The following is a 114,619-nucleotide window of genomic DNA, read 5'->3' as shown; positions in this document are numbered from 1 at the left end:
CGAGCAGGTCCAACCCGGCAGCGGGCACAGCGCCGCGACGCAGTGCGTCGATCACCTCGCGGCGCCGTGCAGGGCTCACGCGGGTCACGTGGCACCTCCCGGCAGTCCGAACTGGGTCCGCAGCAGCGTGATGTCGAGTCGGACCGTGCGCCCATCGTCGATCTGCGACAGCACCGGGTAGTTGTCGACGTTGAAGATCCGCTGCAAGGTGATGACGAAGCCGCCTGCCCGGGTCGGCACCTCCCCGGCCCGCTGTGCCAGAACGACAGCCGGTAGCACGCCCTTCGCCTCGATCAGTGCCCGCATCGCTGCTTCGATCTTCCCTCGATCGACCTTGCGTGGGGTCAAGCTGTGCTGCGCCTTGAAGAGTTCGGTAGCGAGCAACGCTTCCACCAGGTCGTCGCCACGGACACCATCAGAGGTCACGACAACAGCCGGCGTCGGCACGTCGAAGAGAGCATCTTCCGGCATCACGGGTGCCTTGCGGCGCGATCTCGTTGTAGGAGCCGGAGCGGCGGCGGCCGCCTCTGCCTGCTCTTGTGCCGACACGTCCCACCATTGCGGTCGCCGTGCCTCCACGGGTGCCCAGCCCGTCGGGATGTCGGTGACGTTCGGTGCGAGATAGGCCAGCAACGGGATGGTGACCTCGGCCAGTGAGGCGCCGCCGTGGTAGCCGGCCCGGGTGGGACGGTAGCGCCGCAGCGGGTCCCAGAGCGCCACTATTCGCCGCCCTCCGGCGACCACGCGTGGTCCGGTGAGTTCCACCTCCCCCGTACCGGCGGCTTCCGGGCCCGTGCGATGCCGGGCCGACGCCGCGTCAGAGACCTTCACAAGCTCCCCACCGCGCTCCAGCACGTGCCCGTGGTCGCTGGTGAGGACGACAGCACGACCGGCGGAACGAGCCAGGTCGAGCAGACTACGCAGGAAGCCGATGTCATTGAGCTGCCAGCCGGCCTCGTCTCCTTCTCGGCCGTGTGCCAGAGACTCGTCCACGGTGTTGATCACAACGGCCACCAGGCGCGACGGGTCTGCCATCACCTCGGCCAGTTCACCGGCGAACACCTCACCAGCCCCGCCCCGGGCCGGGCCCTTGTGGAAGATGCGGGCTCCCCTGCCCCACCGCCCCTGGTCGAACATCTGCCGTTCGGTGGCCTGAGTCCCGCTTCTCAGCGCCCCGGCGAACAGGGACGTCCGCGACACGGCAGTCAGCGTGGGCAACGCGGCCGCGAGTCCGCGGCGTCGCCCCATCCCGTCGCCAGCCAGCGGGTCGTACTCCACCCAGTGCTGGGACAGTTCGTCGGCCAGTTCGACGGCGACCGCCGCGCTCATCCCGTCGAGCACCACGAGCAGCACCGGCTGTTCGGCACGCAGCAGCGGATCGACGACGCGGGGCAGCAGGTTCTCGACCGTCAGCAGTTCTCCGTCGTTGCCGGGGCCGGCGGTGGCCCAGGCGCCGAGCCGCTGCGCGAACGCGCCGTCGAGGTCGCGGCGTCGCTGCTGGGCACGCGCGAAGACTACGCGATAGGTGTCCTGAAGCTTCGGGTGGACGTCCTCGCCGGCCCATACATGGCTCAGTGCCAGGTCGACCCAGCCCCACTCGGCCACCTGCCGCTGCACACCGTCGGCGACGCTGAGGGGGGGCTCGACCGGGGAACCGAGCCACTGGACGAGCCGCTGGGCCATCTCGATCCGCTTCACCCGCGTCTCTTCGGCCTTCGCCAGCAGGTGTTCTGAGACGTCGCCGACGGCCGTGGTCAGCCTCGGGTCGGTGGGGTCGGTCAGGCCAGCGACGAGTGCCTGCGCCGCCGCGTCGATCCGCCGGCTGAAGCCGGTACGCAGGATCCCGCTGTGCCCGGCGCTGTCGACGGCACCGAACTGGACGAGGAGTTGCTCGGCCCGATCAAGCACCGCGTGTCCCTGGCGCCGGACCTTCGAGTCCCGGTCGGTCACCATCGCGCTGACCACCTGTACGGCAGCAGCGGCGACACCGCGCACGGTGGCATCGTCGTCGAGGTTGCCGAAGTACTGGTCGATGCGCCCCTGTGCCCGTACCGCGTCGGGGTTGTCGGTGGCCCACAACGCGTCGCAGACCAGGCCCAGCGCAAGCACGTCGGTCCCGTGCCCGGCGTTGACGAGCGCGAAGAGCGCACGTGCCGGGCGGCCGAACTGCTCGACCAGCCAGCGCGCCAGGCCGTCGCGTTCCTCCGGCCGAAGCATCTCGAACGCCTCGACCGTGCCCGGCTCAATGCTCCACCGCAGCAGGGTCGACACGTCGAGGTCGTCTGGGCCGTCTCCGCGCCGGTCGAACCCCAGCCGTACGGCGGCCAAATGCCGCAGTGCGACGTCCCGGGTCAGCACGCTGGTGGTGAGCCGTGGCCATCCACCGGGCGGCATCGCGTCCAGCAGAGCCGGGCCGGCCCACCGCTCGCCCTCCAGGGCGGTGTCCGGCACCTGTGCGCCGAACGCGTCGACGACGAGATCCCAGGGCTCGACGGTGATCACCTGCTGGCGGAAGATACGGCTGCGTACACCGGCGCCGAGGCCGGACTCGGGAACGTCGGTGAGTAGTACCAGCACCTCGCCCTCCCGCTCGGCGACGAGGTGCTCCCAGACAGCGAGCGGCGACACGCACGGGACCACCCGGGCTCGTCGGCCGCTGGGCAACTGCAGGAGCGGTTCGTGGGACCACTCCGGCTCCGCACGAACCAACATGACCGGGTACGCGTCACCGTTGCGATGCCGGTCGAGTTCCTGTGCCACCTTCTGCGCAAGCGCGGCCGGTCCTATTCGCAGCGCCTGCGAGGTTGCGGGTGCCTGTGTCACGGCACGATTCTCCAGCTGACCTCGATGGTGGCATCGCCATGGGCCTGCACGAACCGCTCCAGGTCCGCCAATGCCGCGTTCAGTTGGGTGACATGCACCTTCCGGGTACCACCGAGGGCCCCTGTACCACCACCAGACCCCGAACCCGGTCGGCCGACGACCTGGTTCCCGCTGTCGGAGCCACCTCCCGTACCGGAACCACCGCCCGCGCCCGGACCGGTGCCGGGGCTGTTACCGGAGCCGGCCGTGACCACGCGAAGCAGTGCGGTGGCTTCGGCCTGCGCCCGCCGCAGCGCCGGGGCGAGTGGGCTGGTCAGCTCGTCGGCCTGTCCGACCCGGCGTAGTTCGGTCAGGATCGCAGATCCTCGGACCGCGTGCGGTTCCGAAAGACCGGCGATGATCTCGAGGGTGTCCCAGGGGGCAGCGGCGAGCGCCTCGGCGACTGTGCTGGCGCTGCTGATGCTCCTTCCGATGCGATCCAGCGGTCCGACGAGTTCCGCCCGGGCCAGTGCCTCCACCGTTGCCTTCGGCGTGGAGGTCCTGGTCAGGGTCTCGATCAGGTCGGCGGCGGCGCGTGCCGTCGCGTACCGGCCCGAGTCGCGATCGAGCCGCAGCCGGTCGGCGTGCCCATCGAGCCGCTCCACCAGCGTGTGCGCGTGGTCCCGCCGCCGGGACGCGGCGGCGACCAGGTCCCGAGCGAAGAGTGCGACCAGTCGACCGCGACGCAGGGCGAGCGGCTGAAAACCGAAGATCGCCTCGGTGCGGGCGAGCGCGAGTTTCCAGTCCTCCTCGCTGGGCAGGCTCTCCTCGCGCAGGGTGTGATTGTCCGTCAGTCTGCCGAGGTCCGGCGCGGGCGTCACCTGGCTTCCGTGGAGGTAGAAGGCCCGGTCCGTCTGTTCGGCGAAGGTCGCCACGACGAGTTGCGCGACGATCGGGTCGAGTCCTCGGTGTTTGGGCTGGTCGATCCAGCCCATCAGGTCAGACACCCGCAGCTCACCTGTGATGCCCTCGCTGGCCGCCTTCTGCTGGAAGTGCTGGACCCACTCGCGCCCGATGACGAAGGCCGCCTCGTGCATGGTGCCGAGCTGCAGCGGGTTGGCGATTCGCCGCATGGTCTGCCGGTGTGCCCGGTCCACCTCGACGCGTCCCTCCGCCGACTCGACGGCACGCCGGACGTGGTCGAGGACGACCTTGACGTCCGCGAGCCGCACCAGGTCACCCTTGCGGTCCGGGTCGAAGTCCGGATGCGCCGGAAACTGGAGGCTGAGCATCTGGTCGCCGATGCTGCGGAGCGCGTCGTCGAACGTGGCGCCCATCGGCAGTTTCGGCTCCAGCGCGCGGGTCAGCGACTGCAGGTGGTCGTCGAAGCCGAGCTGCACGTCGGTCGGCTGCTTGGCGGCCAGACCGTACGCCTGACGCAGCACGCCCTGCATCTTGGCCAGCAGTGCGCTGCGCTGATTGGTCAATGCGGCGTGAGCGCGCCGCCGGTCGTCGGGGTTGAGGTGTTCCGCGTGGCTGTCGAAACGCTGTCCCTCGAGCAGCTTGTCGATGATGACGAGCTTGCCCAACTCGTTGCGGCGTTCCACGGTCAACGCGGCGGGAATCCAGCAGACCGTCCGGGCGCTGGTGCGGCTCAGCAGATCCTGCACCCGTTGCCGGTCGTCCGCCGGCCCATGGCTGCCGTCGTCGAAGGGATAGTCGATGATCATGCGCCATCCGCCGGTGTCGGCAGGGTAGAACGCGTCGTCCCGGATGTCGTTGCTGTCGCGGACGTTGCCATAGACCAGTTCGATAATCCGCCGGCTGCCGCGCCAGGTCAGTCCGGCCTCCGCGAAGAACGAGTCGCTCCACGGCACGCCGAGCTGCCGCCAGAGCAGTCGCTGCACGATGTGCTTACGGGCACCCTCGTTGTCGTAGTGCTTCGCGGTGGCGAGGACGCTGTCCACGTCGACACCGACCAGTTCCAGCGAGACCACGGGGTCGTCGCCCTCACCGATGCGGATCTCCGCGAACTGCCCTGCCCAGTCGGCGAGTTTCCGCGACACCTGCGCGACCTCACCGCCCGGGATCGGGCTGGTGATGCTGCCGTGGTTGAGCGCGGAGAGACGACGGGCGGTGAGGTTACGCAGTGCGGGCACACTCGGCGCCAGTGCGGCGAGCAGCAGGGTCTTCACCAGCCGGTCGTCGCCGGTGAAGGCCCGGATCCTGCCGGCGACCTCGGGTGCCGGCGGGACGCCGCGCCGGGCCGCGTCGAGGTCGTCCTCGGTCAGGGAGTACTGGCCGAGCAGGTGTGGGCGAAGCTTGACGTCGTACAGCTTCTGGGCCATCTCGAACTCGGCCTTGAGCTTCTCGGTGAACGGCTGGTCTCCACCGCTGCTGATCACGTCGTAGAGGTCACCCAGCGGGACGAGTTGGCCCAGACGCAGCGTCTCACGACGGTCCACCAGGAGTTGCCGCATGAGCTTCAGCGCGGTGCGGGAGCGCTGCAGCGCGCTGGAGACGTGCACCAGGGTCGAGACGAAGGCCGGGCTGAAGGGGTACGTCGACCGGAACGCGTCGATGTCGGCCCCACTGCCCGATTCGGTGCCGAGCAGGGTGTCGAACACTTCCCGGCGTACCTTGGTGGTGGCGTCGAAGGCGCGGGAGATGGCCTCGCCGGCCGTGCTGTCGCGCGGCTTGAGCAGACGGCGTCGGGCGATCTCCGGGAGGTTGCGGTCCTCCAGCTTGATCACGTCGAACCGACCACTGGCCAGGTTGAGGGTGTCCTGGTAGCTCAGCTCGTTCGCGCCGACCACCTCCTCGCCGACAAGTTCGCGCAGGTCACGCTGTCGGGCGATGAAGCTGACGATTGGGATGGGCCGCCGGGTGTCGCCGCCCTCGACGAAGTTGGTGATCTTCTGGATCTCCCGGGAGACGAACTGCTGGTCGCCGATGGAGTTGGCCAGCCAGAGGATCAGCTCGTCGAGGAAGAGGACCAGGCCGTGGTAGCCGAGTTCCTTGGCGTGTCGGCTGATCTCGGTGAGGCCCCGGTCGAGTGAGACGAACGCTTCGGCGTCCTCGCGGGCGTTGCTGAAGAAGCCCTTGTTCCAACTGGTCAACAGGTCGTTGACGAGCTTGCGGCGCAGTTCGTCGGCGTACGCTCCGGCAAACGCCTCGTCCAACCGATCCGGCGTCCAGAAGGTCTCGCTGTCGCCCCACTCGTCCTCGACGTCGCCGCCGGGCAGTCCCCCGATGAACTGGGCGTCGCCGATCTTCTCCCGCAGCGAGGCGGCCTGGTCCAGCAGCGCGTCGGTGCGGTGCACCGCGGGGATCGGCGCGTCGGGGTGCAGCGCGCGCACCCGGTCGACGTAGCCGCCGAGAACCCGCTGTTCCAGCGATCGGGCGTCGAGCAGGTGGTAAGGAACGAGCAGGAACTTGCGGCCGTCCAGCCAGACGCTGTGCTTGGCGACCAACGGCGCCAACTCGTCCCGCCCGCGGGCCGCCGGCTCGCCGCGCAGCAACGCGTGCAACACCCCCATGAAGTGCGACTTGCCGGAGCCGAAGGAGCCGTGCAGGTAGGCGGCCTTGGATGCCTGCCCCTCGACTGCGGAACGAATCAGCCCGAGCGCCTCGTCGAAGTTACCCAAGAGCCGATCTGTGACGACATAGTCACGCAGCGTGGAATCGGCGTCGGCGACACTGTCGGCGAGCTTGAGCACGAAGTCGCTCGTGCTCGTCCGCTCCGGAATGTCGATGACCTCTCGGAGAAGCAGCGCAGCGGTGGGCGAAGACATGCTGCACACCGTACCGAGCGAGTTGCCGATCGCACCGGCCCTGGGTGCGGTGCGGATACAGACCGCCAAGAGGATCCGGTACGAACAGCCGTGTCGGGTAACACGAATTGACCCGAGCAACGAACGATCCGGCAGGAGCGCTGTCTGATACGCGTCATTGACAAGACTTCACAAAGCTGAAGAGACTTTTGCATTCCCCACCGCCGATCAGCTCCAAGCGAGGGAGCAACATGGGTTTCCTCCGTCCCGACGAGCCACTCGAAGCGCGCTTCTCGAACGTCTTGTTCACTCCGGGAGACCGAGCACGGCGGGCGGTGACTAAGGGCCAGAAAGGGATCCGAGACGCTTTGCTGCCGGATGAGCGGGCGCTGGGGATCGCCTTGGACGAACGCTCGCACGACGAGACTGTCGTGCTGACCGACCGACGCGTCCTGATAATGCGCCGCGGCGGCCGCGCCCTCGTGCGCGCGACCGACATCGCTGAGGTTCCCGGCGCGTACACCGAAGTGACGCCGGGCGGGGGGACGTTCGACCTGGACCGGATGGGAGTGCGGATCCACATGAGGGACGTGACTTCCGCCAATGCGCTGACCACATTGATCAACAATGCGGTCCTCAAGCATCGCCCACGGCGGATCACGATGCTGAATCCTGACTTCTACCTCGATCTGCTGTCGCGTGGCGGTGTTCCGGACACCCCGGTGAACCGAGCCCGGCTCGCCGAGCGCACGGAATTCGCTATCGGCGGGCAGGCCGGAGCCTTCACGGCTCAACTCCGAGCCCCGGAGGCGTTCGAGGAGTTCGTGCGCCGCTTCGGCTTCGACTCGCCGAACAGGCGATTGCAGCGGGCTGACGACATGATCGACTGGCTGTGGGCCTGGCATCCGCTGTGCCACCACGGCTTGACGAGGCAGGTAGCCAAATGGCGAGACGGGCTGCTGCGGCCAGGCAGCTTTCTCACGGCCGCCGCTGGCAGTGAGATACCGGACTGGAACGATTCGACCACAAGCAACGAGCAAGCGTGGCGGCTGGTGTTCGAGAAGAACTGGCGTGGCTGACGCGCCGCAAAGCGGAACAGGAGGCAGACGTGGGCTGTGCATGCGTCAAGGCAGGTAAACCGAAGTGCGCGTGGTGTAAGGAGGCTGAGGGGCTCAGGCGGAAGCCGTCGGGACACAACTGCCAATGGGGAACGTGTTCCTGATCATTCCCGCAGCCATGAAGAGCCTCCTGGTCTGTCCGAGCGGTCCAGGCCAGGGCCTTCAGACCGGGCCGACCGCTCATGCTTCGTGCTCGGCGAGCCAATCCCACACCGTGGAGGAATAGGTGGGTCTGTTCAGCAGGAAAGATAAGCAGCCCCAGAGGAATCCGCCACCGCCGCCACCGCCACCGCCGGCGACCCGAGAGGATTTGGATGTCGCCCGGCGAGTCGTCCATGATTTTCTCGTGGTGGTCGGTGACGACGCGAGAATGCGGCAGACAGCACTCGCCGTGTCGCACGCCGGGGGCGGCCCAGCGGACTTGGTAGCCGCGATTCGGAACACCCAGCAGACCGGCGAGTCGGGCATCGACCGCCCATGGCAATGGCTCACCGCTGTCTGTCGGGAGGCACGAACGACAGGAGACGTGCCCCTCATCGCCGCTGTGGCCCTGTTCGTGAACATCTGGGACACCCAGCTCCGCGACAAGGTGACCATGGCCGACACGACCGACATGATGTTGGAGCCCCCGCCGACCGAAGCCGTCCAGGAGGTCTACACCATCGCGGTGCTGGCTCTGCCCGACCATGCCGTGAATCAGCAGGTAGTCGGCAATCTCAGCGGATCCGTGAGGATCGGCGACGTCCGCATGAAGTGTGCGATCGACGTCCTGGGTGCCGAATACGCAATCTCGGCAGAGGTGAGGGCGGCAGCACAGCGGGTCCTAGACCAATGACGACGCAACCCTCTCCTGCACGGTCGACAAAGGAGTAGCCGATGGACGACCTACTGGATCTGGCAAAGCTACAACTCGAGCGGGTGAAGGGCACCCTTAACGGAATCGGTCTGCGGTACACCGAGATCGATCCGTTCTTGATGGGGGTCGGGGTGGGAATCCCGTTCGGGCCGGCAGAATTTGTCGTGATCTCGGTCTCCGCTGGCGGCACCGAGTCCATGTTGAACCTGGCCTCGGGAGTCCTTAAGGATCTCCCTCAGGATCCTCTTAAGATTCTCCGCGTCTGCAACGAGCGCACTCGCAACAACCCCACCTTTCCGCACTTCCTCCAGGACGGCGAGGCAGGCTGGGCCGTTTTGGTGCAACATCGTACGCCTGCGGCGGCGCTGTACGACATTCCAGGGATGATGCAGGGAATCATCGAGAGCCTACCCGCCATCGCGCGTAAGAGCCGCGAGAAATTTGCAGAAGCTGGCGTTACTGGGCACCCCTACGGCTGGAACGCCGCTGACGCAAGACAAGTCCTTATCCGAACCCTGATTTGACCAGACCCGGCCAGGACAGCAAGGCCCACGCCGCCCATCCGCGCGCGAAAGTGCCGAATTATGCCAAGGTAACGATAAGAAGACAGGTTGGCGACCGCCGCCTACTCCGCTGCGGAGGCAAAGAGGCGGCGGATCGCGTCGAAGCGGAAGCGGATCTTCGCAGGGTCGCCGGTTCCCTGCGAGATCGCGGCCTGGAAGTCCACATCCGACATGAGTTCGAGGAACTTCTTCTCGACTCGCCGATAACGCCTGACCAGAACAGCGATCTCACTCTCTGACAGATCTGCCAGACTGACCGCAACGGATTCGAAGAGAGCCTTGTTGATGGGCATCCGCCGACTGCCCCCCTTGCGGTCCACCTTCCGGAAGGCGTATTCGCCGAATATCTCGTACGCCCCGTGCAGCGCACGCTCGAACTGTTCCCACAGCTCGTCGACCTCCTCGGCAGAGAGCTCGTTAAGCGCACGCATGGAGCTGCGGAGAAACGCATCGAAGTCGTCTTCCGTATATGACCACGGGTTGGCCAGCCGGAAGGCGAGGAAACGAAGGATCATCTCGCGGTCGGCCATCCGGTCGCTACGGACCCCATTGCCGGTCGCCGCCTTGAACGCCTCGGAGTCTGCCCACTCCCTCAGGATCTGCCGCCCTTCGCCGGGGATGAGGGCGTGCCGCAGCTCCTGGCGCGACAGAGGCAAGCCTCCCGTGTTGATCCGGGCAAAGATGTTGAACTTGACCTCCTCCGGCGTACCCTTCCTGATCAGGTGCACAATCAGCTCGGTCTCGCGAAGTCGGGTCTGCAGGCGCCCCGGTAGATCCGCGAAGGTCGCCTGGTCGTAGTCCTTGCCGAGGTACTCAAGATCGCGGAGTCGCAGCGGCTCAGCATCGATGGCCTCCGGCTCGACGAACTCCACGATCGTGGTCAGGCGCTGGATGCCATCCACCATCGCCCACGCCTCGTCGTCGGTCTCCGCCGCATAGAAGGTCGGCAGCGGGATGCGCAGCAGGAGCGACTCGATGAGACGGCTCTTGGCCTGGTTACGCCAGATCCCCGCTCGACGCTGGAAGTCCGGCTGCAAGTCGACCCGTCGGGTCCGCACCCGTGAGAGCAACAGATCGACCGTCGTGTTCTTGGTGATCACGTCGATCAGCTCTGGATCGAAGGGCATCCGGATCAGGTCTTCCGGCCCGCTGCCTGCGCCGTCAGACTCGTCCTCCACCTCGACACCCGTCAGGTGACCGAGTGAGTCCAACTCCTCGACGATCTCTTCCGTGGCATCGGACACGTGCTCAACCTCGATCAAGAAGGCACCAGTCGATTCGACCGGGGGCGGGTGAACCTGGGCCGGACGAGCCTAACGGACTTCGAAGGAGATTCGCCCCGCTGGGCGACCGAGTAGGCGTTGTGTCGCATCCGCGACAGAACAACCCTAGAGACGCGCGACAGTCTCCAGGAATGCCTGCCAGCTCCCGCTCCGAGCAAAACTCGGTCGCGAGAGCTCAGCGCTTCCAGCGATCTTCTCCGCGATCTGGACGCTGTCCGCTTCGACGTAAGTCTGGAACTTCGCTGCCGCGCCCGGCGGCCGGACGGCCTTCTTCAGCTCTTCCTTCGCGTTCCGGATCTTGCCGACATCGCGACCCGCGTACTGTCTCGGTGGCTGCCAGCTCGGCCGCACCTGCTGCACGGCATCCGGAAACAGGAACCACCACGATTCCATCTCCCACGCCGGCACGACCGCGTGCACGGGCCACGGCAAGGAACGGAAAGCGCTCTCGATCTTTGCAATCAGCGCCTCGTGTGCCGGCTCCACCTCGTCGGCGTCCTCGTGCATGAGTACGCAGCGGATCGGCGTTCGCACGTTGAAGGCCCGCAGCACGGCTGAGACGCGGGTGGCGTGGCCCGGAAGTCTTCCTGGCGGCACGTTCCGCACCAGCGCCATCGGCTTCCGCAACGGTTTGAGGTTGGCGCGAGGAATGTCCGTCCGCAGTGCTGCCACCAGGACGGCGATGGCCTGCCGGTCATTGTCGTCCTCGCCGAGGATCACCACAGTCTGAGCGCGCTGCTTCGTCGGCTTCGACTTCATTCGGGGCACCCGCCCAGAGCGCCCGAGAACCACAGCTCCCCGAGCCCGATCTCGCCGTGCAACTCGCGTTCCATCGCCCGGACCGTCTCCGGATCGACCGCTGGTATCCGCGAGGCGGCATCCTCACCGCGTTCGCAGACGATCAGCTCCTCGGGGGTGAGCCGGTTGACAAGGGCCGGCGAATGCGTCGCGATCAGGAACTGGGTGTGCTCCGAAGCCTGGCGCAGCAACTCGACCAGGCGATCCAGGATATGCGGATGCAGCCCGTGGTCGATTTCCTCGATGCAGGTGAGGCGGGGCGGCGCCGGGTCGTAGAGCAGCGCGAGGAGCGCCAGAGCACGAATGGACCCGTAGGAAGCCTCCTGCAGGTGTGTGCTGCCCCGCAGCCCCGTCTCGACCAGATTGAGCACCACACCGTGCCCCGCCCCACCGATGGGTGTGAACTCAAGGCTCTGCAGGCCGGGGATGAACGCCCGCGCATCCCGTTGTAACGACGCGAATCGGTCGCGGTGCTCAAGCGCGAGGTACGCGAGAAAGGGTGCCAGGTTGCTGGCGTCGTTCAGGAGGCGCTCACTGACCTGCTGCTCGGAGGGACGACGGGCGGCGGCAACGTCGACATCGAAGACCCGGAAGCTGGCGAAGAGATTCGCCAACGCCTCGACCTGTTCGCCGCCATCGTCCGGGCTGATTCTCGGCAACAAGGCAAGCCCGAGGGAGCCCTCCCGCAGATTGACCGCTGACTCGCGCTCACCCGGTCCGCTGAAAATGATCCTTCCGCCGTCGATCGTGATCTGCCGTTCGACCGCTGCGTGGTCCTTGAACGTGAATTTCTCGGTACGACGTAGGACCGGCCGATCGACTCGCCGGACATCGCGCACCGAAGTGAAGGTCAAGGCGTACGTGTCGGTCGCCGCTCCTTGATCGCCGGCGGCCGTCTCCGCCTCGATGCCGACAAACGGCTCGGGCGCGAGTCCACCTCGGAACTGGACGCGGCTGAACCCTCCACGGCGTTCGAGCGCAGGCTCAAGATCGTCCCTGGTGGCGTCACCCAGGAACGCGATGACATCCAGGAGATTGGATTTCCCCGCGCCGTTCGGACCGACGAGCACGTTCAACGGTGCGAGCTTGACTTCCACGTCCCGTAGGCTGCGGAAGTTGGATACCTTGAGTCTGAGCAGATGCAGGGGACGCCGGTCGGCCACGGCGGAAGCCTACCCCGTCGCTCATACCGTCACAGCGAGACATGGCTGCCACCTTGGCCGAATGGAATCAGTCGCCTGTCGAGACGTTGCCGGTGTCCTCTGCCGGGAAGTCCGAGATCGTCCGCAGGAACTCGCCAGACACAAAGTACGGGTTGTCGCGATCGTTCAGCACTTCGATGAGGATCGCATCGCCGTCGCACTCCAGAACCCGGTACTCATCGCCTACGCTGAGCTGGAAGCCACTCGGTCAAGGCCACCGCCGCTCTGCAGCGATAGTCAGGCGGTCCAACCCGGCAGGTCACCGTCGGCCAGAAGGACGACATCGTTATCGGCGCAAGCACCGAGCCAAGCCTCATCGCCGTATCGCGACACCAGCAGCACAGCGGTGACCTGCACGTCCAGCAGCGCCAACCGATGCCGGTACTCCAGAACCTGACCAAGCCCGACCCGGAGTTGCTCGCTCTCGTTGCCGTTGATCACGCTCTTGACCTCGGCGATGAACTGTCGTCCCTGCCCGTCACGCCATGCCAGATCCACCGGAATGCCATGAAGGCCGGCCCCCGAAGGGAGCCCCGACTCTCGCAAGTGCATGATCAACAATTGACAGAGTCGATCGTGTTCACGCAGACCTGCGAGGTAGGCACCTCCGTCATACGACCGTTGTTTCGGCATCAGCTCTGGCGCAGTGGGCGCTGCGTACGGTCGGTCGAAACCCTGCCCGGTGGCAGGAGAGCCGGCGTGCACAGCAGCCCACACCGCGCACAACACCTCGCCCGCCTGCCACGCCTTGGTCGCATAGTCACGCCGGTCCTTGCGCTGGAACGAGTAGTTCTTCGTGGACAGCCCGGCAGCAAGCATACGAAGGCTGACCATGATCGGTCGGCGCAGAAGCAGCCCGAGGGCTTTGCCGTCGTCCGGGCAGCGGAGCAGAACCTTGTCGTCCTCAAAGGTCACGGTCGAGTCGTCCGGGCGTTCGATCCCCCGCATGGGCCAGTCGTTCTCGGTGTCCAACACGCCGGCCTCGTTCGCGAGTTCGAGCGGCAGCTTGGCCAGCCGAAGCCACACCTCTCCCCCATCCTCGCGAAGGCACAGGAGTTCCAGCGGACCGACGGTCAGTCGCAGCATCGGCCCGTCGCCCAGATCGAACCTGGCCACGTGCCAGTGCTTACCTGCGGTAGCCAGCGCCTCCGGCACGGCCATCCGAATCACGAAGCCCATCAGCGCCCACGAGAACATTTGCTTGGCGTCCAGTCCATCCCGCCAGTCTGCTGCGATCTGTGCCGGTGCGGGGGCGAGCGCTGCCGGAACAGGCTCGGCGAAGACCCACTCGGCGAGTGTGGCCGGGTCGGTAAGTTGCCACAGCCTGGACTTCCGGCGACCGGTCAGCCACCACTCGACGTGGGCGACGTCCTCAGGCAACCACCAGGTCTCGTTGGCCTGGATGGAAACGCTCACTGCTTTGCCTTCCGGCCCCGGGTGGTCTTGGGCGGACGCCACGACGTCAGTGCCTCGTCGGTGAGGTGGAGACGGTTGGTCGTCTCGGCGAGGAAGCCAGCATAAATCTCGGCCGGCGACGAACCCCACTCCGCGTCGAACTCGCCGTGCCACTGGCGTACCCAGGGGAGGATCTCGCGCAGCCCCGCGACCAGCGGCAGCAGTCGGTCGGGAGCCCAGCCGTCTTCCTGCTCGCGGGCGACGATCAGGGTGGCGAGGGCCTGGGCCTGCTCGCGGTGGTCCCAGCCGGCCCAGCCGACCAGCAGCGACGGGTCACCGTCGCGGCCGGCACCCGGGTACGACACGAAGCGTTCCTTGGGTACGTCGAGCTTGCCCCGGTGCTTCCAGTAGCTGGCCTTGGCGAAGTCCGCCGAGGTGTACTTCGGCGGCACCGGGATCTGCTTGCGGAACTCCCGCTTCGCCGCCTCGTCGGGCAGCGCGTCCTCAGCCCGTTGCAGGTCCCACACCTGCTCCCAGTCGGCGCGCTTGCTCAGGCCGGAGTCCTTGTAGCGCAGCGCCGCCAGGTGCGGCACGTGCTCGTCGGCGACCAGGTCGGCGATCACCTTGCCGAGATCCTGACCGGGTGCGTACAACTCGGCGACGGCGAGCACGTCGGGGTCGCGGCGCAACTCGTCGGCGAGCTGTGCGGTGGTCAGCGGGCGCGGCTGCTCCAACCCGTCGACGTGGTGATACCACAGCTCCCGCGCCTCGCACCGATCCAGCAGCCAGTCCCTCAGCGCCCTGGCCTGCATCTTGTCCCAGCCCTCGGTGGCCCACCGCCGCTTGCACTCCGGCCGCTCGATCAAACCGATGTTGCGGTTACCCTCGATGACCGCGATCCGCCGCTGCACGATCGCCTTGTACTCGTCCGACCAGTGCGCCGGCAGCTCGGTGATCGGCGTCGAGCCGTGCCGTGCGAACCACTGTGTCTCCAGCCCCTCGTCACGCATCTTTCGAGCGAGGACGATCTCGAATGCCCGCTGCCCCAGCGACAGCATCGGCGGCCGGACGCTCTCCGGCGCGGTCAGCTCCTCGTCCAGCAGCCCGTAGAGCGAGTAGACCTGCCAGTCCAACTCCTCCTGCAAGCAGATCATCTGCCCCCGGGTGGCGTGCCACTCGTAGGCGGCGGCATCCAGCCGCTCCCGCGTCGGCACCCCAGACCCCGCCACCGCCGCCGGACTCACCCCAGCAAGCCGCTGCGCCAGCCCATCAATCTCCCGAGCAAGTTCCAACGGGTACGCCGACGGTAGGGGAATTCGCTGGACATTTGTTCCGTTGAACGCGAAATGATTCTTCCAATCTTCACTGCCCATCGCCGCATATCCAGCATCGACTCGAGCACCCCCACCCTCCCCCTTATTGTGGCAAACCTGCTTAAGCCAGAAACAGACGGTCGAACTGTTGAGCAGGCCGAGCAACCTAACATGGTCACCTTCGGAGGCACCCTCTACCAATTTGATAACGGGGGCAGTCTGCTTAAATACCCTCCCACCTCGATCCAACACGAAATGGTTATGCGTCGCCACCTCAGCAAACGCGATCGAGAGCGGCAGCCGGTAACGGTCAACAAAAAACATTGAGTACTCAAACCATTGCAGACCACGCGCCAACTGATCACTACCGTAGGCCACCCGATTTGACAATATCCGTCGCAACGGCCACAGCGCGGCCAATACTACCGATTCTGCGGCCGCAGCAAGGCTTTCCGCCCGGTAGGGCCAAATCGACCCGACCGGGCCAGTAATTACCCAATCTCGGGTCGCATCTCCTTCAACAATAGGGCGCACGTAGTCGTCAGGGATTCTCCGGCGACGAAGAAAGCCGCTTCCAACCATGTAGGCGCCATCTTCCCTGGTAACAGCGCCGAAACCGATCCCTTGAACCGCAGATCCGAGAACCTGCCCCGCCGCCAACTCAATCCCCGCCCGAAGTTTGCTCGCGCCACCGCCAGCTACGCTCCACGGGTGAGCACTAAACGCAGCACGGTCGACATCTCCGGCACTTACCCACTCGCTTTCAGAACCGGGGCGATGGATCTGTTCGACGATCGCCCGCCACACGCGCCCCTCACTCGGGTTCGCCGGAGTAGTTGGCTCACCTCGGATACCCATAACACTTCGGATAGCGCCCGCTCGGCGTTGATTGGTGTTCCGGCCTACCAGGATCGTCGTCGGCGTTCCATGTCCGGGGATATAGGCACCCGAGGTATCAATGATGTGGGTAAGATTAACGCGTGTTGCAAATAGCAACTCAATCATTTTCTTGCCAAACTCACGCTTCATGAACGAGTTGGCGGTGATCTGTCCAACATAGCCGGCGCCTTCGCCACGCGCATCGGCTGAAATGCCCAGCTCGAAGAATCGCTGTGCGAACGGGACAGAAAGCGCATACTCCCTGTAACACGTGTCGTACATGTCTCGGTATGCCTCAGCCAGCCTGCGATCTTTGACGGTAATGTAGGGAGGGTTACCGACAACCACGTGATAGCGACCAGGGGATAGAATACCAGTATTCTCCTGCACGTCCTCCGTGGCGTAGGCGAATTCTGTCATCGGGTCATCGCCGAAAAGCGTGCCAGCCCGGTGCTTAATTAGGGAGTCGCCGACGGCGAGGTGCATAGGGAAGGTGTAGACGGTCGAGTCGGCGAGGGTTTTGACGTTGCTGGCGCGGAGGGCGGCTACCAGGAGGCGGAAGCGGGCGATGGCTACCGCGAAGGGGTTGATGTCTACGCCGTGGACGGCGTCGAGGGCGAGGCGTACGCGCTCGTGGGGGTCGCGGTTGGGGGCGTGGCGTTCCCACTCTTTCAGCAGTCGCTCGAACGCGCCTAGGACGAAGTGGCCGGAGCCGCAGGTGGGGTCGATCATCTTGACCACGTCGTGGCCGAACTCTTCGATCGCCGGGGTCAGCGTCAGGTCGAGGATGAACTCCTCGACGAACTCCGGCGTCTGGAGCAGGGCGTAGGTCTTGCGGGCGGCTTCGGAGAGATCCTGGTAGAGGTCGCCGAGGAATCGGGTGTCCCACTCGGGGTCGGTGAAGTCGTGCAGCAGGTCGCCTGCTTCGCCGCGTCGACGCCAGAAGCCGATCAGGTTCTTCGCCTCGTCGTGGGAGAGCGGAATCTGGTAAAGCGGGTTGTGCCGCTTGTCGAAGAGTGACTTGCCTGCCTGGGTGCTGGCGATGGCGTCGAAGCCCTGTTCCACCCAGCCGCGCAGGGTCTCCTCCGGCCGGTCGCGGAAGAACTGCGCCTCGGCTTCCTCGGCCAGCACCAGGCGGTCGCCCGGCCCGGCCAGGTAGGGGTCGGGTAGCAGGCCGTTATCCTCACAGAAGCGCACGAAGACGGTGCCGAGCACCCAGGCCACGGCGACCTGTGTCACCCGCTCGTCGCGCCAGGCTGTCCAGGTGGCGGCGGTACGGCCGACCTTGAAGGCGTGGTCGTATTCGCCACGCAGTCGGGAGTGCACCTCCCCGACCGTCTCGGCCTGCTCCCGCAGGTCCTTCTCCAGATTCTTGACCTGCTTCTGCAGGTCCGACAAGAGCAGTTTCCGGTCGACCACGCGACGACTCTAGCCGTCCCGCTCACGGGACGGGGCACCCGTAAGGTCCGTTTCCGTCGCCGAGCCGCTACCTACGGCTCCCGCATCCAGGTCTTCGGATCGGTCACGAAGACCCCCTTGCCTTGGTGCCGTCGGATGACCCGCAGCGCTTCCAGCCGGACGTAGACCATCTGGATGGTGGACGTGCCCACCTTGTAGTCCGCCGCCATCTGGGCAATCGACGGCAGCTTGTCTTCCGGCTTCAGCTTCCGCGCCTCGACAGCAGCGATGAGGTCGTCAGCGATACGGATGTAGTCAGGCGTTGTAGGCATGGCGCTCCTTGCGTGGCTCGCCAATTCGATCACGAAACGCCCACGAACGACAACAATCAGTGGTTGACTTAAACGACTAAGCCGTTAGTGTTGGACGCGAGCCGCTCCTCGCGTGGCAACGAGTTCGGCTCATCCCCCTGGTCGGGGCGGGTGCGCGTGCCCGTCCCGACCCTGTGAGCTGCTCTGTCGTCGTACCGCCGAACTGGGCTGCGGCGGCCGAGCGGGCGGGCCGTGCGGACGCCGGCCACGCACGGTCCGCCCTTCCACGCACCACCGCACCGACCCTCCGCGCTCCAGCCTGCCCCGAGGAAAGGATCGTCGTGGCCCAGGTGTATCGAGGTGGCCAGCCCTACGGGGCCGGTCGCCTGACCCGACTGACCCCGCACGAGGTACGCAACCACACGTTCGCCCCGCGTCGCCGTGGTGTCGACCCCGATCAGGTACGCGAATTCCAGGCCACGGTCGGCGACGAGCTGGCCGAGCTGCACCGGCAGGTCCGCACGCTCGCCCAGGAGAACGAGCGGCTCAAGCGGGCGCTGCGCGACTGGCAGTCGATGCACGCCCGGCACTGCCGACCACCGAATCAGGCCCGCTGGTGACCGCGCGCCCGGTCCCCGGCGACCTGCTTTGGATCGACGGTCGCGCGTCGGTGCAGTTCGCCGGGGGCCGGGCGCTGACCCTACGCGTCGTCTCGACCAGCGACCGACAGGCGTACGACGGTTGGATCTGGCTGACCGGGTACGTCATCGACCGGCGCGGCAACGCCACCGCCAAACGCGAGATCTACGTCCAACTCGCCGGGCTGCGTCCCGCCTCGGTGCCCGCTCCCCCTCGCCAGGTCAGCCGGCGCGGTGAAGCTGGTGGGCCGCGCGGAGTGTCGGCACGACCGTCCCGTCCAGGTACGGCGCCGAGGTGAGTCGCCCCCAGTGGTCGGTGAGGCGCATCGCCGACGGATGGGTGAAGGCGGCGACCAGCGTGTCCACTCCAGCGATCCGGGCGCGTTCGAGGTGCGATCCGAGCCGACGGCGGTTACTCATCACCGTGGTGAGAGTCCGGTGGACCTCGACTCCCTGCACGATGCACAACGTCGGTTCGAGAATCCGTACGGTCGCTGACAGATGTGGCAGGCAGTTGCGGCTCATGGTCGGGTTCCCCAGCGACTTCGCGCTTCCGGCCACCGTGGCCGAGCACAGGCGCAGGTTCGCCATGGCGTAGGCGTCGAACAGATGCACGGACCGGAGCCGGCCGGGAAGGCGAAGTAGTTCCCCGTTTCGGTCCGGTCCCGGATCTCGGCCGACCGCGAGCCGCAGCGCGCTGGCGACGCCCCTCATGTGTGGGTTCCGGGAGGGGAAGGCGGTTGCGGCGGAGGTCATCACCTTGGTGTGCCGTTCGTCCAAGCTCACGCCCTCGCGCGGTCGGCCGGTCTCCATGGCGATGACCAGGATGCGCAGCGGACGGTCACCGAGCCGCAGGTCGTAGTGCCGACCCACGTGGGAGAGCTGGCCGGCGGCGAAGGCCGCGTTCGGCCGCGCCGCGCCGGCTCGGTCACGAAGGGCACTGCGCCGGCACCGGTCGAGACTCCGGCACACGCAGGCACCCGACTCGGCGAGAACGTTCGCCATCAGGTAACGACGAAGACTCTCGATCCGGCGAGCGGTCGCAGCCGGGTCACTGGCGAGGCGGGACGCCTTGTCCGCGAACATCGGACTCAGCCCGTGGTGTCCGGTGCGAGCACCGCCGGTGCGTCGAGGTCGTTGACGGGTACGCCGAGCCATCGAAACCGGCCGTTGCTGCCGGGTAGGTCGGTGTAGTCCCGCCACCTGAGGACGTAGTCGCCGGTCAGGTCGCGTTGGTTCGGCAGATGGTGGCTGCCGTCGTGTCCCCACCGAAGAGTGCCGGTGAGCCGCCTGCCGTCGTGGAGACGGAACTCCTGGTCCCTGGTGGTCCGGGTGGGCGGCGGTGCGTTCCACAGGGTGCGGTCGTTGGTCAGGAGGATCGCGAGGCCGTTCGTCGCCGTATCGCCGGAGCGGCAGAATCGCTCCAGCCTCGCGACGTCGAAGACGAAGTTTCGCCGCGCCAGGTCGGTGGCGGCATGGCCACGCAGCCGGAACTCTTCGTCCGTCCCCGGGTCGGTGCCGACCCAGCGGGCCGTGAAGTACTTGAACTCGATCGCGGTGCGTCCGTTCGGGCCGTAACAGAGTAGGTCGAGGTATTCGGACTTCTCCTGCCGCACCTCCAACCGGACTGATACGGCTGCGTCGATCCGGTGGACCGCCCAGGCGAAGGCGTGCTGGAAGTCCGCCTCCGAGTGGAACACCCTCCGCTTGGCCCGCAACTCCTCCATCACGGAGTCCAACGTCACCGCTCCCGCGATTCGCACCTGTGCTCCTCCCCTGTCCCACCGGTCCGACCACAATGGTCCGGCCACGACGATCCGGATGGACATGGTGACCGAACGCAGCCACGCTACGGAACAACCGATCAGGCAGGGGCCTCCACCGACCGCACCGGTCAGCCTCGACTGAGCGCCTCGCGGAGGAGGACGGTCTCCTTCGCACTCGGCGGCCCGGCCGCACCCGCGTGCCACTCGATTACGAGCCGTTGGCCGGACGGCAGTGCGTACAGACGTACCGCCCGACTCGGCACCCCTGATCCGTAGTCGGTGCCGCCGGCACCCAGCCTGCCCAACTCCGGCAGCCCGAGCGCCAGGGCGACGCCGTCCCACGGCCGACCGAACGCGAAGACATCCTGCACCGGCAGCTCCGCGAGCGGCTGCCACACGAACTCCTCGATGATGCGCGGAGGCGGTTTCAGCGGGGCGGTGATGGCTTTCGAGTGCCACGGGTAGCACTCGAAGATCAAGAGGTCACGGTGGTCAGCGTCCGGATCCTGGAGCCAGCGCCGGGTGAACTCAAGCCGGGCGAGGTAGTACTTGTTACGCCCCATCTCCTCAGGGAGCGTCCACGGCGGCCGGTTGTAGGGGCAGGTGGTGGCCCACGTGCTGTATGCGCCGAGCTGCCTGATCTCTTCGGCGAAGATGCCGTCCCGCCCCTGGAAGCGGGGCCGGAACTCGCCAGGGTTCAGACCGAGCACCACCATCCGCGGCGTGTGCTCCAGGCCGAGCAGGTCACCGTGGTATGGCTCCGGGAAACCCGCTCGGGTCACCTCGCCAGGTCCGGCACCCACGTAGGAGTCGAACCATTCCTCGATCTGCTGCGGCAGGTGGTCGTCACCGCCGAGCCACGCCTCGACATGGGCATCCCAGAAGGCCGCGACGCGCTGCCGCGCGGAGATCGCCATGGCCGAGACGGTAGCGACATCGCACGGACAGAGCCAGAGGGCTCCGGGGATCATGGCGGCCGCCGCCTGGCCAGGATGGCGAGGGTTTCCCGGCGCACCGCCTCCGGCTCGAACACGAGCCGACGATGCGCGAAACGGACTACCAGGATGCCGAGTGCTGCCAGTTGGGCGTCGCGGCGCAGATCGATCTCGCGCTGTCGTGGATCGCCGTGGGTGGTGGCACCGTCGAGTTCGATGTTGACGCGTTCCGGTTCGGCGTAAAGGTCGAGGTAGACGTTGCGGCGGCCGAGTTGGATTCGCACCTGCCGCTGGAACGTCGGCATGCCCGGGCCGGTGAAGACCCGCTCGTGTCCCCAGATCTCCAACGGGCTGCGGCAGCCCTCGGCGAGCCGCGCCAGCAGGGTGCTGAGCACTGCTCGGCCAGGCACCCGTGTCGTGCCGTCGAGCGCAGCTTGCAGCCGCTCAGGCGTGGTCAGCCGGTTGTTGACCGCGCTGATCATCGGCGTCCGTTGCTCGCTCCGGGGCAGCATCGGCCAGGAGTCGAGCAGGGCACGCTCGATGGTGGTCACCGGCAGTCCCTGACGTATCCGCGACGTCGGTGGGGCGATGCTGAGGTGACGGCGTCGGTGAACCCGCACTCCGGGCCAGCTTCGCAGGCCGCAGGCAACCGGAGTGCTCACGTGCAGCAGGTCTCCGGGCAGTTGTCGGCGCAGCCCCCACACGTCGAGGGCGGTGAGGTGGCTGAGTGCGCCGCGCCCGCCCACCCAGGCGGCGACCGCGCGGCGGCCGAGGGCGGGGCCGATCCGGGTGAGCGGCGAGGTGGCGGCGCGTTCGATTCGGGCATTGAGCAGGTGCGCTGCCGCGAACACCTCGGGGAGTACCCGCACCAGGTCGCCGTTGGCGCACGCCCGTTGCAGGATCCACTCCGGCACGACCTGCTCGACGACGGATCGGGTCACCAGCCCTCGGCCCCGCTCCACGAGTTCCGCCAACACCGCATCCATGCCACCGACCGTGCCGCCCCACGCCAACGTCCCGCAACGGCGAAGCGCCACACCTGTGGACGACGGGCCCGCTGTGGACAACCCCCACCACCTACCACCATCTGCTACGGCGCACGCCGCTCGTGGGCGTCATCGTGGCGGTGTGGCTGTTCACGCGTCGGCGTGTCGAGCAGCTACACCGCCACGATCGAAGGAACCGCCACGATCAGCTCAGACCGGGGCGGAGCTGCGGTGGGCGTTGACGGCCCAGGCGTCGGGGAGGGCAATCCATTCGTTGTCACCCACCGGGACCACCGCGCCGTCCAGCTTGGGCAGCGTGCCCGGGTCCTCCATCGGGCAGAGCAGCCACAGCTCCCCCGCCCCGCCGCGTGCCGCGTCCGCCAACTCGTGGAGCCGCTCCATCGCCCGGTAACGCGCCAGCATTGCCGCGTCGTGCAGCAGCACCGGCCCGGCGTCGACGCGCAGTTCGGCGTGCAGCAACGGCACCGCCAGGTGCCACGCCTGCTCGACGTACTCGCCGAGTTTGATGGCGCTCCGCGAGCCCGCCTCGGCGACGTCCGCGCCCAGCACCGTCTCCCAGGTGGGCTTCGGCCGGGCGTCGACCAGGCCGCGCAGCTCACGCAGGAACACCGTCGCCACGTTGACCGGCCGGGCGTCGAAACGTCGGGCCAGTTCCTGGCGGGCCAGCGCATACCGGTTGAGGCGTACCGTCAGCGCGCGGAATCCTCCGGCGGACCTGGCGCCGGTCAGTCGCTCCTCGGCCCGCATCGCCTCCGCCAGCTCGGGGGACTCGGCGGCCCAGCGGCTCGGTGCGTTCGTGGCCGAGGGGCGGCGCTGGACGATCGACATCGACGACGAGCCGGCGCGCGGTGGTGGCGGGACGTAGTGGTCGCGGTTCCAGCGCAGCTCGAAGCCGGCCTCGGCGAGCAGCCGGTCCAACTTCGGGTGCGGCGGCAGCGATGCCTCCAGTTCGGGGAACCGGGCGGTCACCCGCTGGACGACCTGATCCGGGGTCAGGCCCCGCTGCCCCTCGGAGCTGGTCGCCGGTGGCAGCACGCCGGCCTGGGCCAGCCGCAGCGCGCGGACCGGGTCGAGGTTGCGCGGGTACAGCTCCAGCCGGGCGGTCGCGGCGGCCCGTTCCGAGGCCACGGCGGCGAGCAGCACCCGTCGCCGGTCGTCGATCGCGTCGGCCGCGCCGCCGGGCGCGGTCACCGCCGCGAGGGTACGCAGCACCGTCGCCGCGCTGGGCAGCACCTCGCTGGCGGCGAGCTTGTCGGCCGCCTTGCCGAGCGCGTCGGCGTAGTCGAGCAGGGCCGGTGCGGCCGGGGTGTCCGGGGCGTCGTCCTCGCCCGCTTCGAGCGCCACGAGCAGCCGGTCGCCGTCCTTGTGCGGCTTGCCGTCGATGTCAGCTCGGCCGTGCCGGCGCAGCAGCAGACGCGGCTCGTCCTCAAGCGCGTCGATCTCGACCGCCGCCCGCACGGCAGCGACCGCCACCGCGCGCCGCAGTTCGTCGCCGGTACGCACCGAGCCACGGCTGACGAGCAGGGCCGCCGCCAGCTCGGCCACCCCCATCACCCGCCCGCCGTCGCGCAACAGCTCGATGACCTGGGTACGCACACTGCCCACCACCGGCAGGTCCTGCCACCGCTTGCGCTGTTTGCCGAGGATCTGCGCGATCCGTCCGGCGCTGACCCCGACTGCGGTGGCGACCTGTGGCTGCTGCGGCCAGAGCTGCAGCGCGGGTAGCGTGCCGGTGGCGTCCGGCAGGTTCAGCAGTAGCCGGGTGGCCTCCACCTCGGCGGCGTTGCGGCCGTTGTTGCCGGGCACGAGCAGCGTGGCGATCGCGTCGAGGCCGACGCGTACCAGGTCGGTGTCGCGGTTCGGCGTGGTGGTCTCGCTGGTGACCTCGACGGTGGCCGCCTTGCGGGCGGCGCCCGAGGTGGGCACGGTCTCGCGCTCCCCCAGCCGGGTACGCCACTCCTTGACCCGGCGCTGCAACTCCTTACGCGTCTTCGCGCCGAGGCCGGGCAGCGTGGCGAACGTGTTGTTGCCGACGGCCAGCAGCTCGCCGACGGTGGTGGCGTCGACCCGGTGGGCGGCGGAGACCGCCCGGGGGGTGAGCCCGGCGGCCTCCAGGGCGGTGGCGCGGGTGGCCTTGCCGGCGGCTTCCTCGCGGGCCTTCTCGGCGGCCCTCTCGTCGGGCTCCTCGGTCTCGATCTCCGGGTGCTCGGTGCCGACCGGGGTGCTCGCGTCGGAGCGGCGGAACACCTGCTGCCAGGCGTCGCGTAGGTCCTTGAGGGTGGCGAACCGACGACGGTGGTCGCGGTGCAGCGCCTCGTGGAAGAAGTCCACCAGGCCGTCGCGGATCGCCGGGTCGAACGCCTCGGCCGCGAGCACCGGGGGCCCCTCGGTGAGCTGTGGTTCGGTGCCACCATCGCCCCAGACCGGCAGCTCACCGGAGGCCATCTCGTGCAGGGTCACCGCGAGGGCGTACCACTCGGCGTGCTTGTCGTAGACCTGCCGACTCGCCGTGCCGAGGAACGGGTCGAGGTAGCGGGGGGTGCCGGCGGCCAACTCCTTCACAGAGACGCCGGCCAGGGAGAAGTCGAAGAGCACGAGCTGGCGAGTGCGGTTGGGGCGTACCCGGATGGCGATGTTGTCCGGCTTGATGTCCCGGTGGTAGACGCCCTCGCCCTCCAGGTAGTCGAGGGCACCGAACAGATAGTCGCTGTAGGTCTCCAGCTCGTCGACGGTGAGACGGCCGTCGTCGCGGAGCTTGCGGGCCAGCGTCAGCTCACCGGCGTGTTCGAGGACGATCACCGTACGGCCGGCGATCTGCAGCGGCTCCGGTCGGGCCAGCCGGATCACCCGGGAGTCGGTCAGCGGTCGAAGGACCCGGGCCTCGTGGGCGAGCCGAGCCCCCTTCTCGTCGGAGAGACCGACCTTGAGCACCTCGTCCCTGCCGGTGCGCTCGTTGTGGACGAGGAAGGCCCGGCACGTCGACCCGGTGCCCAACCGCTTCCTGACCGTCCATTCGTCGACCCGCTCGCCGCCACGCGCCTCCAGCGGGTCGACGTCTTCCGGTTCGGCCGCCGCAGGATGCACGGAGGGTGGCGGGGCGGTCAGTTCCTCCTCCACCACCTGGAGCATCTCGACGAAGTCGGTGACGGTGGTGAGGCGTTGGGCCGGGATGGGAGCGGTGGCGGCCTGGATCAGCTCGTCGGCGAACTCGGTGATCCCGTCGGCCACCGACGAGGGGCGCAGGCCGTTGTCGCGGGCGATCCGCGACAACAACTCCTGCCGCTTCGCCGCAGGCGGCTGCCCGGTGAGGATCAGATACGCCAGGACACCGAGCCCGAAGACGTCCATCGCGACCGGATCCGGTCGGGGGGCGGTCAACTCCGGAGCCAGGTACGCCTCGGCCGACAGCTCGATGTGGGAGGAGGCGTGCGAGGAGAGCGTGACCGGGTCGGCGCTGCTGCCTCCGACCGACTCGGTGGCTCGGGTGGCCGCCTGCCAGTCGCTGATCTGCACCTGCGGGACCAGCCACGCCTCCTCGTCGCTGCCGCCCCGACGCTTTCGTCCCGGCGCGACCAGGACGCTGCGGGCGGAGAGGGCACGATGGTGTAGGCGGCGGCCATGGGCGTACGCCACCGCCTCGGCGAGCTGGCGGATCATCGCCAGGCGGGTCAGCGGGTCGAGCTTCTCGCCGTACTGGGTGACGTAGTGGTCCAGCCGCATCGACCGCGGGTCGTGGCGGAAGATCAGGGCGGGCCCGGCCTCGTGCGATTCCATCGAGTCGACCCGGACGATGCCCGGGTGGTTGATGCCGTGCAGCACCGTCATCTCACGTTTGGCGGCCCGCTCGATGCTCGCCCGCTCGGCCTGCACGGCGTTGCGTTCGACCAGATAGATGCGGATACGGCGGCGTTCCCGCTCCAGGTCACGGTGGCGGGCGTGGTGGTCCTGCCAGGTGGGCCCCAGGTCGAATGGTTTGGTCTCCAGCTCCCAGGAGCCGATCTGGTAGTGCTTGCGGCTGCGGGCGATACCGACCGCGCCGAGCAGATCGGGTAGTGCCCCGGACACCTCCTTGGTGACCCGGTACTTCTCGTCCTGCGGCGGACGCTGCAGGAGCGAGCCGATGGTCGGCAGCGGGCCGGGCTCGCGGCCGGGCGCCGGGTCCGGCCCATAGATGCCGTGCAGGTGATGGTCGGAGAGCCCGATGTGCAGACCGGGCTTGGAGAGGAACACCGCCGCCTGTACGAACGGGACCTTGATCCGTGGCCCCTTCCGCTGTCCCGCCGCGACCTGAAGCAACGACTTCAACTTCTTGGCCTTGGCGTCCGCCAGGTGCAGTGGGTTGTCGAAGGTGCGGGTACCGCTCGGGCCGTGCAGCAGCCAGTTCGAACCACTCGAGGTGAGCCGGCCGTTCCAGCTCTTGATCTCGATCAGGTAGAGCCCGCCCGGCGCGGCGACAAGCAGGTCGACCTCGTAGGGGTGTCCGGTCTGTGCGGTGAACGTGAAGTTCGACCAGGCGCGGTAGGGCTCGGTGTCCGGCAGCAGCGCCTGCACGTAGGCGAGCGCCTCCCGCTCGTGCGCGAACTGCGAGGGGGTGATCGTCGTCCACCGGCCTTCCTGCATGGGCAGATCCTATGCGGCACGGTGTCACGATCGAGGGGGCCAGGCGGCGCGCCGAGTGGTTCGGGGCGCACCAGCCGTCCCCCTACCGGTGGGGGCGATCGGTTATAAGAGACGGATGGAACTGCCACCGTATCTGGTCACCATGCCGATGCACGCGATCACCGAGATGCACGGCGAGGCCGGTCTGCGGGAGCGGTTCCGGCTGGAGATCAAGGTCTTCGACGAGTACGCCCGACACCGCCTCGACGAGGCGTTGGCACTGGCCTCAAGGCTGCACCGGGACGACCGACGATCCCGCGAGCCGTACGTCAACCACCTGCTCCGGGTGGCCATCCGGATGGTGCACTACTACGAGGTACGCGACGTCGACGTGATCGTCGCCGGGCTGCTCCACGACGCGGTGGAGGACCACCCGGCCGAGCTGGCCGGGTGCGGGGCCGACGAACCGAGCGGGTCCGAGCCAGGAGAACCAAGGAAACCCAGTGTGTCCGACCAGACCGGGGCGGCGCTGGAGGTGCTCGCGGAGCGGTTCGGGCCCCGGGTGGCGCGGCTGGTGGCGGCGGTGACGAATCCGCCGTGGGATCCGGGGCGGGACCGCGACGAGCAGTACCACGAGCACGTCGCCGCCAGCCTGGAGCGGGAGCCGTGGGCGCGGGTCATCAAGATCTCCGACTTCACGGACAACGGCGTCGGCGTGATCCATTCGGTCGGGCCGAAGGTCGAGTCGTTGGCGCGGAAGTACCGGCCGCTGGTGCCGGCCTACCGTGATCTCGTCACCCGCACTGACACTCCGCTTCTCCCTGCCGTGCGGCGGCACATCCTCGACCAGCTCGACCTGGCCGAGGAGCGCTTCAGCGCCATCCTCGACCAACCCGCCCACCCCGCCTGACCGGCACCACCCGACCCGACCGGCCTGACCGGTCCCCGGCCGAGCCACCTCACCCGACCGGCACACCCGCCCCACCCGGTCTCACCCCACCGGCCGGGTGACCAACCCCGGGCGATCAGCGCCGGTCAGGCGGTGCCGTCGGCCAGGTTTCGGGCCTCGGCGGCCTGGATCTCGGCGGCGCGGCGTTGGTACTCGGCGATCAGCGCCAACTCCTCGGTGCGGTACTCGGCGTTCAGTTCGCCGAGTCGGGTCATCATGCCGATGAACAGGCGGCCGATCCGGGCGATGCCCTCCTCGGTGGCGACGATGGCGACCTTGCGGCCGTCGCGGGGGTGGGGTTCGCGGGTGACGAAGCCCTTGCTCTCCAGCCGGTCGAGGACGTCGCTGATCGAGTTCTTGGCCAGGCCGGTCTGCTCGGCCAGCTCGCTCACCGACGGGTGACCGTGCCGCTGGACGAGTTCGAGGACCTTCTCCTCGGTCGGGCCGAGGCCGACCCGCCGGGACAGGTTCGTGTGGAACAGCACCATCGCCGTGCTGAGCAGGCGGCCGGAGTCGGCCAACGCGCCCAGCGCTTCGGCTCGGGCCGGTTCCTCCTGCGTTGACCCGCTCATGGCACCATGCTAACTTCCAATCGTTCGTTCGGTCGAACGAAATATTTTAACGGGGGCTTGATCATGAGGATTCTCGTCGTCGGCGGGGGGATCGCCGGTGCGACACTTGCCGTCGCGCTGCGGCACGCCGGGCTCGACCCACTGGTGGTGGAGGCTCGCCACAGCCGGGCGGCGCTGGGCGGTGCTTTCCTGACGCTGGCGCCCAACGGGGTGAACGCGCTGCGGGCGATCGGGCTCGGCGACGTGCCCAGCGCCGCCGAGGGCTTCGAGGTGTCGGGGCTGGACATGCACAACGCCCGGGGCCGGCGCATCGCGGAGCTGGCCGGGGAGCACGACCTCGACCGGTACGGTGCGCGGGGGGTCGTGCTCCGGCGGGCCCGGCTGCACGCCGAACTCACCCGGCGCGCCCAGGCGGCCGGCGCCCGCTACCGTTTCGGCGCGCGCCTGGTCGACCTGCGCGACCACGCGGCCGGGGTCACCGCCGTCTTCGCCGACGACGAGACCGTCGAGGTCGACGCGGTGATCGGTGCCGACGGGATCTGGTCCAGGGTACGGCGACTGACCTGGCCCGACGCGCCCCGACCGAGGTACACCGGCATCGTCGACTGCGGCGGCTGGACGACGGTGGACCTGCCCGACACCAGCCGCCAACAGATGTACTTCGGCCACCGGGCGTTCTTCGGCTTCGTGGTGCGGGACTCGCTCGCCTACTGGTTCACCAACGTGCCCCGGCGCGACGAGCCGGAGCGCACCGAGTTCGACAATCTCGACCACCAGGACTGGATGACGAGGATCCGGGAGCTGCACGCCGATGATCCCGCGCCGGTGCGGGCCGTGCTCGGTGCGGCGAACCGCTCGCTCGGCGCCTGGCCGCTGTACGACCTGCCCGACCTGCCCGCCTGGCACACGAGCACCGTCTGTCTCGTCGGCGACGCCGCGCACGCGGTCAGCCCGTCCACCGGCCAGGGGGCGAGCCTGGCCATCGAGGACGCGGTGGTGCTGGCCCGCCACCTGGGCGAGGGGCACCGGCCGGAGACCGCCTTCGCCGGTTTCGTGGCCGAGCGCAAGAGCCGCGCCGAGAAGATCGTGCGGTTCGGCCGCCAGATCGGCGACCGCAAGGCTAGTTCCGCCGCCGGCAACCTCTTCCGCGACCTCACCCTGGGCTTCTTCCTCCGGATGGGCGCCAAAGCCGCCCGCGAGCAGTACGCCTATCGCGTCCCGCAGCTGCCGGAGTCTCCGTACGGTCCGGGGGCGACGCGTGCCTGAGCCCTCGACCCGGATCAGGGTGCTCAACCGGATCGTGCGGGTGCTGCTCGTCGTCGGCGTCGTCGGGCACGCCGCCCTGGCCTGCCTGCAACCCTTCCTGGCCGGTTGGAGCCTGGACGGGGACGGCACGGCGCTGCTGCTGCACGGCGCGAACGGCGGCGTCATCGTGTCGTTGTCGATGGCGTTGATCCCGCTGGGTGTGCTGTGGTGGCGTCCGGGCGGCGGCACCCTCTGGGCACCGGTGCTGGCGCTGCTGCTCTTCGCCGCCGAGACCTTCCAGCTCGGCATGGGGTACGCCGACATCCTGGTGATCCACGTGCCGCTCGGTGTCGGCATCCTCCTCGGTTCGCTGCTGCTCTGCGGCATCACCCTGTTCCGACGCCCGCGCGCCACAGGCGTCAGGGCCGAGCGAAAGGCGCTGTCGTGAGCCGCCCCTCCCCCGGCATGAGCCGCCGCGCCCTGCTGCGGCTCGGCGCGCTAGGGGTCGGTGCGGGCGCGATCGCCTCGGTCGCCGGCTGCGACATCTTCGAGCCGAGGGGGCCGATCGACACCTCCGGCACGGTCGACTTCCGCAACCCGCTGCGCATTCCCGAGCCGGCCCGACCGACCCGCCGCGACGGCGTGACCGTCTTCGACCTCACCGCCCAGGCCGGTCGTACCGCCCTGATGCCCGGCGGCGACGCGGAGACCTGGGGGATCAACGGGCCGCTGCTCGGTCCCACGCTGCGGGCCCGGCGCGGCGAGACGGTGCGGATCGATTTCACCAACCGGCTCGACGAGGCGACCACGCTGCACTGGCACGGTATGCACCTGCCCGCCGCCGCGGACGGTGGACCGCACCAGATGGTGCCGCCCGGTGGTGTCTGGTCACCGTCGTGGCGGGTCGACCAGCCGGCCGCGACGCTGTGGTACCACCCGCATCCGCACGGGAAGACCGAACGGCACGTCTACCGGGGCATGGGCGGGTTGTTCATCGTGGACGACGACGAGGAATCCGCGCTGGACCTGCCCCGGGAGTACGGCGTCGACGACATCCCGGTCATCGTCCAGGACAAGACCTTCGACGCGAAGGGTCGCCTCCTGGAGACGTCCCGGCGCGACAACGGCATGGTCGGCGACACGATCCTGGTCAACGGTACGGTCGGGCCGGTGCTCGACGTCACCGCCGAGCGCACCCGGTTGCGGCTGCTCAACGCCTCGACCGCGCGCAGCTACTCGCTCGGGTTCGCCGACGGTCGCGGCTTCGCCGTGATCGCCAGCGACGGCGGACTGCTCCGCGCGCCCGTCGAGATGACGCGTGTGCTGCTCACTCCGGGTGAACGGGTGGAGGTCGTCGTCACGATGGCGGCGGGTGAGACGACGACGCTGCGGTCGTACCCGCAGCAGCTCGGTCTGGCGGCGGGCCGGGAGCGCAGCGTCGGCGCGGCCGACACGTTGGACGTCCTGTTGCTGCGGGCGGCGACCCGGTTGACGCCGGCGGCGGCGCTGCCGACGCGGCTGGCGCGCATCGACGCGCTGGATCCTTCCTCAGCTGTCGCAACGAGGCAGTTCGAGCTGCGCAACAACCTGATCAACCGCCAGGCGATGGACATGAACCGGATCGACACCGTGGTCACGGTGGACACCACCGAGGTCTGGGAGGTCTGGAACGGCCACCATCAGCCGCACAACTTCCACGTGCACGACGTGCAGTTCCAGGTGCTCAGCGTGGACGGCCGGGCACCCGCGCCGGAACTCGCCGGGTGGAAGGACACCATCTATCTCCCGCCGGAGGTGCGGTTCCGGCTGATCATGCGGTTCACCGAGTACGCGGACCCGACCGTGCCGTACATGTACCACTGTCACCTGTTGTGGCACGAGGACCAGGGAATGATGGGGCAGTTCGTGGTCGTCGAGCCCGGTCAGGCACCGGGCGCGCTCCACCACGACCACGGAGGCTGACCCGGCCGCGTCACCGCGACCCGGCCGGGCGGTCGACGGGGGGCCGGGTCGCGGTGGACGGGAGGTCCCGGTCGCCCAGGCGGCCCTGCAACAGGGTGGCCTGGGCGACCGAACCGCCGCCCACACCGAGGCCGTTCCGGGCCGCGTCGTAGAAGTGGTCACGGGCCTCGTTGGCCCGGTGCAGCAGCGCCGGCAGGTCGTCGGTGGGCCTGCCCTGGGCGACGCGCTCGATCGCCCAGACCGCGTCGCGCCACGCCCGTGCCGCGGTCACCGTCGGACCGTCGCCGAGCAGCAGTACGTTCTCCCAGGCCAGGGTGTGGCGGAAGTCGGCCTCGACGAGGTTGGCCAGCTCCCGCTCGCGGTCCACCGGCACCCCTCGCCATCCGGGCAACAGCCGGCCGGAGGTGGCGTGCACCTCCTTGAGCGCCCGCGCGAACTCGGCGTACGCGTCGAGTCGCCGCTCGTCCCAGCGCACCGTCTGGGTACGCCGCCAGCGCGACCGGTCGGCCAGCGATGTGGCGACGATCGTGCCGACGGTGCCGATCAGCACACCGAGCAGGGCAGGCAGTTGCGCCATCAGGCTTCCCACCACCCGAAGACTGCCACCTGCGGGCAAGGTGGAGGGGCATGGGATTCCCGCCCGAGGCGGTATGTTCACCTTCGACAGTGGACGGAGCCTGGATACGATGATCCAATCGAGCACAGGTCCGTCACCCGATCCCGTCGACAGGAGCTAGGCATGGCCAGCCCGGATCCCGAACTCGCCGCGAAGCTCCAGCCCGAGGTGCCGCACGCCGCCCGGATCTGGAACTACTGGATGGGCGGGAAGGACAACTTCCAGTCCGACCGGGCCGCCGGTGACGCCGTGGCGGAGGTCTACCCCGAGATCGTGGTGATGGCCCAGCAGTCGCGCAAGTTCCTCATCCAGGCGGTGCGCTACCTGGCCGCCGAGGCGGGCGTCCGACAGTTCCTCGACATCGGCACCGGCCTGCCCACGATGCAGAACACCCACGAGGTCGCCCAGGCCATCGCGCCCGACTCGCGCATCGTCTACGTCGACAACGACCCGATGGTGCTGGTCCACGCCCGCGCGCTGCTGTCCAGCACCACCTCCGAGGGCGTCACCACGTACGTGCCCGCCGACTACCACGACCCCGAGAAGATCCTCGCCGAGGCCGCCAAGACGCTCGACTTCGACCAGCCCGTCGCGGTGATGTACATGGGTGTGATGGGCTACGAGCCGGACCTGGACGTGATCCGTGCCATCGTCGGCCGGACCATGGAGGCCACCGCCTCCGGCAGTCACCTCGTGCTCTGGGACGGCACTGACACCAGCCCCGAGGTCGTCTCCGGCGCGGAACGGCTGGCCCAGAGCGGCGGTGTGCCGTACATCCTGCGCAGCCCCGAGCAGCTCGGCACCTGCTTCGAGGGGCTGACGCTGGTCGAGCCGGGCCTGGTGCCGATCCCGCTGTGGCGGCCGGCGGACCCGGACGCGGTGGCGATCGACGCGTACGGTGCGGTGGGCCGCAAGCCCTGAACCTCACCCGCCGGGCCCGCAGGGTGGTCCGGTCGGTCACCGGTGCACAGACCGGTCAGGAATCGAGAAGCGCAGGTCAGCCGCCCGACCATAGCCTGACTTCCGGTCGAGCACCCACCGGCAGAGCGCCGGTGCGGCTGCTCGGTCCGGAGGGAGGCTCCGGTGAGGGGCAACGCGTGGGTTCGTCAGGTGCACCGGTGGACGTCGATCGTCTTCACGGTGGCCGTCGTCATCGTCACCGTCGTCGCGGTGGGACAGCAGGAACCGGCCGAGTGGGTGTACCTCCTGCCCCTGCCGCCACTGTTCCTGCTGCTCTTCACCGGCCTGTACCTGTTCGCACTGCCGTACGCCGCCAGACGTCGCGCCGCCCGCGCGAGCTGACCCGCACCGCCAGTCCACCGGCCAGCAGCGCCAGCGCGGCGACGTGCAACAGCCGGACGCCGGTCGGCGCGAGCAGGTCGGCACCGGGCAGCGCCGCCACGCACGCCGCACCGGCGACGGCGGCCGCCCCGGCGACACCCCAGAACAGCGCCGGCCGGCGGGTCGGGACGGCACCGCCGTCCGCCTCCCGCCCGCCGCGCCGACCGATCCGGGCCACGAGTACGACCGCCAGCGCGCTGCCGACGACCGTGCTCGTCAGGTCCGACACGGTCCACCAGGCCACGCCGCTGACCCGGGACCAGTCGACCCCGAACAGCACCCGCAGCCAGTCGTCGGTGTGCGTGAGCCAGTCCCAACCGAGGTGGCTCGCCGCGCCGAGCGCCGCCGAACCAACCGTGATCCACAGGCGGTGCGGCAGCACCCGTCCCCGCAGCGCGTAGCCCCGCCAGCCGAACCACCGGTTCCCCGGCAGGTGCACCGCGACGTCGGGACCGGCGAACCGGACCACCGCCGCGTACGCCAACGCCACCGGCAGGCACCACCAGAACAGGGCGGGCCAGGAGTGGGTGTCGGCGAACGTGCGACCGTCGGCCCCGGCGGCCAGGTACGCGACGTCCGGGGCCACGGCACCGGTGCTCAGGGCCACGCCGTCGCACCACCGTGGCCGCCAGACCTTCAGCGCCAGCACCGGCGCGAGATGCGCGGGAAAGGTCAACGGCACGCACAGCAGCCTAAGCCCATCGCTGATCGTGGCAGTGTGGCTGCCCGACACGCCGACGCGCGAACAGCTACACCGCCACGTTGAGGCGGGCAGCCACCAAGAAGCGGGGGCGGAGCCCGACGGGCTCCGCCCCCGCACGATCAGGCGACGGTGCAGGTCGCGCCGTTGAGCGTGAACGCACCGGGTCGGGCCGTGTTGCCGGTGTGGTTGGCCTGGAACCCGATGCTGACCGACGCGTTGGGGGCGATGGTGCCGTTGTAGGAGACGTTCCTCGCGGTCACCTGCCCGGAGGTCGGCGAGTAGCTGGCGTTCCAGCCGCCGGTGATGGTCTGCCCGGAGGGCAGCGTGAAGACCAGCGACCATCCGTTCACCGCCGAGCTGCCGGTGTTGGTGATGGTGAGGTCCTCGGTCAGGCCGTTGTTCCAGGCGTTGATCGTGGCGGTGACCCGGCACGACGCACCACCCGGAGGCGGGGTGGTCGGCGGGGTCGTGGTGGGCGGGGTGGTGGTCGGCGGCGGGGTGGTGCCGCCGAACTGGGTGAAGAAGCGCCAGGTCTCGCCCGGCAGCCAGGTACGCGAGCCACTGTCACCGGGAGCGCCGTCCTGCGGGGCGGCGATGTGTCCCTCGTCGAACGCCGCCCAGACGACCGGGTAGCCGGCCGCGCATCCGGAGTACGTGGTGGTCCGGTGGGTCAGGCTGCCCTGGCTCGGCTCCGGCGGGTTCTGCGGGGTGCAGCCGTTGTTGCCGACGAACCGGTCGCGCAGGGAGCGGCCACCGGCGATGCCGAGGACGTTGTCGCGGATGCCGTGCGCCCCGAAGTAGGCGATCCGGCCGGTGCCGCCGCTGCATCCGCTGATCTGGCCACCGGCGTACACGGCGACCGCGCGGAACACGTTCGGCCGGGCGCAGGCGACCGCGTAGCTCATCCCGCCGCCCCAGCTGAAGCCGAGGGCGAAGCGCTGGGTGGTCTCCACGCAGAGATCCGCCTCGATCACCCGGAGCATGTCGTCGACGAAGGTGATGTCCTCACCGCCGGCGTTGCCCCACCCGTTGTTCAGCCCCTGCGGCGCGACGAAGATGGTGCTGTTGTTCGACAGGGGCAGCAGCCCGTAGTACGCCCAGGCGTCCCGCTGCACGGTCTGGCCGGTGGCGACGTCGGTGGCCGTCCCGCCGCGCCAGTGGAAACCGAAGACCAGCCGGTACGGGTTGGTGTTCTGGTAGTTGTCGGGCACCCGCAGGATGAAGCTGCGGCTCTTGCCGTTGCTCTGGATGGTGTGCGTACCGCTGCGCAGGGTCGGGGTCTTGCCGCACCCGGCGGTCGCGGCGAGCGTGCCGACCTCGGCTGCGGCGGCGGTGCGACCGAGGTTGCCGGTCACCGCCGTCGCGGCGGCGGCCACCAGGAGAAGGGCTGCGAGCAGCACAGGCCCGAAGAACGATCTACGCCTGGACATCGTGTTACTCCATTCCGCGTCGCGTGGACGCGCGGGCGGCGCGGGGGCGCCGTGGTGGTGGGTACGGCCGGGATGCCCGTCGACCGGCCTGGTGCCGTGCGCTCGGCCGCGCCGATTCGCAGGCGCGGCCGCGCGCTGGCGCGTGCCCCTCACTCCCGTAGGGACGGTAACCTGTGAGCGATAACATAGCAAGGAGTCGATGAGCTGCCCCCGACGACGGAACGGCACCGGAGGCGGGAGACGATGGGGCGTGCTCGACGGGCTTGACGAGATCGAGTGGCGGCGGCTCGGCCACGCCTACGGTGCCGCCGACGATGTGCCCGGATATCTGCGGGACCTGACCTCACCCGACCCGGACGTCCGGATGGAGACGCTCGGCAGCCTCTACACCACCATCGTCCACCAGGGAAATCGCTTCCAGGCGAGCGCGTACGCGGTGCCGTTCCTGCTGGAACTGCTCGCCGATCCGGCCGTCCCGGAACGCGGGGACGTCGTCGGGCTGCTGGCCGCTCTGGCGATCGGCCAGGACGCCACGGTCCTACCGGACGGTGTCCCGGCGGCCGCGTTCCGTCGGGCCGCCGAGGGTGGGCGGGAACTGCTCGCCGCCAAGCCGCCGCCGTCGAGCGGCGGGGACGGGGCACCGAAGGAGTACGTCGAGTACACCTACCTCGAATCGCTCACCGAGGACGGCCGGAATCGACTGTGGGCGTACACGCATCTGGCGGTCTACGACGCGGTACGCGCCGGGGTGCCGCTGCTGCGCCGCCTGCTCGACGAGGCCGATCCGGGGCTGCACGTGCCGGCGGCGTACGCGCTGGCCTGGTTTCCGGAGGAAGCCGCCGGCAGCCTGCCCGCCCTGGCCGGCGCGATGGCCGGGGCCGGTCCAGCCGGGACGGCGTCCATGCTGGTGGCCGGCGGCCTGCTCGGTGCCGCGCCGGACATCGGGCTGCTCGACGACCCGGATCCGAGGGTGCGGTGGGCCGCCGCGGTCGGGCGGGCCCGGGTGCTCGGCGCGCGGGCCGACGAGGTGACCGCCGAGACGCTGGCCCAGGCGACCGGCCCCTGGCTGATCGACGGGGTGGAGTTCGGCAACGTCTCGATGCTGGTCGCCGAGCACGGACTGCCGCGCAGCCGCGTGGCGCTGCGCGGGTACCTGGACCAGGGCCCGGCGTCTGTCACCTGCGACCCACCTCGGTACCAATCCGTAACATCCACAGACTTATATGTCGGTCCGCACACCGATAACCTCCGTGACATCGAAGATCATCCACGACGGGTGGTCTGCTTCCAAGGAGGCTCCGTGTCACAAGCACGCCTACCTCGTCGGCGTCGTGTCGTGCTCGCCGCCGGCATCACCGCGACCGCCGTCGTCACCAGCCTGCTCGCGCTGCCGCAACCCGCGATGGCCGCGGGCGGACCGTACCGGGCCACCGCCGTACCGGTCACCACGCCGCAGGCCGCCGGTGACGTCGCGGTGATCCCCGGCGCGTACGTCGTCACTCTGAAGCCCGGCGCCGACGCCACGGTGCCGGCCCGCGCGCTCAAGGCCGCCCCCTCGGCCTACTTCAGCCGCGCCGTTAACGGCTTCGCGGCCCGCCTCACCGCCGCGCAGGTCGCCGAGCTGGCGCACAACGCCAACGTGGTGAGCATCGAGCGGGACGTGCTCCAGTACGACGTCGTCGACGCCACCCAGACCAACCCACCGGCCTGGGGCATCGACCGGATCGACCAGACCACCCTGCCGCTGTCGCGCAGCTACACCTACAACTCGACCGGCACCGGCGTGCACGCGTACGTGATCGACAGCGGCATCCAGGCCAACCACCCCGACTTCGGCGGCCGCGCCCAGTTCGCCTACAACGCCATCGACACCAACAACACCGACTGCAACGGCCACGGCACGCACGTCGCCGGCACCATCGGCGGCACCAGCCACGGCGTCGCCAAGAACGTCCGGCTGTACGGCGTGAAGTGGCTCAACTGCTCCGGCGGCGGCACGCTGTCGGCCGCCATCGGTGCGGTGGACTGGGTCACCCGCAACGCCAACAAGCCCGCCGTGGCCAACGCCTCCTGGAACTACACGTACAGCGCCAGCCTGGCGACCGCGTTGACGAACATGATGAACAGCGGCGTGTTCCTGGCCGCCTCCGCCGGCAACACCGGTGGCAACTCGTGTGACCGGCTGCCGCGCAACCTCACCGCCGCGCTGGTGGTCGCCGCCACCACCAACACCGACGCGCGGGCCAGCTACTCCTCCGTCGGGTCCTGCGTGGACATCTACGCCCCCGGCTCGGGCATCCTCTCGACGTACCCCACCTCGACCACCGCCTCGCTCAACGGCACGTCGATGGCGACGCCGCACGCCGCCGGGGTGGCCGCCCTCTGGAAGGCCACCAACGGGGACGCGAGCCAGGCGACGGTGCACAACTGGATCGTGGCCAACGGCACCAGCGGTGTGGTCACCGGCAGCCTCTCCGGCACCCCGAACCTGCTGCTGAACAAGAAGAACCTGTAACCGGACACCGGGTGTCCCCGCCGCTCCCCCGGCAGGGACACCCGGCCTCTCCGCACCCGCGCGCTCGGACTCGACGGCCCGCCGCTGTCGGGCCGGGGCCACCGTCCGGCTAGCGGATCTCGGTCACGTGGGCGCAGGTGAAGGGCAGCGACACCGTGACCTTTCCACCCCGGCTCTCGTCGGCCAGGCCGGCGATCTCGACGGTGCCGGCGGGCCGGTCGGCCGTCCCGTCGCGTACCGTCACCTCGGCCCGGAACGAGTCACCGGCGACGAGTTGACTCAGCCCGGCCGGACGGCGGCGTGGTTCGGCGTACACGGCCGACATGCTGGTCAGGTAGCGCCCGGAGTGGCGCAGCAGGACCAGGGTGAGCGCGGAGGTGTCGTCGTCCACCTGATACCGGTCGCCGGACCGGGTCAGCACGAGCTGGCCCTGACCGCCCACCTTGGCCTCGGTGTCGAAATAGAGGCTCACGGTCAGCGTGCCGTCGGCCTTGGACCGGTAGCACCGGGTGGTCGCCACCCAGCCCGGTGACGCCCCCGGCAGCCCCCGGCCCTCGATCCCGATCTCTGCCCGGGTCACCTCGGTCACGGTCGCCGTGCAGGCCGGATCGCCCTCCAGACCGGCGAAGACCAGCCGGTCGCCCCGACGCAGCAGGTCACCCGCGACCCCGCCGAAGCCGGCCAGCAGGGCCACCTCGGCGCTGCCCAGCGTGCCGAAGGTGAGCCGGTCGACCCGGTGCCACTGACCGGCCGCGAGCATCGCGGACAGGTCCCGGCACCGACGCCCGCTGGCCAGCGTGATCCGGGTGTCGGACGACTCGACCGGCACCACGTCGGCGGCGAGGTACAGCCCGGGGAAGGCGGCCGGTGGCGCGCCGTCGTCGGTCGCACCGACGCCACCACCCGGCCGCCCCTCGGGGGCGGTGTCCGGGGTGGACCCGCCGCCGGTGCAGGCGGTCAGCGTCAGCACCACGGCAAGGCCGAGCGTCACCGCCCCGGTGCGCCACCGGTCACGTCTCGTCATGGAAGTACCTCACCTCGGGGCATCGCGGGTCGGTGGTCACCCGGACCACCGGCCAGGAGAGCCTGCTGAACGGGAACGAACTGCCGGCGAGCAGGATCTCGACGTCGCCGACCGGCCGACCGACGCGGTAGTCCGCGAGTATCTCGGCCCGGGTGTTCAGGAACGGATAGAACCGCAGGACGCCGTCGAGGAACTGGTTGCCGCCCTCGCCCTTCATGATGAAGAAGGGCTCCGGGCCGCCCTGGTTGTTGGGCGTGACGCTGATCCTGTTGTCCCTGCCGGCGAAGCCCTTCGGGACGTGCACCCCGGTCGCCGCGCCGGCCATCTGCAACAGTTGGCCGCTCTGCGCGCCGCTGTAGCCGGCGGTGCCGGTGAACGGCCCGGCGAGCCCGGCGCAGCTGACCAGGTCGACGTAGACCTTGGGCAGCTTCGCGAGGATCAGGTTGACCTCGCCCGCGCCCTGGGCCAGCACGATGTCGGACCCGTGGTAGGTGACCTCGATGGTGATCTGCTGCGCCGGCAGGCCCGCCTTGACCAGGACGTCCCGGAGCAGGTCGAAGTTCTTGCCCACGCCGAAGCCGACCGGGTTGCTGAGCAGTCCGTAGACGTCGCCCAGCTCGAACGGGAGGCTCTCCTTGTCCAGCGAGGCGATGTAGGTGGCCTGGCCGGTCAGCTTCTCGCCCTCGCCGCTCGGGTCCTCGACCGGCGGCTTGAGTTCCAGAGTGGCCACGCCGTCGGCACCGGTCTTGACGCCCCGTTGTGACTTCACACTGTCCGCCGAGACCGCCTTCAGCAGTTGGGTGCCGCCCTTCTGGATGGTGCCGACCTGCGGCTGGATGCTGCTGAACCGGACGGTGAAGTCCTTGAGCGGTCCGCTCCTGGGCACCGAGACCCCGGCCAACGCGTAGCAGTCGATCTTTTCGAGCGCCGTCTCCAGATCGAAGGTCGCGGTCGCGGTCAGCAGGACGTGTTCGGCCCGGCTGCCCGCCGTGTGCTTGAAGTGCGTGCTGGTCTTGTCGGTGCTCAGCGAGAGGCGGGCGCCCAGCAGCAACAGGATCGCGCTCGCCGCCGCCGCCGACTTGCCCCACACCTCGTCGGCCTTGCCCACCCGGTCCTGCGCCTCGTCGGAGAGATTCTTGATTAGGCTGTCCTTGAGGTAACCCTTGATCGAGTCGACGATCCCCTTGGCCACCGGGTCCTGCGGCGACCCGAACCGTCGGGTGAGCGCCTTGCACGGCCCGTCCGAGGCGTACGCGACCCCGCCGCCGACCAACCGGTCGAGCGCGCCGGGCCGGGCCGCCGCCCGGGGCTGGGCATCGTCGACCACCTCGACCATACGGCTGGTGGCGTGCCCGAGCAGCAGGACCGTCTGCAACGGGTCCAGGTACGCCGAGTCCGGGTCGGCCCCGGCGAACAGCACCTGCTGCCGATGCCCCGACAGGGCCCGTACGCCGGCTGCCGCGGTGACGAAGATCGGATGGTGGTCCGGTTCCCGGGCCCAGCCCGCGACGGCGGTGGTGACCTCTGCGAAGGTCATCTTCTTCCGGGTCAGCCCGACCGCGTCCAGCAGCTCGGCGAACTGGTCGACGGTGTACCGGTCCCCGGCCCGGGTGGCGGCGGCCAGCAGCGGCAGCAGCTCGGCGTAGACCGGTGCGTCGTGCAGCGCCACCTGGTCGGGCATCGCCACCACCGGCCCGCGTACCGACACGATCGGGTGGCCGGCGCGGCGCAGCAGTTCGGCGGTGGCCGCCGCCGACCGGGCCGGGTCCCCGGCGTGGATCTCGGTGACCAGACGTTCGGCCGCCTCCACCGGATCGGCCGGCAACGTGGCGGCGACCGCTTCGAGGGCGGGACGGTCGACCCCGCCCGACGGCGGTGGATCGTCCCGGTCGGCGGTGCAGGCGGAGGCGACGAGCGCCAGACAGAGCAGCGCCACCACAGGTGGTCGCCACCGATGGCGGGTGACGCCGCGTGGCGCGGGGACACCTCGTGCCCGGCAGGAGGTGCGTGTCATCGGTGTGGGTCCTTTCCGGCTGGGCGGTGGGCACCGGGCAGTGCCACCCCCGGCATCAGACCGGCCGGCCGATCCCGGTCACCAGGGACCGATGTCCCGGCCGGTCGGGAACCTCACGCATCGGTGGACCGCGACGCCCCATGCGGACCGGGTCGGCCCGGCGGCAGGCTGCGGGACGACGAACCGTCCGCCTGAGAAGGAGACCACCATGCATCCCGCCACGTTGCCGGAGAACCCGTCGAGCGCTCCCCCGCCGGCACCCGTACGCCCGCCGCGCGCCTGGGCCCTGACCGGCGCCTTCGGCGGCCTGGTCGGCCTGGTCGGCATCTTCACCACCGCGAGCCTGACCGCCCCCGCCGAGCAGTACCGCGCCGACAACGCCGACTACGTCGCCGCCCTGGCCGACCGCGCCGGGTACGTCTGGGCGCACCAGGTGGTGACGGTGGTCGCCATCGTCTGCCTGGCGGTCTTCGCGGCCGGGCTGCGGCGCTACCTCGGGGCGCAGGAGCCGGCCGGCAGCCTGGTGCCCGCGCTCGCCGCCGGTGGGGTCGGTCTGGTGCTGGTCGGGCTACTGATCGGCGGCGGGATCTCCACCGAGCTGTTCTTCTCGCTGAACGCGGCGGCGGAGTACGACCCGGACGTGATCGCGCCGCAGCTCACCATCTACGCCACCATGGCCTGGCTCTGGGGCGGGATCGGGCTGACCGCCGCCGCGGTCGCGGTCGGCGGACTCCGGCACGGTTCGGTGAGTCGCTGGTTCGCGGTCTTCAGCGCGGTGGTCGCCGTGCTGATCGCGGCCACGCAGCTCGCGCCGGTGCAGTACATCTCGCTGGTGCCCGGCGGGATCTGGCTGGTCGTCGCCGGGGTGGCGTTGGCGTTGCGCCCGCGTCCGGGCGGGCGGCCCTGACCGTGCGGGGGTCATGGTGCGGCACCGGCGGGGCCACGCGCGGGCACCGGCCCACCGTGGCGACGACGGTGCCGGACCGGTCGCCCGATCCGCCGACCCGGACCGACGGTCTAGTCTCGGCGACGCCATGACCACCGAAGAGACCGCCGTCGCGCCGGTCGCGGGCGCCGACCGGAGGCGAGCCGTACGCGGATCGCGTCCCGCCTGGACGCGCCGCGCCGCGTGGTCGCTGTGCGGTGCGTCGCTGCAACTGGCCGCCGTCGCGGTGGGTCTGGCGGTGCTCAACGGCGGCTCGGTGGGCGACATGTCGCACCTGCTGCTGGTGACGTCGTGCGCGGTCGTCGGCGCGGCGATTGCCGCCCACCGTCCGGACAACCCGATCGGCTGGCTCGCCCTGACCAGCGGCTTCTGCTTCTCGCTCCAGGAGGCGTGCGGCCAGTACTCCGCGTACGGGCTGGTGGTGGCGCCCGACCGGGTGCCGTTCGCCGAGGCGCTGGCCTGGCCGCAGAACTGGCTCTGGGTGCCCGGCAACGCGGCCATGGCGCTGATTCTGGTCTTCTTCCCCGACGGTCGGCTGCTGTCACCCCGGTGGCGGCCGGCGGTGTGGGCGGTGGTGCTCCTCGGCGTCGTCGCCATGGTCGGCGGGGCACTGCGACCCGGCGCCAACGAACAGATCAGCCCGGTCAGCGCGATCAACCCGCTCGGCGTGCCGGGCTGGCAGCCCGTCGCCGACCTGACCGCCGTCCTGGCCACCCTGGCCAGCGCGATCATCTATGTGGCCGCCGGCTGCACCATGGTGTGGCAGGCCCGCCGGGCCCGGGGCGTCCGCCGCCAACAGGTCAAGTGGCTCGGGTACGCGGTCGCGGTCGCGGTCGGTGTGGTGGTCGCCCGGCTCGTCGCCGGTCTGACCGACGCGCATCCGAACATCTGGCCGCACGGCAACCTGTTCTGGGACCTGGCCGGCGGTCTGAGCGGCGCGTTGATCATGGTGGCCGTCGGTATCGCCGTCCTGCGGCACCGGCTCATCGACATCGACCTGCTGATCAGCCGGACCGCCGTGTTCGTCGCCCTGTCGGTAGCGGTCGGCGGCGCGTACGTGCTGGTCGTCGGTCTGCTCGGGGCCGGCTTCGACGCCTCGGCGAGTCTGCCGGTCTCGTTCGTCGCCGCGGCCGTGGCCGCGCTGATCCTGGCGCCGCTGCGCGGCTGGCTGCAACGCCGCGTCAACCTGCTGGTGTACGGCGAACGCGACGACCCGTACGCGGTCCTGGCCCGGTTGGGGCAGCGGCTGGACCAGACCCAGGACGCCGCCGCCGTACTCGCCACCAGCACCGCGACGGTCCGCGAGGCGCTGGAGCTGTCCTACGTGGAGATCGAGACGGTCGACGGCCGGTCGTACCGGCTGGGTGTCCCGCCACCGGACCCGGTGCGGCTGCCGCTGGCCGCCAACGACACCGTCGGTCACCTGCTGCTCGGCCCCCGGATCGGGGAGACCACGCTCGGCGCGTGGGAACTGCGCCTGCTGCGCGACCTGGCCCGGCACATCGGTGTCGCGGTGCAGGCGGTCGGCGCCCTGGACCGGGCCCAGTCGCTCGCCGCCGACCTGCAACGCTCCCGCGAGCAGTTGGTGCTCGCCCGCGAGGAGGAACGGCGGCGGCTGCGTCGCGACCTGCACGACGGCCTCGGGCCGACGCTTGCCGGGTTGACCATGCGCGCCGAGGCGGCCCAGGAACTCGGCCCGGGTCCGCAGACCCAGCGGCTGCTGGAGGAGATCGTGCTGGACGCGCAGACCGCCGTCGCCGACGTCCGGCGGCTGGTCAACGGGCTACGACCACCGGCGCTGGACACCATGGACGTCATCGCGGCGCTGCGGTCGCACATCGCCGGCTGGCCGGACGACGGGCCCCGGGTGGTCTTCGACGCCCCGCCGGTGCTGCCGGAACTCTCCGCGGCGGCCGAGGTGGCCGCCTACCGCATCGCGGTGGAGGCGCTGAACAACGCGCGCCGACACGCCCGGGCCACCCAGGTGCAGGTGCGGCTGCGGGTGTCCGGCGGGTGGCTGTGCCTTCAGGTCCACGACGACGGCCGGGGCCGCCGGACCGACCGGCCGGACGGCGTGGGCATGCACTCGATGCGGGAACGGGCCGAGGAACTCGGCGGCTCCTGCGTCGTCACCTCAACACCGGGCGCCGGCACGCTGGTGACCGCTACCCTGCTCACCGGCACGGAGGAGACCGATGGACCAGATCCGGACCCTGCTGGTTGACGACCACGCGCCGTTCCGGGCCGGATTGCGCGCGCTGCTCGCCACCAGTCCCGACATCGAGGTGTGCGGCGAGGCGGCCAGCGGCGAGGAGGCGCTGGCCGTACTCGCCCGGCTGCAACCCGACGTGGTGCTGCTCGACCTGACCATGCCGGGGATGGGCGGCATCGCGGCCACCGAGCGGATGGTCCGGATGAGCCCGCACGTCCGGGTGCTGATCCTGTCCATGGCCGACGACGACGATTCGGTCTTCGCCGCGCTGCGGGCCGGTGCCCGTGGCTACGTGCTCAAGGGCGCCCGTCGACTGGAGATCATCCGGTCGGTACGGGTGGTGGCCGACGGCGAGGCGATCTTCGGCCCGGCCATCGCCACCCGCCTGATGGGCTACTTCGCCGGGTTGGACCGGGCCGAACCGGCGTTCCCCGAACTCACCTCGCGGGAGCGGGAGATCCTGACGCTCATCGCCGCGCACCTGACCAACCCGCAGATCGCGACCCGGCTGGGACTGAGCACGAAGACGGTCCGCAACCACGTCTCCAACATCTTCGCCAAGCTCCAGGTCGCCGACCGGGCCCAGGCCATCAGCGTGGCCCGCCGCCAGGGGCTCTGATCGGGGCGGTTCGATGAGCCGGGGCAGCGCGCCGGGCGGGCGGGTCAGCGGGGCGGTCCGCCGGGCGGGCGGGGCGGCAGGGCGGCGAGCCACTGCTCCAGCGCCTGCGGGGTGTCGAACAGCAGCACCGGCGGCCCGGCCGGGTCCTGCTGCCAGGCGCGCATCCGGGCGCGTTCACGGGCGTACCCGGTGAGGTGCCAGACCAGGACGGACTCCGAGGAGAGCACGCTGCCCAGCGACTCGCGGTTGCCGTTGCAGATCTCCTCCCCCGTCCGGAGCCGGTCCACGGTGCGGCGCAGCAGCCGCCGGAAGGAGAGCCCACGCGGGTAGTCCAGCCCGATCACCAGGTCGGCGCGGGCCAGCGGAACGTCCCGCCAGCCGTGGTAGGCCCCGTCGAGGATCCACCGCTCCTTGCGGCAGATCGCCTCGATCCGGCTGCGCTGCACCGCGACCGGCACCTCCACCCAGCCGGGTTCCCAGAGCAGGTCGTCGACCGGGTGCCAGGGCAGCCCGAGCCGGTAAGCCAACTGCTGCGCGAGGGTGGACTTGCCGGAGCCGTGCACCCCGTACACCAGGATGTGAGTCGGGCTGTTCATCGCGCGGCAGCCTACCGAGTGGTCCGCGCGCCGGGCGGCCGGGTCGGGTGACCGGCCGCCCGGTCGGGATTCAGCGCTTGTTCGCGAGGTCGCCGCAGTCCGCCTCGTCGGGCAGCAGCGGCCGCAGGGTGACCCGCCACTGCTTGCCGTCGGAGGTCCACGGCGTCGCCATGTTGGCGCTCGCCGCCGCACCGAGCAGCGTGCGCACCTCGTCACCGGTGACCGTCACGCAGCCCAGCCCCAGGTCCTTGCTGAGGGCCGTGCCGGGCAGGGCCGGCCCGGGCCACGCCACCTCGGGCTGCTCGCCGGCCTCGCTGTCGGCCACCCACGGCTCGGCGACGGCCGCGACGGCGGTCGGCGCGTACGCCGTGGTGTCGCCCAGGGTGTCGCCGAGCGGGCCCGACGGGTCGGTCAAGGACTCGGCGAAGGCGCGCAGCTTGTCCCGGGCCGACTGCTGCTCGGCGCTCAGGCCGCTGTCGGTGCCGGTGGCCTCGCCGAGCGCGTAGACCTCGGACTCCTCGACGCCCTTGTCCCCCAGCAGGGTGAACCGGGTCGAGGCGGCGTCCGCGACCGGCGGGGTGCCGAGATCGGAGACTCCCCCGACACCCGCCGCCCGGGCCTGCGCCACCAACTTCTCGACCTCGTCGGCGCTGATCGTGCGGACCTGGAGGTTGGGCATGGCCGGGCCGGGATACTGCAGCGTCGTCGGCCCTTCGGTGATCACCCGACCGTCGCCGTAGACGCTGATCGCGGGCAGGCGGGTGGCCAGCATGGCCGGCGTGACGAACCCGCCGACGTAGTCCATCCGGAACACCACGGAGTCCGCCGAGTAGGAGCGCTCGGGAGAACCGGCGTCGCCCGCGCCGCCGGCCCCCTGCTGGCCGCAGGCCGCCGAGGTCAGCAACAGCAGGGGAAGGACCGCCAGCCGCCCGCTTCGATGAATCTTCATGCCGATCCGACGTATCCGGAGCCCGATCGGTTTCTTCCACCGTCATCTTTCGCGCGCGCCGGGCTCGGATGTAAGGAGGGGACCCCTTTACCTCACCAGGCGTTAGTAGGGGTCCCCTCCTTGCATCTCGTCCTCGGCTGTCAGCACATCAGGCTTGGGCCGGTTCGGCGGCGGTCGGCGGCACCTCTGGCCGGGTGTGGCGCAGGCCTCGGGTGAGGAGCAGCGTCGTCGCCAGCGACAGGGCGGCCAGCACGGCCACCGCTCGATGGGTCGGCATCACGTCGGCGACCGCGCCGGCCAGCGCCGCGCAGATCGCCTGCCCGGTCAGCATGCCGTTCTGTTGCAGGCCGAGCACCTGACCGCGCGCCTGTGGCGGGGAGTGGGCCAGCAGCCGCTCCTGCAACGGCAGCGAGGCCGCGAACCCGATCGAGGCGACCATGGCGGCCAGCACCGCCAGCGGCAGTCCCGGACGGACCAGGAAGACGAGGTACGGCAACGGCAGCAGCAGTCGCAGTGGCAGGACCCAGCGCTGCCGCGTGGCCGGCCCGAGGAACCGGCCCACCAGCACGTCACCGGTGAGCATGCCGAGGGCGCCGGCGGCGAACAGAAAGCCGGCGCGGTCACCGGCGTACGGCAGGAATAGCGCCTCACAGCCCACGACCAGGCCGTTGGGCAGCCACAGGTTGAGGTACAGCGAGCGGCGTCCCGGATCGGCCCACAGTTCCCGGTTGATCCGCATGGTCCGGGCCGTCGAGGTCGGCGCGTCCGCCCGGGCCGGTCGCTCCCGCAGCCCGAACCAGGTCACCGCCACCGCGACGGCCCGCAGCCCGGTGGCGACCAGGAACACCTGGTACGGACTCAGCCAGATCAGCAGCACGCCACCCGCCCCGAAACCGGCGATCTGCATGACGCCGACGCTCACGTTCAGCGTGGACCGGCCGAGCACGTACGCGCCGGGCGGCAGGATGTCGTTGAGCAGCGCCCACCGAGCGCCGCCGGTGACCGACCCGACGTACGCGACCGTCAGGATCAGGGCGAACCTGGCCCACAACGGCAGCCCCGGCAGTGCCTGGAGGGCCGCGCCGGCGAGCGCGACGAGCGCGGCGATGGTCAACGCCCGGCGAGGCGGCAGGCTGTCCGCGGCGGAGAGCAGGGTCAGGCTGCCGAGCACGCTGGCCAGCGGCGCGCCGAACATGCTGAGCGCGGTGAGCAGGGCCGACCCGGTCGCGACGTAGGTGAGCGAGCCGAGCGCCAGCGCCGAGGTGGTGTGCGCGGCGATGCCGGCGCAGTTGGCCACGAAGAGGTTGCGGAACTCGTGGACGGCGAACAGCTCCGAGTAGGTTCTCACTCCGACGATCCTCGGCGCGGGTCGCCGCGCGCCCTACAGTTACGGCTGGAGACGAAACATGTCCGTCTGGCAGGTACCGGTGGATCTGTTGGCGCACAGCCGGTTCGTCATCTCGCCGATGACCGACACCGTCGCCGCGTTGCGGGCGTTACACAGCCCACGTCGACCGTGGCAGCATGCCTGGCGCCGCCCGCACCTCGACGCGTACCAGCGGATGCTGGCGGCCCGGCCGCTGCTGCCGGTGTTGCTGGCGGCGGCGTTCCAGCCGCGCTGGACCGCCGACTTCCTCACCCTGGCCCCTGCCACGGCCGCACCGACGTTCGCCGAGGAGCTGACGGTCGTCGCTGGACGCGGCGACGACCGGATCCGGGCCGATCTGCGGGCGGCCCGGCCAGGGCCACTCGCCGAGCCGCTGCGCGGCGACGGGCTGACCGAGCACGTGGTGGCCCTGCTCGACTGGGTGTGGACGCAGACCGTGCGACCGGAGTGGCCGGCGCGGGAACGCCGGCTGCGAGCCGACGTGGTGGCCCGCACCGCCCGGCTCAGCACCCAGGGCTGGGCGGGCGTACTCGCCGACTTCAAGCCCGCCGTGCGGTGGCTCGGCGACGGCCATCTCCAGGTCAACGAGTATCCCGCACCGCCGCTGCCGCTCGATCGGGCCGAGCAGTTGGTGTTCGTCCCGGCGCACTGCGCGCGTGGCTGGGTGCTGTGGGACCCACCGACCCGCTTCGGCATGGTCTATCCGGCCAGCGGCATCCTCGCCGACGACACCCCACCGATGCCGGACGGGCTGGACCGGCTCATCGGTCCGCACCGCGCGGACATCCTCGTTCGGCTGGCGAACCCGCTGAGCACGTCGCACCTGGCGGCGGTCACCGGGCTGTCCCTGGGCGCGGTCGGTGACCATCTGCGGGTGCTCCGCGACGCCGGCATGGTGACCCGGCGCAGGTCGGGCCGGGAGGTGTTGTACTGGCACACCCCGCGCGGCGCCGCCCTGGCCGGGGTCGGCGCGGCGGCCGTACCGGTCATTCCACGGTGACGGTGTACGCCGCGGTGTGCACCTCGCCGTCGACCTGGAAGTCGAAGAAGGCTCGGTACCGGCCGGGGCTGGGCGCGGTCAGCCAGAACGTCACCGCACCGTCGATGAGTTCCTGCTCGGGGTGGACGTGCACGAGACCGAGGTCCCCCTCCCGGATCAGCACCAGGTGCCCGTACGCGCCCAGGTAGCGTTCGAGTCGGGCCGGCTCGGTGCCACCGGCGCGGGTGACCCGCAGTGCCAGCGGCGTCGTCACGCCCACTGTGGGCGTGCCCTCCAGCGCGACCGCGTACGGCCCGGTGGTCGTCTCCCGCTGCGGCGGCGGCAGCCCCGCCGGGGTGTACGCCCCGGGCACGTGGTGGTCGACGCCGAGCACCAATGGCAGTTGTCGACCGTCGGTGGTGGTGACGGAGAAGTCGGCGTAGACGCGGTGGTCGCCGGACTTCGCCACGGTCAGCGGGACGCTCCAGGTGCCGTCCGACGCCATCGTCGGGTGCAGGTGCTGGTAGCCGCCGAGGTCGTTGCCGACCACGATCAGGTGCAGCGGCTTTTCGTGCACCACCGCGAACCGGGTGGCGGGCTGCCCGTCGGGGCCGACGATCCGGAACCGGTAGTCGAGGTCCTTGCCGGCCTGCTGCGTCCGCAGCACCGGTTGCAGGGTGTAGCCGCCCACGCTGACCTGGGTGCCGGTCGCCTGGCCGGTGCCGTCGCCCGGGTGGGTGTGTGGTCCGGTGCCGGCCGGGTGCTGGTGTCCGTCGCCCGCCATCGCTCCGGCGACCGGTGACCCGGCGGTGGCCGCCTGCTGGCCGTCGGTGTTGGTGGTCCGTGGCTCGCCGGTGCCGAGGCGACCCAGTCCGAACCCGGCCAGCAGGGCCACCACCAGCCCACCGACCAGCAGCACCAGCCGGGCGTCGCCGCGTCGGTTCCCCGGGCCGGTGCGGACCAGGTCCGCGTCGTCCGGTGGGTCGACGACCGGCGTTTCCCGCTCGGTGGTGGCGAGCGCACCGACCGGGACGCCCGCCGAGGGCCTTGCATCGGCCGCCGACGTCGCGCTTGCGCGCGCCGAGGACTTCGCCACCACTGTCGAGGTCCGGCCGGCTTCCGCTGTGGAGGCGGTCACCGTAGACGTCTTGGCTCCGCCGCTGCCGGACTTCCGCCCCGACGCCAGCTTCTTCGCGGTGGTCGCTGGGACGGCCCTGGCGTCGGGTCGACGTCCGGTGCCGGTCCGGCGGGTGTCACCCCGGGGGCGGGTGGGGCGGGACCGGCCGGCGGGGACGCGGGTGGTGGGGCGGCGGCGCAGGACGAGCAGGGCCGCGAGCGCCGCCCCGAGCGCCACCGCGCCGGTGAGCCAGGCGAGCCATCCGGCGCCGTCCCCGCCGTCGGAGGAGGAGGGCTCGGTCGTCGCCGGTGCGGGGGCCGCCTCGGGTGAGGCGGCGGGTGTCGCGCCGGAGCCGGACGTCTCGTGTTGCTGCGCTGCGGCGAGCAGTGCCGGGGCGGGCTGGTCCGTGGGCGGCTGCCATCCGGTCGGTGCGTCGGTGACCGGTCCGGTGTAGCGGAAGCTCATGGTGCCGCGTACGGTCTCGCCGTCGGAGGCCACGGAGAGGTAGCTGACCGAGTAGCGGCCGGTCGCGGGCAGGTGTGCGAGGGTCAGCACCGCGGGGAAGCCGGTGGCGTACTCGCGTGGCTCGAAGACGCCGTCGACCAGGAAGTACTCCCGGACCGGGCGGTCCAGCGGCTTGGGCGTCCCGTGCGTCCAGCCGTTGTCGACCCGGGCGCCGCCCGGCGCGGTGACGGTGAAGTACGCGTCGTCCCGGACCTGCTCGGTGAAGTACAGCTCCACCGTGGTCAGTGCGGTGTCGACGGTGGCGCCGTCCGCCGGTGTGGACGTCGCCAGGGTGCCGTGGGCGGCGGCCGGTGGAGTGGACGCGAGGAGGACGGCGGCCGAGGCGAGGACGAGCGCGAGGAGGCCCGAGACCACGCGTCGGGGAGCCGCTGGGAGTCGACGCATCAGGTCATCGTTGCGACGGCGAGGCTTCCATCAATAGCCCGTCATCTTTTTATTCAGATAGCAAAAGTTATGCCCTCCCCGACTCAACCTGTTGGCGTCGACGACGAAACGGCACGGGTCAGTGTCGGTCGCACGGGTGGAAAAGCACCGCGTGCCACCGTTTCACCAGGTCCTGGTGCCCGGTCAGGGGCGGGGTGAAGCAGAGCCGGTAGCAGGCGGTCCCGCCGCTGGGGGTGGGTATCGACACCAGCAGGCCGTAGCGGTCCAACCGCAGCGGGCACGGCAGGCAGTCGACGGGCAGGTCGACACCGGCGGCGACCAACTGCCGCCGCAGGAAGGGATAGAACTGCGTGCCGTGGTGGTCCACCAGGTCGACCAGGAGCGGTCGCTCCATCGCGGAGATCGGGTCGGGCGCGGCGGCCCGGTAGTCGGTGAGGCGTACCGGCAGGTCCCGGTCCCGGCCGGTGAGCGTGACGCGCTTGGGCACCACCTCCACGATGACCGTGTCCGTGCCGACGTCGAGCAGGTCCGGATCGGGCAGAGTGGCCGCCACCGCGTCGGCGGCGGCGCGGGCGGCGGTCCCGGCCAGCGGGGCGGCCCGGCCGCCGATCCGCAACCGGCCCCAGGTCGGCGAGAACGGCAGCGGCGGTACGTCCGCGATGTGCACGAGCACCGAGCCGGTGATGCCGGCGAGCGGGTCGTCCCGGCGGCACAGCAGCAGGATGCGGCCGTCGGCGGCGGCACCGTGCCGCACGTCGGTCGCGGTCGGTCCGCGGTACGCCACCACGGTGGCGAGCGTCGCGCTGCTGGCCAGCGTACGGGCGATCTCGGCGCTACTCGGTTGCATGGGCGGGCTCCGTTCGGGCGGGCGGCCGGGGTGCGGTCACGGGTGCGGGTGGACGCAGGTGGGGCAGCCGGGCTCGACGCCGAGCAGGCCGGCCAGCCCCGCGCCGACGTCGTCCGGCCCGGTGAGCGGCGCGGCGAAGGCGAGTCGGACGTCGCGGTGGCCCTCGGGCACCTCCAGGCGCAGCACGATCCCGTGCCGGTCCAGCCGCAGCGGGTGGACCCGACCGGCACCGTCCCGCCGGTCGGCCGGCACCAGGCGGGTCAGCCCACCGAGCACCTCGGGGTGCGCGGCGTACAGGTGGCGCAGCAGCTCGGCCTCGTACGGGGCGAGCGGGTCGGGTTCGGCGACGGCCAGGTCGTCCGGGTCCACGGTGGCGTCCCCGTCGGCGTCGACGAGGTCGGCGGTGGCGAGCGCGAGGAAGGCGGTCACGTCACCGCCGTCGAGGTCGTCCAGGGTGAGCCAGCCGGTGAGCGTGGCCCGGGCCCGGACCCGGTGGCGGGCCGGGAGCGGCGCCAGGTCGGTGATCTCGACCAGGGCCGGCACCTCGCCCGTGTCGAGCAGGTGTCGGGCCAGTTCGGCGCGGGCGGGCAGCGCCACCCGGAGCAGCCCGTCGGCGTCGAGGGTGTGCCGTCCGATCAGGTCCGCGCGGTGGCGGGTGGTCCGCAGGCGCAGCGAGTCCGCAGCGGCGAGCAGCGTACGCAGTCGCTCGGCCGGTGTGGCGCTGGTCGCCGCCAGGGGTGCCTTGCTCAAATCCCCACCTCCTATTAGGTTAGCCTTACCTTACTAGAGAGGTGATGATGAACCAGTCCCGCCCGAAGATCAAGCGCTCCCGCCGCCTCGGCATCCCGCTCACCCCCAAGTGCGTGCGGTACTTCGAACGCCGGCCCTACCCACCCGGCGTGCACGGTCGGGCGCGGACCAAGGAGAGCGACTACAAGGTCCGGCTGCTCGAGAAGCAGCGCCTCAAGGCGCAGTACGACCTGCGGGAGAAGCAGCTCCGACTGGCCTTCGAACGCGCCGTGGGCCGTCCGGGCAAGACCGGCGAGGAACTGGTGATCGACCTGGAGACGCGGCTGGACGCCCTGGTCCTGCGCGCCGGTCTGGCCCGCACCATCTACCAGGCCCGTCAGGCCGTCACCCACGGCCACGTCAACGTCAACGGACGGCGGGTGGACCGCCCCTCGGCCCGGCTGCGTCCCGACGACGTGATCGCGGTCCGCGAGGGCAGCCGCGCCAAGACGCCGTTCGTGGTGGCCGCCGCCGGCGCGCACGCCCCCGAGCGGACCGCCCCCTATCTCGATGTCGACCTGGCCGGGTTGACCGCACGGCTGATCCGGTTGCCGCAGCGGGCCGAGGTGCCGGTGCGCTGCGACGAGCAACTGGTCGTCGAGTACTACTCCCGCTGACCGCACGGTCCGGCCGGAGCCGCCCGCAGGCACCGGCCGGACCACCCGCACCAGGGGTGGCCTGCGGAGGGTTGGTGCCGGTGCGCTAGACAGGTAGCCGTACCGACCCCCCTCGGATGGCGGGAGCACATGTCACCATCCCTGCTCACCTGGCTCTCCGGCGGCGTGCTGCTGCTGGGTGCCGGAGTCCTCACCACCCTGCTGCCACGCCTGCGTACGCGCCGGCAGGACCGCCTGGTGGCCTGGTCGACCGCGCGGGCCGCGATCGACAGCGCCACGGTCAGCCGCGACGCGACGAGCGCCCGCGTACCCGAGGCGGACGGCCTGCTGACCCAGGCCGAGCTGCTCGCCGCCGACCACGGCGGAGTCACGGCCGCCCGCGCCGCGGCCGACCTCGCCCGCCGCGCCGACGAGCTGTGGCAGGCCCAGCGGTGACCGCGCCCCGGAGCATCCGACGCACCGAACCGCTGCGCTGGGGGCTGCTCGCCGTCGCGGTGGTCGTGCTGGCGGTCTTCCTGCTCGCCCAGCAGCAGAGCATCGACGTCAGCTACGGCCAGTCCCCGGCGGTGTCGAGGCAGGTCGAGGAGGGCTCCGCCGGTGAGCTGAGCGACGCGACCGTGCCGTCCACCGAGGAGATGACCGCCCTGGTCGACGCCGACCCGGTGGTCCGCCTGCCGGGCGCCGTCGCCCGGTGGGACGAGCAGCGGGTGCGGGAGGCAATCGGCGACGACGACACCCGCATCCTGGTCGCACCGCCCGGCCTGGACGAGGAGGAACGCAAACGGGTACGGGACGTCGAGAGCGCCACGATCCGGGTGATCGGCACCCAGGTCAGCGGCGGCATGCTCCAGGCCACCCCGGACACCCTGCCCGGTTGGCGGGCCCAGTTCGCCACCGGTGACGTCACCGGCCAGTTGGTCACGCTGATCACCGCGCTGCGCAAGGTGCCGCGCCCCGCCGATGAGGACACGGTGCGCTGGCGCGACCCGAGTACGGCGGAACTCGACACGGTCACCGCCGACCTGCGCGCCGACGGGCTGCACATCGCCGAGGGCGCCACGCTGCGCCAGGTGCCGCGGGACGCGCCCACCGCCTTCCCCGACGGCGCCTGGTACGTCGCGCTGCCCGCCCAGCCGTACGGTGAACCGCTCCCGGCGTACGGTCCGGCGCTGCACCGGCTCTTCCCGGACCAGCCGCTGGTGGTGATGTACGGCAGTTGGATCGAGTACCACGGTCCGGGCGCGGCGGACTTCGCCGAGCTGGCCGCGACCAGCTTCTACGCCCACTTCGGCGACCGGCTCAGCCGCTACGACTACCCGCAGCAGAACGTGCTCGGCGTCTATCTGGGCCGGGTGACCGACATCCGGTACGCGGGCCTGTTCGACCGCCCACTGCCCTACCGCCCGCTGGATCCGCTACGGGTGGCGCTGCCCGCCCTGCCCTGGATCTTCGCGGCCTGCGTGGCGGGCTTCCTGGTGCTGTCGATCCGGTCGCTGCGCCGCTCCGGCACCCGCCCCGGTGACCCGCAACGCGGTGGTGTGCGGGCCCGGCTGGCCGGGCTCACCGCGCTCGCGGTCGAGGCGTCGCTGCTCACCGACGCGCGCAGCAACCCCGCGTTGACCCGGGGCATCGGCAGGCTCGAAGCGGCCCGGAAGGCGCTCGACGAGGGACTGCCGGACCGGCACGTCCGCAGGTTGCTCGACGACGCGACGGCGGAGTTGGAGGACACCGCCCGCCTGACCGGCATCCCCGGTTACCGCCCCGACCTCTATCTCCAGGGGAGGCTGTCGTGACCGGCACGCTGCGACGCGGCCTCGTCGCCCTGGTCGGCAGCACCTTCGGCTGGGCGGTGCTGGCCTGCCTGGTGCTGGCCGGATGGGCGCTGTGGTCGGGCGGGATCCTGGACGGCCCGATCGCCCGCGAGGTCCGCGCCTCGTCGACGTACGTCGCGCCCGGGGTGGACCTGGACCGGCCCGCCGCCGAGCGGGTCATCGGCAACCGTCGGCTGGTGGTGCTGGTGATGGTGCCCGGCGACGACCTGCGGGACGCCTGCGACCAGACCCGGCAGGCCGCGAAGGGCACGCTGGTGCTGGCGATGAGGCGCGACGGCGACGACTGGGACACCTACGGCTGCTCGCGCATCCGCCAGCGCGACAGCAAGGACTTCGGCCGGGCGATGGTCGCGGAGACGGTCATCAGCCGGGGCGTGGACTCGTTCGTGGACCAGCCGGTGGAGGCGCTCAAGGTCGTCGTGGTCAACTACGACCTACTGGTACGCGCCGGCACCGTCCCCGACGGGGCTCGGACGATCAGCCCGTCGCTGCCCCGGTACCTGCTGGCCGGCGCGGCGGTCGGCGGTGTGGTCGCCGGTGCCGCGTCGCTCTGGATCGCCGGGCGGCGGGCCGGGCGGCTGGCGTCCCAGCGGCGACGCCGACGCGACGAGCAGGCCGACGAGCGCAGCTCGCTCAGCGCCGCGGCGGCCGGGCTGGCGCAGCAGATCGTCGACCTCGACCAGCGGTACGGCCAGCTCTCCGCCCGCAGCACGGGCCGGGGCTACGCGCGACTGGTCAGCGACTACACCCGGCTGCTCGGCGAGCTCTCCGACGCCGGTGCGGGCGACGTCACCGTGCGGCGGCTGCGGGAGCGGGTGGACGAGCTCGCCACGCGGGCGACCATGCTCGCGCGGGAGGCGGAGGCCCGGACCGGGAACGGTGCGGGATCCGACGACCGGTCCTCCACGGCCCGGCGGTCGGCGTCACGGCGTGGCGGTCGGCGGGGGCGTCGGCGCGACCGGCCCGGTTCCACCACCGGCTGACGGCGGGGCGTCGGGGTCGGGGTCGGGGTCGGGGTCGGGGGCGACCGTGCCCGTGGTGTGCCGGGAGCGGCCGTGCCCGACCACGGACAGCGCGACCACCCGCCGGGACCAGGGCCGCACCCGCAGGGTCACCACGTCGCCGTCGTGGCAGCGGGTCGCCCACTCGCTGGGCAGTCCCCACGCGGTCGTGCGGTCGGTGGTGCCGTCGTCCACGGCCAGGTAGTGCAGCCAGGGTCGGGGCGGGCGGTTCTCGCCCTGGGCGGCGCTGCGCCACACCTCGATCCAGAGCACCTCGCCGGTGACGGTGCGTTCGGTGGCGAGGTCCACCAGGGTGCGGACCACGGTGTGGACGCCGGCCAGCAGCACCAGGACGACCACCACGGTGACGCCGTTGCGCACCAGGTCGAAGATCCGTGCGGCCTGGTTCGCCGTGGACGGGGTGAGGGTGAACGTGGGGCCGAAGGCGTCGAGCAGGAAGGCGCCGACGGCGATGCCGATCGCGCCGCTGGCCAGCAGACGCGGCACCGACCGGCCGTAGCGGGGCAGCAGCCGGGGGTAGCGGACGCGGATCCGGTGCCACCTGCCGCCGTACGACGACCAGACCGAGGTGCGGTCGCCCAGGCCGAGGTCGAGCACCGCGCTGGCCAGGCGGGTGGCCCCGACGGCGGCACCATAGCCCAGGTAGCGGTCCCAGATCGCCACCGCGGCCGGCGGCAGTTCGTCGAACTGCTCGTGCCCGCGCAGCCAGTCCCGGACACCGAGCCACCGCGCCGCCACCTGGCGACCGAGCGCCGTGTCACGTTCGCCCGGTGACGCCCCGGCCAGCGTGGAGAGCAGGACGAACACGGCGATCCCGGCGATGAACGCGTGGTTGCCCGAGGTCGGATGCCAGCTCGCGAGGTGCAGCGCGGCCAGGCCGACCACGACGGCGGCGGCCAGCGCCGCGCCGACCAGCAGACCGGTCACGCGTGGACCGAAGCGCCGCCGGGACAGGCCGGCGGCACGGGCGTCGGCGATCACCTGCCCGCGCAGTCGCCTGTTCCACGCGCGGGCCCGGGTCTCGTCGCGGAAGGTCAGCGCGGTCAGCGGCAGGACGCCGTCCACCGCCAGCCCGCGCGCCCGGTCCAGCACCAGACGCTCGTACGGGCGCAGTCCGGTCTCGTCGGGCGGGGACGCCGGCAGGTGCACCGTGCTCTGCATCGGGTCGTCACCGGGCTGGCGTACCTCGAAGAAGCCCCGGGCGGCGAGGTCGAGCAGGGTCGCCTCGGCGGCGTCCTCGGTCAGCGACCAGCGGTTGACCAGCAGGTTGACCACGGCGGGCGATTCCGCGCCGAGATCCGGGGTGGCCGGTGCGGGTGACACGGCGGCGGGCCGGGTGACCCACCGGACGGCACCATAGAGCAGGAGCCAGCCGGCGAGGGCGCCCAGGCCCATCGCCAAGTCGAGCAGGAGGCGGGGGTCCATCACGAGCCGCCGCCCGGGAAGCGGACTCCGACGGCGCCGCGCTCGCCCGTCCCGGCCTCGAAGTAGTCGCGCGTGCGGAAGCCGGCCGCACCGGCGATCAGGTTGGTGGGCACGGACTGCACGGTGGTGTTGTACGTCTGCACCGCGCTGTTGTAGAACTGCCGGGCGTAGGCGATCCGGTCCTCGGTGCGGGACAGTTCGGCCTGCAACGCCGCGAAGTTCTGGTCGGCGCGCAGGTCCGGGTACGCCTCGGCGAGCGCGAGCAGCCGACCGACCGCCTCGGTCAGCACGGTCTCGGCACCGGCCCGACCGGTGGGGCCGGGCGTGGTGGCGGCGGCCAGCGCACCGCTGCGGGCGGCGGACACGGCCGTCAACGCGTCGCGCTCGTGCGACGCGTACCCCTTGACGGTCTCGACCAGGTTGGGGATCAGGTCGTGCCGGCGGCTGAGCTGCACGTCGATCTGGGCCCAGGATGCCTGCACCTGGTTGCGGCGGCGGACCAGCCGGTTGTAGGCGATCATCGCCCACCCGAGCACGGCCGCCACCAGCAGGCAGAGCAGCCCGCCGACGAGACCCGCCACGACGCCACTGCTCATTCCCCGCCCCTCCGCTGCCGCACCTGCACGCCGCGAGACCGTGGTGACCGGCGCGAACGCGACGGACCCCGGTGTCGGCGGCCCGGCCGGTCCGATCATGAGGATCGGACCCGGCGGGTGCAATCAGGCGAACGGTTGGTGACCGGCGCAGACGCGTCGACTGCGTCACAGCGGGCGCGTCGGCTTTCGGCAGCGTCGGGTCCCGGCCGGGGCCGGCACGGGTTCGGCGATGATGGTGCGGTGAACTTCCGCTCCGTCTACCAGCACGGGTTCGTCCGGGTCGCCGCCTGCACCGGGCGTACCCGCATCGCCGAGCCCACCGCCAACGCCGAGGCCGTCCTGCGGCAGGCCCGCCGGTGCGCCGCCGAGGGGGTGGCCGTGGCGGTCTTCCCGGAACTGGGCCTGTGCGGCTACTCGATCGAGGATCTCCTGCTCCAGGACGCGGTGCTGGACGAGGTGGAGATGGCGCTGGCGCACCTGGTGGCGGAGTCGGCGGAGCTGCTTCCGGTGCTCGTCGTCGGTGCCCCGCTGCGGCACCGGGGCCGGGTCTACAACTGCGCGGTGCTGGTCCACCGGGGTCGGGTGCTGGGCGTGGCACCGAAGTCGTACGTCCCGAACTACCGGGAGTTCTACGAGGCCCGGCAGATCGGCGCGGGGGTCGACGAGCGCGGCGGGACGATCCGGCTCGGCGGCGCCGAGGTGCCGTTCGGGGTGGACCTGCTGTTCACCGCCGAGGACGTGCCCGGCCTGGTGCTCTACGCCGAGGTCTGCGAGGACCTGTGGGTGCCGGTGCCGCCGAGCGCCGAGGCGGCGTTGGCGGGCGCGACCGTCCTGGTCAACCTCTCCGGTAGCCCGATCACGGTGGGGCGGGCCGAGGACCGTCGACTGCTGTGCCGGTCGGCGTCGGCCCGTTGCCTGGCCGCGTACGTCTACGCGGCGGCGGGTCTGGGCGAGTCCACCACGGACCTGTCCTGGGACGGCCAGACGATGATCTACGAGAACGGCGTCCTGCTCGCCGAGACCGACCGGTTCCCGGCCGACGAGCGGCATGCGGTGGCCGACGTCGACCTGGACCTGTTGCGGCAGGAACGGCTCCGGATGGGCACCTTCGACGACAACCGGCGGGCGCACGCCGAACGCACCGGCGGCTTCCGCGAGGTGCGGTTCCGATTGGACCCGCCGACCCGGGACCTCGGGCTGCGGCGTCGGGTCGAGCGCTACCCGTTCGTGCCGTCCGACGCGGCGCGCCTGGCGCAGGACTGCTACGAGGCGTACCACATCCAGGTCGCCGGCCTGCACCAGCGGCTGGCGGCGACCGGCGACCCGAAGGTCGTCATCGGGGTCTCCGGCGGCCTGGACTCGACCCACGCGTTGATCGTCGCGGCGCGGGCGATGGACCGGGCGGGCCGCCCGCGCAGCGACATCCTCGGGTTCACCATGCCGGGCTTCGCGACCAGCGCGCACACCCGGGACAACGCGCACAAGCTGATGCGCTCGCTCGGGATCACCTCGGCCGAGCTGGACATCACCGCCACCGCGCGGCTGATGCTCCAGGAACTCGGCCATCCGTTCGGCGCCGGCGAGCCGGTCTACGACGTGACGTTCGAGAACGTGCAGGCCGGGCTGCGCACCGACTACCTGTTCCGGCTGGCCAACCAGCGCGGCGGCATCGTGCTCGGCACCGGTGACCTGTCCGAGTTGGCGCTGGGTTGGTGCACGTACGGCGTCGGCGACCAGATGAGCCACTACAACGTCAACGCGGGCCTGCCGAAGACCCTCATCCAGCACCTGATCCGGTGGGTGATCGGCAGCGGCCAGTTCGACGAGGAGGTGGCCGAGACGCTGCGCGCGGTGCTGGACACCGAGATCAGCCCGGAACTGGTGCCGGGCGCGGAGCTCCAGTCCACCGAGAGCACCATCGGCCCGTACGCGTTGCAGGACTTCACCCTCTTTCACGTGCTGCGTTACGGCTTCCGGCCGTCGAAGATCGCCTTCCTGGCCTGGCACGCGTGGCACGACCCGGCGGCGGGGAGTTGGCCGCCCAACTTCCCCGAACACAAGCGGGTCGGCTACGACCTGCCGGAGATCCGCCGCTGGCTGGAGGTCTTCTGCCGCCGGTTCTTCGGCTTCGCCCAGTTCAAGCGCTCGGCGATGCCGAACGGCCCGAAGGTCGTCGCCGGTGGTTCGCTGTCCCCGCGCGGTGACTGGCGGGCGCCGTCGGACAGTACGGCGCAGGTGTGGCTGCGCGATCTCGCCCGCTGGGACGCGCACTGAGTGGACGGTGTGGACCCGGCCCGGACGATGGTTCGGACCGGCCGCCGGACGTAGGCTGCACTCACCGAGGGCTTCCGCTCCACCGCCGCCGGTGAGCGGCGGCGGTGGGCGGGGCGCGGGGTACGACGGCGGGTGGCGGTTCAGCGGAGGGAAAGTGCTGTGGCGGTAGGGCGCGTGGTGCGGTTCGACGAGGTGAAGGGGTACGGCTTCATCGCCCCGGAGGAGGGCGGCGAGGACGTCTTCGTCCACGCCAACGACTTGATGGAGGGCAAGCAGGCCATCACACCGGGCACCCGGGTGGAGTTCCAGATCAAGGAGGGCGAGCGGGGCCTCAAGGGCTACGACGTCCGGGTCGTCGCGTCGGAGCGTCGTCCGGTCGCCGCCCCGGTCGCGACCGCCGGCAGCGAGGAGTACGACGAGGACGCCACCTGTGACGTGCTCTCCGCCGCGGCGCTGCGCGCCGAGGTGACGGAGGCGTTCATCCAGGCCGCCCCGGATCTCACCGCGGGTCAGATCGTCCGGCTGCGGGACCAGGTGATCCGGATCGCCACCCGGCACGGGTGGACCGAGGGCTGAGGGTCAGCCGGCACGCCCGCTGCCGACGTCCGGCGTACGGGTCGTGGGCGCGCCGCCGAACACCACCGTGCGCGGCAACTCGGGTCGGCCGCCCCGTGGCTGCCACTCGCGCGGGTAGCCCAGCGACACCTCCTGGAACGGCACCTCGTCGTGCCAGGTCGTCCGGGGGATGTGCAGGTGACCGTAGACCACCGCCGCCGCCCGGTAGCGGACGTGCCAGTCGGCGGTCAGCTCCGTCCCGCACCACTGGGCGAACTCCGGGTGGCGCAGCACGTCGGTCGGCTCGCGGACCAGCGGATAGTGGTTGACCAGGACGGTCGGCAGGGTCGGGTCGCAGGCGTCCAGCCGCTGCCGGGTGTACGCCACCCGCGCCCGGCACCACGCGTCGCGGCTCGGGTGCGGATCCGGGTGCAGCATGAACTCGTCGGTGCAGACGATCCCGGTGGCGTACGCCCGTGCCAGCGACTCCTCCTTGGTGGTGGTGCCGGGCGCCCGGAACGAGTAGTCGTAGCCGACGAAGAGCGGGGCGACGACCACCGGCCCGCCGGCGCCCCGCCAGAGGGGGTACTCGTCCTCCGGGGTGTGCACGCCGAGCGTGCGGCACAGCTCGACGAGGTGGTGGTACCGCTGCTCGCCGCGCAGGTCCACCGGGTCGTGCCGGGGGGTCCACAGTTCGTGGTTGCCCGGTGCCCAGAGCACGGTGTGGAAGCGCTCGGTGAGTGTCCGCAGCGTCCACTCCACATCGGCGTACGCGTCGCCGACGTCCCCGGCGACGAGGAGCCAGTCCTGGTCGGAGCGCGGTCGCAGCTCCGCCGCGATCCGCCGGTTCTCGGCGTAGCCCACGTGCAGGTCGCTGACCGCGAGAAGCGTGCCGGCACCCATGTCCTCGTCCACCCCCGGTCTGCGGCCCGTCGCCGCCCGCAACGGTAGTCGTCGCGGCGGTGGGCGCACAGCCCGTCAGCCGCCGGTGCCCTCCGCGGCACCGTCGGGCGTGAGGGCGCCGTCGGCCTCACCGGCGTCGAGGTGCACGTGCTGGTGTCCGTTGCCGGCGTCGATGTTGATCTGGTCGAGTTGCGTCGCGGCCACCGACCAGGTGGTGGCGGCGAGCGTGGCCTGCCGGGCGGCCAGCGCCAGGTGGTCGGGCCGCAGGGCGTCGGGGGCGGACGCCGCCAGGGCCACCGAGTCGACCGCGACGGTGGCCTGGGCCACCGCGCTGCGCAGGCCGCCCCGGGCGACGTTGGTGGCGGTGGTGCCCGAGGGCGGGTCGGCGTACTGCTCGGTGAGTTGGCGCATGGTCTGCCGCCACTGGTCGAGCTGCGCCGCTTCGGGAGCCCGGCCGGACTCTCCGTTCTCCCGCACGGCGACCAGGATCGGGGCCATCTGTTGGCCGGTCCGGCGCGCCAGGTCGGTCAGTTCGACGATCTGGCGCGCGTCCCGTTCGACCTCCGCCGCGCGCATCTCGGCGATCCGCGAGTCCGTCTCGTCCGGCCGTCCCAGGGTGAACCCGACCAGCCCGCCCACCAGGGCCACCACCAGCACGGCCGTGACGGCACCGAGGATCGACCAACCGGAGGTCCGCGCTGCCGAGGCCGGCGGGGTCGCCAGGTAGGAGGGCCTTCCGGTACGACGGGACATGGCCACCCCTCGGGATCGACGACGATTCGCTCGGAGCGTAGCCCGTATATCACAAGCCGTCGATACTTCTGTGCATCGTGGCGTCGACTTTCACTCGGCGGACACGAAAGCCTGCCGACGGCGTTCGGCGCGCCGCCGTAGTGTGACGGCGACCAGCAGGGCCGTACCCGCCATCAGCACGGCGCTGGCCACGGCGGCCAGCCGGAACCCGTGCACGAACGCCTCCCGCGCGGCGGCGAGGAGCCGCTCACCGACCTCGGCGGGCAGGTGGTCGCCAGCGGCCAGGGCGGCGGTGAGGTTGTCCCGCGCGGCGGTCGTCGCCTCCGGACCGGCCTCGGCGGGGACCGCCGTGGCCATGTCGTGCCGGTAGACCGCGGTGATCAGGCTGCCGAGCAGCGCGATGCCGAAGGCGCCGCCGAGTTGCGGCGCCGTGGCGGAGATCGCCGCCGCCGCGCCGGCCCGCTGCGGCGGTGCCGCTCCGACGACCATGTCGGTGGCGAGTGCCATCATCGGCCCCAGTCCGGCGGAGACGACGACCGCCCCGGTCACCAGGATCGCCAGTCCGCCGACCTCGACCTGGGTGAGCAGACCGTAGCCGACCGCGGCGAGCGCCAGACCGGTCGCGGTGACCGTGGCCGGGTCGACCCGGCGGGCGATCCGTGGGGCCAGCGTGGACCCGACGATCACGCCGACGGCCGAGGGCGCGGTCCACATGCCCGCCGCCAGCGGGGACAGGCCCTGCACCAGTTGCAGGTACTGCGCGATGGCGAGGTTGGATCCCCACAGGACGAAGATGCCGAGCGCCAGGGTGGCGGCGGCGACGGCGAGTCGGCGGTCGGCGAAGAGCCCGAGGTCCAGGAACGGGTCGGTTCGGCCGCGCTGCCGCCGGACGAACAGCACAGCGGCGGCCAGGCCCGCCACGACCGCCAGCAGCGACGTCGGGTGCACGCCGTCGGCGGCGATCCGCTTGAGCCCGTACACCACCGGCAGCACCGCACCGAGCGAGAGCAGCGCGCTGACCAGGTCCACCCGGCCAGTGGCGGCGCGCCGCTCGGGCAGCAGCGCCGGCCCCACCACCAGCAGCACCAGCATCACCGGTACGCCGAGCAGGAACACCGAGCCCCACCAGAACCGCTCCAGCAGCCACCCGCCGACCAGTGGCCCGACCGCCGTACCGCCGGAGACGCTGGCGATCACCACCCCGATGGCCACCGCCCGCTGTCGTGCGTCGACGAACATCACCGTCACCAGGGAGAGGATGGCCGGCATCAGCGTCGAGCCGGCGACCCCCATCAACGCCCGGGCGACGATCAGCAGTTCCACGGTGGGGGCGTACGCCGCGGCCACCGAGGCGACGCCGTAGCCGGCGGCGCCGAGCAGCAGCATGCGGCGTCGTCCGATGCGGTCGCCCCACACGCCCATGGTGATCAAAGAGCCGGCGAGCAGGAAGGCGTAGACGTCGACGATCCACAGCAGCTCGGTGCTGCTGGCCGAGAGGTCCCGGCCGATCGTCGGTAACGCCAGGTGCGTCACGGTCAGTTCCAGCGAGGCGAGCAGGGCCGGCAGGGCGAGCACCGCGAGCCCGTACCACTCCCGCCGTCCCGCCACACGGCGCGGCGGCGTCACATCCATCGGGGTCGTCATGGAGCCGAGCTTCCGACCTCAACCGAACTTCAGGTCAAGCGGATTCGCGGCGTGCCCCGAGCCACGCCGCGAATCCCGCCGGGTCGCTGACGACTATTCGCTGCGTAGCCCCTCGGCCCGGGTCAACCGCCACAGCAGTGGCAGGCTGGCGGCGGTGACCACGAGCACCAGCACCGCGGCGGTGCCGGACACTCCGGCGATGGCCGCCCAGTTGACGCCGACGGAGATCCCGGCGACCGACTGGAGCAGGGCCGCCACCGCGCTTCCGGTCACGACCGCCAGCAGCATGCCCAGCGTCACCGGGATCGCCACCTGATAGAGCACGGATCCGGAGAGGCTGCGGCGGCGGGCGCCGAACGCGCTGAGCACCGCCAACGGCCGCCGCCGCTCGCGCAACTGTTCGAGGATGTTGACCAGCATGCTCGCGCCGATGACCAGCAGCAGGACGACCGCGCCGATCTGGAGCGCCTGCTGGTAGCCGGCCAGTACCGAGGAGGTGCGGCGTTCCTCGAACGTCTGCACGACCGCCGTCGGGTCCACCTGCGCGACGGTGTTGCGCAACCGCTCCACCGTGTCCCGGTCGGCCGGGTCGTACGCGACGAGCACGCTGCTCGGATTGACCGGCGGCACCTCCAACGCTCCCGGGGTGAGCAGGAAGTCCGCCACGACCAGCGTGGAGTACTGCCGCACCGTGGGGACCTCGGCCGGCACCGTCCAGCGGATCGGCGTGCCGTCGTCGTCGAAGGTGAGCGTGGTGCCCGCCTCCGTCGACGCGCCACCCGGGCCGGCGAAGCTGTCACCGTCGGCACAGGAGGACAGCTCGGCGTACTGGCGCAGGGCCGCGCAGTCGGCGATGTAGACCCGATGGACCTGCGCCGCGTCCGGGGCGGTGCCCAGATCCGCCACCCCGCTGGTGGCCCGGACCCCGACCGTGTCGGCCAGCGCCTCGGCCCAGGTCCGCGCGGGACCGTCGGGCGTGCCCGGCTCGTAGACGAAGACGACGGCCTGGAAGTCGTCGTCGGGACTCAGGTCGCTCGCACTGTACGTCTGCGCCGCGCCGAGCACTCCCTGCACGGCGATCACGCCGGCCACCGACACCGCGATGCCGGAGACGGCCCGGACGGCGGTGTCGCTGTCCAGTTGCAACCGGCGTACCGCGAGCTGCCAGGCGACGCCGCCGCCCCCCAGCCGCCGTACCGTCGCCTGTACCAACCACGGCAGGAGCAGCACCACCCCGACCAGGAGCAGCGTCGCCCCGGCGGCGAGTTGCAGCTCCACCAGCAGGCCGCCGGCCTGCTCGGTGAGACCGCCGAGCAGCGGGTAGAGCAGAAGGAGTCCGACCAGTGACGGCAGTGGCCGCCACCAGAACCGACGATGACGCTCGCCGCCGCGCCGGACCACGCCGAGCGGCTCGATCACCACCCGCCGCAGCGCGGAGAGGGTGACCAGGACCGCGACGGTCGGCACCAGCACCACGACCAGCAACGCCAGCACGGGTACCGGACGCATGTCGGCGGCGAAGAAGCTGAACCCGGGCGGCAGCAGGTCGCCGGCCACCCCACGGACGCCGAGGAACGCGAGCGCCCCGAGGGCCAACCCGAGCACCGCGCCGACCAGGCTCTCCCCCGCCGCCACCCGCCGGGTCATCGCGCTGTCCGCGCCGACCAGCCGGATCGCGGCGAGCTGGCGGTCCCGGGCCTCACTGCCGAACCGCACCGCCGTGGTCACGAAGATCATCACCGGCAGCAGCAGGACCACCAGGCCCAGCACGCCCAGCACCAGCAGCACCGGCGACACTCCCCCGGCCTCCTGCGGGCCGTCGCCGCCGTACGCGTCGATCCGCCGGGCGCCGGAGGTCTCCTCGTCCACCTGCTCCGAGTGGAGGTAGAAGAGTCGTTCATCCGGGCCGGCCAGCCCGTCGGGGCCGATGGTGCCGACCACCCGGCCGCCCCACCGCTCCCGCAGCAACGCACCCTCGGGCGAGTCGAGCAGCTCGGCCAGGGCCGGCGAGACGACCATCTCCCCCGGGGCCAACCGGCGGTCGACACCGGGTGGCAGCGGCGTCCGCTCCCCTTCGGGCCGCACCAGCCAGCCGTTGACGTCGACGCCCCGGTAACGGGACTCCACGTCCACGGTCAGCAGGGTGTCCGGCCCGGGTGCGGACACCACCGGGCCCGGCAGGCGTGCCGCCTCCCGGTCGCCGCGCGCGGCGGCCAGCGTGGGCAGGGCGGCGGCGGTCAGCAGCATCACCACCCCGAGGCCCACACCGACCGAGATCAGGGCCAGTCGGGCCCAGCCGGACCGGCCGCCCGCCACGCTGAGTCGTACGCCCAGGGCCAGGTCGTCGAGCCAGCCCGCCGCGCCGCGCCGCGTCCCGGCGCTCATCGGACGTGCGCCGGGGTACGGACCTTGCCGTCGCGCACCACGACCTCCCGGTCGGAGTACGCGGCCACCCGCACCTCGTGCGTGACGAGCACGACCGCGGCGCCGGTCTGCCGGGCCGCCTCGACGAAGAGCCGCATCACCCGCTCGCCGTTGAGCGAGTCGAGCGCGCCGGTCGGCTCGTCGGCGAAGATCACCCGAGGGCCGGTGATCAGCGCGCGGGCCACCGCCACCCGTTGGCCCTGGCCGCCGGAGACCTCGCCGGGGCGCTTGCCCGCCACGTCGTCGACCTCCAGCCGGGCCAGTGCGTCGCTCGCCCGACGTGCCGCCTCCCGCCGCCGTACGCCGGACAGCCGCAACGGCAGCGCCACGTTCTCCAGGCAGGTCAGCTCCGGCACGAGCTGCCCGAACTGGAACACGAACCCGAACTCGGTCCGGCGCAGCGCGCTGCGACGCTGGTCGGACAGGGCGACCAGGTCCTGCCCGGCGTAGCGGACCCGGCCGGAGTCCGGCGCGACGATCCCGGCCAGGCAGTGCAGCAGGGTGGACTTGCCGGAGCCGGAGGGGCCCATCAGAGCGAGCACCTCACCGGCGTGCACCCGCAGCGACGCGCCGTCCAGCGCCGGGGTGGCGCCGTACGTCTTGACCAGCTCCTCCGCCTCCAGCAGTGGGTTGTCCGTTGCGGGGTTCATCGCGTCTCCTCTCGCACCTGCGCGCGGAGCTGGTCCAGCCGGGCGGCGGTCAGCTCCAGCCAGCGCAGGTCGGCTTCCAGGTGGAACAGGGCGTGGTCACAGACGAGCTGGTCGGCCAGGTCACCGGCGAGCTTGCGCTGGGTCAGCTCCCGCATCTGCGCCAGGTGCGCGGCGCGCTGCACGTCGAGCAGGTCGGCCGCGTCACGGTCGGTCAGCAGCGCCAGCACGACCTTGGTGTAGAGCTTGCTCTGGAGATAGACCTCGGGCTGCTCCGGCCGGGCCAGCCACTGCTCGACGTCGGTGACGCCGGCATCGGTGATCGCGTACCGCTTGCGGTCCGGGCCCTCGCCGGGCTCGGACTGGACCTCGACGAGACCGTTCTTGAGCAGGCGCGCGAGCGTGGCGTAGACCTGCCCGTAGTGCAGCGACCGACCGCGACCGAACTGGTCGTCGTAGGAGCGCTTGAGGTCGTAACCGTGGCGCGGGCCCTGCTCCAGCAGACCCAGTAGGGCGTAACCGACAGACATGAACGCCACTATACACACGGGCTATACACGCAGTGTCTACGCCCGGAGCGGCATGACCGCCGGCACCGTCGCCGAGGTCGGCGCGCGGACCCGACAGACGTAGGAGTCATATATCGAAATCTTTGAACACCCGTCGGATGACCGGTCGTGAGCTGGGCCGTAGCGTCGACGTGATCCACCTCGCACGGAGACGGACACGCACCGTCACCGGACCGCGAGCGTCACGCCCCCGTGACGGACCGCCGCGTCGGTAGTGGATCGGCGCTCCGTGCTGTCCTTTCCACCCCCGAAGGAGCAGAAGTGCCCCGAAAGCCCCGCTCGTCACGCGCTCGCCGCAGCGGCGCGTTGCTGTTGTCCACCGCCCTCGTCGCCTCGTTGACCTCGGTCGCCGCGAAACCCGCCTCGGCGGCGCCGGAGGAACCCCTCAAGTCCAACGAGATCTTCCTGACCGGCCCGAACCAGGGCGCCCCGGAGGACATCGCCGCCGCCTACCTGCGCGCCAACCCGGCCCGGCACGGCGTGACCGCCGCCGATCTCGGCGACCTGGCCGTGCTGTCCAGCTACACCAGCCGACACACCGGCGTCACCCACGTCAACCTCGCCCAACGCCACGAGAAGTTGGAGATCTTCGGGGCCACCGCGACGGTCAACGTCGCCCGCGACGGCAGCGTCATCTTCGTCGGCGACACCCTCGTGGCCGACCTGACCGGCGACGCCACCGCCCCCGACCTGGACGCCGTGGACGCCGTCGAGGCCGCAGCCGACGCCCTCGACCTGCCCACGCCCACGAACACCCGCGTCATGAGCCGCACCGGCGGCCCGGCCCAACGCACCGTCGTCAGCGGCAGCGGCGTCTCCGCCGAGCCCATCCCGGCCAAGCTCGGCTGGCAACCCACCGACAGCGGGCTCCGTCTCGCCTGGCAGCTCGTCATCGACGACGCCACCGACGCCCACCTCTGGAACGCCACCGTCGACGCGCAGAGCGGCGACCTGCTCGGCGCCGACGACTGGACCACCCACGAGCACACGGACGACCTCGCCGAGACCCTGCACCCGGTCTCCGGCCGGACGATGCCGGCTCGGCGCTCCGCACCACTCGGCACGCCCGACCCCGTGCAGGACGGGTCGAGCTACCACGTCTACGGCTACCCGACGGAGAGCCCGAACGACGGCCCCCGCAGCGTGGTGACCAACCCGGCGGACGCGCTGGCCTCGCCGCACGGCTGGCACGACACCGACGGCGTGCCCGGCCCCGAGTTCACCACCACCCAGGGCAACAACGTCCACGCGTACCAGGACCAGGACAACAACAACGCGCCGGACTTCGGCAGCAGCCCGGACGGCGGTCCGAACCTGACCTTCAACTTCCCGCTCGACCTGAACGAGAACCCGCAGAGCTACCGGGACGCGGCCACCGCCAACCTGTTCTACTGGAACAACATCATCCACGACGTCTCGTACCGCTACGGCTTCGACGAGGCGTCCGGGAACTTCCAGGCGAACAACTACGGTCGCGGCGGTGTCGGCGGCGACTACGTCCGCGCCGAGGCCGCTGACGGCGGCGGCTCGAACAACGCCAACTTCTCCACCCCGGCGGTGGACGGCGTCGGCGTACCCCGGATGCAGATGTACCTGTGGCCGGGCAACCAGTTCGGCGCCCAGAACCAGGTCGTCGTCGACGGGGTCGGGTCGTTCGACGCCACCTGGTCGCGCTACAGCCCGGCACCGACCGGCGCCGGTCTGTCCGCCCGCCCGTTCGTGCACGGCGGCACCGGCTGCGCCGCCTCGTCGTACCCGGCCACGCTGCCCGACGGCGGCTGGGTCGCGGTGGTCGACGGCGGCACCACCGCCTGCACCTACCTGCTGCGCACCCAGATCGCCGAGTCGCTCGGCGCCGACGCGGTGGTGGTCGCGCACAACGCGGCCGGAGCCGCCCCGGTGCTCACCGGTGCCATGACGACCGCGCCGGTCACCATCCCCGCGGTGGCGGTCACCCAGGCCGACGGCACCACCATCAAGGCCGCGATCGCCGAGGGCACCGTCACCGGGTCGGTCCGCAAGCACCCCAGCCACCCGGGTATGCGCGACGGCGACCTCGACGCCGGCATCATCATCCACGAGTACGGGCACGGCATCTCGCTGCGACTGACCGGCGGCCCGGGAATCAACTGCCTGACCGGCAACGAGCAGATGGGCGAGGGCTGGAGCGACTTCTTCGCGATCACCACGCTGCTGGACCCGGCTCTCGACACCGCCGACGGCTCGCGGGGCCTGGTGCCGTACGTGCTGTACCAGGAGGACCGCACCGGCAACGGGCTGCGCCCCCGGCCGTACTCGCGGAACATGGAGACGCAGCCGTTCACCTACGACAGCATCAAGACCGGCGGCTGGCTCAACGGCACCTCGCTGGCCGCGCCGCACGGCATCGGGCACGGCTGGGCCGCCGTCCTCTGGGACGTCACCTGGGACCTCATCGACCGGCACGGCCTGAACCCGAACGTGTACGGCGACTGGAACACCGGCGGCAACAACCTCGCCATGCAGCTCGTCATGGACGGGTTGAAGATGCAGGGCTGCGGGCCGGGCTTCGTGGTCGGCCGCAACGCCATCATCGCCGCCGACGCGGCGCTGACCGGCGGCGACAACGCCTGCACCCTCTGGGCCTCGTTCGCCCGCCGGGGTCTCGGCTACAGCGCGGTGCAGGGCACCACCAACCGGGACGACAACACCGAGGCGTTCGACACGCACCCGTCCTGCCGGGGCGACTTCGTCGGCCGCACCGCGGCGCCCGGGCTGAACACGCTGCCCGCCGGGGACGCGGCACCGATGAAGTTCCAGCTCGCGAGCAACCGGGGGCTGGACATCCTGGCCAGCAACTCGCCGTACTCCCGCCTGGTCGACTGCGACACCCTGCGGACGGTCAACCCGGACGGTTCGGTCACGCCGCGACCGGTCCCGGTGGCGGCCGTCAACCCCGGCAACTCCCGCATGTCGGCCAACGCCAGGGGCCAGTACCACTACGTCTGGAAGACCGACCCCGCCTGGGCCGGCACCTGCCGTGAGTTCGTGCTGACCCTCGACAACGGATACCAGTACCGCACGTACTTCAGGTTCACCGGCTGATCCGGTAGCCACCACCGGGGGAGGGCTCCGCACCACGGGACCCTCCCCCGTCCATGCCCGCAGGTGTACCCGGGCGGTGAAGGGGTAGGAACCGCCGACCGACGACCCCGCGCTGCCACGCGGAGTCCAGCGCAGGCCGGGGGGAACGGGATGAGCCGGGTCCGCAATCTGCGCGTCCGCCCCGACCTGCTCTATCTGGCCAGCGGCTGGAGCACCCTGGTCACCGACGTCCGGGGCCGGATCATCGGCACCGGTCCGCAGGGGTTCTTCGCCCGCAACACCCGGGTGCTGCACACCGAGCGGATCACCGTCGACGGGCGGGAGCCGGTGCCGTTCAGCACGGCCACCGTCGGAGGGTACGCCCAACTGTCGTACGCCGAGCTGGGCGCCGGTGACGAGCTGCCCTCGCGGGCGGCGTACCTGACCGTGGCCCGGTTCGTGGGGGCCGGGCTGCGGACCCGCCTGACCGTGCTCAGCTACGCGGACGTACCGCTGGAGCTGCGGCTGCGGATCGAGCTAAGCGCCGACTTCGCGGACACCGGCGAGGCCGAACGGGGCCGGCGGGTGCAGTCCGGCACGGTCGAGCGCCGGTGGGATCCGGCGGAGCGGGAGCTACGACTGACGTACCGCTGTGACGGCCTGGACCGGGCGGTGGCGATCCGGGTCCGCACCGACCAGCCGATCCGGTACGCCGACGACGGCTTCGAGGTGGACCTGGCGCTGCCGACCCGCGAACGCCGACAGGTGGAGATCCTCGTCGAGCCCGTCTTCGACGGCGAACGTCTCGTCGCGCCACCGTCGAGCTTCACCGACTCCGGTGACCTGGCCGGCGCGGCACGTGGCCGGCTGGAACGCGAGTTCACCCGGTTGACCAGCACCAACTTCGACGTGACGGCGTCCTGGCGATGCGCGACGGAGGACCTGGCCGGGCTGCCCCTGGGCGAGCCGGCCGGCCCGACCGCCCCGATCGCCGGCCTGCCGATCTATCAGGAGATCTTCGGTCGGGACACGATGACCGCCTCGTGGCAGGCGTTGCTCGCCGGTCCGACGATGCTGGCCGACAGTCTCCGGCTCAACGCCGCGCACCTCGGGCGGCGCATCGACGACTGGCGTGACGAGGAGCCCGGCAAGCCGCTGCACGAGGCGCGTCAGGGGCCGGTGTCCGCGCTCGGCCTCGATCCGCTGTCGCACTACCACGGCGACTGGTCCACCGCGCCGGACTTCCTCGTCTTCCTCGGCCAGTACTACGCCTGGACCGGGGATCTCGACACGGTCCGCGAGTTGCTGCCGGCGACGCGTCGCGCGCTGGACTGGCTCGACCGGTTCGGCGACGAGGACCACGACGGTTTCCTGGAGTACCACTGCCGCTCCCGGGTCGGTGTGAAGAACCAGGGCTGGAAGGACTCCGACGACGCGGTGGTCGACGAGCACGGCAGGTTGGTGCCGAACCCGATCGCGAGCAGCGAGTTGCAGGCCTACTGGTACGCCGCCCTGCGGCACGCGGCCGTGACGTTCACGGTGACCGGTCATCCCGCGACCGGCGCGGCCCTGCTGCGTCGGGCGAGGGCGCTGCGTCGCCGGTTCCACCGCGCCTTCTGGATGCCGGACCGGGGTTGCTACGCGATGGCCCTCGGCCCGGACGGGCAGCAGGTCCGCTCGGTCAACTCCAACGACGGGCACCTGCTCACCAGCGGGATCGTGCCGGCGCGGATCGCGCCCGTGGTGGCCGACCGGCTGTTCGCGCCGGACATGTTCAGCGGGTGGGGCATCCGGACGCTCTCCGCCACGCACCCGGCGTACAACCCGTTCAGCTACCACCGGGGCAGTGTCTGGCCGGTCGAGGCGGGCACCATCGGCCTCGGGCTTGCCCGGTACGGCTGTTGGGACCACCTGCACCGGCTCGCCGAGGGGACGTTCGCGGCGTCGTCCCTCTTCGCCGAGCACCGGCTCCCCGAGGTGCTCAGCGGTCTGCCCCGCGACACCTTCCCGCACCCCGGGGTCTATCCGAACTCGTGTTCCCCGCAGGCGTGGTCGGCCAGCGCCATCGTCGCGCTGGTGCAGGCACTGTTGGCGCTGCGCCCGGCCGCGCCACTGCGGGCGATCCTCCTCGACCCGCACCTGCCGCCGTGGCTGCCGGACCTCACGCTGGAGGGGGTACGGGTCGGCGGGCACACCTTCGACCTGACGGTGCGACGTCGACCGGGCGGGCGGACGTCGGTGCGTACCCGGGGTGACCGGATCGCCGTGCTGCGCCGCCCCACCCGTCAGGCGTCGGCCACCCGGCGGCACCGCCCCTGACGATCGTGCCGTGTGGTGGTGCGCTCAGGAGAAGCGGTCCGGGTCACCGGCGCCGACCCGGACGATCTCCGGCTCGCCGTCCGAGAAGTCGATCACCGTGGTCGGTTCGGTGCCGCACTCCCCCGCGTCGACCACCGCGTCCACCGCGTGGTCGAGGCGTTCCTTGATCTCCCAGCCCTGGGTCATCGGCTCCTCGTCACCGGGCAGCAGCAGGGTGCTCGACAGCAACGGCTCGCCCCACTCGTCGAGCAGCGCGCGGGTGACCGGGTGCGCGGGGATGCGGACGCCCACGGTCTTCTTGCGCGGGTGCAGCAGCCGACGCGGGACCTCGCGGGTGGCCGGCAGGATGAAGGTGTAGCCGCCCGGGGTGGCCGCCTTCACCGCCCGGAACACCGCGTTGTCGAGCTGCACGAACTGGCCGAGCTGGGCGAAGTCCCGGCAGACCAGGGTGAAGTGGTGACCGCTGTCGAGCTGGCGGATCTCCCGGATCCGGTCCATGCCGTCTTTGTTGCCGAGCCGGCTGCCCAGCGCGAAGCAGGAGTCGGTCGGATAGGCGATCAGGCCGTCGCGCCGGACGATGTCGATCACCTGACCGATGATGCGCGGCTGCGGGTTGTCCGGATGCACGTCGAAGTACCTGGCCATGGCCCGAAGCTTAGGCCGCCGGGAAGTGTCGCATTGGTGACAGTGGCGGCTCGCGGTCACGTGTCGACGCCCATCGTTGTCGGTATGGTCGGACGAGCCCACGACGGCGGCTACCGCGACACCTTCCGACACCCCGCGACACCCACACCCGTCCGGATCACCGTGCTCGTCTTCGGCGTACTGGCGCTGCTGTTCGCGCTGGCGACCGCACACCGCGCGGTGGTCGACGGCGGTTCGCTCGGTGCCGCCGTCTTCTTCGCCGTGATGGCCGTGTCGTGCACGCTGGTCGCGGTCAGCCTGGCCGCCCGCCGCCAGTGGGCGCCCTTTCCGGCGTACGCGCTGACCGGTCTGCTGGCCGCCGCCTCGCTCGGCCTGTGGGGCGCGATCACCTGCGTCGGTGCGATCCTGCTGGTCTGGGTGCTGTGGGCGCTGAACACCCGGGTCTCGCGGGACTGGTTCGGTCGGCGCGGACGGCTGCGGTGAGCACGACGCACCGACCGGTGCCATCGGCGAGGGCGCGCCGCGTCACCGGACAGGCGGGTCGTCCCGCCCACGCCGGTCACGGCGGCCCTCCCCGAACGGGATCGGCGCGCCGCTAGGCGGTCGTCGAGGACTCGGTCTCCGGCTCCTCGTCCGCCTCGGTCGCCGCCGCCTTCTCGGCGTCGGTCTTCTCCGCGTCGGCCTTCGGCTTCTCCGCCTCGGCCGCCGGGTTCTTCCAGGAGAACTCGATCTCGATCGAGTACTCGTCCTTGCCCTCCTGCTCGATCTCCAGCTCGCAGTGCACCTGGTCGGCGACGGCGATGGTGCCGGCGGCGCCGTAGAAGACCTGCCCGCTCTCCACCTGGCTCGCCACCTGCCGCAGCCACGCGGCCAGGTCCGCCCGCGACACCGTCCGCTCGTCCTCGTAGATATCCATGCCGTCATGCTGGCATTGCGGTGTCGACCGAGCACGCTCAGGGTTACCCGGTCGGCGGGGTCGCAGGTGGGGTCGCCGGACCGCGTGTCGGGTGGGGTTCAGGCGGCCGGACCGGCCGCCCGCGCGTCCGTCGCGACGGCGATCTCCCGGCGGCGGACCGCCGCGATCATCGCCGTCCCGGCCGCCATCACCGCACCCGCCATCAGCAACGCCCAGGACCCGCCGACCCGCAGCGTCAGCAGCGCCGCGACCAGGGCGCCGAGGCCCATCGCGACGATCGCGGCGAGCCGCCGGACCCAGGCCGCGCCCACGCCCCCGGCGGCCCGACTGTCGGCCGAGAGGTTGACCATCGTCATCGTCACCACCACCGTGGAGAGATCCCGGATGCCGATGTGGCGGACGGCCGCGGCCTGGGCACCGAGCACCAGCGCCAACAGCCCGGTGACGACCAGCAGCGCTATCCCGTCCGGCGAACCGGTGCCGAGCCAGAGCGCGGCCAGCGCCAGCGTCGACGCGCTTCCGGCGACCAGGACGAACAGGCCGGAGCGGGGCAGCTTCGCCGGGCCCGCCGCGCCCCGGGTCAGCCGGGCGGCGAGCACCGCGCCGAGCATGAAGGCCAGCAGCGCCACCAGGTTGTTGAGCACCGGCAGCCCGGCGACCCCGGCCAGGCCGAAGCCGATGAAGAGCACGTTGCCGGTCATGTTGCCGGTGAAGACCCGGTCCAGCGCGAGGAAACTGACGCCGTCGATCGCCCCGGTCGCCACGGTCAGCACCAGCAGCGGTACGTCGTAGGTCTTGGTCATGAGCCTCTTCCGCAGCTCGCCGGCACCGCCGTGTCGCGCGTCGAGAGCGGCCGTGAGCAGGGCGATCGTCCGGATCGGAGTCTACGCACCGCGCACGGCCGCGTCCCGGCGCTGCCGCGTCACGGCCCGGCGGCGGCCTCCAGCAGGTCGTCGTAGTGCTGCAACCCGTGGTCCGGCGACACGTCCGCGATGGACCAGCTCTGGTAGCCGGTCTTCGTCCTGGGCAGCTCCACGGCGTTCGCCCCGTAGGTGAGGGCGAGTTCGAGCGTCTGGTTCCAGGTCGACGCCGGGCACGGGTCCTGGTTGGCGCAGACCAGGTCGGCGGTCGCCGTCTGGTAGCTGATCGGGCCGCCCTTGCCCGCGATGTACGCCCACATCGCGTAGTAGTTGTTCGGACGGTCCGGGTACATCGAGTTGTTGCCCAGCACGCACCGGGCACCCAGCGAGGTGCGGCAGTAGTCGATCATCTGCCGGGTGTACGGCATGTCCACCGACCCGGTCCAGGTCACCTCGTTGATCCGCTGGTACGGGTTGAACGCCAGGTAGGAGCGGGTCTGCTCCCACACGTCGTGCGCGTCGATCTCGTCGCGGTGGCACTGGTCGTCGGCCGCCCCGGTGTAGCCGGCCGCCTCCAGGCCGGGCCGGTTCAGGCTGAGCTGCCCGGTCTGCCGGATGTACGGCTCGGCGAACTCGGTGGTGCAGCGGGCGATCACCACGTCCCGGATCCGGGGCTCGTCGTCGTATTGGGCGGCCAGCCGGTCCTGGAGGTTCTGGTACGCGGTGCCGTACTCGCCGCTCCAGAAGCGGCCGATCGTGCCGGCCAGGGTGCCGCTGGTGTACCACGGGATCGGGCTGGCACCGCCCAGCGTCTTCGCCCAGTCCGGCGCGTGGATGCCGCCGACCACCCGCAGCCGGGCGTGCATGCCGGCCGCGTTCGCGGCGGTCACCGCCTGGTCGATCGCCGTGGTGTCGAGCGCGCCGCCGTGGTCGGTGCCGGCCTGCTGCTGCGGTTGCAGGTCGCTCCAGTTGACCCGGATGACGAAGCTGTCCACCACCGGGGCGTACGCGCCGGTGGCCGGCTCGGCCCGGTCGACCAGGCCGCTCAGCGGCGGCTTGAGGGTGACCGCCGTCGGGGTCGACGTCGAGCGCGCCTGGGCCGGTACGGCGACCACCGTGGCCGCCATCACCGCGGTGACGAGTACCGCGAACCTTCTCACCCGGGAACCTCCTCGTGGCAGGTGGAGCCCACGTGTCCGGAGGGACCCGCCTCGGGCGGCACCGCCCGGACACCCGGGCACGAAGCGCCAGGATAGGGCCCGAACCCGCCCGCCGTCACCGGCCAAGATCGGCGGCGGAATCCGGTGCGGCGGGGTCCGGCCGCTGGTCACCGTGCCGCGGTGTGGCCCGACCCGTTACGGTGTACCGACCGATCTTCACCTGGGGGTTCCGTTGAGCCGGTTCGAGCAGATGCGGCAACGACTGCGCCGGGCGTACGACGGGGGACGCGCGTCGGTGCGCGCGGCCCGGGACCGGGACCGCACCCGGCAGGCCGACCGCGCGGAGGAACTCGCCCGGCCCATCCCCGAACCCCGCTCCGGCAACGGCGACGGCGAGGACGCCCATCCCTCGACGATCAGCCGCGACGACGCCGGGGTGCCGCACTCGTTGCGGATCGCCGCCGCCTGGTCGTGGCGGATCATCGTCATCGGCATCGTCGGCTGGGCGATGCTGCGGTTCATGGGCACCATCCGCGTCGTGATCGTGCCGCTGCTGGTGGCGCTGCTGCTCTCCGCGCTGCTGGCACCCGCCGTCGGCTGGCTGCTGCGGGCCCGCTTCCCTCGGACGCTGGCCACCGCCGTGGTGCTGATCGGTGGACTGGCCGCCGTGGTCGGCACGCTGACGATGGTGGTCAACGAGTTCATCACCGGCCTGCCCGACCTCAGCCGCAACGCGGCCGACGGCATCGGGCAGATCCAGAACTGGCTGCGCGACGGGCCGTTGAACCTCTCCGACGGCACGTTGGACCAGTACATCCAGGCCGGACAGAACTGGATCAACGAGAACACCCAGGCGCTGACCACCGGCGCGCTCTCCACCGCCGGCACGGTGGTGGAGATCTTCACCGGCGCGCTGCTGGTCCTCTTCGCCATGTTCTTCTTCCTCCGCGACGGGCAGCGCATCTGGCGGTTCATCGTCGGGATGTTCCCGGTCGCCGCCCGCTGGCGGCTCGACGACGCCGGCAAGGCCTCGTGGCAGACCCTGGTCGCCTACGTACGAGCCACCGTGCTGGTGGCGTTCATCGACGCGGTGGGCATCGGCATCGCGCTGGTGCTGTTCGACGTGCCGTTCGCCTTCGCCCTGGCCGCGCTGGTCTTCCTCGGCGCGTTCATCCCGATCGTCGGTGCCACGCTCTCCGGCGCGGTGGCGGTGCTGGTCGCGCTGGTGGACGGCGGCTGGGTCACCGCGCTGTGCATCCTCGGCGCGGTGATCGTGGTGCAGCAGGTCGAGGGCAACGTCCTCCAGCCGTGGATCATGGGCAAGGCGGTGGCGCTGCACCCGCTGCCGGTGGTGCTGGCGGTCACCGCCGGTGTGGTGCTCGACGGCATCTTCGGCGCGCTCATCGCGGTACCGCTGATCGCCGTGCTCAACACCGCGGTCCGGCGGCTGGCCCGGCGCCTTCCACCGGCCGAGCAACCGCCGGCCCCGGAAGCGGTCGTGGTCAAGGCCAGCGCACCCTGACCGTGCCGGGTCACGTGCCGGCGCGATGTCGAGCGGCTCTGCCGTCGGCTACCGCCGGTGTCGGCCGGTGACCGGCAGGAACCGACCGACCCGGACGGCGTACCCGGCCCACTCGGCACCGTGGGTGCGGGCCAGGTACGGCTCCTCCACCACGCGTACCTGGAGTTGGACCGCCGCGACGAGCAGGAGGGTCGCGGCGAGGCTGACCGGGTTGGGCACCAGGGCGGCGAGGCCGACGCTGGTGGCGACCATCGCGGTGAAGACCGGGTTGCGGGCGAACCGGAACGCACCATGCGTGATCAACGCGGTCCGTTCCCCCGGGTCGACGCCGACCCGCCAGGAGGCACCCATCTGGTGCTGGGCGACGAGCGTCGCGGCCAGCCCGCAGAGGGCGAGGATCGCGCCCGCGATCCCGAGCCAGGTCCGGTCGAGTGCCCGGATCGGCGCCAACCCGGCCAGCGCGGCCACCGGCCCGGCGGCCCCGAGCAGCAGCGCCGCGACGAAGAGCAGCTTGGCCCACCAGCGTGGCGAGCCGGGTCGTCCGGCGTCCAGGCGGAGCCCGGTGTCACCGGTGCGGCGACGCTGGACGACACTGCGCCAGCCGAAGGCCGCCGTCAGACCACCGAGATAGAGGACGAGAGCGAGGACGGCGGTCATCGCGCCGCCGTCCGATCCGGGCAGCAACCGTCCGCGCACGCGTCGACCGTGGGAGTGGCCGGGACGGCGCAGCAGGCGTCGCCGCGCCAGGCGTCGCGGCCCTCCTTGACCGCGACGGCGGCGATGACGAGCGCGGCGGCGGGGTCGGCCCACCACCAGCCGAACAGGGAGTTGACCGCCAGGCCGACCAGCAGCACCGCGGAGAGGTAGGTGCAGAGCAGGGTCTGCTTGGAGTCGGCCACGGCAGAGGCCGAGCCGAGTTCCCGTCCGGCCCGACGCTGCGCGGTGGAGAGCACCGGCATGATCGCCAGGGAGAGCGCGGCGAGCACCAGGCCGACCGTGGAGTGTGCCGCCCGCTCGTCGCCGAGGAGGGCGCGGACCGACTCGACGCCGACGTAGCCGGCGAGGGCGAAGAAGGACAGGGCGATCACCCGCAGCGCCGCCCGTTCCCGGCGGCGGTGGTCGACGCCGGTGAACTGCCAGGCCACGGCGGCGGCGGAGGAGACCTCGACCACCGAGTCGAGACCGAACCCGATCAGCGCGGTGGACGAGGCGACGGCCCCGGCGGTGATCGCCACGACCGCCTCGATCACGTTGTAGGTGATGGTCGCGGCGACGAACCAGCGGATCCGGCGGGTCAGCACGGCCTGTCGAGCGGCCGACGGCGCCACCGGAGGGGCGAGCGGCAGCGGCACGGCCATCAGCAGCACTCGTCGTCGACGGCGGTCGGGCAGGCCGCCGGGTCGACGGCCAGCACCAACCCGAGCAGGTCACCCAACGCGTGGGCCAGCCGAGGGTCGGCCAACTCGTAGCGGGAGCGTCGCCCCTCCGGCACGGCCACCACCAGTCCACAGCCGCGCAGGCAGGCCAGGTGGTTGGAGAGGTTCTGCCGGCTGGTGCCGAGCAGGTCGGCCAGCTCGGCGGGATAGCCGGGGCCGTCTCGCAGGGCGAGCAGCAGCCGGGCCCGGACCGGGTCGGACAGGGCGTGCCCGAAGCGAGCCAGGACGTCGCCGTACGTGAGTGCCTCCACGCCCCGACAGTACAGCAGCCGCTGAATTAATGAAAGGCTGAACTATCCCGGTTCTCCGGCGCCGTCGAGCAGGGCCCGCCGCAGCGTGAGCCGGTGCTCGCGACGGATCTCCGCCTCGCGGTAGCGCCCCCGGTCACCGTCGCTCTCCAGCAGCAGCGGCGGCACCGGACGCGGCTGCCCGGCGTCGTCGACGGCGACCATGACCAGGTGCGCGGTGGCCACCGTGGTCGGCGGGACGGCCCGGTCCCACCGGTCGGCGGTCACCTTCACCGCCACCTCCATCGAGCTGCGGCCCGCCCAGGTGATCCGAGCGTCGACGTGCACCACGTCGCCGACGCGTACGGCACGGAGGAAGGCGGTCTCGTCGATGGCGGCGGTGACCGCCGGGCCGTCGGAGTGCCGGGCGGCGACCACCCCGGCCACCGAGTCGATGAGGTTGAGGATCCGGCCGCCGTGGACCGTACCCATGAGGTTGGTGTGGTGCTGGTCCATGATCTGCGACAGGGTCAGGTGGGACGCCGACGGTGCCCGACCGGCGGCGGTGATCGTGTCCTGCATGGCGGTTCGTCCGTCCTCGCGCGCGGTCTCGGGATGTGCGGTCTGCCGACGGCGTGCGCCCGGGGGGGGGCCCCCCCCCCGGCCCCCCCCCGGGGGGGGGGGGCGCGGGGGGCCCCCCCCCCCCGCCCGCCCCCCGGGGGCCCGGGGGGGGGGCCCGGCCCCCCCGGCCCGGGGGGGGGCCCCCCCCCCCCCGCCCCCCCGCCACCGGGTCAGGAGTCGCTCGTCGGCCCGCCCTCGGCGGCCAGCTCGGCGCGGACCGAGGCGGCGGCCCGGACCAGCGCGGTCAGGGCGGGACGGACCTCGTCGTAGCCCCGGGTCTTGAGCCCGCAGTCCGGGTTGACCCAGAGCCGCTGCGGGTCGACGACCGCCGCCGCCCGGCGCAGCGCGGTCACCACCTCGGCCGCATCCGGCACCCGGGGTGAGTGGATGTCGTAGACACCCGGCCCGATCCCCCGGGTGTAGCCGACGGTGGCCAGGTCGTCGAGGATCTCCATCCGGGAACGGGACGCCTCGATGCTGGTCACGTCGGCGTCCAGGGCGTCGATGGCGGGCAGCACCTCACCGAACTCCGAGTAGCACAGGTGGGTGTGGATCGCCGTGGCGTCGGCGACGCCGCTGGTCGCCAGCCGGAAGGCGGCCACCGCCCAGTCCAGGTAGGCGGTGTGGTCCCGACGGCGCGGCGGCAGCAGTTCCCGCAGCGCGGGCTCGTCGACCTGGATGATCCGGATGCCCGCCGTCTCCAGGTCCCGCGCCTCGTCGCGCAGGGCCAGCGCGACCTGCCGGGCGGTCTCCGCCAGCGGTTGGTCCACCCGCACGAACGACCAGGCCAGGATGGTCACCGGGCCGGTGAGCATGCCCTTGACCGGCCGGTCGGTGAGCGACTGGGCATAGCGGGACCAGGTCACCGTGATCGGTACGCGCCGGGTCACGTCGCCGTACAGGATCGGCGGGCGTACGCACCGGGAGCCGTACGACTGGACCCAGCCGTGGGCGGTGGCGGCGAAGCCGTCGAGGTGTTCGGCGAAGTACTGCACCATGTCGTTGCGCTCCGGCTCGCCGTGCACCAGCACGTCCAGCCCGAGCCGTTCCTGCTCGGCCACCACGTCGGCGATCTCGGCCCGCATCCGCTCGGCGTAACCGGCCGCGTCGAGGCGACCGGCCCGGTGCTCGGCCCGAGCCCGGCGCAGCGCCTCGGTCTGCGGGAACGACCCGATGGTGGTGGTCGCCAGCGTGGGCAGCCCGAGGCGGCGGCGTTGGGCGTCGGCGCGCTGCGGGTACGGACCGCGCCGGGTGTGCTCGGGCCGCAGCGCCTCCAGGCGGGCGCGGACCGCGTCGTCGCGCCACTGCCACGGCACCGGCGGGGGCGCGGCGGGCAACTCGCCCACCCCGTCGCGCAGCACCCGACCGAGCGCGACCACCTCGTCGACCTTCTGCCGGGCGAACGCCAACCGTTCGCGCAGCCGAGGGTCGAGGTCGGTCTCGGCGGCCAGGTCCACCGGCACGTGCAGAAGTGAGCAGGAGGTGGACACGGCCACGCTGTCGGCGAGTCCGGTGAGGGTGGCGCCGACGGCCGCAGCGGCCCGCAGGTCGGTCCGCCACACGTTGCGGCCGTCGACCAGCCCGGCGACCACGGTCCGGCCCGGCAGCGCGCCGTGGCCGGCGAGCCGGTCCAGGTCGCCGGGCCCGGCGACCAGGTCCAGACCGATCGCCTCGATCGGCGTGTCCAGCAGCGCGGGCAGCGCGTCGCCGAGTTCGCCGAAGTAGGCGGCGACGAACAGGCGGGGCCGGTGGGCCAGCCCGCCGAGCCGGGCGTACGCGGCACCGAGGTCGCGGATCTCGGCGTCGGACCGGTCGCCGACGTACGCCGGTTCGTCGAGCTGCACCCACGGCACGCCGACGTCGGCGAGCGCGGACAGCAGCTCGGCGTAGACGTCGACCAGGTCGTCCAGCCGGTCGAACGGGCGGAACCCGGCCGGCGCGTCGGCGGTGGGCTTGGACAGCAGCAGCAGGGTCGCCGGGCCGACCAGGACCGGACGGGTGGTGATGCCGAGCGCCCGGGCCCGCCCGTACTCGGTGAGCGGCTTGTCGGCACGGGCGGCGAAGGCGGTGTCCGGGCCGATCTCGGGCACCAGGTAGTGGTAGTTGGTGTCGAACCACTTCGTCATCTCCAGCGGCGGTTCCTGTGCGGTGCCGCGCGCCATGGCGAAGTAGGTGTCCAGCTCACCGAGGCCCAGCCGGCGGAACCGGTCGGGTACGGCGTCGACCGTGACGGCCGCGTCGAGCACGTGGTCGTAGAGCGAGAACGTGTTGGACGGTACCGCGGACAGGCCGGCGTCGTGCAACGTACGCCAGGTCTGTTCGCGTACCTGTGCGGCGGTGGCCCGCAGGGTCGGCTCGTCGACGCGGCCGGCCCAGTAGCCCTCGACCGCGGTCTTGAGTTCACGACGCGGGCCGATGCGCGGATAGCCGAGCACGGTGCTCGTGCCGAACGGAGTGGTCATGTCGCCAGGGTTCCCTTCCCTCGAGGTCCGGCGGTACGGCTCCGGGGAAGGCTGGGGAGGGCACGGCGCGACGACCGGCCTCGCCCTGGCCCTCCCGCGAGGCCGACGGCGGCGTGCGCGGCTGCGCACGCGGCACGGGCAGGTCTTCGGACTCGTGGGCGCGACCGGCTGGGCCGGTCTCCTACTGGCCGTCGCTTCCCGGACAGGTGTCCAGTGCGTGTGACGGCGGTCGTTCCCACTCACCGCTGCGGGGCAGTCCCGGATTCACACCGGGTTCCCTCTTACGACGCTCCGACCGGACGGCCGGGGCGAACCAGTACCGTCTCGGATCCTAGCGTCCGGATCGCGCCCGACGACCGTCGCGCCGGTGTGATGTCCGCGCCGCGACGCCGGGTCGAGCGGCGGGTGAACAACGACTCATCCGCCTTCCGCTGGCATGATCATGGTGTTAGTTTTTGCAAAGACTTGGCAAGAACAACGACTTTGCGTGGGAGTGCGGTGAGCGTCACCACCCTGCCGACGAGCCGGACGGACGTGCTCGGCGTGGCGGCGCAGCGTCGCCGGACCGGCCTCTGGCTGCTCGCGCTGACTATCGGCCTGGTCCTGACCGGGCTGGTCGCGGTCGGCGCCGGGGCGATCGGCATCCCCCCGCTCACGGTGGCCCGGATCATCGGGCACCAGCTCGTCGGGGTGCCCGGCGAGGTGACCTGGACCGGGCCGCAGCAGGCGATCGTCTGGCAGGTCCGGCTGCCCCGGGTCCTGCTCGGCATGCTGGTCGGCGCCGGGCTCGCGGTCTGCGGGGTGGCGTTGCAGGCCATGGTCCGCAACGTGCTCGCCGACCCGTACCTGCTCGGGATCAACTCCGGCGCCTCCAGCGGCGCGGCCGCCGCGATCCTGTTCGGCGCGGGTGCCGGCTTCGGCCAGTACGCGCTCTCCACCAGCGCGTTCGTCGGCGCGCTCGGCGCGTCGCTGCTGGTCTTCCTGATCGCGCGCAGCGGCGGCCGGGTCACCTCCATCCGGCTGCTGCTGGCCGGAGTCGCCGTCGGGTACGCGCTGTACGCCACCACCAGCTTCCTGATCTTCGCCTCCGGGTCCGCCGAGGGCGCCCGGTCGGTGATGTTCTGGCTCCTCGGGTCGCTGGGTCTGGCCCGCTGGAACGCCCTGCTGCTGATCGCCGCGGTGGTGCTGATCGGCACCATCGGCTACCTGACCGTCGTCGGGCGGCGACTCGACGTCCTGGCCATCGGCGACGAGACCGCGCACACCCTGGGCGTCTCGCCGGACCGGTTCCGGCTCCGGCTGCTCGTGCTGGTCTCGCTCAGCGTCGGCATCCTGGTCTCCGCCGCCGGCAGCATCGGGTTCGTCGGCCTGGTCGTGCCACACCTGGCCCGGCGCATCGTCGGCGCGCCGCACGTCCGCGTGGTGCCGGTGGCCGCGCTGCTCGGGGCGATCCTGCTGGTCTGGGCCGACGTGCTGGCCCGGGTGCTGCTGGCGCCGCAGGAGATCCCGATCGGCATCATCACCTCCCTGCTCGGCGCTCCCTTCCTGCTGGTCCTGATCCGCCGTCTGCACGCCTCCGGTGCCTGAAGAGCCCACCCGTCAAGGAGAACCGATGTTGAAGGCAACCCGCCTCGCCACCGCCGCCGCCTCCGCGTGCGTGCTGCTCGTCGCCGGGTGCGGCGGCGCCGCCGACGGGCCGACCGAGGCCGGTCCCGGCTATCCGGTCACGGTGACCAACTGCGGCGTGGACGTCACCTTCGACGCTCCTCCCCAGCGGGTCGTGCTGCTCAAGAGCGCCGCCGTGCCGTACCTGCACGCGCTCGGCGTCCTGGACCGGGCCACCGCCCGCGCCGGGCAGTACCCGAAGGAGTACTACGACGCGGAGACCCAGGCCGAGCTGGACCGGATCCCGCTGCTGACCGACAAGACCGACACCAGCGGCCACCTCCAGATCTCCAAGGAGGTGGTGATCAGCCAGGAGCCCGACCTGGTCCTCGGCGAGGTCGACAACCTCTCCCGCGACACCCTGGAGGCGGTGGACATCCCGCTGCTGGAGGAGCCGGCGATGTGCCCGGACAGCACCGCCGTACCGAGCTTCGACGACATCTACCGGCAGATGGAGACGTACGGCCGGGTGTTCGGCCGCCAGGCCGAGGCGACGACTGCGGTCACCGCGCTCAAGGACCGGATGACGAAGGTCCAGGCCGAGGCGGGCGACTCGTCCGGGCGTACCGCGGCGGTGCTCTACCCGACCGTCGGCGGCGGCACCACGTACGCGTACGGCACCGGGAGCATGGCCCATCCGCAGTTGGAGGCCGCCGGTTTCCGCAACGTCTTCGGCGACGTCAAGGATCGGGTCTTCGAGGTCACCGTCGAGGAACTGCTCGGCCGCAACCCGGACGTGCTGATCCTGCTCTACGGCGACGGCGACCCCCGGGCCGTCGAGCAGGGGCTCACCGGACTGCCGGGCGCACAGCAGCTCAACGCGGTCCGCAACGGCCAGGTCATGACGCAGCTGTTCAACTTCACCGAGCCGCCGACGCCGCTGTCGATCGACGGCCTCGAGCGGATCGTGCAGCGGTTCCGGGAGCAGCCGTGATCGAGGCGACCGGCGTCACCTGGCGCTACGGCGCGAACCCGGTCATCGACGGGGTCAGCGTGACGGCCCGGCCGGGTCGGGTCCTCGGTCTGATCGGACCCAACGGCAGCGGCAAGACCACGCTGCTGCGGTTGCTCTACGGCGCCCTGCGCAGCCGGACCGGTCAGGTCACGGTGGACGGCGACACGCTGTCCACCCTGCCCGCCCGGGAGGCCGCGCGGCGGCTGGCCGTGGTCGTGCAGGAGACCGGCGGGGAGACCGCCCTGACCGTGGCGGAGCTGGTGCTGCTCGGCCGGGGACCGCACCTGTCGACGTTCCAGCGGGCCGGTCGGGCCGACCACGAGATCGCCGCCGGCTGTCTGAGCCGGGTCGGTGCCACGCACCTGAGCGGGCGGGCGTTCGCCCAGCTCTCCGGCGGGGAGCGACAGCGGGTGCTGATCGCCCGCGCGCTCGCCCAGCAGGCCACCCACCTGCTGCTCGACGAGCCCACCAACCATCTCGACATCCGCTACCAGCACGAGATCCTGCACCTGGTCCGCACGCTGGGCACCTGCTCGGTCGTCGTGCTGCACGATCTCAACCTGGCCGCCCGATACTGCGACGACCTGGTGCTGCTCGGCGCGGGCGGTGTCGCCGCCACCGGCACCGTCGACGAGGTCCTCGACCCCGCCGTCCTGGAACCCGTCTACGGCATCGGCATCCGACGCCTGGACCTCGACGGCGCCGTCCATCTGCTGTTCCACCCGATCCACCAGAGCATCGACGAGAGGACTGCGGCATGACCACGCAGGAACGCATCAACGCCTACTGGACCGGCCGCGCGCCCGCCTACGACGAGTACCAGCAGCGCCCCGACCGCTTCGCCGACGACCAGCGGGCCTGGTCGCAGATCTGGTCGCAGGCCCTGCCGGCCGCGCCGCTGGACGTGCTCGACGTCGGCACCGGCACCGGTCAGGTGGCCATGGTCCTGGCCGGCCTCGGGCACCGCGTCACCGGCACCGACCTGTCCGAGGGCATGCTCGCCGAGGCCCGTCGGCACGCCGCCGCCGTCACCGACGGCCCGGTCATCCAGCTCGGCGACGCCGTCGCGCCGGACTTCCCGGCGGGCAGCTTCGACGCCGTCACCAGCCGGTACCTGATGTGGACCCTGCGCGAGCCGCAGACCGCCGTGGCCAACTGGATCCGTCTGCTGCGTCCCGGCGGCCTCGTCGCGGTGGTCGACAGCACCTGGTTCCCGAACGGCCTCGACAACGCCTCGGAGAACTTCACCGGCCACTACGACAGCCAGGTACAGGCCGAACTGCCGCTGGCCACCGCGACCTCGATCGACAAGACCGTGGCGGTGCTGGAGGAGGCGGGCCTGGCGGATGTCACGGCCGTCCCGCTGACGTCGATCTACGAGCTGGACCGCCGGTACGGCGTGGCGCCGAACCACGAGCACCAGATGCAGTACCTGGTCACCGGCCGGGCCTGAGACCGGCGGGACCGCCACCGGTCACGTACGCAGCAAACAGTCACGCTCCGTGTAGCTCTCCGTGGACAGCGGGGAGCTACACGGCGTCAGCGGTCAATGCTAATACGCATTAGGCCCTTGACATCGATCGGGTTCAGCCGCGAAGCTCCTTCCCAGCCCGAACGCTAATACGCATTAGCGGCAGTGGAAGGACTCCCCCGTGCCCCCTGCACCCCGACGCGTCACTCAACGTGACATCGCACGGATGGCCGGCGTCAGCCAGGCGACCGTGTCGCTGGTGCTCAACAACCGCGCCGACGCGGAGGTACGCATCGCCCCCGAGACCCGGGACCGGGTGCTGCGGGTGATCGCCGAGACCGGGTACGCCGCCGACCCGGTCGCCCGCCGGCTCGCCTCCCGGTTCAACCGGATCATCGGCGTCTTCACCTACGAGCCGGCGTTCCCCAGCCGCAGCCGGGACTTCTTCCACCCCTTCCTGCTCGGCATCGAGGAGTACGCCGAACGGGTCGGCTGCGACCTGCTGCTGTTCACCAGCGCACCGGTGGTCGACGGGCGTCGACGGATCTTCCACCGGGACAACCGGCTCCGCCTGGCCGACGGGTGCATCCTGCTCGGCCGCGAGATCGACGGGACCGAGCTGCTCCGGCTCAACCGCGACGGCTACCCGTACGTCGCCGTGGGCCGCCGGGACGACGCCGGCGGGCCGGTCCCCTACGTCGGCACCGACTACGCCGCAGCGGTACGCCAACTCGTCGAGCTGGCCCTGGCACGCGGGCACCGGCGGCTGGCCTACCTGGGCGTGGACGCCACCGCCGAGTCCTCGGCCGACCGCCGGCGCGGGTTCGACGCCGCCGCACCGGACGCGGAGTCGGCCCGCCGCCTGACCGGCCCGACGCGCGACGCCGAGGCCGTTCTGGACGACCTGGTCGCCGACGGCAGCACCGTCGTCTTCGTGGAGGACTTCGCCACCGCCGTGGCGCTGGAGTCGGCCGCCCGCCGACGTGGGCTACGCGTACCCGGTGACCTGTCGATCCTGACGCTCGGCGACCCGACGGTGCCGGTGCCCACCGACACCGCGTTCACCGGGTTCCACATCCCCCGCGAGGAGATGGGCCGGCAGTCGGTCGAGGTGCTGACCGCCGTCATCGACGGCAGCGCCGACGGCGTCCAGCAACGACTCCTGGCCTGCGAGTTCGTCGAGGGCGACACCCTCGGCGCCCCCGATCCGGCGGTCGACCGCCGATAGGCGGCCCGCGCGACTGGAAGGAAGCAAGTGGCACAGATGCGTGCGGACGTCCTCATCGTCGGCGGCGGACTGGGCGGGGTCGCCGCCGCGCTCGCCGTGGCCCGGGCCGGCCGGTCGGTGATCCTGACCGAGGAGTTCGACTGGCTCGGCGGGCAGCTCACCAGCCAGGCCGTCCCGCCCGACGAGCACTCCTGGATCGAGCAGTTCGGCGCCACCGCCAGTTACCGGGCGCTGCGCACCGGCATCCGCGACTACTACCGACGGCACTACCCGCTGACCGAACGCTCCCGCTCCTGGACCGACCTGAACCCGGGCGCCGGCTGGGTCAGCCGGCTCTGCCACGAGCCCCGGGTGGCGGTCGCCGTGCTGGAGCAGATGCTCGCGCCGTACCGGGGCTCGGGTCGGTTGACCGTGCTCCAGCCGTACCGGCCGGTGGCGGCGGCCACCGACGGTGACCGGGTCACCGGCGTCACGCTGGCGCACCGGGACCGCGAGGACCGCATCGACGTCACCGCGCCGTACGTGCTGGACGCCACCGAGACCGGCGAGCTGCTGCCGCTGACCGGCACCGAGTACGTCACCGGATTCGAGTCGCGGGAGCAGACCGGCGAGCCGAGCGCCCCGGCCGAGGCACAGCCGATGAACATGCAGGCCGTGTCGGTCTGCTTCGCCATCGACCACGTCGATGGGGATCACACCATCGACCGGCCCGCCGGGTACGACTTCTGGCGCGACTACAAGCCCGACTTCTGGGGTGACCGGCTGCTGTCCTGGCGTTCGCCGAACCCGCGCACGCTGGAGATCCTGGAGCGCAGCTTCACCCCGAACCCGGACGACGAGCCGTGGCTGGTCAACGCCGACCAGCGCGTCAACCCCGGCGACGGCAACCTGTGGACGTTCCGTCGGATCGCCGCCCGGCGCAACTTCGTCGACGGTGCGTACGCCAGCGACATCACCCTGGTCAACTGGCCGATGATCGACTACTTCGAGGGCCCGGTCATCGACGTGCCCAACGCGTCGTGGCACCTGGCCAAGGCACGCGAGTTGTCGTACTCCCTCTTCTACTGGTTGCAGACCGAGGCACCGCGACCCGACGGCGGCACCGGCTTCCCCGGGCTGCGGCTGCGCGGCGACGTGACCGGCAACCCGGCCGGTCTGGCCCAGGCGCCCTACATCCGGGAGTCGCGCCGGATCCGGGCCGAGTACACCGTGGTGGAGCAGGACCTCTCCCTCGCGGTACGCGGCGCGCACGGCGCCGTGCGGTACCCCGACTCGATCGGCGTCGGGATGTACCGCATCGACCTGCACCCGTCGACCGGCGGCGACAACTACATCGACGTCGGGTCCTGCCCGTTCGAGATCCCCCTCGGCGCGCTGATCCCGCAGCGGATGGAGAACCTGCTGCCGGCCGGCAAGAACATCGGCACCACGCACGTCACCAACGGCAGCTACCGGCTGCACCCGGTCGAGTGGAACGTCGGCGAGGTCGCCGGTCTGCTCGCCGACTTCTGTCTGGCGCGGGGCGAGTCCCCGCGCGCGGTCCGCGGCACCCCCCGGCTGCTGGCCGAGTTCACCGACCGCGTCACGGCTGCCGGCGTCGAACGCCGGTGGCCGGAGATCGCGGGCTACTGACCCCCCGGTGAGGAGAGACGATGAGATCAGGAAAGGGAATACGCGTAGTCGCCACGGCGCTGACCGGCGTTCTCGCCATGTCCGCCTGCGGCGGCGGTGAGGCGCAGGACAGCGGCCCGGCCACCCTGCGGGTCACCGTCTGGTCGGCCAACGAGGCGCATCTGGCCCTGTTCAACGAAATCGCCGACGAGTACCGCCAGAACAACCCCGACGTCACGCAGATCACCTTCGATCCGCTGCCGTTCGACACGTACACCACGGCGCTGACCACCCAGATCGCCGGTGGCAACGCCCCCGACCTGGCCTGGGTGTTCGAGAACTCGGCGCCCGACTTCGTCGCCTCCGGCGCGCTGCTGCCGCTGGACGAGACCCTCAAGAAGACCGACGGCTACCAGTACGACGACATCCTGCCGGCCACGCTCAAGCTCTGGCAGGACGACGGCAAGCTGTACGCGTACCCCTTCTCCACCTCGCCGTTCGGCGTCTTCGTCAACACCGACCTGCTCAAGCAGGCCGACCAGCGGACCCCGGCCGAGCTGATCGAGGCCGACCAGTGGACCTGGGAGAACGCCTTCGGCGCGGCCGGTGCCACCCAGGCCGCGACCGGCAAGGCCGGGCTGGTGATCCGCGACTTCGACTACAAGGACTGGAGCAACCTGTCCACCATCTGGACCGGGTGGGGCGCCCGGGCGTGGAGTGAGGACGGCGGGACGTGCGGCTTCGCCGAACCCGAGATGGTCGAGGCGATGACGCGGCTGCACCGCGCCGTCTTCACCGACAAGGCGTTGCCCGGGCCGGGCACCACCGCGGACTTCTTCGCCGGTGACGCCGCCATGACCATCACCCAGATCTCCCGCGCCTCGCTACTGGAGGACGGCGGGTTCGCCTGGGACCTGGTCCCCCTGCCCGCCGGGCCGAAGGGGCCGTACGCGGTGGTCGGGCAGGCCGGCATCGGGGTGCTCAAGCGCAGCCCGAACGCCGAGGCCGCCGCCGACTTCCTGGCCTTCCTCACCAACCCCACCAACTCCGCCAAGCTCGCCCAGTTCTTCCCGCCGCCGCGCCAGTCCCAGTTGACCGCCGACACGCTGGCCAAGACGAACCCGAAGCTCAAGCCCGAGCAGTTGCAGAAGGTCGTCATCGACGGGATCACCAACGGCGTGGTCAAGCCCAGTCACGCCGGGCAGGCCGAGATCAGCCAGCAGGTCCGGGCCGGTCTGGACCCGCTGTGGAAGGCCGACGCGGACGTGAAGGCCGTCCTGGACGGGATCTGCGGCAAGATCCAGCCGTTGCTGGCGAAGTAAGGCCAACGATGACCCGTACGGACACCAGGGTGGACCCGGCCACGGCCGGGTCCACCCCGGGCCGGGCCCGACCGTTCTGGACCGGCCGCCGCCGCGACCACCTCACCGGTTACCTGTTCATCGCCCCGCAGTTGCTCGGCAGCGTCTTCTTCGTGATCCTGCCGCTGGTCCTCGTCGTCTGGTACAGCCTGCACGAGTGGAACGTGCTCGCCGGCACGTTCGACTTCGTCGGCACCGACAACTACGCGGCCCTCGCCGACGACCCGAACCTCGGCTCGGTGCTGCGGGCCACCGGGCTGTTCTCCGCCGGCCTGGTGGTGTTCAACCTGGCCCTGGCGTTGCTGTTGGCCGTCATGCTCAACCAGAAGCTGCGCGGCACGATCGTGTTCCGCACGCTGTTCTTCTCCCCCGTGGTGGTGTCACTGGTCGCCTGGACGATCGTCTGGGGCTTCCTGTTGCAGGACAACGGCGGCATCAACGGCCTGCTCGACACGATCGGCGTGGACGGACCCAACTGGTTGCGCGGCGAGGCCAGCGCCATGTTCTCGGTCGTCGTCGTGCAGGTGTTCAAGAACGTCGGCCTGAACATGGTGCTGTTCCTGGCCGCCCTCCAGGGCGTACCCGCCGAGCTGTACGAGGCGGCCGAGGTGGACGGCGCCAGCCGGCTGCGTCAGTTCTGGCGGATCACCGTGCCGCTGATCAGCCCGACGATCCTGCTCACCTCCATCATCACGGTGGTCGGCTCGCTCCAGGTCTTCGCGCAGATCGCGGTGCTCACCCAGGGCGGTCCGGGCACCTCGACCACCGTGCTCGTCTACTACCTGTACCAACAGGCGTTCCAGTTCCACCACTTCGGCTACGGCGCCACCCTGTCGATCGTGTTGTTCGGCATCGTCCTCGCGCTGACCGTGGCGCAGTGGCAGATGCGCAAGAGGTGGGTCTTCCATGAGTCGTGACCTGTCGCCCCGGACCAAGCTCGTGCTCTACGGGGCGCTGCTGGTGCTGGCCGTACCGTTCGTCTTCCCGACCTGGTGGATGGTCACCTCGTCGCTGAAGCCGGTGGCCGACATCTTCGCCTTCCCGCCGCAACTGTTGCCGGTCGATCCCCGACTGGACGCCTACCAGCGGGTGTTCGATCTGCAACCGTTCGGGCAGCAGTACCTCAACAGCCTCTACATCGCGCTGGTGGTCACCGTCGGCACGCTGGCGGTGGCGGCCCTGGCCGGGTACGCCTTCGCGCGGATCCGGTTCCGTGGCCAGAACGTGTTGTTCCTGGTCGTCCTCGCCGGGTTGCTCATCCCGAGCGAGGTGACGATCGTGCCGTTGTTCCAGATGTTCTTCCAGCTCGGGCTGATCGACACACACTGGCCGCTGATCCTGGTGCCGATCCTCGGCGCGCCGAGCGTGCTGGCGACGTTCATCATGCGGCAGTTCTTCCTCGCCCTGCCCGGGGAGTTGGAGGAGGCGGCTCGGGTCGACGGGTTGGGCCGGTTCGCCACCTTCTGGCGGATCGCGCTACCGCTGTCCCGGCCCGCGCTGGGCGCGGTCGCCATCTTCACCTTCCTGCACAGCTGGAACCTCTATCTGGAGCCGATCGTGTTCCTCTCCACGCCGGAGAAGTTCACCCTGCCCCAGGCACTGACCCAGTTCGTCGACGTGTACGGCGGTCCGATGTGGGACGTGCAGCTCGCGGCGGCGTCGATGACGGCGCTGCCGGTGCTGGTGGTCTTCGTGATCGCGCAGAAGCAGTTCGTCGAGGGCCTGGCGCACACCGGCCTCAAGGGCTGACAGAGGGCGTCGCCCGGTCCGGTCCTCGCACCGGACCGGGCGACGCCGTCCCTAGACCTCGCGGGCCACGCAGATGCGGGCGTTCAGCCGAGGTCCGGCCTCGTAGAGCATGTACGACACACCGCCGTCGGTGCCGAACGCCGGTGACGCCACCCGGCCGTTGTCCGAGGCGATCGGCCGGTGGAAGACACCCAGGTGCACCTCGCGGTCGAAGTTGTTGCCGACCTCGGTGAGGTACATGTTGCCGTTGTTGCCGTGGTACGCCAGGTACGCCGTGCCGTTGCGCTTGAGCAGGTGCGGCGCGGAGATGTCGGTGAGGCCGTCACCGGCGGGCGACACCAGCGGGTTCGGCGCGAACTGCCATCCGCTCCAACCGTTCGGCGACCAGCCCCAGAAGATCTTCCGGGTGCCGGGTCCGATCGTGTGGGCGCCCATGAAGACCATCACGTACCGGTTGCCCTTGCCGGCCACCGAGTGCTCGAAGACCCGCGCGTACGAGGTCTCGGTGGTGTTCGGCACCAGCCGGGTCGACAGGATCGGGGTCTCGTCGGTGAACCGGACGCCGTCGGTGGAGCGAGCTACCCGGGTGGTGAAGTTCTCGCCGTGGAAGTACAGGTAGAACTGCCGCGTCGGGGCGTCCCACACGACGTGCGGCGACGACACGTGGCTCACCGTCGTGGTCGGCAGCACCCGGTCGATGACCGGGTTGCCGGAGTACTCGGTGTAGGGACCTTCGAGACGGTTGGCATAGGCGAGACAGATGCCGCCCGGCGCGTCGTGCGGCGCGTAGTAGAGGTAGTAGCGGCCGAGGTAGTTGCTGACCTTGTCGTAGACGCCACGGACGCACGGGAAGATGAACTCGCGGGTCGGGTTGTAACGCAACGACGCCGGCAGCGCGTCCCGGACGTACCGGTAGTTGGGGAAACCGGCGGGGGCGGCGGCGGCCGGTGCGGACGTGACGGCGAGGCCGACGCCGGTGGTCGCGCTCGCGACTCCGGCCGCCGCCACACCGCGCAGCAGCGTGCGTCGGGTGAAGGGGCTCTCGGGGGTACGGGTCATCGTTCCCTCCGTTCAGGATGGACGACGGGGGCAGGGGGACGGGACCGGACGGGACGGGTCAGCGGACGCCGGTCACCCACGGCGAGCGGCCGATACGCTGCGAATACTCGCCCCGAACCGGTTCATTTGATCGATGAGTCTGCGCGCGTGGTTACCCGGCGGTCAAGACGCTAATACGAATTAGCACAGCGAGTCCGGGAGCGCCCGACGCACCGCCCCACCGTCGCCGGCCGCCCCTTCATCCCGCCGCCGGCCGCAGCATCGTCACTTTTGCACCTGTTTGCACCATTTAGGAGATAATTGATAGATCACGCGGTCTGTCGCGGGGCGGCCGACGGACGGTCGCCGCGCCGGCGCGAGCTGCGGACCAGAGACGAGAAAGCGCTGATCGACATGACGAACGACATCGCACCGGCGAGCATCCGACGACGGCTCGCGACGTGGCAGAAGGCCACGATCGCCCTGGTCGCGCTGCTCGGCGTCGCCTGCGCCGGGCTGGTGACGCTCGGCGTCGGCCTCAAGCACCGGTACGAGAGCCGGGTACAGCGGGAGGACATCCTCGGCCGGGGCACCGCTCCCCGCGACGACGAGCGGTGGGCCGAGGGACCGTTGAACCTGCTGCTGCTCGGCTCGGACTCCCGGGAGGGAGAGCCGGACCAGGGCCTCTACCCGGGCCAGCGGTCGGACACCATCATGCTGGTGCACCTGGACGCCGCACGGGACGCCGCCACGGTGGTGTCGATCCCCCGGGACAGCTACGTCGACGTGCCGGCGCGGGAGGGAAGCTGGGCCGGGGGCAAGAACAAGATAAACGCGGCGCTGGCGTTCGGCGGGGCCTCCCTGGCGGCCGAGACCGTGCACCGGCTCACCGGCGTGACCATCGACGGCGTCCTGGTGGCCAACTTCGCCGCGGTCCGGCAGATCGTCGACGCGATCGGCGGCATCACGGTGTGTCTGCCGTACGAGGTGCTCTCCACCGACACCGGGACCCGGTGGTCGATCGGCTGCCACCAGCTCGACGGACGCAACACCGACGACCTGATGCGGCAGCGGCACCACGTGCCCGGTGGCGACTTCGGTCGCATCCATAACCAGCAGCTCGTGGTGCGGGCCATCGTGGAGAAGGTCACCTCGGAGAGCCTGCTCACCGATCCGGCCCGACTGGACCGGGTGCTGACCACCACGGCGGAGTCGTTGACCGTGGACCGGGAACTCGACCTCACCGAGCTGGTGCTGGCGGTCCGGCGGATCTCGGCGGCGTCCCTGCGGTTCGTCACCGTTCCCGCCGCCGACACCGACCTCACCACGCCGGCCGGTTCGTCGGTGCTGCTGGACGAGGAGTTGTCCGCCGCCCTGTTCACGGCGGTACGCGAGGACCGGCTCGACGAGTGGTTCGCGAGCCGGTCCGCCACGTCAGCGCCGAACTGAGCGGTTCACCTCGTCCGCTGCCAGTACCGGCAGGTCCAGTCGACCTGGTGCAGTTCGTCGGTGATGCCGTGCTCGGCCCGGAAGTCGTCGACCGCCTGCTTGCAGCCGCGTACCGCGTGGTAGTCGTCCACGATGACGTACCCGCCGACGGAGAGCTTCGGATAGAGGCTGCGCAGCGCGACCATGGTCGAGTCGTACAGGTCGCCGTCGAGCCGGATGAGCGAGAGTCGATCGACCGGCGCGGTGGGCAGGGTGTCCTTGAACCATCCGGGCAGGAAGTGCACCCGGTCGTCGAGGAGCCCGTACCGGCGGAAGTTGTTCTTGACCTGGTCGAGCGAGACGGCGAGGAACGGCTGCGTCCAGAGCGCGTCCTCGACGTCCTCGACCCGGTGCGCCTCCGGCTTGGGCAGGCCGCGGAACGAGTCCGCCACCCAGACCGAGCGGCTCTGGTCGCCGTACGCCTGCAACATGCCGCGCATGAAGATCACCGCGCCGCCGCGCCACACCCCGGTCTCGATCAGGTCACCCGGTACGTCCTGCGCCAGCACGTCGCGCAGGCACCGCTCCAGGTTGTCGAGCCGGCGCAGGCCGATCATCGTGTCCGCCTCCGGCGGCCAGTCCCGGCCGTTGGCCCGCGCGTCGGCGTCGAACGGGAACTTCAGCACCAGTTCCAGGCCGCGCCGTTGCAGCAGGTGCTTGTACCGGGCGTACACCCGGCCGTGCAGTGACCTCGCCCGGGGCTGGTACGGCATCCACGTCTCCTGGAAGACGTATCGGGTCAGCGCCTTCTTCAGCAGGTCGCAGTACATCGCCCGCGGGTCGCTGAGAGTGGACGGCAGGTGGGTGAGCGTCTCGCTCATCGGTTACTCCTTGATCGGTACTCGGTGCGGTTCAGTTGGACGGCCAACGGGGACCGTCGGGTGTGGCCTGTCGGTGGTGGTCGAGATCGGAGACCGGCTCGCCACGGACGTACTGCGGGGCGACCGGTGCATCCGCCGGGCGGCGCAACGGTGCCGGCTCGATCGGGGCCGCGGCGGACCGGTGGACCCGTCCGGACGTCTCCGCGCGCGGCGCCAACGGACGGCCCAGGGCCGACCCCACCGCCTCGCGTCCGCCCGCGACCAGCGGGGTGGACCAGGGCGCCACGTCGTCGATCGGCGAGGGCGGCCCCGAGCGCCAGCGGGCCGTGACCTTGACGTCCTGGTGGGACTGCCGGGGCGGCGCGGGGGTGAGGTGGTCGACGCGCGGCGGTGCCGGGGTCAGGTGGTCGACGCGGGCGGGCGTCGGCCGCACGTCGGTGACCACCTCGACCGGTACGGTCTGGTCGCCGGTGGGCGACGGGCCGGGCCGGGCCGGCTCGGGTGCCGTCGACGGACCGGCGGACGCCACCGGCGGCAGTTCCCGGGCCCGGTGCAATCCGCCCACCTCGCGGACCCGGTGCGCGCCCGACGGCATCCGCCGCACGGGTCGCAGGCTCGTGTTGCCCGACAGGGCCGGTGTCACCTCGTCGGCGCCGGGCTGGCCGACCCGGTCGATCGCCCCGACGGCGACGATGCCGGCCAGCGGCAGGTTCAGACGGCGCACCAGCCGTGCCGCCCGGGTCGCCTCGGTCAGGTTCGTGAGGCCGGCCGCCACCACGAGCAGCACCCCGTCGACGTGGTCGGCCAGGGACGCGGTGTCGCACCCGGCCAGCACCGGCGGGGCGTGCACGATCACGCAGTCCTCGGTGTCGGCCAGCACGTCGAGCAGCTGACCGAGTTCCCGGGCGTGCACGGTGGTCAGGCTCTCCCGTGGCTCGGTCGGCAGCACGGTCAGCGTCGGCAGGTCGGGCATCGGCGTCGGCGTGTGCTGCCCGGTCCGTACCTGCTGCCAGGTGAACGAGGCGTCCGGGAAGTGCCCGGCCAGGGCCGGGTCCCGGACCGCCGCGTCGATCACGGTCACCTTGCGCCGCTCGGCCGCCATGGCCAGCCCGAGCAGGGCGCTGACCAGCGTGGCACTGTCGTCGCCGTGCACGCTGGTGACCAGCAGGCGACGTCGGGACGAGGTGGTGAGCACGGTGAGCGCCGAGACGGTGGACCGGGTGGCGGTCGCGATGTCCCGGCGGGCGAACAGCGCGGCGGCGTGGTGCCGGGCGAACCGCTTCGGCAGGTGTGGAAGGGCGCCGACGACCGGCAGGCCGAGACGCGACTCCATCTGCGCGATGTCGCGCAGTCGGCGGTCGAAGCGGTCGCGCAGCACCGTCGCGCCCCAGCCGGCGAGCAGGCCGACGAGCGCGCCCAGGGCGCTGTTCAGCAGCGGCTTGGGGAACGCGGGTCCGGTCGGCACGCTCGCGGTGTCCACCACCCGTGTGGTGACCACCGTGTCACCGCCCAACTTGAGGCGTTCCAACTGCTCGCCCATGGCCTGACTGACGGCGTTCGCGATGGCGGCGGCCCGGCCGGCGGAGGCCGCGTCGGCCCGTACCGTGACGATCTGGAGGCCGGGCTCGAACGTGCCGTGCACGTTGCCGGCGACCGCATCCTCGGGCAGACCCAGGCGGCCGGCGGCGGCGACGGCCACCTCCCGCGAGCCGATCAGCTTGGCGACGGTGGGTGCCAGGTTCTGGGCGAGCGCGAGGCTCATCTCCGCCGGGCGGTCGCCCTCGGGCGTGTCGGCCACCACCAGGACGGAGGCGTGCGCCTCGTAGCGGGCCGGCAGCAACGGCGTCACCGCCTGGGCCGCCGCCAGCCCGGCGAGCAGACCGAGCAGCGGCAGGGCGATCCGCCGCCGGGTGGTGTCCAGCAGGTCGTTCAAGTCGACGGTACGCATCACGCGGCCACCTCTCGGTCCGCGTCGTCGCGGGCCTTCTGACCGGCTCGCGCCGGGACGGGTACAGACATTCGTTCCTCGTGCAGTTGTCGCCAGAGCTGGTCCAGCCGGTCGGCGATCCGGTCCCAGGCGAACTCCCCGGTCGCTCGGCGCAGACCGGCCTCGGACAGCTCGCGGGCCGTCGCGGGGTCGTCGCGTAGCCGGCCGAGCCGGTCGGCGAGCGCGGAGACGTCCCCGGCGGGGAAGATGAGCCCGGCGTCGCCGACGACGTACGGGATCTCGCCGACGTCGCTGCCGACCACCGGGACGCCGCAGGCCATCGCCTCGACCAGCACCCGGCCGAACTGTTCGCGCAGCGGGATGCCGACCCACGGCAGCACGTTGCGCTGCACGATCTCCAGCGCGGGCAGCACCAGCACGCTCATCTGCGCCAGCAGGTCGGGCAGCTCGGTGTGGCCGGTCCAGACGTACCGGCGGACCCGTCCGGGGCGGCGGCGCGCGGCCCGGTCGACGTCGTCGTCCAGGCTGCCCCCGCCGACCAGCACCACGTCGCAGTCGACGAGTTCGGCCGCGCGCAGCAGGTCCAACACACCCTTGTGCGCCTCGAACCGGCCCACGAACCCGACCGTGAAGGGCCGGCCGGTCTCCGGCTCGGGCCGGGGACGGAAGATCCTGGTGTCCACGCCCAGGGGAACGGTCGTGGTCGCGCCCCGGTAACCCTTGACCCGCAGCACCTGCCGCGCCGCCGGGGTGATCGGCAGGATCGTGTCCACCCGGCGGTACGCGTACCGTTCCAGCAGCGGGAACGGCATCGGGAAGCGGATCACCACGTTCTGCGCGGCGTACAGGGTCGTCGGCGCCGTCGGCCAGTGCCGGCGGCACATCCGCAGGACCTGCCAGGTGGACAGGTACGCGGCCTCGCCGATGATGTGCACGACGTCCGGCGGCGGCGACACCGACGGTCCGCTCCGCCCGCCGAAGCGCACCATGACCGACGCCATGTGGCCGGTCCGCCCCTCCCCGAGCCGATGTGGCAGCAGGTGCGCCCGGAAACCGGGATGCCGCCGGCCCAGCCGCTCGAACTCCCGGCGGGTGGTCGCCGACACGTCGGCCGCCAGCACGGTGAGCCGCAGGTCGGGGCGCTCGCAGAGCGAGTCGAACAGGTCGATCCAGTGCTCGGTGCGCGCCCCGACGACCGTGATGAGTACGTGCATCAGTGGTTTCCTCCGATGTGGAGACGGGTGACCGCGATCCGGCCCACCCGGGTCCAGGCGCGCATCCGCGCGACACCGGCCCGTGGTTGCAGGGACAGCCGTACGGTGGCCAGGGCCACTCCCAGCAGCGCCCGGAGCAGGACGACGGCCCGCACGGCCCGTCGGGACCGGGGTCGGTGACGGCTGAAGAACACCAGCATGCTGCGGTAGAGGTGGGGCCAGATCCAGGCCGGGTCGCTGCTGCTCGCCCCGCCGCTGTGGGTCGCGTCCACCGACGGCAGATAGAGCACCTCGGCGCCCCGGCGGCGGGCCTGGAGGCAGAGCTCCTCGTCCTCGTAGTACATGAAGTACGCCTCGTCGAGCCCGCCGACGGCGGTGAAGAGACTGGTGCGTACGGCGAGGCACGCGCCCGAGACCCAGTCGACCGGGGTGGGTTCGGCACCGCGCAGGCACGCCTCGTACGCCGCGCGCCGGTGTCGTCCGCCGAGCCGACGGCGTACCGGTGCCGGCACCAGCGGCCCGCCGAACCGGCTGGCCACCACCGTGCCGAGCGTCTCGAACGGATGGGCGCTGACCGCCACCCCGCCGGTGGCGTCGCGCAGCCGTGGCCCGGCGATGCCGACGTCCGGGCGGCCGAGCACCGCACCGACCAGGGCCCGCGCGGTCTCCGGCGGCACCACACAGTCCGGGTTGACCAGCAGCAGTACCTCGCTGCGCACACCTGCGGCGGCCCGGTTGACGGCGGCGGCGAAGCCCACGTTGCCCTGGCCGGACACGACCGTGACCTCGGGGAAGTCCGCGCGGACCAGCGCCACGGTGCGGTCGGTGGAGCCGTTGTCGACCAGCCGGACCGGCAGGCCGGCCTGCCGCAGCGCGGTGAGCGCGGCACCGATCTGCCCCGCCGAGTTGTACGTCACCACGATCGCCGTCGCCTCGCCCATCACGACACCGCCTCGGGGATCCGGGCGGGCGACGGCAGCCGTCCGGGATCTCGTTTCCGGCGCTCGCGCACGGTCAGCAACGCCAGCGCGGGCAGCAGCCCGAGTTCCCAGTGCCCGTCGGTGGGGGCGGCGAACACCGCCGCGCCGAGGAAGCCGCAGCACAGGGCCGCGAACGGCAGGGCCGCCCCGTCCCGGTCGACGAGTCCGCCCCGGATGCCGCGCAGCACCGGCCAGAGCACCAGGGCCAGCCCGAGCAGGCCGACGTTGGCCAGCAACGTGACGTAGAAGGCGTGGTAGACCGGGCCGACGTCGGTGAGGGCGAAGTCGGCCAGGTAGACGTCGGTGGTGGACTGCCCGAGGCCGGCGCCGAGGACCGGCCGCTGGGCGAAGACATCCAACCCGACGACGGACTCCGAGGCGCGGTAGCCGGCGGACTGTTCGAGCCCGGTGGCGATCTCCTGCGCGCGCTCGCGTACGCCGGGATCGAGGGCCAGCAGGGTGGCGACGACGCAGCCGGTGGCGGCGGTCGCGGCCAGTCCGGTGCGAACCGCCCGGCCGCCGAAGACCAGCATGATCATCAGGGTCACCGCGGCGGCGAGCCAGATCCCCCGGTACGACGCGAGCACCACGTCGATGGCGAAGAAGCCGGCGAGCAGCACCGAGGCCACCCGACGCCAGCCCCGGGCCCGTCCGGCGTACCAGATCAGGGGCGGGACGGCGAGCAGGGTGAGCAGCCCGCCGTGTCGTCCGGGGACGGTCATCGAGATGGCGGCCAGGACCGCCACGACGCCGACGTAGAGCAGCCCGGCGGCGATCAGCCGGCGATCCGTGGTGAGGGTGTGCGTGGCCAGGAAGAAATAGAGCGGGAGGATGGCGATCTGGTATCCGGCGACGACGACCTCGGTGGGCAGGTTGCCGATGGCGAGGCCGTAGCAGGCGGCGGCGACGGTCAGCCCGATCACCACCAGCATCCCGGTGTCGGCGGGGGTCCGTCGGCCGCCTCGGCCGACGCCGAGGGCGTAGCGGATCAGCAGGGCGGTCGCGCCGACGGCCAGCAGCAGCAGGTGCGCGGCCACGTACGTGCGGACGTCTCCCCCGCCGACCAGTCCGCCGGCCACCGCACCGCCGACGATCCCGACCGGCAGCACGGTCCACGGCCAGATCAGGAAGACGGCGAGGAACACCAGCGCGCCGGTGGCGGCCACCGCCATGATCCCGGGCAGCATGGTGGCCATCGAGACGACGGTGCCGAGCGCGGCACCGGCGGTGGTCACGCCCGCCCCGACCACGACCCGGTTCACCGGGCCAGCCCCGCGAGCAGTCGGTGCAGGTGCTCTCCCCGGGCGGTCCAGCTGTTCGCGGTGGCCGCCGCGCGGCGGCGGGCGACCTGGACCGGGGCGGTCGCCTCGGTCAGCGCGGCGGCGATCGCGGTGGCGAAGGCCTCGGGCCCGGCGGCGAGGCGGACCACCTCGGTCAGCGTGGTCAGCGCCGGCAGCGGTGTCGCGACCACCGGCTTGCCGAGCGCCAGGTACTCGTAGCATTTCTTCGGGTGCACGTAGTCCACCAGGCCGCCGATCCGGTACGGGATCACCGTCACGTCGCAGGTGCGCAGCGTCGCCGGCAGGTCGGCGTACGGGATCGGGCCGGTGAGCAGCACGTTGGCCAGCCCGGCCAGGGGTGCCCGGCCGGCGGGGGTGCTCGGGCCGATCAGCAGGAACGTCCAGTCGGGGTGGGCCCGGGCGACGGTGGCGACCAGCTCGGCGTCGAAGGCCCGGGTGTCGACGGCTCCGCAGTACCCGATCAACGGTCGGGACGGCGCGACCGGGCGGGGCACGGTCGGTCCCTGCGGGGCGAAGTGCTCCGGGTCGCAGGCGTTGGGCAGCACCACCGGCGCGCGCCGGCCGGTCGGCATCCGGGTCGGTAGCGCGGTCGAGGAGGCCAGCACCAGGTCGGCGGCGGCGACCGCACGGTCGAGGCTGCGGCGCAGGTGGCGTCGGTTCCACCGGCGGGTGAAGGTCCAGTCCAGGTCGGTCGCGTCGTAGACCACGGCGTCGGCGTCGAGCCGGTCGGCGCAGGGCGCGGCCAGGTCCTCGTCCAGCCAGACCAGCCGTACGCCGGCCGGGTCGTCGCGCAGCCAGCGCCGCAGCGCGGCCACCGCCACCCGCCGGTTGACCGCGTTGGCCACCGGAAGGTGCCGGCCGAACGGGGCCGGGGTGGGCGCCACGGCGTGCCAGACGGCGGGCTCGACCCGGCGCACGGTGGTGCCGAAGCGGACCCGGAGCCCCGGCGGGTCGACGAACAGCACCCGGTATCCGGTGGCGAGCTGCCGGGCCAGGGCGTGTTGCCGGTGTGCGCCACCGTGCCAGGGCGTCGCGCTGAAGTAGACCACCCAGTCGGCGGCGGTCCCCGCCGCGTCGGGCGGGGCCGTCCGGGATTCCCGGCTGTCCAGGTCAGTCATGGCCGGCCCGCTGTCTGACCGGCACCCGGCGGACGGCCGGCAGCACCTCGTCCTCGCCGACGCGGCCGAGCACCGGTCGGGCGGTGTCGTCGTCGAGCCGGAGCAGCCGGGCACCGGCCTGGCGGTCCAGCCAGCGCCGGACGGCAGCAGCGGCGAAGCGCCGGTTGACCGTGTCGGCGGTCCGCAGCCGCGCGCCGAAGGGCAGCGGCGTGGGCGGGGTGAGGTGCCAGGCGGTGTCGTCGATGGGGGTGATCCGGCTGCGCCAGCGTGGGCGGGGTGCCGGCGGGTCGACCAGCAGCAGACGCCGGTCCGGGTCGTCGAGCAGCGACTCGGTGATCACCGCCTGGTCGGCCTCCGGCGTGGAGGGGGTCCGGGTGAACACGATCAGCCAGTCCCGGATGTCGCCGTCGGGCAGCGGGCCGACGTCACCCCGCAGGGCGGCCCGCAGGTCGGCGAGGGTGAGCTGGACGTTGCGTCCGCAGATCCGTTTGACCGCGTGGTCGATCAGGACGACCAGCCGGAACAGCGCGATCCGGTGGCCGGGTTGGGTCAGCCGCAGGTAGCCGACCATGCTGCCGAGCAGGTGACGGAAGCGGATGGCCGGGCCGAGCAGCCGGCAGGAGGCGCCGCGGACGTGGGTCACCACGGCGTCCGGGATCATCCAGAGCTGCTGACCGGCCCGGTCGAGTTGCCGGGCGAGGATGGCGTCGTTCCAGTAGACCGGGAACCGTTCGTCGAAGATGTGGTGCGCGGGCAGCGCCGCGCGGCGCAGCAGCATGCAACTGCCCGAGGCCAGCCGTCGGGGCCGGCTGAAGTCCTGGCCGCGCATCTGGAAGGTGTGCAGCGCCTGCCGGAACCCGGGGACCCGACGCAGCGCGGTGACCAGGGCCAGTGCCGCGGCGAAGCTGGGCTGCTGCACGTAGTGCTGCTGGAAGGTGCCGTCCGGGTTGAGATAGAGCGGGCTGACGCCGGCCGCCTCGGGCCGGTCCCGCAGGAACGACACCATGGTGGACAGTGCGCCGGGGTGGAAGGCGACGTCGCTGTTGAGCAGCAGGATCAGCTCACCGCGCGCCTTCCGGTACGCCTGGTTGACGGCGGCGGCGAAGCCGACGTTGCGGGCGTTGCGGATCAGGCGTACGCGGGGCGAGCGGGCGAGCAGGTCGGCCGAACCGTCACGGGAGGCGTTGTCCACCGCCACCACCTCGTAGTCGAGGTCGGGTGGCACGGTCGCGGCCAGCGACTCCAGACACTGCCGGGTCTGCTCCCGGGTGTTCCAACTGATCAACAGAATGGACAGCGACGGCGGCGCGTCCTGGTGCTCGGGGCTCATCGGGTCACCCCCGTGGCGTCGCGGCGGGCGAAGACGCGCAGCAGGTCACCGAGGAGCGGGTGGCGCATCCGGGGCGAGCGGCTGGCGGCGACGTCGGCGACCAGCAGGTCCCGCGCCTGCCGCAGGCGCGCCATCGGTCGCCAGTAGAACCGGGAGAAGATGGTGTCGTACGAGACGACCTCGAAGCCGGTCTGGCGGAGCATCCGGGTCAGCGTGGCCGGGGTGAAGTGCCAGCGGTGGTACTCGGGCGCCACCGCCGGCCACTGGTGACCGAGGCGGTTGGCGGCGGCCGAGGCGATGTTGGGCACCTCCAACGCCAGCCACCCACCCGGCGTCAACACGTCCCGCGCCGCCCGCAGGAACCGACGCGGATCGTCCACGTGCTCCAACACATGCCACGCACACACCACATCCGCCCGCAACGACGGCGCGACCTGCTCGAAATACCCCTGCCGCACCGGCACACCCAGGTGATCCACGGCAAACGCCGCCGCCACCCGCGACACCTCCACCCCGGTCACCGTGAAACCGGCACCCCGCGCCGCCTCCAGGAAATAACCCCCCGCACACCCCGCCTCCACCAACACCGACGGCCGCACCACCGACGACAACCACCGCAACCGCCGCCCCGCCTCGAACCGGCGCTGCCGGCTGGACGCGAAGTAGTCCTGGTAGCCGTCGGTCAGGTAGTACGCCTCGTCGTACAGCTCGTCGGGGGGCACGGCGGGGCCGGCGGTCCACAGGAAGCCGCAGTCGGTGCAGCGGCGCAGCACGCCGTCCAGCGCCGGGGCGGCCCGGCCGTCCCGGCCGCACAGCGCGCAGGTGGTCAGTTCGTCGTCTCTGAGCTTCATCAGCCGTTCCGTCCGTCTCGCGGTCTGCGGGCGATCACCCGCAGGAGGTCTCCCCGCCACCGATGGGTCAGGCGGGGCGAGCGCAGGTTGATCAGGTCCGGCGGCAGCAGCCGCCGCGCGTGTCGCATCCGGTATGCGACGGGCATGTAGAACCGGAAGACCGTGGTGTCCTGCCGGACCACCTCGAAGCCGGTGGCGGTCAGCAGTCGGGTCAACGAGGTCGGGGTGAAGTGCCAGGGGTGGTACTCCGGTTGCAGGCCGGGCCAGCGGTGGCCGAGACGGGTCGCGGCGGGTGAGGCGATGTTGGGCACCTCCAACGCCAGCCACCCACCCGGCGTCAACACGTCCCGCGCCGCCCGCAGGAACCGACGCGGATCGTCCACGTGCTCCAACACATGCCACGCACACACCACATCCGCCCGCAACGACGGCGCGACCTGCTCGAAATACCCCTGCCGCACCGGCACACCCAGGTGATCCACGGCAAACGCCGCCGCCACCCGCGACACCTCCACCCCGGTCACCGTGAAACCGGCACCCCGCGCCGCCTCCAGGAAATAACCCCCCGCACACCCCGCCTCCACCAACACCGACGGCCGCACCACCGACGACAACCACCGCAACCGCCGCCCCGCCTCGAACCGGCGGGGCGCGGTCAGGAAGTAGTCCTCGTAACCACCGCCGGTGAAGTAGTCCAGGTCGTAGCGGGCCGGGGCGGCGTGCGGGTCGGGCACGGTCCAGCCGAGCCCGCAGCCGGTGCAGCGGCGCACGACGCCGCCGAGGTCGTCCCGGTGCGGTTGGCCGTCGCCGCAGGTGAGGCAGGCGGTGGGGCGGACGTCGAGGCTCATCGGCGTACTCCCGGGGTCAGCGTGCGGGCCCGCCGGGCCAGCGACCGCAGCCGGGCTCGCTCGTCGGTGCTGAGGTATCCGCAGCCGACGAGCAGCGCGGCGGCGAGCGTCAGCGTCAGGCCCGCGCGGGTGGTCACGGCGAGCGCCGCCCCGAGCCGTCCCGGGCCGTCCGGCAGGGATCCGACCAGGGCGGCCGTGACGAGGCCCGCCGCGACGGCGGCGGCGATCGGCGGCCAGAGCGTGCGCAGCACCGGCCGGATCGGACGTGCGGTGGCCCGGTGGAAGTGGGCCAGGAAGTACCCGGTGGCGAGCACCACCGCCAGCGCCGTCGCGGTCGGCACGCCGAGCGGTCCGGCGAGCATCAGCAGCGGTACGGTCAGCGCCACGTTGAGGGCGACCGACAGCAGCACGTAGCGGGTCTCGAGACCGGGCCGACCCTCGACCCGGGCGACGATGGTGGCCGCACCCATGATCAGGTTGAGGGCGTACGCCGGAGCCAGGATGGCGATGGTCGCCCCGGCCCAGGAGACCGGGTGTCCGAGCCAGAGCCGCACCAGCGGGTCGGCGCTGACCATCAGCGCCGCCGCCGCCGGGGCGAGGAACACGGCCAGGTGCCGCACGGTGGTCAGGTAGAAGGCGTCGAGCCAGGCCCGCCCGCCGGTGACCGAACGCCGCACCGCAGCGGGGAAGAGCACCAGCAACGCGAAGCCGGGCGGCAGGCGCAGCAGGTTGAGCAGGCGGGCGCCGAGGTCGGCGTCACCGGCGACCGCCGGGCCGAAGAACCCGCCGAGCACCAGCCGGTCGAGTTCCACGTTGACCGCGGCGGCACCGCTGGAGACCTGGACCCGCAGGCCGTACCCGCCGACCCGGCGCAGGTCGGGTCCGGCCAGGCGGCCCCAGCGGGGCGTCAGGTCGCGGTGCCGGTGGTACGCCGCGGCGGCGAGCAGGATCGTGCGGATCGCGCCGGTGGACGCGGCGGCTGCGGCGAGCGCGACCAGTCCGCCGCCGAGCCGGACCACCGCGATCGTGAGCACCGCGCCGAGGACCGCTGTCACCGCGTTCACCAGGGCGAGTGCGCCGTAGCGCTGGACGCCTTCGAGGACCGCGCGCCAGGGCAGTTCCACCCCGCCGGCCACCACGCCGAGCAGCAGCCACCCGGTGGCGTGCCACGCGTCGCGGGTCAGCTCGCCGAGTCGCAGCAGTTGGGCGATCCACGGCCACCCGGCGGCGAGGGCGGCGAAGGTGAGCCCGCCCAGCACGAGCCCCCAGGTCAGCCCGAGACCGAGCAGTCGACGCAGAACGTCGGCGCCACCGGCCTCGGTCTCCGCCGCCGCCACCTCCCGGACCAGCGCGGAGCCGAGGCCGAGGTCGAACAGGGCGGCGATGGCGAGCAGCCCGGTCAGCAGCACCCAGACGCCGAACGCCTCCGGCCCGAGGTGCTGATAGACGACGGGCAGCGAGACCAGGCCGGCCAGCGCCATGATGATCCGGGCGCCCAGCATGCTCAGCGTGTTGCGGGTCAGCCGCGCGCCGACCGTGCCGGCGGGGCTAGCCACGGGGGAATCCCCGGATCAGCTCCAGGGCGGTCAGCGCCAGCAGGGTCAGGTCCACCCGCAGCGATCGGCAGTTGAGGTAGAGCAGGTCGCAGCGCAGCTTCTCCTCGACCGTGGCGGCGTAGCCACCGGTGAGCTGGGCGAGCCCGGTGAGTCCGGGCCGGACCAGGTGGCGCAGGTCGTAGTGCGGCAACTGCCGGCACTCGGCGATGAACTCGGGCCGCTCCGGGCGGGGACCCACCAGGCTCATGTCCCCGCGTACGACGTTCCACAGTTGCGGGAGTTCGTCCAACCGGCTACGCCGCAGCAGGCGGCCGACGCGGGTGATCCGGGGGTCGTCCGGTTGGGCGAGCACCGGCCCGGTCTCGCGTTCCGCCCCGGGTCGCATGGTGCGGAACTTGACCATGGAGAACAGCCGTCCACCCGCGCCGACGCGTTGCTGGCGATAGAACGGCGGTCCGGTGAAGGACACGACCACGGTGATGGCAAGGATCAGCGGGAGCACCAGGATCGCGCTGAGCGCGATGACGCCGAGGTCGAGGTAGCGCTTGACGCGTTCGCCGGTGCGACGGTGTGGTCCCGACCGGAGCCGGATCCAGGGCAGCCCGCCGAAACGCCGGAGGCTGGGCGTGGGCAGCAGTCCGTAGACCGGCCGCGCCAGCACCAGGATCTCCACGTCCAGTTGCTGGCAGGCGGCCACGATCGGCTCGTCGATGCTGTCCAGCGAGTTCTTGAGCAGCAACAGCTTGGGCCGCAGGCGTCGGAGCACCGCGGTGAGCTGCTCGACGTCGGCGGGTACGGGCAGCCGGAGGACGACGTCGAACTCGTCGTTGAGTCGGTCCGGTCGCGCGGGGGTCTCCACCGGTTCGATCACCAACGCACGGACGCGACCGCGTGCCGGTACCGCCGTCTGCTGTCCCGAGCCGCGCCGGTGACCGTTGAGCAGGAACTCACGACCGTGTCGGCGTACCGGCTCCGGGGCCACCGTTCGCAGATTCTCGTCGAACGGTACGGCGACCGACGGTTTCTCCATGTGGCTTGCCTCCTCGCCACGCGGCAGAGCGCTCCCCTGAATGCCCTCGACAGCACTATGAACGATTCAGCGGCATAAACAGTTCATTTGCCGCAAAACAAAGCTTTTTCGTTTATGGTAATCGACATACCTTTGAGGCTGATATGTCAGAATGTTCCTACTCACCGCAGGGAATTGGCTGGTCACACCGCCGATGCCCGCAGAACTGACCACCCCGTCGCCAAGGAGTCACGATGGAAGTTCCGCCGAACGGAGCCGAGCCATCCGCGCAAGGCAGCTCGGTTCCCAATCGCGTACTGGTGACCGGTGGAGCCGGATTCATCGGAAGTCACGTCGTCGCACGCCTGATGCTGATGGGCATCCACGTCAAAGTGCTCGACGACTTCTCGACCGGTCGGGTCGAGAACCTCGCCGACGCCGCGTACGGCGGGCTGTCGCAGTCGGATGTCCTGCGGGGTGACATCCGCACCGCCGAGGCAGTCGACGTGATCCACGAATGGAAGCCCGAGGTGGTGGTGCACCTCGCCGGCCAGGGCAGCCTCCAGGCCGCCCGGGAGTCGCCACTGTTCGACGCCGACGTGAACACCTTCGGCACGATCAACGTGCTGGACGCCTGCGCCCAGAGCGGAGTCCGGCTGTTCGTGCACGCGGCGAGCAGCGCGATCTACGGCACCGTCTCCTCGGACGCGCTGCCGATCCGGGAGGACCGCCCACTGGCGGCCACCAGCCCGTACGGCATCAGCAAGGCGGTCGGGGTCTGCTACCTGGACTGGTACCGGCGCGAGCACGGGATGGCGTACACCGCGCTGGCCTTCGGCAACGTCTACGGCCCACGCCCGTCCGGTGGCGGCACCAGCGTGGTGGCCCTGATGACCGAGGCGCTGCTGGACGGCCATCCGCCCACCATCTACGGCGACGGCGAGCAGACCCGCGACTACGTGCACATCGCGGACGTGGCCGACGCGGTGGCCCGCGCCTGCCACTATCCGGGCGCCGGGCTGCTCAACATCGCCACCGGCCGGGAGACCAGCGTCAATGACCTCTTCGAGCTGGTGTGTTCGGTGGTCGGGGTGGATTGCGATCCGCACTACGCGCCGCACCCGCACCCCCAGGAGGTACGCCGGATGGCGCTGGACAGCAGCAAGGCCCTCGCCCAACTGGGCTGGCGTCCGACCATCGGGCTGACCGAGGGGGTGCAGTTGACCGTGCGGGAGGCCCGACGGCGGCGCACCGGCGGCGCCCAGCGCACCTACCAGCCGCGTCAGGGCCAGCCGGTGGGCGTCGGCCACTGACCCACCGCACCACCCCACCGATCTTCGTCATCTCGTAGCGCCCGGCACCCGGCCGGGCCGGTCGGCTCGCGTTCGCGCAGCCCCGACCGGCAGGCCGGTGGCCGGGCGCTTCGCGCTGCCTCGACGCAGCCGCCACACACCGCGTGACGGGCCGCTTCGCGCACCCCGCCGGCCCGGCCCTGTCGCGAACTTCCATCACGTTGAAGGAAAATCCGCTCCGCACTCCCGTGTCCGATATGTTCGCTTTGGCCCGCTTAGGGGCAGCGTTCCAACGGAGAGGTGAGGGCGGATGTACCCGACGAAAGGTCCGGCGATCGGCGGAGGGCTCGCGACGACCGGAGTGGCGATTCAGTCCTGGCTGCTCGTGGGGATCGGACTGATCCTGCTCGGTGCCGCCCTGTGGCTCGCCACCTTCGTGAGCCGGCCCAGATGAGCGAGAAGCCGACCACCCGGTCCACCGTGGCGAGTTGGTTGCAGGCATCGCTCGGCGCAGTCTGCGGCGTGGCCCTGGGCGCCCTGCTGCTGAAGCGGTGGCACGACGTGGCGGTGGTCGAGGCGTGGCTGAACGCGCGGCTCGTCGCCGCGATCGGGCTGGCCGACACCGACTCCATCGGCGCGGCCGTCATCTTCCCGCTGGACCAGCGCTGGGTCGGCTTCCTGGTCTCCACCGGGTGCTCGGTGGCGCTGTTGTTGATCCCGCCGTTCGTGCTGGCCGCGTTGCTGGTCGGCTTCCGGCGGGTGACCCTGGTCCGGGGTCTGGTCGCGGTGGCGCTGGCCGTCGGGCTGCTCGTGGTGGTCAACCAGATGCGCCTCGCCGCCGTCGTCGCGTCGATGCGGCTGTGGGGATTCGAGGTCGGCTACCAGCGCAGCCACGTCCTGATCGGCTCGGCGATCAGCACCGTCGGGCTGATCGCCGTCGCCATCGTCTTCCTCTTCCTGGTGGGGCGCGGCGGCCGGGTACGGAGGTCCGCAGGTGCCCGTTGAGATCCAGTCCCTGGCCGTCCTGAACACGGCGGCGTTCCTGCTCTGCGTCTACTTCTGCGCGTACGTGCTGAGCATCCTGGTGCTGCACCTGCGGACCCAGCGCTCGCACGGCGGCGACCACACCGGCTTCGACTGGCACATCGTCATCCCGTGCCGCAACGAGGCCAGCGTCATCGCCGACACCCTGCACCGGTTGCTGCGTGACCTGCCGGACGTCACCGTCTGGTGCGTCGACGACGCGTCCGACGACGGCACCGACGCGGTCCTGCACACCTTCGCCGCCGATCCCCGGATCCGGGTCGTCTCCCGCCGGCTGCCCGACGCCGTCCAGGGCAAGGGAGCCGCGCTGAACGCCGCCTGGCAGACGATCGAACGGCACCTGCCGGCGGACGCCGACCCGGAGCGGATCATCCTCGGGGTCCTCGACGCCGACAGCTACCTGGACCCCCGCTGCCGTTCCGCGCTCGCCGGCCCGCGCTACTTCGGCACCGCCACGGTCGCCGCCGTGCAGGTCGAGGTCCGCATGATCCAGTGCGCCCGGTCGACCACCGGACTGGGCCGGCTGGCCCGGCTGCTGGTCCGCCTGCAGGACATGGAGTTCCGGGCGCCGATCGCCGCGATGCAGTCGCTGCGTCGCTACACCGCGAGCGTGGCGATGGGCGGCAACGGCCAGTTCACCCGGGTGTCGCTGCTCAAGCAGCTCGCCGCCGAACACGGCACGCCCTGGCACGGCGCCCTGCTGGAGGACTTCGAACTCGGCCTGCACATCCTGCTCCAGGGCAGCCGCACCGAGTACTGCGCGGAGAGCTGGGTCGCCCAGGAGGCGCTGACCAGGATCCGGCCCCTGATCCGCCAACGGACCCGGTGGGCCCAGGGCTCGATGCAGTGCGGTCGCTATCTCGCCGCCATCCTCCAGTCCCGGCGGATCAGCAACTCGGCCACGCTGGAGATCGCCCACTTCCTCGCGGCACCGTGGTTCCAACTCCTCGGCACCCCGGTCTATCTCGGCTGCCTCGCCGTCCTCGGCTGGTACGTGTCGCGCACACCGGGCGGCCTGACGGGCTGGTGGACGGCGGGTGGTTGGGGCGTACTGCCGCTGATCGTGGTCTTCGGGGTCCTGCCCTTCGCGATCTGGGGTCTGGTCTACCGCAACCGCTCCGAACCGCACCTGTCCGTCTCCGCCGCGATCGGCCTCGGGGTCAGCCACTGGGTCTACAGCTACGTCCAGTCGGTGGCCGTCTGGTTCGCCTTCGCCCGCATGCTCACCTCCCGCTCGGAGTGGCAGAAGACCGCCCGGAACGCCGATCGGACTCCGGCCCCCGACGACGTGCCCGCCCCACCGGCACACGTCACCACCACTGTCACCCCTACCGCCACCGGCAGCACCACGGCCACCGCCACGGCCACGGCCACGGCCACCGGCAGGGCCACCGTGACGGGCAGGGCCACTGTTCCCGGCACCGCCACCGTTCGGCGCCCGCACTACCGCCCGCGCGGCACGGTCTCCGTGCCGCAACCCCCGGTGCAGCCCACCCCGCTCGACCGCCCCGACGTCACCGTCAGATACAGAAAGAGAGATCTCACATGCACAAGGTAAGGTCCGGCGTCGCCCGGGCTGCGACGGCGATCGCCGGCGGTCTGGTGATGGCCCTGGCCGTCGCGTCACCAGCGATGGCCGACACCTCGCAGTCCAGCGCCTCCGCACTGCAGATCAGCCTCGTCGGAGGCGGTCTGGCGAGCTCCGGCACCGCGAGCGCCACCAACGACGGCACCACCGAGTCGATCTCGGGCAACACGAACCCGCCGCTGGCGGTGCTCGGCGGTCAGACGGTCATCACCGCCGGTGTGCTCGGACAGTCCGTGCGCGCCTACAACGACGGCACCTCCGCCGCCTGTGCCGGCGTGCTCGGCGCCGGTGGCGCCATCACCATCGGGGCCGGCGGCTCGTGCATCGTGACCCCCGGCTCCGAGGTGACCCTCAACCTGGGCGCCAACGGGCTCGCCACGATCAGCCTCGTAGCGGACGCCATCTACTCCGAGTGCACCGCGACCAGCAGCCCGTCGGCGACCGGCTCGGCGACCCTGGTCAACGCACGCATCGTCTCGACCCTGCTGGGCATCCCGACGACGCTGCTGAGCCTGCCCGCCAACCCGGCGCCCAACACCGGGTTGAGCGTTCCGGGGCTGCTGAACCTGACCCTGAACGGCCAGACCAGCTCGACGACCGGGCAACTGACGGTCACCGCCCTGGACCTGTCCGCCCTGGGCGGCGCGCTCGCCTCGGTGGTCATCGGCTCCTCCAGCTGCGGCGTCAACGCCGTAGCGCCGCCCATCCCGGTGATCCCGCTGGCCGGCGCTCCGGTCGCCCTCGGTCTCGGCGCGGTCGTCGCCAGCACCGGCGGCTTCTTCCTGCACCGCCGTCGCGCCGCGCGCCGGAGCTGACCGATGGGTCGTGACAGAGTGGGGCCCCGCCAGATCATGGTCCTGGCCGGTACCCGTCCCGAGGGTGTCAAGATCGCGCCAGTGGTACGCCTGCTCTGTCACGACCCACGCCTGGCGGTGACGGTGGTCGACACCGGCCAGCAACCCGGCCGGGTGGACGAGGCGTTGGCGCCGTTCCGGCTCCACGCCGCCACCACCCTGAGCGTCGCCCGTGACACCGGCACGCTCGCCGAACTCGCTGCCGGGTTGAGCACCGCCGTGGAGGGTCTGTTCTCCCTCCACCGGCCGGACGCGGTGGTGGTGCACGGGGACACCACCACCGCGCTGGTCGGCGGGCTGGTGGCCTTCTGGAACCGGATACCGGTGATCCATCTGGAAGCCGGCCTGCGCAGCCACGACCTCGCACAGCCCTTCCCCGAGGAGGCCAACCGGGCCATGCTCGCCCGGTTCGCCGCGCTGCACCTGGCCCCGACCACCACGGCACGGGACAACCTGCTGGCCGAGGGCGTACCCGCCGACCGCGTCGTGGTCACCGGCAACACCGTGGTGGACGCGGTGCACACGCTGCTGCGGGAGGGCCTGGCCCACGTACCGTCCTGGGTGGACCCGCGTCGCCGACTGATCGTGGCGACCGCGCACCGACGGGAGAACTGGGGCACCGGGATCAGCCGGGTGCTGCGCGCGCTGACCCGGGTCACCGCGACACACTCCGACGTCGAGCTGGCGCTCATCACCCATCCGAACCCACGCCTGGCCGCACAGGTCCGGGCCGGGGTCGAGGGTGCGCCGAACGTCCGCCTGCTGCACCCGCTCCCCTACCCCGACATGATCGGTCTGCTCCGCGCCGCCCGGGTGGTCGTCACCGACTCCGGCGGCCTGCAGGAGGAGGCCGCCAGCCTCGGCGTACCCGTCGTGGTGACCCGGGCCGCGACCGAACGGCCGGAGATCGTCACGCAGCGCCTGGGTGACCTGGTCGGCACCGACCCCGACCGGATCGTCCGCGCGGTGCGGGACCGGCTCGACCACCCGACGCCGAGCACGGAGAGCCTGGCCTTCGGCGACGGCCACGCGGCCCGGCGCTGCGGGCGGGCGATCACCGCCCTGCTGGGTCTGCCGGACGCACCGTACCCGCGCCGCCGGCCCCCGGCCGCCGTGCCGCGCGTGACCCCGGTCTGAGTCGTCCCGCCCGGACGACGGGCTCGGCGACGTCGTGATCGGCCGGAGCGAAGCCGGGCGGATGGCCGACGCGAAGCCGCGCGTCGTCGTACCGTCAGGTCATGGCTCGCCGACCGTGCAGGTCAGGCCGCCGCGCTGGCCGATGTCCGGACGAGGGAGGGCTCCGTGTTCACCGATCCTCAGGAGCTTCCGCGCTATCTGGCGACCGAGGACGTGACGTTCGTCGACGTACGTTTCTGTGACCTGCCCGGTGTGATGCAGCATTTCAATCTGCCGGTGGAGTCTGTCGACGACAACTTCTTCACTGATGGTC

The 114,619-nt window shown here is 71.5% G+C and carries 96 protein-coding genes, 1 pseudogene and 1 riboswitch (1 of these 98 cut by a window edge); of the genes and pseudogenes, 42 read left to right on the top strand and 55 right to left on the bottom strand.

The annotated features are described in order from the left end of the window. The 3 genes in view from brxD to ACIBO1_RS23830 are tightly spaced (at most 5 nt apart) and all read right to left on the bottom strand, a layout consistent with a single transcriptional unit that may run on beyond the window. Positions 1–79, bottom strand: partial view of a BREX system ATP-binding protein BrxD gene (gene brxD / locus ACIBO1_RS23840; RefSeq protein ID WP_396750132.1) — the beginning only. 1,238 nt of this gene lie to the left of the window's left edge; the window shows 79 of its 1,317 coding nt (coding positions 1–79); it begins with the start codon at positions 77–79; its stop codon lies off the left edge, out of view. A gap of 5 nt (positions 80–84) precedes the next feature. Then, positions 85–2,823 (bottom strand): BREX-2 system phosphatase PglZ, encoded by a 2,739-nt coding sequence (gene pglZ, locus ACIBO1_RS23835; RefSeq protein ID WP_396750130.1) that lies wholly within the window; start codon positions 2,821–2,823, stop codon positions 85–87. Next, positions 2,820–6,596 carry a hypothetical protein gene (locus ACIBO1_RS23830; RefSeq protein ID WP_396750128.1) on the bottom strand — a complete coding sequence of 1,259 codons (3,777 nt, stop codon included), beginning with the start codon at positions 6,594–6,596 and terminating at the stop codon, positions 2,820–2,822. Before ACIBO1_RS23830 ends, pglZ begins: the two co-directional genes overlap by 4 nt. A gap of 230 nt (positions 6,597–6,826) precedes the next feature. Between ACIBO1_RS23830 and ACIBO1_RS23825 the strand changes: the two genes are divergently transcribed. From ACIBO1_RS23825 to ACIBO1_RS23815, 3 genes are all read left to right on the top strand, one after another. After that, positions 6,827–7,654, top strand: a complete 828-nt coding sequence (locus ACIBO1_RS23825; protein ID WP_396750126.1) for a hypothetical protein — start codon at positions 6,827–6,829, stop codon at positions 7,652–7,654. Between the two features lie 385 nt (positions 7,655–8,039). Next, positions 8,040–8,528 (top strand): hypothetical protein, encoded by a 489-nt coding sequence (locus ACIBO1_RS23820; protein WP_396750124.1) that lies wholly within the window; start codon positions 8,040–8,042, stop codon positions 8,526–8,528. A gap of 41 nt (positions 8,529–8,569) precedes the next feature. Next, positions 8,570–9,073 (top strand): hypothetical protein, encoded by a 504-nt coding sequence (locus tag ACIBO1_RS23815; protein ID WP_396750122.1) that lies wholly within the window; start codon positions 8,570–8,572, stop codon positions 9,071–9,073. A gap of 101 nt (positions 9,074–9,174) precedes the next feature. Here the strand turns inward: ACIBO1_RS23815 and ACIBO1_RS23810 are convergent, their stop codons facing one another. The 6 genes from ACIBO1_RS23810 to ACIBO1_RS23785 all read right to left on the bottom strand — a co-directional run bounded on the left by ACIBO1_RS23810 (position 9,175) and on the right by ACIBO1_RS23785 (position 17,712). Beyond that, positions 9,175–10,374 carry a DUF262 domain-containing protein gene (locus ACIBO1_RS23810; protein ID WP_396750120.1) on the bottom strand — a complete coding sequence of 400 codons (1,200 nt, stop codon included), beginning with the start codon at positions 10,372–10,374 and terminating at the stop codon, positions 9,175–9,177. Positions 10,375–10,500: 126 nt separating this feature from the next. Then, positions 10,501–11,154 carry a hypothetical protein gene (locus tag ACIBO1_RS23805; protein WP_396750118.1) on the bottom strand — a complete coding sequence of 218 codons (654 nt, stop codon included), beginning with the start codon at positions 11,152–11,154 and terminating at the stop codon, positions 10,501–10,503. After that, positions 11,151–12,356, bottom strand: coding sequence for an AAA family ATPase (locus tag ACIBO1_RS23800; protein WP_396750116.1), 1,206 nt, complete (start codon positions 12,354–12,356; stop codon positions 11,151–11,153). The genes ACIBO1_RS23805 and ACIBO1_RS23800 overlap by 4 nt, the downstream gene beginning before the upstream one ends. A gap of 276 nt (positions 12,357–12,632) precedes the next feature. After that, on the bottom strand, positions 12,633–13,811 hold the full coding sequence (locus tag ACIBO1_RS23795) for a hypothetical protein (protein ID WP_396750115.1): 1,179 nt from the start codon (positions 13,809–13,811) through the stop codon (positions 12,633–12,635). Next, positions 13,808–17,401 (bottom strand): BREX-2 system adenine-specific DNA-methyltransferase PglX, encoded by a 3,594-nt coding sequence (gene pglX / locus ACIBO1_RS23790; RefSeq protein WP_396750113.1) that lies wholly within the window; start codon positions 17,399–17,401, stop codon positions 13,808–13,810. Before pglX ends, ACIBO1_RS23795 begins: the two co-directional genes overlap by 4 nt. A 71-nt stretch (positions 17,402–17,472) precedes the next feature. Further along, on the bottom strand, positions 17,473–17,712 hold the full coding sequence (locus tag ACIBO1_RS23785; protein ID WP_396750111.1) for a winged helix-turn-helix domain-containing protein: 240 nt from the start codon (positions 17,710–17,712) through the stop codon (positions 17,473–17,475). Positions 17,713–18,032: 320 nt separating this feature from the next. On the opposite strand from ACIBO1_RS23785, the gene ACIBO1_RS23780 reads away from it, so the two are divergent. Further along, on the top strand, positions 18,033–18,311 hold the full coding sequence (locus ACIBO1_RS23780; protein WP_396750109.1) for a DivIVA domain-containing protein: 279 nt from the start codon (positions 18,033–18,035) through the stop codon (positions 18,309–18,311). Between the two features lie 240 nt (positions 18,312–18,551). Here the strand turns inward: ACIBO1_RS23780 and ACIBO1_RS23775 are convergent, their stop codons facing one another. The 5 genes from ACIBO1_RS23775 to pglW all read right to left on the bottom strand — a co-directional run bounded on the left by ACIBO1_RS23775 (position 18,552) and on the right by pglW (position 26,657). Then, positions 18,552–19,415, bottom strand: coding sequence for a hypothetical protein (locus ACIBO1_RS23775; protein WP_396750107.1), 864 nt, complete (start codon positions 19,413–19,415; stop codon positions 18,552–18,554). A 5-nt stretch (positions 19,416–19,420) separates the two neighbouring features. Beyond that, positions 19,421–20,092: a hypothetical protein gene (locus tag ACIBO1_RS23770; RefSeq protein ID WP_396750105.1), complete on the bottom strand. Its 672-nt coding sequence runs from the start codon at positions 20,090–20,092 to the stop codon at positions 19,421–19,423. A gap of 131 nt (positions 20,093–20,223) precedes the next feature. Further along, positions 20,224–21,012, bottom strand: a complete 789-nt coding sequence (gene brig1 / locus ACIBO1_RS23765) for an anti-phage DNA glycosylase Brig1 (protein ID WP_396750103.1) — start codon at positions 21,010–21,012, stop codon at positions 20,224–20,226. Positions 21,013–21,062: 50 nt separating this feature from the next. Further along, positions 21,063–22,016, bottom strand: a complete 954-nt coding sequence (locus tag ACIBO1_RS23760; protein ID WP_396750101.1) for a DUF559 domain-containing protein — start codon at positions 22,014–22,016, stop codon at positions 21,063–21,065. 210 nt (positions 22,017–22,226) lie between these two features. Beyond that, on the bottom strand, positions 22,227–26,657 hold the full coding sequence (pglW, locus tag ACIBO1_RS23755; protein ID WP_396750099.1) for a BREX system serine/threonine kinase PglW: 4,431 nt from the start codon (positions 26,655–26,657) through the stop codon (positions 22,227–22,229). Positions 26,658–26,772: 115 nt separating this feature from the next. Between pglW and ACIBO1_RS23750 the strand changes: the two genes are divergently transcribed. Then, on the top strand, positions 26,773–27,546 hold the full coding sequence (locus tag ACIBO1_RS23750; RefSeq protein WP_396750097.1) for an HD domain-containing protein: 774 nt from the start codon (positions 26,773–26,775) through the stop codon (positions 27,544–27,546). Between the two features lie 125 nt (positions 27,547–27,671). On the opposite strand, the gene ACIBO1_RS23745 is transcribed toward ACIBO1_RS23750, so the two are convergent. Next, the gene (locus ACIBO1_RS23745; RefSeq protein WP_396750095.1) at positions 27,672–28,157 is read right to left on the bottom strand and encodes a MarR family transcriptional regulator; all 486 of its coding nucleotides are present in this window, start codon (positions 28,155–28,157) and stop codon (positions 27,672–27,674) included. A gap of 63 nt (positions 28,158–28,220) precedes the next feature. On the opposite strand from ACIBO1_RS23745, the gene ACIBO1_RS23740 reads away from it, so the two are divergent. The 3 genes from ACIBO1_RS23740 to ACIBO1_RS23730 are packed head-to-tail and all read left to right on the top strand — an operon-like array spanning position 28,221 to position 31,364. Beyond that, positions 28,221–29,423 (top strand): FAD-dependent monooxygenase, encoded by a 1,203-nt coding sequence (locus ACIBO1_RS23740; RefSeq protein ID WP_396750093.1) that lies wholly within the window; start codon positions 28,221–28,223, stop codon positions 29,421–29,423. Beyond that, positions 29,416–29,850 (top strand): hypothetical protein, encoded by a 435-nt coding sequence (locus ACIBO1_RS23735; RefSeq protein ID WP_396750091.1) that lies wholly within the window; start codon positions 29,416–29,418, stop codon positions 29,848–29,850. The genes ACIBO1_RS23740 and ACIBO1_RS23735 overlap by 8 nt, the downstream gene beginning before the upstream one ends. Beyond that, the gene (locus tag ACIBO1_RS23730; RefSeq protein ID WP_396750089.1) at positions 29,847–31,364 is read left to right on the top strand and encodes a multicopper oxidase family protein; all 1,518 of its coding nucleotides are present in this window, start codon (positions 29,847–29,849) and stop codon (positions 31,362–31,364) included. Before ACIBO1_RS23735 ends, ACIBO1_RS23730 begins: the two co-directional genes overlap by 4 nt. 10 nt (positions 31,365–31,374) lie before the next feature. Here the strand turns inward: ACIBO1_RS23730 and ACIBO1_RS23725 are convergent, their stop codons facing one another. Continuing rightward, positions 31,375–31,941, bottom strand: a complete 567-nt coding sequence (locus ACIBO1_RS23725) for a hypothetical protein (protein ID WP_396750087.1) — start codon at positions 31,939–31,941, stop codon at positions 31,375–31,377. Positions 31,942–32,103: 162 nt separating this feature from the next. On the opposite strand from ACIBO1_RS23725, the gene ACIBO1_RS23720 reads away from it, so the two are divergent. Together ACIBO1_RS23720 and ACIBO1_RS23715 are read left to right on the top strand one after the other, a co-directional pair. Next, complete coding sequence (locus tag ACIBO1_RS23720; RefSeq protein WP_396750086.1) at positions 32,104–32,901, top strand: SAM-dependent methyltransferase; 798 nt, start codon at positions 32,104–32,106, stop codon at positions 32,899–32,901. Positions 32,902–33,063: 162 nt separating this feature from the next. Then, positions 33,064–33,282, top strand: a complete 219-nt coding sequence (locus ACIBO1_RS23715) for a hypothetical protein (protein ID WP_396750084.1) — start codon at positions 33,064–33,066, stop codon at positions 33,280–33,282. Here ACIBO1_RS23715 and ACIBO1_RS23710 read toward each other — a convergent pair. Together ACIBO1_RS23710 and ACIBO1_RS23705 are read right to left on the bottom strand one after the other, a co-directional pair. Then, positions 33,218–34,003: a DUF4184 family protein gene (locus ACIBO1_RS23710; protein WP_396750082.1), complete on the bottom strand. Its 786-nt coding sequence runs from the start codon at positions 34,001–34,003 to the stop codon at positions 33,218–33,220. The two genes, ACIBO1_RS23715 and ACIBO1_RS23710, sit on opposite strands and share 65 nt — an antisense overlap. A 140-nt stretch (positions 34,004–34,143) precedes the next feature. Next, complete coding sequence (locus tag ACIBO1_RS23705) at positions 34,144–35,454, bottom strand: cellulose binding domain-containing protein (protein ID WP_396750080.1); 1,311 nt, start codon at positions 35,452–35,454, stop codon at positions 34,144–34,146. A gap of 1,300 nt (positions 35,455–36,754) precedes the next feature. Here ACIBO1_RS23705 and ACIBO1_RS23700 point away from each other — a divergent pair. Next, on the top strand, positions 36,755–37,969 hold the full coding sequence (locus ACIBO1_RS23700) for a S8 family peptidase (protein WP_396750160.1): 1,215 nt from the start codon (positions 36,755–36,757) through the stop codon (positions 37,967–37,969). Between the two features lie 109 nt (positions 37,970–38,078). On the opposite strand, the gene ACIBO1_RS23695 is transcribed toward ACIBO1_RS23700, so the two are convergent. Then, positions 38,079–38,993 carry a hypothetical protein gene (locus tag ACIBO1_RS23695; protein WP_396750078.1) on the bottom strand — a complete coding sequence of 305 codons (915 nt, stop codon included), beginning with the start codon at positions 38,991–38,993 and terminating at the stop codon, positions 38,079–38,081. Beyond that, positions 38,980–41,007, bottom strand: a complete 2,028-nt coding sequence (locus ACIBO1_RS23690; protein WP_396750076.1) for a hypothetical protein — start codon at positions 41,005–41,007, stop codon at positions 38,980–38,982. Before ACIBO1_RS23690 ends, ACIBO1_RS23695 begins: the two co-directional genes overlap by 14 nt. Before the next feature lie 208 nt (positions 41,008–41,215). On the opposite strand from ACIBO1_RS23690, the gene ACIBO1_RS23685 reads away from it, so the two are divergent. The 3 genes from ACIBO1_RS23685 (at position 41,216) to ACIBO1_RS23675 (ending at position 44,784) form a co-directional block, all read left to right on the top strand. Further along, on the top strand, positions 41,216–41,914 hold the full coding sequence (locus ACIBO1_RS23685; protein WP_396750074.1) for a hypothetical protein: 699 nt from the start codon (positions 41,216–41,218) through the stop codon (positions 41,912–41,914). Between the two features lie 127 nt (positions 41,915–42,041). Next, positions 42,042–44,177 carry a sensor histidine kinase gene (locus ACIBO1_RS23680; RefSeq protein ID WP_396750072.1) on the top strand — a complete coding sequence of 712 codons (2,136 nt, stop codon included), beginning with the start codon at positions 42,042–42,044 and terminating at the stop codon, positions 44,175–44,177. After that, a complete protein-coding gene (locus ACIBO1_RS23675) occupies positions 44,149–44,784 on the top strand; it encodes a response regulator transcription factor (RefSeq protein WP_350697170.1) in 636 nt (211 codons plus the stop codon). The genes ACIBO1_RS23680 and ACIBO1_RS23675 overlap by 29 nt, the downstream gene beginning before the upstream one ends. A 44-nt stretch (positions 44,785–44,828) precedes the next feature. Here ACIBO1_RS23675 and ACIBO1_RS23670 read toward each other — a convergent pair whose 3' ends face one another. The 3 genes from ACIBO1_RS23670 to ACIBO1_RS23660 all read right to left on the bottom strand — a co-directional run bounded on the left by ACIBO1_RS23670 (position 44,829) and on the right by ACIBO1_RS23660 (position 47,677). After that, the gene (locus ACIBO1_RS23670) at positions 44,829–45,380 is read right to left on the bottom strand and encodes an adenylate kinase (protein ID WP_396750070.1); all 552 of its coding nucleotides are present in this window, start codon (positions 45,378–45,380) and stop codon (positions 44,829–44,831) included. Positions 45,381–45,450: 70 nt separating this feature from the next. Next, positions 45,451–46,329 (bottom strand): hypothetical protein, encoded by an 879-nt coding sequence (locus ACIBO1_RS23665; protein WP_396750068.1) that lies wholly within the window; start codon positions 46,327–46,329, stop codon positions 45,451–45,453. Positions 46,330–46,477: 148 nt separating this feature from the next. Continuing rightward, positions 46,478–47,677 (bottom strand): MFS transporter, encoded by a 1,200-nt coding sequence (locus tag ACIBO1_RS23660; protein WP_396750066.1) that lies wholly within the window; start codon positions 47,675–47,677, stop codon positions 46,478–46,480. Between the two features lie 58 nt (positions 47,678–47,735). Here ACIBO1_RS23660 and ACIBO1_RS23655 point away from each other — a divergent pair, with 58 nt between their 5' ends. Next, entirely contained in the window at positions 47,736–48,716 is a 981-nt protein-coding gene (locus ACIBO1_RS23655; RefSeq protein WP_396750064.1) for an ArsR/SmtB family transcription factor, read from the top strand. On the opposite strand, the gene ACIBO1_RS23650 is transcribed toward ACIBO1_RS23655, so the two are convergent. From ACIBO1_RS23650 to ACIBO1_RS23640, 3 genes are all read right to left on the bottom strand, one after another. Beyond that, positions 48,703–50,721, bottom strand: coding sequence for a copper resistance protein CopC (locus ACIBO1_RS23650; protein ID WP_396750062.1), 2,019 nt, complete (start codon positions 50,719–50,721; stop codon positions 48,703–48,705). The two genes, ACIBO1_RS23655 and ACIBO1_RS23650, sit on opposite strands and share 14 nt — an antisense overlap. Before the next feature lie 118 nt (positions 50,722–50,839). After that, the gene (locus ACIBO1_RS23645; RefSeq protein ID WP_396750060.1) at positions 50,840–51,568 is read right to left on the bottom strand and encodes a DUF2470 domain-containing protein; all 729 of its coding nucleotides are present in this window, start codon (positions 51,566–51,568) and stop codon (positions 50,840–50,842) included. Positions 51,569–51,604: 36 nt separating this feature from the next. Further along, entirely contained in the window at positions 51,605–52,318 is a 714-nt protein-coding gene (locus tag ACIBO1_RS23640) for a DUF2470 domain-containing protein (RefSeq protein WP_396750058.1), read from the bottom strand. Between the two features lie 47 nt (positions 52,319–52,365). Between ACIBO1_RS23640 and rpsD the strand changes: the two genes are divergently transcribed. The 4 genes from rpsD to ACIBO1_RS23620 all read left to right on the top strand — a co-directional run bounded on the left by rpsD (position 52,366) and on the right by ACIBO1_RS23620 (position 55,789). Further along, positions 52,366–52,974, top strand: coding sequence for a 30S ribosomal protein S4 (rpsD, locus tag ACIBO1_RS23635; protein WP_357216987.1), 609 nt, complete (start codon positions 52,366–52,368; stop codon positions 52,972–52,974). Between the two features lie 129 nt (positions 52,975–53,103). Beyond that, positions 53,104–53,409: a DUF6403 family protein gene (locus ACIBO1_RS23630; protein ID WP_396750056.1), complete on the top strand. Its 306-nt coding sequence runs from the start codon at positions 53,104–53,106 to the stop codon at positions 53,407–53,409. Next, complete coding sequence (locus tag ACIBO1_RS23625; RefSeq protein WP_396750054.1) at positions 53,406–54,767, top strand: hypothetical protein; 1,362 nt, start codon at positions 53,406–53,408, stop codon at positions 54,765–54,767. The genes ACIBO1_RS23630 and ACIBO1_RS23625 overlap by 4 nt, the downstream gene beginning before the upstream one ends. Further along, entirely contained in the window at positions 54,764–55,789 is a 1,026-nt protein-coding gene (locus tag ACIBO1_RS23620) for a hypothetical protein (RefSeq protein WP_396750052.1), read from the top strand. The genes ACIBO1_RS23625 and ACIBO1_RS23620 overlap by 4 nt, the downstream gene beginning before the upstream one ends. Here ACIBO1_RS23620 and ACIBO1_RS23615 read toward each other — a convergent pair. Continuing rightward, entirely contained in the window at positions 55,730–57,253 is a 1,524-nt protein-coding gene (locus ACIBO1_RS23615) for a DUF2207 family protein (RefSeq protein ID WP_396750050.1), read from the bottom strand. The two genes, ACIBO1_RS23620 and ACIBO1_RS23615, sit on opposite strands and share 60 nt — an antisense overlap. Beyond that, positions 57,253–57,849 (bottom strand): LemA family protein, encoded by a 597-nt coding sequence (locus ACIBO1_RS23610; RefSeq protein ID WP_396750048.1) that lies wholly within the window; start codon positions 57,847–57,849, stop codon positions 57,253–57,255. The genes ACIBO1_RS23615 and ACIBO1_RS23610 overlap by 1 nt, the downstream gene beginning before the upstream one ends. Positions 57,850–58,089: 240 nt before the next feature. Between ACIBO1_RS23610 and ACIBO1_RS23605 the strand changes: the two genes are divergently transcribed. Both ACIBO1_RS23605 and ACIBO1_RS23600 read left to right on the top strand, forming a co-directional pair. Beyond that, entirely contained in the window at positions 58,090–60,123 is a 2,034-nt protein-coding gene (locus ACIBO1_RS23605) for an NAD(+) synthase (protein ID WP_396750046.1), read from the top strand. Positions 60,124–60,282: 159 nt separating this feature from the next. After that, positions 60,283–60,699 carry a cold-shock protein gene (locus ACIBO1_RS23600; protein WP_396750044.1) on the top strand — a complete coding sequence of 139 codons (417 nt, stop codon included), beginning with the start codon at positions 60,283–60,285 and terminating at the stop codon, positions 60,697–60,699. Positions 60,700–60,702: 3 nt separating this feature from the next. On the opposite strand, the gene ACIBO1_RS23595 is transcribed toward ACIBO1_RS23600, so the two are convergent. From ACIBO1_RS23595 to ACIBO1_RS23570, 6 genes are all read right to left on the bottom strand, one after another. Then, complete coding sequence (locus ACIBO1_RS23595; protein ID WP_396750042.1) at positions 60,703–61,581, bottom strand: metallophosphoesterase family protein; 879 nt, start codon at positions 61,579–61,581, stop codon at positions 60,703–60,705. Positions 61,582–61,656: 75 nt separating this feature from the next. Beyond that, the gene (locus tag ACIBO1_RS23590) at positions 61,657–62,334 is read right to left on the bottom strand and encodes a hypothetical protein (protein ID WP_396750040.1); all 678 of its coding nucleotides are present in this window, start codon (positions 62,332–62,334) and stop codon (positions 61,657–61,659) included. 90 nt (positions 62,335–62,424) lie between these two features. Beyond that, positions 62,425–63,978, bottom strand: coding sequence for an MFS transporter (locus ACIBO1_RS23585; RefSeq protein ID WP_396750038.1), 1,554 nt, complete (start codon positions 63,976–63,978; stop codon positions 62,425–62,427). Positions 63,979–64,071: 93 nt separating this feature from the next. After that, a complete protein-coding gene (locus ACIBO1_RS23580) occupies positions 64,072–66,363 on the bottom strand; it encodes an FtsX-like permease family protein (RefSeq protein ID WP_396750036.1) in 2,292 nt (763 codons plus the stop codon). Continuing rightward, entirely contained in the window at positions 66,360–67,052 is a 693-nt protein-coding gene (locus tag ACIBO1_RS23575) for an ABC transporter ATP-binding protein (RefSeq protein WP_396750034.1), read from the bottom strand. The genes ACIBO1_RS23580 and ACIBO1_RS23575 overlap by 4 nt, the downstream gene beginning before the upstream one ends. After that, entirely contained in the window at positions 67,049–67,579 is a 531-nt protein-coding gene (locus ACIBO1_RS23570) for a PadR family transcriptional regulator (protein ID WP_396750032.1), read from the bottom strand. Before ACIBO1_RS23570 ends, ACIBO1_RS23575 begins: the two co-directional genes overlap by 4 nt. Before the next feature lie 300 nt (positions 67,580–67,879). On the opposite strand from ACIBO1_RS23570, the gene ACIBO1_RS23565 reads away from it, so the two are divergent. Further along, a complete protein-coding gene (locus tag ACIBO1_RS23565) occupies positions 67,880–70,702 on the top strand; it encodes a M36 family metallopeptidase (RefSeq protein WP_396750030.1) in 2,823 nt (940 codons plus the stop codon). A gap of 150 nt (positions 70,703–70,852) precedes the next feature. Continuing rightward, a complete protein-coding gene (locus ACIBO1_RS23560; RefSeq protein ID WP_396750028.1) occupies positions 70,853–73,000 on the top strand; it encodes a glycogen debranching N-terminal domain-containing protein in 2,148 nt (715 codons plus the stop codon). A 24-nt stretch (positions 73,001–73,024) separates the two neighbouring features. Here ACIBO1_RS23560 and ACIBO1_RS23555 read toward each other — a convergent pair whose 3' ends face one another. After that, on the bottom strand, positions 73,025–73,645 hold the full coding sequence (locus tag ACIBO1_RS23555) for an L-threonylcarbamoyladenylate synthase (protein WP_396695262.1): 621 nt from the start codon (positions 73,643–73,645) through the stop codon (positions 73,025–73,027). An 84-nt stretch (positions 73,646–73,729) separates the two neighbouring features. On the opposite strand from ACIBO1_RS23555, the gene ACIBO1_RS23550 reads away from it, so the two are divergent. Then, positions 73,730–74,128 (top strand): hypothetical protein, encoded by a 399-nt coding sequence (locus ACIBO1_RS23550; protein ID WP_396750026.1) that lies wholly within the window; start codon positions 73,730–73,732, stop codon positions 74,126–74,128. A 112-nt stretch (positions 74,129–74,240) separates the two neighbouring features. Here the strand turns inward: ACIBO1_RS23550 and ACIBO1_RS23545 are convergent, their stop codons facing one another. From ACIBO1_RS23545 to ACIBO1_RS23535, 3 genes are all read right to left on the bottom strand, one after another. After that, on the bottom strand, positions 74,241–74,561 hold the full coding sequence (locus tag ACIBO1_RS23545) for an amphi-Trp domain-containing protein (protein ID WP_396750024.1): 321 nt from the start codon (positions 74,559–74,561) through the stop codon (positions 74,241–74,243). A gap of 98 nt (positions 74,562–74,659) precedes the next feature. After that, positions 74,660–75,364: a YoaK family protein gene (locus ACIBO1_RS23540; RefSeq protein WP_396750022.1), complete on the bottom strand. Its 705-nt coding sequence runs from the start codon at positions 75,362–75,364 to the stop codon at positions 74,660–74,662. Between the two features lie 119 nt (positions 75,365–75,483). Beyond that, positions 75,484–76,581: a hypothetical protein gene (locus ACIBO1_RS23535; protein ID WP_396750020.1), complete on the bottom strand. Its 1,098-nt coding sequence runs from the start codon at positions 76,579–76,581 to the stop codon at positions 75,484–75,486. Positions 76,582–76,831: 250 nt separating this feature from the next. Between ACIBO1_RS23535 and ACIBO1_RS23530 the strand changes: the two genes are divergently transcribed. Continuing rightward, positions 76,832–78,103, top strand: coding sequence for an AI-2E family transporter (locus ACIBO1_RS23530; RefSeq protein WP_396750157.1), 1,272 nt, complete (start codon positions 76,832–76,834; stop codon positions 78,101–78,103). A gap of 48 nt (positions 78,104–78,151) precedes the next feature. Here the strand turns inward: ACIBO1_RS23530 and ACIBO1_RS23525 are convergent, their stop codons facing one another. From ACIBO1_RS23525 to metE, 5 genes are all read right to left on the bottom strand, one after another. Continuing rightward, positions 78,152–78,760 (bottom strand): methyltransferase family protein, encoded by a 609-nt coding sequence (locus ACIBO1_RS23525; RefSeq protein WP_396750155.1) that lies wholly within the window; start codon positions 78,758–78,760, stop codon positions 78,152–78,154. Next, on the bottom strand, positions 78,757–79,461 hold the full coding sequence (locus ACIBO1_RS23520) for a cation transporter (RefSeq protein WP_396750018.1): 705 nt from the start codon (positions 79,459–79,461) through the stop codon (positions 78,757–78,759). Before ACIBO1_RS23520 ends, ACIBO1_RS23525 begins: the two co-directional genes overlap by 4 nt. Beyond that, entirely contained in the window at positions 79,461–79,790 is a 330-nt protein-coding gene (locus ACIBO1_RS23515) for an ArsR/SmtB family transcription factor (RefSeq protein ID WP_396750016.1), read from the bottom strand. Before ACIBO1_RS23515 ends, ACIBO1_RS23520 begins: the two co-directional genes overlap by 1 nt. 42 nt (positions 79,791–79,832) lie before the next feature. Beyond that, positions 79,833–80,348 carry an acyl-CoA thioesterase gene (locus tag ACIBO1_RS23510; RefSeq protein ID WP_396750014.1) on the bottom strand — a complete coding sequence of 172 codons (516 nt, stop codon included), beginning with the start codon at positions 80,346–80,348 and terminating at the stop codon, positions 79,833–79,835. 209 nt (positions 80,349–80,557) lie between these two features. Then, a complete protein-coding gene (metE, locus tag ACIBO1_RS23505) occupies positions 80,558–82,849 on the bottom strand; it encodes a 5-methyltetrahydropteroyltriglutamate--homocysteine S-methyltransferase (RefSeq protein WP_396750012.1) in 2,292 nt (763 codons plus the stop codon). 119 nt (positions 82,850–82,968) lie between these two features. Beyond that, positions 82,969–83,182: riboswitch (cobalamin riboswitch) on the bottom strand. A gap of 165 nt (positions 83,183–83,347) precedes the next feature. Here metE and ACIBO1_RS23500 point away from each other — a divergent pair. The 9 genes from ACIBO1_RS23500 to ACIBO1_RS23460 all read left to right on the top strand — a co-directional run bounded on the left by ACIBO1_RS23500 (position 83,348) and on the right by ACIBO1_RS23460 (position 92,889). Further along, a complete protein-coding gene (locus ACIBO1_RS23500) occupies positions 83,348–84,436 on the top strand; it encodes a FecCD family ABC transporter permease (RefSeq protein ID WP_396750010.1) in 1,089 nt (362 codons plus the stop codon). A gap of 25 nt (positions 84,437–84,461) precedes the next feature. After that, positions 84,462–85,448, top strand: a complete 987-nt coding sequence (locus ACIBO1_RS23495; RefSeq protein ID WP_396750009.1) for an ABC transporter substrate-binding protein — start codon at positions 84,462–84,464, stop codon at positions 85,446–85,448. After that, positions 85,445–86,230: an ABC transporter ATP-binding protein gene (locus tag ACIBO1_RS23490; protein ID WP_396750007.1), complete on the top strand. Its 786-nt coding sequence runs from the start codon at positions 85,445–85,447 to the stop codon at positions 86,228–86,230. The genes ACIBO1_RS23495 and ACIBO1_RS23490 overlap by 4 nt, the downstream gene beginning before the upstream one ends. Next, the gene (locus tag ACIBO1_RS23485) at positions 86,227–86,922 is read left to right on the top strand and encodes a class I SAM-dependent methyltransferase (RefSeq protein WP_396750005.1); all 696 of its coding nucleotides are present in this window, start codon (positions 86,227–86,229) and stop codon (positions 86,920–86,922) included. Before ACIBO1_RS23490 ends, ACIBO1_RS23485 begins: the two co-directional genes overlap by 4 nt. Positions 86,923–87,121: 199 nt before the next feature. Next, positions 87,122–88,168, top strand: a complete 1,047-nt coding sequence (locus ACIBO1_RS23480; RefSeq protein WP_396750003.1) for a LacI family DNA-binding transcriptional regulator — start codon at positions 87,122–87,124, stop codon at positions 88,166–88,168. Positions 88,169–88,204: 36 nt separating this feature from the next. Further along, entirely contained in the window at positions 88,205–89,800 is a 1,596-nt protein-coding gene (locus ACIBO1_RS23475; protein WP_396750153.1) for an FAD-dependent oxidoreductase, read from the top strand. Positions 89,801–89,820: 20 nt separating this feature from the next. Then, a complete protein-coding gene (locus ACIBO1_RS23470) occupies positions 89,821–91,101 on the top strand; it encodes an ABC transporter substrate-binding protein (RefSeq protein WP_396750001.1) in 1,281 nt (426 codons plus the stop codon). An 8-nt stretch (positions 91,102–91,109) separates the two neighbouring features. Next, positions 91,110–92,057 carry a carbohydrate ABC transporter permease gene (locus ACIBO1_RS23465; protein WP_396749999.1) on the top strand — a complete coding sequence of 316 codons (948 nt, stop codon included), beginning with the start codon at positions 91,110–91,112 and terminating at the stop codon, positions 92,055–92,057. Next, a complete protein-coding gene (locus tag ACIBO1_RS23460; RefSeq protein WP_396749997.1) occupies positions 92,047–92,889 on the top strand; it encodes a carbohydrate ABC transporter permease in 843 nt (280 codons plus the stop codon). The genes ACIBO1_RS23465 and ACIBO1_RS23460 overlap by 11 nt, the downstream gene beginning before the upstream one ends. A 51-nt stretch (positions 92,890–92,940) precedes the next feature. On the opposite strand, the gene ACIBO1_RS23455 is transcribed toward ACIBO1_RS23460, so the two are convergent. Further along, on the bottom strand, positions 92,941–93,948 hold the full coding sequence (locus ACIBO1_RS23455; RefSeq protein WP_396749995.1) for a hypothetical protein: 1,008 nt from the start codon (positions 93,946–93,948) through the stop codon (positions 92,941–92,943). A gap of 393 nt (positions 93,949–94,341) precedes the next feature. Here ACIBO1_RS23455 and ACIBO1_RS23450 point away from each other — a divergent pair, with 393 nt between their 5' ends. After that, positions 94,342–95,376, top strand: coding sequence for an LCP family protein (locus ACIBO1_RS23450; protein WP_396749993.1), 1,035 nt, complete (start codon positions 94,342–94,344; stop codon positions 95,374–95,376). A 5-nt stretch (positions 95,377–95,381) separates the two neighbouring features. Here ACIBO1_RS23450 and ACIBO1_RS23445 read toward each other — a convergent pair whose 3' ends face one another. The 11 genes from ACIBO1_RS23445 to ACIBO1_RS23395 are packed head-to-tail and all read right to left on the bottom strand — an operon-like array spanning position 95,382 to position 108,412. Further along, on the bottom strand, positions 95,382–96,236 hold the full coding sequence (locus ACIBO1_RS23445; protein ID WP_396749991.1) for a TylF/MycF family methyltransferase: 855 nt from the start codon (positions 96,234–96,236) through the stop codon (positions 95,382–95,384). 31 nt (positions 96,237–96,267) lie between these two features. Then, entirely contained in the window at positions 96,268–98,184 is a 1,917-nt protein-coding gene (locus tag ACIBO1_RS23440) for a hypothetical protein (protein ID WP_396749989.1), read from the bottom strand. Then, a complete protein-coding gene (locus ACIBO1_RS23435; RefSeq protein WP_396749987.1) occupies positions 98,184–99,398 on the bottom strand; it encodes a glycosyltransferase family 4 protein in 1,215 nt (404 codons plus the stop codon). Before ACIBO1_RS23435 ends, ACIBO1_RS23440 begins: the two co-directional genes overlap by 1 nt. Beyond that, positions 99,398–100,339, bottom strand: coding sequence for a glycosyltransferase family 2 protein (locus ACIBO1_RS23430; RefSeq protein ID WP_396749985.1), 942 nt, complete (start codon positions 100,337–100,339; stop codon positions 99,398–99,400). The genes ACIBO1_RS23435 and ACIBO1_RS23430 overlap by 1 nt, the downstream gene beginning before the upstream one ends. Beyond that, entirely contained in the window at positions 100,339–101,640 is a 1,302-nt protein-coding gene (locus ACIBO1_RS23425; protein WP_396749983.1) for an O-antigen ligase family protein, read from the bottom strand. The genes ACIBO1_RS23430 and ACIBO1_RS23425 overlap by 1 nt, the downstream gene beginning before the upstream one ends. Next, on the bottom strand, positions 101,637–102,797 hold the full coding sequence (locus ACIBO1_RS23420) for a glycosyltransferase (RefSeq protein WP_396749981.1): 1,161 nt from the start codon (positions 102,795–102,797) through the stop codon (positions 101,637–101,639). The genes ACIBO1_RS23425 and ACIBO1_RS23420 overlap by 4 nt, the downstream gene beginning before the upstream one ends. Next, entirely contained in the window at positions 102,790–104,127 is a 1,338-nt protein-coding gene (locus ACIBO1_RS23415; RefSeq protein WP_396749979.1) for a glycosyltransferase family 2 protein, read from the bottom strand. The genes ACIBO1_RS23420 and ACIBO1_RS23415 overlap by 8 nt, the downstream gene beginning before the upstream one ends. Then, the gene (locus tag ACIBO1_RS23410) at positions 104,124–104,978 is read right to left on the bottom strand and encodes a class I SAM-dependent methyltransferase (RefSeq protein ID WP_396749977.1); all 855 of its coding nucleotides are present in this window, start codon (positions 104,976–104,978) and stop codon (positions 104,124–104,126) included. Before ACIBO1_RS23410 ends, ACIBO1_RS23415 begins: the two co-directional genes overlap by 4 nt. Further along, positions 104,978–105,826 (bottom strand): class I SAM-dependent methyltransferase, encoded by an 849-nt coding sequence (locus ACIBO1_RS23405; RefSeq protein WP_396749975.1) that lies wholly within the window; start codon positions 105,824–105,826, stop codon positions 104,978–104,980. Before ACIBO1_RS23405 ends, ACIBO1_RS23410 begins: the two co-directional genes overlap by 1 nt. Beyond that, a complete protein-coding gene (locus tag ACIBO1_RS23400) occupies positions 105,823–107,382 on the bottom strand; it encodes a lipopolysaccharide biosynthesis protein (RefSeq protein ID WP_396749973.1) in 1,560 nt (519 codons plus the stop codon). The genes ACIBO1_RS23405 and ACIBO1_RS23400 overlap by 4 nt, the downstream gene beginning before the upstream one ends. Then, on the bottom strand, positions 107,375–108,412 hold the full coding sequence (locus ACIBO1_RS23395; protein WP_396749971.1) for a sugar transferase: 1,038 nt from the start codon (positions 108,410–108,412) through the stop codon (positions 107,375–107,377). Before ACIBO1_RS23395 ends, ACIBO1_RS23400 begins: the two co-directional genes overlap by 8 nt. A 233-nt stretch (positions 108,413–108,645) precedes the next feature. On the opposite strand from ACIBO1_RS23395, the gene ACIBO1_RS23390 reads away from it, so the two are divergent. The 7 genes and pseudogenes from ACIBO1_RS23390 to ACIBO1_RS23360 form a co-directional block, all read left to right on the top strand. Beyond that, the gene (locus ACIBO1_RS23390) at positions 108,646–109,704 is read left to right on the top strand and encodes a GDP-mannose 4,6-dehydratase (RefSeq protein WP_396749969.1); all 1,059 of its coding nucleotides are present in this window, start codon (positions 108,646–108,648) and stop codon (positions 109,702–109,704) included. 289 nt (positions 109,705–109,993) lie between these two features. Continuing rightward, positions 109,994–110,137 carry a hypothetical protein gene (locus tag ACIBO1_RS23385; RefSeq protein ID WP_350697117.1) on the top strand — a complete coding sequence of 48 codons (144 nt, stop codon included), beginning with the start codon at positions 109,994–109,996 and terminating at the stop codon, positions 110,135–110,137. After that, on the top strand, positions 110,134–110,688 hold the full coding sequence (locus tag ACIBO1_RS23380; protein WP_396749967.1) for a hypothetical protein: 555 nt from the start codon (positions 110,134–110,136) through the stop codon (positions 110,686–110,688). The genes ACIBO1_RS23385 and ACIBO1_RS23380 overlap by 4 nt, the downstream gene beginning before the upstream one ends. Then, a complete protein-coding gene (locus ACIBO1_RS23375) occupies positions 110,678–112,285 on the top strand; it encodes a glycosyltransferase family 2 protein (protein ID WP_396749965.1) in 1,608 nt (535 codons plus the stop codon). The genes ACIBO1_RS23380 and ACIBO1_RS23375 overlap by 11 nt, the downstream gene beginning before the upstream one ends. Continuing rightward, a complete protein-coding gene (locus ACIBO1_RS23370; protein WP_396749963.1) occupies positions 112,273–113,130 on the top strand; it encodes a choice-of-anchor P family protein in 858 nt (285 codons plus the stop codon). Before ACIBO1_RS23375 ends, ACIBO1_RS23370 begins: the two co-directional genes overlap by 13 nt. Before the next feature lie 3 nt (positions 113,131–113,133). Further along, the gene (wecB, locus tag ACIBO1_RS23365; protein WP_396749961.1) at positions 113,134–114,306 is read left to right on the top strand and encodes a non-hydrolyzing UDP-N-acetylglucosamine 2-epimerase; all 1,173 of its coding nucleotides are present in this window, start codon (positions 113,134–113,136) and stop codon (positions 114,304–114,306) included. Between the two features lie 165 nt (positions 114,307–114,471). Continuing rightward, positions 114,472–114,619 (top strand): annotated as a pseudogene (locus tag ACIBO1_RS23360) (type I glutamate--ammonia ligase); the annotation flags it as partial.

It is taken from the genome of Micromonospora sp. NPDC049903, from assembly GCF_044460945.1.
Lineage (GTDB): Bacteria > Actinomycetota > Actinomycetes > Mycobacteriales > Micromonosporaceae > Micromonospora.
Note: the sequence above shows the minus strand (reverse complement) of the source record. Positions and strands in the feature narration are given on the sequence as shown.

What these genes read in the sequence shown, in the direction of transcription:
- ACIBO1_RS23420 (WP_396749981.1), bottom strand. Translation starts at nt 102,797, where the DNA reads ATGACTGACCTGGACAGCCGGGAATCCCGGACGGCCCCGCCCGACGCG.
- ACIBO1_RS23445 (WP_396749991.1), bottom strand. Translation starts at nt 96,236, where the DNA reads ATGAGCGAGACGCTCACCCACCTGCCGTCCACTCTCAGCGACCCGCGG.
- ACIBO1_RS23385 (WP_350697117.1), top strand. Translation starts at nt 109,994, where the DNA reads ATGTACCCGACGAAAGGTCCGGCGATCGGCGGAGGGCTCGCGACGACC.
- ACIBO1_RS23695 (WP_396750078.1), bottom strand. Translation starts at nt 38,993, where the DNA reads ATGACGAGACGTGACCGGTGGCGCACCGGGGCGGTGACGCTCGGCCTT.
- ACIBO1_RS23815 (WP_396750122.1), top strand. Translation starts at nt 8,570, where the DNA reads ATGGACGACCTACTGGATCTGGCAAAGCTACAACTCGAGCGGGTGAAG.
- ACIBO1_RS23390 (WP_396749969.1), top strand. Translation starts at nt 108,646, where the DNA reads ATGGAAGTTCCGCCGAACGGAGCCGAGCCATCCGCGCAAGGCAGCTCG.
- ACIBO1_RS23485 (WP_396750005.1), top strand. Translation starts at nt 86,227, where the DNA reads ATGACCACGCAGGAACGCATCAACGCCTACTGGACCGGCCGCGCGCCC.
- ACIBO1_RS23830 (WP_396750128.1), bottom strand. Translation starts at nt 6,596, where the DNA reads ATGTCTTCGCCCACCGCTGCGCTGCTTCTCCGAGAGGTCATCGACATT.
- ACIBO1_RS23655 (WP_396750064.1), top strand. Translation starts at nt 47,736, where the DNA reads ATGTCCGTCTGGCAGGTACCGGTGGATCTGTTGGCGCACAGCCGGTTC.
- ACIBO1_RS23405 (WP_396749975.1), bottom strand. Translation starts at nt 105,826, where the DNA reads ATGAGCCTCGACGTCCGCCCCACCGCCTGCCTCACCTGCGGCGACGGC.
- ACIBO1_RS23705 (WP_396750080.1), bottom strand. Translation starts at nt 35,454, where the DNA reads ATGTCCAGGCGTAGATCGTTCTTCGGGCCTGTGCTGCTCGCAGCCCTT.
- ACIBO1_RS23760 (WP_396750101.1), bottom strand. Translation starts at nt 22,016, where the DNA reads ATGGATGCGGTGTTGGCGGAACTCGTGGAGCGGGGCCGAGGGCTGGTG.
- rpsD (WP_357216987.1), top strand. Translation starts at nt 52,366, where the DNA reads ATGAACCAGTCCCGCCCGAAGATCAAGCGCTCCCGCCGCCTCGGCATC.
- brig1 (WP_396750103.1), bottom strand. Translation starts at nt 21,012, where the DNA reads ATGGCGATCTCCGCGCGGCAGCGCGTCGCGGCCTTCTGGGATGCCCAT.
- ACIBO1_RS23645 (WP_396750060.1), bottom strand. Translation starts at nt 51,568, where the DNA reads ATGCAACCGAGTAGCGCCGAGATCGCCCGTACGCTGGCCAGCAGCGCG.
- ACIBO1_RS23720 (WP_396750086.1), top strand. Translation starts at nt 32,104, where the DNA reads ATGGCCAGCCCGGATCCCGAACTCGCCGCGAAGCTCCAGCCCGAGGTG.
- ACIBO1_RS23440 (WP_396749989.1), bottom strand. Translation starts at nt 98,184, where the DNA reads ATGCGTACCGTCGACTTGAACGACCTGCTGGACACCACCCGGCGGCGG.
- ACIBO1_RS23825 (WP_396750126.1), top strand. Translation starts at nt 6,827, where the DNA reads ATGGGTTTCCTCCGTCCCGACGAGCCACTCGAAGCGCGCTTCTCGAAC.
- ACIBO1_RS23540 (WP_396750022.1), bottom strand. Translation starts at nt 75,364, where the DNA reads ATGACCAAGACCTACGACGTACCGCTGCTGGTGCTGACCGTGGCGACC.
- pglW (WP_396750099.1), bottom strand. Translation starts at nt 26,657, where the DNA reads ATGCAGGAAGGCCGGTGGACGACGATCACCCCCTCGCAGTTCGCGCAC.
- ACIBO1_RS23370 (WP_396749963.1), top strand. Translation starts at nt 112,273, where the DNA reads ATGCACAAGGTAAGGTCCGGCGTCGCCCGGGCTGCGACGGCGATCGCC.
- ACIBO1_RS23395 (WP_396749971.1), bottom strand. Translation starts at nt 108,412, where the DNA reads ATGGAGAAACCGTCGGTCGCCGTACCGTTCGACGAGAATCTGCGAACG.
- ACIBO1_RS23595 (WP_396750042.1), bottom strand. Translation starts at nt 61,581, where the DNA reads ATGGGTGCCGGCACGCTTCTCGCGGTCAGCGACCTGCACGTGGGCTAC.
- ACIBO1_RS23725 (WP_396750087.1), bottom strand. Translation starts at nt 31,941, where the DNA reads ATGGCGCAACTGCCTGCCCTGCTCGGTGTGCTGATCGGCACCGTCGGC.
- ACIBO1_RS23775 (WP_396750107.1), bottom strand. Translation starts at nt 19,415, where the DNA reads ATGTTCGCGGACAAGGCGTCCCGCCTCGCCAGTGACCCGGCTGCGACC.
- ACIBO1_RS23610 (WP_396750048.1), bottom strand. Translation starts at nt 57,849, where the DNA reads ATGAGCAGTGGCGTCGTGGCGGGTCTCGTCGGCGGGCTGCTCTGCCTG.
- ACIBO1_RS23510 (WP_396750014.1), bottom strand. Translation starts at nt 80,348, where the DNA reads ATGCAGGACACGATCACCGCCGCCGGTCGGGCACCGTCGGCGTCCCAC.
- ACIBO1_RS23680 (WP_396750072.1), top strand. Translation starts at nt 42,042, where the DNA reads ATGACCACCGAAGAGACCGCCGTCGCGCCGGTCGCGGGCGCCGACCGG.
- metE (WP_396750012.1), bottom strand. Translation starts at nt 82,849, where the DNA reads ATGACCACTCCGTTCGGCACGAGCACCGTGCTCGGCTATCCGCGCATC.
- ACIBO1_RS23475 (WP_396750153.1), top strand. Translation starts at nt 88,205, where the DNA reads ATGCGTGCGGACGTCCTCATCGTCGGCGGCGGACTGGGCGGGGTCGCC.
- ACIBO1_RS23805 (WP_396750118.1), bottom strand. Translation starts at nt 11,154, where the DNA reads ATGAAGTCGAAGCCGACGAAGCAGCGCGCTCAGACTGTGGTGATCCTC.
- ACIBO1_RS23435 (WP_396749987.1), bottom strand. Translation starts at nt 99,398, where the DNA reads ATGCACGTACTCATCACGGTCGTCGGGGCGCGCACCGAGCACTGGATC.
- ACIBO1_RS23580 (WP_396750036.1), bottom strand. Translation starts at nt 66,363, where the DNA reads ATGAGCGCCGGGACGCGGCGCGGCGCGGCGGGCTGGCTCGACGACCTG.
- ACIBO1_RS23550 (WP_396750026.1), top strand. Translation starts at nt 73,730, where the DNA reads ATGGTCGGACGAGCCCACGACGGCGGCTACCGCGACACCTTCCGACAC.
- ACIBO1_RS23585 (WP_396750038.1), bottom strand. Translation starts at nt 63,978, where the DNA reads ATGACGACCCCGATGGATGTGACGCCGCCGCGCCGTGTGGCGGGACGG.
- ACIBO1_RS23745 (WP_396750095.1), bottom strand. Translation starts at nt 28,157, where the DNA reads ATGAGCGGGTCAACGCAGGAGGAACCGGCCCGAGCCGAAGCGCTGGGC.
- ACIBO1_RS23650 (WP_396750062.1), bottom strand. Translation starts at nt 50,721, where the DNA reads ATGCGTCGACTCCCAGCGGCTCCCCGACGCGTGGTCTCGGGCCTCCTC.
- ACIBO1_RS23450 (WP_396749993.1), top strand. Translation starts at nt 94,342, where the DNA reads ATGACGAACGACATCGCACCGGCGAGCATCCGACGACGGCTCGCGACG.
- ACIBO1_RS23410 (WP_396749977.1), bottom strand. Translation starts at nt 104,978, where the DNA reads ATGAAGCTCAGAGACGACGAACTGACCACCTGCGCGCTGTGCGGCCGG.
- ACIBO1_RS23465 (WP_396749999.1), top strand. Translation starts at nt 91,110, where the DNA reads ATGACCCGTACGGACACCAGGGTGGACCCGGCCACGGCCGGGTCCACC.
- ACIBO1_RS23570 (WP_396750032.1), bottom strand. Translation starts at nt 67,579, where the DNA reads ATGTCTGTCGGTTACGCCCTACTGGGTCTGCTGGAGCAGGGCCCGCGC.
- ACIBO1_RS23555 (WP_396695262.1), bottom strand. Translation starts at nt 73,645, where the DNA reads ATGGCCAGGTACTTCGACGTGCATCCGGACAACCCGCAGCCGCGCATC.
- ACIBO1_RS23690 (WP_396750076.1), bottom strand. Translation starts at nt 41,007, where the DNA reads ATGACACGCACCTCCTGCCGGGCACGAGGTGTCCCCGCGCCACGCGGC.
- ACIBO1_RS23740 (WP_396750093.1), top strand. Translation starts at nt 28,221, where the DNA reads ATGAGGATTCTCGTCGTCGGCGGGGGGATCGCCGGTGCGACACTTGCC.
- ACIBO1_RS23430 (WP_396749985.1), bottom strand. Translation starts at nt 100,339, where the DNA reads ATGGGCGAGGCGACGGCGATCGTGGTGACGTACAACTCGGCGGGGCAG.
- ACIBO1_RS23785 (WP_396750111.1), bottom strand. Translation starts at nt 17,712, where the DNA reads ATGCCTACAACGCCTGACTACATCCGTATCGCTGACGACCTCATCGCT.
- ACIBO1_RS23615 (WP_396750050.1), bottom strand. Translation starts at nt 57,253, where the DNA reads ATGGACCCCCGCCTCCTGCTCGACTTGGCGATGGGCCTGGGCGCCCTC.
- ACIBO1_RS23665 (WP_396750068.1), bottom strand. Translation starts at nt 46,329, where the DNA reads ATGAAGATTCATCGAAGCGGGCGGCTGGCGGTCCTTCCCCTGCTGTTG.
- ACIBO1_RS23685 (WP_396750074.1), top strand. Translation starts at nt 41,216, where the DNA reads ATGCATCCCGCCACGTTGCCGGAGAACCCGTCGAGCGCTCCCCCGCCG.
- wecB (WP_396749961.1), top strand. Translation starts at nt 113,134, where the DNA reads ATGGGTCGTGACAGAGTGGGGCCCCGCCAGATCATGGTCCTGGCCGGT.
- ACIBO1_RS23520 (WP_396750018.1), bottom strand. Translation starts at nt 79,461, where the DNA reads ATGGCCGTGCCGCTGCCGCTCGCCCCTCCGGTGGCGCCGTCGGCCGCT.
- ACIBO1_RS23670 (WP_396750070.1), bottom strand. Translation starts at nt 45,380, where the DNA reads ATGAACAGCCCGACTCACATCCTGGTGTACGGGGTGCACGGCTCCGGC.
- ACIBO1_RS23675 (WP_350697170.1), top strand. Translation starts at nt 44,149, where the DNA reads ATGGACCAGATCCGGACCCTGCTGGTTGACGACCACGCGCCGTTCCGG.
- ACIBO1_RS23575 (WP_396750034.1), bottom strand. Translation starts at nt 67,052, where the DNA reads ATGAACCCCGCAACGGACAACCCACTGCTGGAGGCGGAGGAGCTGGTC.
- ACIBO1_RS23590 (WP_396750040.1), bottom strand. Translation starts at nt 62,334, where the DNA reads ATGTCCCGTCGTACCGGAAGGCCCTCCTACCTGGCGACCCCGCCGGCC.
- ACIBO1_RS23560 (WP_396750028.1), top strand. Translation starts at nt 70,853, where the DNA reads ATGAGCCGGGTCCGCAATCTGCGCGTCCGCCCCGACCTGCTCTATCTG.
- ACIBO1_RS23495 (WP_396750009.1), top strand. Translation starts at nt 84,462, where the DNA reads ATGTTGAAGGCAACCCGCCTCGCCACCGCCGCCGCCTCCGCGTGCGTG.
- ACIBO1_RS23455 (WP_396749995.1), bottom strand. Translation starts at nt 93,948, where the DNA reads ATGACCCGTACCCCCGAGAGCCCCTTCACCCGACGCACGCTGCTGCGC.
- ACIBO1_RS23630 (WP_396750056.1), top strand. Translation starts at nt 53,104, where the DNA reads ATGTCACCATCCCTGCTCACCTGGCTCTCCGGCGGCGTGCTGCTGCTG.
- ACIBO1_RS23750 (WP_396750097.1), top strand. Translation starts at nt 26,773, where the DNA reads ATGGAACTGCCACCGTATCTGGTCACCATGCCGATGCACGCGATCACC.
- ACIBO1_RS23525 (WP_396750155.1), bottom strand. Translation starts at nt 78,760, where the DNA reads ATGACCGCCGTCCTCGCTCTCGTCCTCTATCTCGGTGGTCTGACGGCG.
- ACIBO1_RS23545 (WP_396750024.1), bottom strand. Translation starts at nt 74,561, where the DNA reads ATGGATATCTACGAGGACGAGCGGACGGTGTCGCGGGCGGACCTGGCC.
- ACIBO1_RS23530 (WP_396750157.1), top strand. Translation starts at nt 76,832, where the DNA reads ATGCGGCAACGACTGCGCCGGGCGTACGACGGGGGACGCGCGTCGGTG.
- ACIBO1_RS23460 (WP_396749997.1), top strand. Translation starts at nt 92,047, where the DNA reads ATGAGTCGTGACCTGTCGCCCCGGACCAAGCTCGTGCTCTACGGGGCG.
- ACIBO1_RS23415 (WP_396749979.1), bottom strand. Translation starts at nt 104,127, where the DNA reads ATGAGCCCCGAGCACCAGGACGCGCCGCCGTCGCTGTCCATTCTGTTG.
- ACIBO1_RS23380 (WP_396749967.1), top strand. Translation starts at nt 110,134, where the DNA reads ATGAGCGAGAAGCCGACCACCCGGTCCACCGTGGCGAGTTGGTTGCAG.
- ACIBO1_RS23470 (WP_396750001.1), top strand. Translation starts at nt 89,821, where the DNA reads ATGAGATCAGGAAAGGGAATACGCGTAGTCGCCACGGCGCTGACCGGC.